The organism is Carboxydocella thermautotrophica, assembly GCA_003054495.1.
Taxonomy (GTDB): Bacteria; Bacillota.
In genome coordinates, this window is sequence record CP028514.1 from 1,217,501 (window position 1) to 1,332,843 (window position 115,343).

Genomic DNA, 115,343 nt, shown 5'->3' on the forward strand with positions numbered 1-115,343 from the left:
GTAAGTCGGGACCTAAGCCGAGGCCGAAGAGGCGTAGGTGATGGACAATCGGTTGAAAATCCGATACCACCATACAACCGATATTACGAAGGGGTGACGCAGGAGGCTAGGGAGAGCCGGTGATTGGAAGGACCGGTCCAAGCCAGTAGGGAGTGAGGCAGGCAAATCCGCCTCACGGAAATCCTGAGAGGTGAAGGGGAGCCCGTAAGGGCGAAGCTTCTGACGCCAAACTGCCGAGAAAAGCCTCTAAGGAGGGGGTATGGTGCCCGTACCGGAAACCGACACAGGTAGGTGAGGAGAGAATCCTAAGGCGAGCGAGAGAACCCTCGTTAAGGAACTCGGCAAAATGACTCCGTAACTTCGGGAGAAGGAGTGCCGCTAGATGTGAAGGGCCTTGCGCCTGGAGCATAGAGCGGTCGCAGAGAAGAGGCCCAAGCGACTGTTTACCAAAAACACAGGTCCCTGCCAAAGCGAAAGCTGACGTATAGGGGCTGACGCCTGCCCGGTGCCGGAAGGTTAAGGGGAAAGGTTAGCTGAGAGGCGAAGCTTTGAACCGAAGCCCCGGTAAACGGCGGCCGTAACTATAACGGTCCTAAGGTAGCGAAATTCCTTGTCGGGTAAGTTCCGACCCGCACGAAAGGCGTAACGACTTGGGCGCTGTCTCAACGAGGGACTCGGCGAAATTGTAGTACACGTGAAGATGCGTGTTACCTGCGACAGGACAGAAAGACCCCGTGGAGCTTTACTGTAGCCTGACATTGGATTTTGGTATTGCATGTACAGGATAGGTGGGAGACTGGGAAGCTTAGGCGCCAGCCTAAGTGGAGTCGCTGGTGGGATACCACCCTTGTGATATTGAAGTTCTAACCCGTACACGAGAGCCGGGTAGGGGACAGTGTCAGGTGGGCAGTTTGACTGGGGCGGTCGCCTCCCAAAGAGTAACGGAGGCGCCCAAAGGTTCCCTCAGCGCGAATGGAAAACGCGCGGAGAGTGCAAAGGCAGAAGGGAGCTTGACTGTGAGACCGACGGGTCGAGCAGGGACGAAAGTCGGGCTTAGTGATCCGGTGGTACCGAGTGGAAGGGCCATCGCTCAACGGATAAAAGCTACCCCGGGGATAACAGGCTTATCTCCCCCAAGAGTCCACATCGACGGGGAGGTTTGGCACCTCGATGTCGGCTCATCGCATCCTGGGGCTGAAGTAGGTCCCAAGGGTTGGGCTGTTCGCCCATTAAAGCGGTACGCGAGCTGGGTTCAGAACGTCGTGAGACAGTTCGGTCCCTATCCGTCGCAGGCGGAGGAAATTTGAGAGGAGCTGTCCCTAGTACGAGAGGACCGGGATGGACAGACCGCTGGTGTACCAGTTGTTCCGCCAGGAGCAATCGCTGGGTAGCCAAGTCTGGACGGGATAAGCGCTGAAAGCATCTAAGCGCGAAGTCCACCTCAAGATAAGATTTCCCACTGGGAAAACCAGGTAAGACCCCTGGAAGAAGACCAGGTAGATAGGCCGGGAGTGTAAGAGCCGCAAGGCTTTGAGCGGACCGGTACTAATAGGTCGAGGTCTTAACCTCAAAAGAACTCTGTGCGGTTTTGAGGGAGCAATCCCTTGAATTGAATAATGTTCCCCGATAGCTCAATGGTAGAGCGCCCGGCTGTTAACCGGTAGGTTGCAGGTTCGAGTCCTGCTCGGGGAGCCAGTCCGGTGGCAATGGCGGTGGGGCAACACCCGTACCCATACCGAACACGGCAGTTAAGCCCACCAGCGCCGATGGTACTTGGACCGCAGGGTCCTGGGAGAGTAGGTCGCTGCCGGACGATTCACCCCTGAACGATATGTTCAGGGGTGATTTTTATATTTTTTCGTAAGCATATTGACTTAAAAACTTGTACGATGGTAATATATATACAACTAAATATCATTGAGCATGGATGAGTTGAGGAGAGATGAGGAGAGCCGAGAAGGGAAAGGGTTAGAAAGAAAGCCCAGCCTTTTTGGTATGGGCTTTTTTGGCTATCTTCATCTCCTCGAAAGGAGGAGATTTTTTTGTACCCAGTTCAGGAATCTCAGTGGGATTTGCCTGCTTACAGAATAATTGCGGCGCAAGATCACTGGTTACAGGACCCATCTCTCATTTTTGAACAATTAGTTGGTTCAGGAACTGGTTTTTTGCTGGAGAGTTCTGAAGGACCCCAGAAACTGGCACGTTATACTATCATCGGCTGGGATGGTGAAGAGTATATCTTTGCAGATGATAGGGAAGAATTATCGAAATTATTAAAAAAGAATAAATTTCCCCTGTTAAAAGAACTTGAACCATTTTATAATGGATTTGTGGGCTGTATTTCCTTCGATATGGCCTATCGGGAAAAAGAGCACCGGCTGAACGAGTGTGGGCGGAAAAAGGACATTTTTCAATTTCCTGGCGCGATCTTGCTAAGACCCAGAAACGTGATTATTCTTGATAGACAGGAAAAACAATGCAAAGTAATTGTTAACAGCCCGGGTTTAAACCGCGAGGTTGAGGAAATCATCAAACAACTTAAACAGATTCAGGCAGTTGCTCTGTCTAAGGACAAGCAGAATCCCACAATCCAGCCAGCTAAAGCTTTATATGCAAAAGCGGATTTTCTAAATATGGTGGAAAAAGCTAAAGACTATATTAGCGCAGGAGATATCTTTCAAGTAGTTCTATCTCAGCCTTTTTACGGGTTAACTACTCGTCAGCCTTTAGATGTGTACAGAGATCTACGCAATTTTAATCCTTCCCCTTACCACTATTATTTACAAATGGGTGATTACCAGATTATAGGATCATCACCGGAAATGCTGGTAAGGGTAAAAGATGGATGGATTGAAACGCGCCCGATCGCCGGGACGCGACCTCGTGGACGGACTGATGTAGAAGACAGCAAGATTGCAGCAGAATTATTAGGGGATGAGAAGGAACGGGCAGAACATTTAATGCTGGTTGATCTGGGTCGAAATGATATCGGCAAAGTGGCCCGTTCCGGGACTGTAAGGTTGAAAGATTTTTATAAAATCGAAAAATATTCTCATGTCATGCACCTGGTTTCTTCTGTACATGGTGAACTGGGGGATGAGTATGATAGTGTGGATGCCTTCTGGTCCTGTTTTCCGGCAGGAACAGTAAGTGGTGCTCCAAAGGTAAGAGCCCTGGAAATAATTAATGAGCTGGAAGCCGATGGCAGGGGGCTTTATGCTGGAGCAATTGGCTATTTTAGTTCTGCCGGCGATATTGATACCTGTATTGCGATCAGAACTATTGTTATGCAGAAAAATCAGGCCCAGGTTCGTGTAGGAGCAGGGATTGTGGCTGATTCTGATCCCGAGCGTGAATACTGGGAAACAATTCATAAAGGCAATGCAATGTTTAAAGCACTTGGCTGGGAGGTAAAAATTGAATGATTTTAATGATTGATAATTACGATTCTTTTACTTACAATCTGGTTCAATACCTGGGGGAACTGGGGGAGGAAATCAGGGTATTTCGCAATGATGCAATTACGGTTGAAGAAATAGAAGATCTCTCGCCGCAACATATTGTCATCAGTCCTGGACCATGTACTCCCAATGAAGCCGGAATTTCCCTGGATGTGATTAAATATTTTGCTGGTAAAATCCCCATCCTGGGAGTCTGTCTGGGACATCAGTCCATCGGCCAGGTTTTTGGAGGTAAGGTGGTCAGGGCAGAGCGACTGATGCATGGTAAGACTTCTGAAATATATCACGATGGCAAGGGGGTTTTTGCCGGATTGCCCAACCCGTTTATAGCCACCCGTTATCATTCTCTGATTGTGGAAAAAGAGACTTTGCCTGATTGTCTGGAGATTACCGCAGAAACAGCCCAGGGAGAGATCATGGGGATTAGACATAAGGAGTTTTTAGTAGAAGGAGTACAGTTTCATCCTGAATCCATTCTCACCGAAGTAGGCAAGGACTTATTACGCAATTTTCTGAAGATGAGTTATTAGGATAAGGAGTTGAGGAGAGTTGAGTAGAGTCAAGGATTTATTGGAGAAAATTTTACAGGGACAGATATTGACCGCACTGGAAGCTGAAGAGCTTATGAGCTTGATTCTTACCGGGCAGGCTTTGCCGGCTCAAATTGCGGCTGTGCTGGCTGCGCTGCGTTTGCGCGGGGAACGGCCGGAGGAAGTGGCGGCTCTGGCTAGGGCCATGTTGCGTTTTGCTCGCCCGGTGAAACACAATTTACCCCTGGTCATTGATACCTGTGGCACTGGCGGGGATGGAGCCGGTACCTTTAATTTATCGACAGCAGCAGCGCTGGTGGCAGCGGCCCTGGGGATACCAGTAGCCAAACACGGTAACCGTTCCGTAAGTAGTCGCTGTGGCAGTGCCGATCTGGTAGAGGAACTGGGTTTGCCTTTGCCCAATCAACCGGAACGGGCAGCCAGGATTTTAGAAGAACAGGGATTTGTCTTTTTGTTCGCTCCCTTTTATCATCCAGCTCTGGCGACAGTGATGCCTGTGCGAAAGGAAATGGGGGTAAGAACAGTTTTTAACTTGCTGGGCCCTCTTTGTAACCCGGCACATCCTCAGGCTCAGGTGATTGGGGTTTTTGCAACCAGCTGGGTTAAACCCTTTGCTGAAGTAATGGTAGAGCTGGGAAGGAAGCGAGGAGTGGTTGTCCACGGAGCAGACGGATTGGATGAATTCTCACCCACTGGGGAAAATTTGCTGGCTCTGGTCCAGGATGGACAAATAACCATTAAGTCCGTGATGCCGGAGGAAATAGGAATAGCTGGTTGTCAGTTGCAGGATTTGAAGGGTGGGGACCAGCGGCAAAATGCCAGAATGTTACTGGACCTCTTTTTCCGACCCCAGGCAGGTCCGCTTCTGGAAGCTACAGTGGCCAATGCTGCGCTGGCCCTCTGGGTTGCTGGAACGATCAGTGACCTGAGAGAGGGTGTAAGGATAGCCCGTGAGGCGATATTACAAGGCAGAGTGGCTAACTATCTGGCTGAGATTGGGGTCAGGGAGGTGGCTATGTGAAACAGGCGCCTTTTTTAAAAAAGATCCTAACCAATGTGAAAGCCAGATGGGGAAAAGCAAGCGCCATTTATAGGCAAGAAGGTATAAGGGATTTGCCTGAATCACGCCCCTTCTCAGCAATTTTTGCTACAAAACCGGCTCTGCTGGCAGAAATTAAACTGGCATCCCCCAGTGCCGGCCCACTTGGTTTACGCCAGGAGGCAGTTGAACGGGCAAAGGCTTATGAACAAAACGGAGCAGCAGCGATCTCCGTTGTCACTGAACCGGAATTCTTTCAAGGAGACCTGGAGCTGTTAACTGAAATAAAAAAACATGTAAGGCTTCCGATTCTGGCCAAGGATTTTATCCTTTATCCGGCTCAGGTTTATGCAGCCAGAAAGGCCGGAGCTGATGCACTGTTGCTGATAGTTCGTTTGCTGGATCTGAGTACCTTGCAAAGGCTGGTTGCCTGCTGTCGTCAAGTCGGAATTGAGCCGGTCCTGGAAATTTTTGATGAAAGGGATTGGGGACTGGTTCAGCAGACCGATGGAGAAATTATTTTGATTAATAACCGGGATCTGTTTACTTTAGAGGTGGATCTCAAACGTAGCCTGCACTTGCTTCCTTTCTGCCAGGGTAGAAAAGTAATTGCCGCCAGTGGTATCAATACGGCCGAAGATGCTAAGGTATTGCTGTCGGCTGGTGCAGATGGATTATTAATCGGAACCCGTTTAATGCGCAGTCAAGAACCAGGGGAAGTGATCAGAAAAATACTGGATTGCAGGAGGGAATGATTACGAATCAACATTTAAAAGGGGCTTTCATGGTAGTACTGGCTGCTGGTTTATGGGGCTTTTCAGGAACAGTTGCCAAGTATTTCTTTAATAAACAGGTAGATCCCCTGATTTTGGTCCAGATTAGGTTGAATTTGTCGGCCTGGCTGTTATTGGCCTGGCTGGCAATCAAGCAGAGACAGTTGCTTAAAATTGAGAGACAGGATTATGGCAAAATCATTATTCTTGGGATTTTAGGGATGGCCGGTGTGCAGTTCACTTATCTCTATACAGTAAGCAGGGTTAATGTGGCCCTGGCCGTTTTCCTGCAATATCTTTCCCCTGTCCTGGTTTCTCTGTATGCCTGGGTTTGGCAGAAACAGTTACCGGATTTCCGGGGCCTTTTAGCTTTAATCCTGGCGATTACCGGGAGCGCACTAATGATAATGGGCCCGGAACTAAGTTTAGAGGGCATTCCTCTGGATGGATTACTTACCGGTTTGGCATCTGCTGTAACAGCAGCGTTCTATACCGTTTACGGCAAACAGGTTTTACAGAAATATACCCCCTGGACTACCCTGGGATGGGCTTTGCTGGCTGGGGGCTTACCCTGGTGGCTAATCAACAGTCCCAGGCGGCTGCTGGCCCAGGTAAACTCTGTAGAAACAGTGGCGTTTTTTATTTACATTGCCCTTTTCGCTACTATTATTCCTTTTGGCCTTTATTTTGCCGGCCTTAAACGTATTTCCGCAACAGAGACAGTGATAATTTCCATGTTGGAACCGGTGGTTGCCGCCTTGACCGCTTTCTGGTTTCTGGGAGAGCGGCTCAGCCTCTCTCAAATCGGTGGGGGGCTAGCTATCATGCTGGCAGTCGCTATTTTGAGTTCAGGAAGTATTAGCATAGCTCAGGAGAGCAGAGTTGAGGAGAGATGAGGGAACTAAATCAGTCTTTCACCCTCTCTTTCCTTTGGGGAGGGATTTTTTTGTTGAAATTCAAAGTTTGTGGTCTTACCAGGGTAGAAGACGCAGAAAAGGCAGTTTACCTCGGTGCTAACGCCATCGGAGTCATCATTGGAGCTGAAAGCAAAAGAAGGGTTAGCCTGGAACAAGCCCGGGCCATTCTGGAAAAAGTCCCTTCTTCTTGCTGGAAAGTGGGGGTAGTGGCTGATGTGCCTGTTACGGAGGCCTACAATCTGGCTCGGGATTTGAATCTGGATTTGTTGCAGCTTCACGGGCGGGAGAGCCCGGCCTATTGCTCTGCCTTAAAGTGGCCAGCAGTCAAGGCCTGGTCTGTGGTTTATCGCGATGGCAGTCAACTGCGAAAGGAACTGGAACCTTTTCTACAGGTAGTGGAAGCTATACTGCTGGACAATAACCGGGGAGGATCAGGCCAGAATTTTGACTGGACGGTTTTACAAAACCTGCGGTTGCCCAAACCAGTTTGGATTGCTGGAGGCTTAAATGCAGAAAACATCCCTAAATTATTAGAAATCTTTCAACCCGATTTGGTGGATGTAAATTCCGGGGTGGAAAGCCAGCCTGGAATCAAAGATGCTGAAAAAATGGCTAGGGTAGCCGCAATCATAAGGAGGTTTTAGCTATGGTAATGGCAAGAGCAGGGTATTTCGGAAATTTTGGCGGCAGGTTTGTGGCTGAAACGGCAATTCCTGCTTTACAGGAACTAGAACAGGCTTTCTTTGCGATCAAAGAGGATAAGGCTTTTTGGGAAGAGTTAAATTATTTGTTAAGGGATTATGTTGGGCGACCGTCTCCCCTGTATTATGCTGCTAACTTGACGAAGCTGGCTGGTGGGGCTAAAATTTATCTTAAACGCGAAGATTTGAACCACACAGGCAGTCATAAAATCAATAATACCCTGGGTCAGGCGTTGCTGGCCAGAAAACTGGGGAAAAAAGAGGTTATAGCCGAGACAGGGGCAGGCCAGCACGGAGTAGCGACAGCTACTGCGGCGGCCCTGTTGAATCTAAAATGTACAGTTTATATGGGGGCAAAAGATGTAGAAAGACAGCAGCTGAATGTTTTACGGATGCAGCTCTTAGGGGCTGAAGTGGTGCCTGTGCAAAGTGGCAGCTGCACTCTTAAAGATGCCACCAATGAGGCTTTGCGGCAATGGGTTACCCGAATTGAACACTGTCACTATATCATCGGTTCGGTGGTAGGCCCTCATCCATATCCAACCCTGGTTCGGGAATTTCAAAAAATTATCGGGGAGGAGACAAAAAGACAAATACTGGACAAAGAAGGGCGGTTGCCTGACGCTATTGTGGCCTGTGTCGGTGGGGGCAGTAATGCTATGGGCATATTTTATCCTTTTCTACAGGACACTCAGGTAGCCTTATATGGAGTGGAAGCTGCAGGCAAAGGTTTGGCTACGGGGCAACATGCGGCAACACTAAATTGTGGTCGTCCCGGAGTTTTGCATGGAGCCAGGACCTTTTTATTACAGGATGCTCATGGTCAAATTCTGGAAGCACATTCTGTATCAGCGGGATTGGATTACCCGGGGGTAGGTCCAGAACATGCTTTTCTGCATAAAACCGGGCGGGCCCGCTACCTGGCAGTCACCGATCAGGAAGCATTACAGGCTGCGGAATTGCTATGTCGGACGGAAGGAATCTTACCCGCACTGGAAAGTGCTCATGCTATTGCAGGTGCACTGCCGTTGGCCCGGGAACTTGGACCTGATAGAATTATGGTTATTTGTCTTTCCGGTCGAGGCGATAAAGATGTCCATACACTCCAGCAACTAGGAGGTGAGGTAGATGCTTAGAGCTAAGAAAAATTTAATCATCTATCTCACGGCTGGTTATCCCCGCATGGAGCTCTTTCCTGAAATTCTGGCAGCTGTACTGGAAGGTGGCGCTGATTTGATCGAAGTGGGGCTGCCTTTTTCCGATCCCAGTGCTGATGGGCCGGTTATTCAGGAAGCAGCCAAACTGTCATTACAGGCTGGAACAACTGCGGAAAAAGTACTGGATTGTTTAAAAAACTTACCAGTGGAGCTAAGAACAGTGCCGTTCTTGCTTATGACTTACGCCAATCCACTTTTACAGTTAGACCAGGCGGGAGAAAGGCTGGTAGAAGCAGGGATTGGTGGTGTGATTGTGCCAGATATTCCTCTGGAAGAACGCCACTGGTTGGAACCCATACTCAAGCCCTACGGCCTAGCCCAGATTCCTATGGCAGCACCCACAACGCCGGTGGCCAGGATGCAGGAGATGCGGAAACTGAAAGAACCCTTTCTTTACTGCATTTCTGTAACCGGCACTACAGGAATTCGAACGCATTTGTCGAATAGATTAACGGACTTTCTTGTGGCCGCCAAGGAAAATTCTGGCCTGCCTGTAGTTGTAGGTTTTGGTTTTAATAAACCTGAACAGATAAAAAAAATTCAGCCCTATTGTGATGGGGTTGTTATTGGTAGTGCTGTGATGAAAAAGTTAATAGAAGATGGAACATCTCCCCGGGCCCTCAGGGAATTGACAGCTTATATTGGTGAGTTAAAGGCTGCCCTGGGAGATGAGGAGGGAAGTTGAAATGACTCCATTAAAATTGGTGGCAAGACAGCATTTGGACCAGGCCACCGTTGTAACCATAAATGAGGAACTGAAAGTCGGGGATAGGGAAATAATAGTGATGGCTGGGCCCTGTGCCGTGGAAAGCAAGGAACAGCTGCTGGCTGCTGCTTATGCCGTTAAAGAAGGCGGGGCCAGGGTTTTAAGGGGCGGTGCCTTTAAACCAAGAACATCTCCCTATGCTTTTCAGGGCTTGATGGAAGAAGGCCTGAAGTTGCTGGCTGAAACCAGAAGGGAGACCGGTTTGCCTGTAGTGACCGAGGTCATGGACACCCGGGATCTGGAGTTGGTAGCTGAATATGCGGATATTTTGCAAATTGGCAGCCGGAATATGCAAAATTTCGCCCTTTTAAAAGAAGCTGGTAGAATTGGGAAGCCGATCTTATTGAAACGAGGCCTGGCAGCTACTATTGAAGAATGGTTACTGGCTGCCGAGTATATTATGAGCCAGGGGAATGACCAGATCATCCTCTGTGAACGGGGAATCCGCACTTTTGAGACAGCAACCCGCAATACGCTGGATCTAAGTGCAGTTGCGGTAGTAAAAGAAGTTTCCCATTTACCCGTAATTGTAGATCCCAGCCATGCTACCGGCCGCTGGCAGCTGGTAGCGGCTATGGCTAAAGGAGCGATTGCAGCGGGAGCAGATGGTTTGCTGATTGAGGTTCACCCCAATCCAGCAGAAGCTCTCTGTGATGGTCCTCAGTCTCTCACTCCGGCTAACTTTCATAAACTGATGCAGGATTTGCAGAAGATTGCGCAGGCTATTGGACGGGAAATAGCAATTTAGTCTTTACAAAATTTATGGGATTATGGTAAGATGAAGCAAAGTAAGTTTCAATGTAGTTGCTGGGTAGGATGGTAGACTGTAAAGATTTTACTAGAACTGGTAGGAAGGCAGGTAGGAGGAAAACAATAACGCAGATGGGGACATTCCGTCCATCAGCGGGCACTCCTATCAGGGGTGCCCTTTTTGCCAAATTTCTACAGAGGGGGGAAGAGAGTGTGGTGCAGGCAAGGAAATCTCTAGAAAAAATTAAAGTCTATGTGCCGGGAAAACCAATTGAAGAAGTTCAGCGGGAGCTAGGACTTACCCGGGTCGCCAAACTGGCTTCCAACGAAAATCCGGTCGGGCCTTCACCAAAGGCTATTGCAGCCATGGTGGATCAAGCCGGCAAAACCAATTTATATCCGGATGGAAATGGTTATTATCTGAAGGAGGCCCTGGCTAAACACTGGCAGGTATCCATTGAACAGATCGCTTTAGGCAATGGTTCCGATGAACTGATTCAGCTGCTGGCTCTGGCTTATGTGGAAGCAGGGGATGAAGTGATTATGGCCAAACCGTCATTTCCCCGCTATGAGCCTGTGGTCAGGATGATGGAGGGAGTGCCGGTTGAAATACCTTTGACGGCTGATTGGCGACATGACCTACCCGCTATGGCTCAGGCGATTACTGAAAAAACCAGGATGATTTTTCTCTGCAATCCCAATAATCCCACCGGAACTATGGTGACCAGAGAGGAAGTAGCTGCCTTTATGGCCAGGGTTCCGGCAGGAGTGCTGGTAGTTTTCGATGAAGCTTATTATGAATATGTCAATAATGAAGAGTATCCCGATGGCCTGGACTATTTGCGCCAGGGCAGGGATGTGATTGTTTTGCGCACCTTCTCCAAAATCTATGGACTGGCAGGATTGCGGGTGGGTTATGCTTTAACCAAACCGGAAATCGTGCAAAACCTGGAACGGGTTAGGCCGCCTTTTAATGTGAATGCTCTGGCCCAGGCGGCTGCCCGGGCAGCTCTGGCAGATCAGGTCCACCTGGAAAGGGTACGGGAGTTAAATGCCCAGGGATTACAGTTTTTCTACACGGCCCTGGAGAAGCTGGGATTGGAATACGTACCTTCCTATACCAATTTTGTTCTGATTAATGTAGAGCGTCCGGCTGCTGAAGTATTTCAGCAGCTCTTGCGCAAAGGCTATATAGTGCGGGATGTAGGGCTGGGAACCTGGTTGCGGGTCACAGTAGGATTGCCGGAGGAAAATCAAGGCTTTATCCAGGCTTTAAGGGAAGTAATTAATAGCTAATTGTTACTAAATAGCAGGATGGGAGGATGGTAGTGATGATCGTTGTGTTAACTGCCCAGGCAGGAGAGCAGGAAAAAAATCAGGTTATTGAAATGATCGAACGAGCAGGACTAAGGGTGCATCTGTCCCAGGGGATTGAACGAACCATCCTGGGCATCATCGGGGACCGGGAACTGGCAGCCAGTCTGGCTCTGGAGGCTTTACCCCAGGTAGAACGAGTTGTACCAATTTTACGGCCTTATAAACTGGCCAGCCGGGATTTTCATCCCCAGGATACGGTAGTAACGGTAGGGGATGTCCAGATTGGCGGAGGAAAAGTGCAGATTATTGCCGGCCCCTGTGCGGTGGAAGGGGAGGAGCAGATTTTAACGGCAGCTCGACTGGCCAAAGCCGCCGGAGCCAGTATTTTGCGCGGGGGAGCTTATAAACCTCGTACTAGCCCCTACTCCTTCCAGGGCATGGAAGAAGAGGGATTAAAATTACTGGCCCGAGCGCGAGCGGAAACCGGCCTGCCGGTGGCTACGGAAGTGGTGGATCCTCGCTCTCTGGAGCTGGTGGCCGAATATGCCGATATTCTGCAGATCGGAGCCCGCAATATGCAAAACTTCCTGCTTCTGAAGGAGGTAGCCAGGGCTGGTAAGCCGGTTATATTAAAACGGGGGATGAGTGCTACCGTTGAAGAATGGCTGCTGGCAGCGGAATATATTTTATCTGCCGGCAACTTCCAGGTTATTCTCTGTGAACGCGGTATCCGTACCTTTGAGACTTCTACCCGTAATACCCTGGATTTGAATGCGGTAGCTCTTGCTCGTCAACTTTCCCATTTGCCCATTCTGGTGGATCCCAGCCATGGTACAGGTAAATGGAAACTGGTAACACCAATGGCGCTGGCAGGACTGGCAGCAGGTGCTGATGGGTTAATGATTGAAATGCATCCTAATCCGAGTGAGGCTGTCTCCGACGGACCCCAGTCCCTGACTCCGGAAAATTTTGCCCATCTGGTAGAACAAGTAAGAAAACTGGCTATAGCACTGGGAAAAGAGCTGGGGTGAAGGCGATGACAGTAGAACGCAAGATAGCCATTATTGGACTGGGCCTAATGGGCGGCTCATTGGCCAGTGCTTTAAGTCAAAATACCAGCTGGCAGCTCAGGGGTTGGGATATTGACCCGGAAGTAAGAAAAAAAGCTGCCCGGTTAATACCTGGGATTGAGATTAGGGAGGAACTGGCTGAAGTTGTAGCTGTTGCTGATCTGGTGGTCTTGGCAGTGCCAGTCAGAACAGCTATGCAACTGGTGGAATCGGTGGCAGCCAGCCTGGCCCGGGGCGCGGTGTTAACCGACCTTTGTTCTACTAAAGGGGAACTGGAACGGAAGATTGCAGCTTGCTTACCCCGGGGAACAGCATGGATTGGCGGTCATCCCATGGCCGGTTCAGAAAAACAGGGAATAGCAGCAGCTTCTGCCAGACTTTTTCAGGGGGCAACCTGGTTTCTCTGTCCAGGAGAGAACTGTGGTCCGGAACACCTGGAGCTGGTCAGGGAGATGGTACAGGCCGTTGGCGCTAAAGAGCGCCTGATTACCGCCAGGGACCATGATCGCATCACAGCCCGCCTAAGCCACTTACCCCATTTGGTAGCAGGGGGATTATTGTACAATGTAGTATGTGCTCTGGGGCAGGAGGCATTACGATGGGCCGGGCCAGGATTACGGGATACGACCAGAATTGCTGGTAGTCCGGTGCCAATGTGGCTGGATATATTTTTGACCAATAGAGAAGAAATTCTGGCAGCTATTGATGATTTACAGGTTTTTTTAACAACAGTTAAAGATGCCTTGAGTAATACCGACGAGACACGGTTGAGTATGCTTCTGGAACAAGCCAGGGTTTACCGGCAAAATATGGGATAAGGATGAAGGATATGGTAGAGCAAATTCGAGTTCAAGGACCCAGTGCAGGGATCAAAGGCGAGTTGATGATTCCGGGAGATAAGTCCATTTCCCATCGGGCAGTGTTGCTGGGAGCATTAACAGAAGGCACTGTTGAAATCAGCGGCTTTTTGCCCGGGGCTGACTGTCTCAGCTCAGTGTCCTGTTTGCGCCAGATGGGAGTTGAGATCGAGGAAACTGGACCAGGTGCCCTGAAGGTTCATGGGCGTGGCTGGCAGGGATTAAAAGAGCCGTCTGATGTACTGGATGTGGGCAATAGCGGTACTACCATGCGGCTACTGCTGGGCATTCTGGCCGGCACGGATTTCTTCAGCGTCCTGACAGGAGACGCTTCGATTCGGCGGCGACCTATGGGCCGGGTAACTGAGCCATTACAAAAGATGGGAGCCAGGATTCAGGGCCGAAGTCAGGGTAAGCTGGCTCCCCTGGCCATCCAGGGCGGTAAACTGGTTGGCTGTCAGCACCTTTCCGCTGTGGCCAGTGCGCAGGTGAAATCTGCTCTGTTGCTGGCTGGGCTGCGGGCTGAAGGGAAAACAGAGGTACAGGAGCCTGCTGTCAGCCGGGATCACACGGAAAGAATGTTACGCACTTTTGGTGTTGAAATAGGGCAGGAAGGAAACCGGCTCTGGGTTGAGGGCGGACAGAAATTGCAGGCTGTTCCAGTACAGGTACCGGGTGACATCTCTTCCGCAGCCTTCTGGCTGGTAGCTGCCAGTATCATTCCCAATAGCAGCCTTTATTTAAAACAGGTGGGTGTCAATCCTACTCGTACCGGTATTCTTGATGTTTTACAGGCAATGGGGGCCAGAATTCAACTGATGAATTATCGCCGATTTGGCGATGAACCGGTGGCAGACCTGCTGGTAGAATCGGCGGAGTTACAGGGTGTAGAAATAGGAGGGGAGCTTATTCCCAGATTGATTGATGAAATTCCTGTACTGGCTCTGGCGGCAGCAGTGGCCCGTGGTCGGACCATAATCCGGGATGCCGCAGAGCTCAGGGTCAAGGAATCGGACCGTCTGGCTGCTATAAGCCGGGAACTGAGCAAACTGGGAGCTACCATCGAAGAAATGCCCGATGGCTTGATAATTGAAGGTGGGGCTAAACTAGTGGGAGCCCGGGTAGAAAGCTACCATGATCATAGAATGGCAATGACTTTGCTAATTGCTGGTCTGGTAGCGCATGGGACTACTACTGTTTCGGGTTGTGAAGCAATTCCAGTTTCCTATCCTGACTTTGTTTCCAGTTTGCAAAGATTAGGAGCCAATCTTGACTGAGAGAAGAAAAATCAATATAATATAATTAGCAAATGGGGAGTAGCGCCCTGACTACAGGGAGCCAGAATCGTCAACTCGGGTTAGACCCCGGTTTTGGCCTTAGCAGCAAGACCTTTGCTCCACAAGGGGTAAAGGTCTCTTTATTTTACTTTAAAAAGGGGGATTGTTTATGAAAAAGGCGTGGATTCCTGTTCTGGTAATACTGGGGATTGTACTGGTTCTGGGTATGAGTCTGAGCAGTACTTATAATAACCTGGTAACGATGGAACAGCAAGTGGAAAGCAGCTGGGCTCAAGTGCAAAACCAGCTGCAGCGGCGGGCAGATCTGATTCCCAATCTGGTAGAAACAGTTAAAGGTTATGCTGCTCATGAAAAAGAGGTACTGGGCAATATTGCTGAGGCCAGATCCCGCCTGGCCGGGGCCAGAACACCGGCGGAAGCAGCAACAGCTAATGCTCAGCTGGATAGCGCATTAAGCCGTTTGCTGGTGGTAGTTGAGAATTATCCTAACCTTAAGGCAGATGCTAACTTCCGGCAATTAATGGATGAGCTGGCAGGTACCGAAAATCGTATCGCCGTGGCCCGCCAGGATTATAATAAAGCTGTCCAGGCCTACAATACCTATCTGAAAAGTTTTCCAACCAATTTGGTAGCAGGAGTATTTGGCTTTAATGCCAAAGAATTTTTCCAGGCTCAGCCAGGAGCTGAGCAGGCACCTAAAGTGGATTTTGGCTCTGGTAAAAGTTAAAGGGGGCAAATGGCATGCGGATAAGCTGGCGCCGTGTACTCCCCGTTTGGATATTACTCTTTTCTTTTCTAATCGCAATATTTAACACTGCCTGGTCGGCGGACATTTATGTTCAGGATCGGGCTGAGATTCTATCTCCAGAGGTGGCCCGGCGCATCAATCAACTAGGAGCTGCTTTAGAACAGGCCACTCCTGGGGCTCAAGTAGTTGTGATGACTCTGCCATCTCTGGAAGGTAAACCTATCAGCCAGATAGCAGTCGAAGAATTCAGAAGACTGGGGATTGGCAGTAAGGAACACAATAATGGCGTGCTGTTCCTCATCGCTCCCAATGAAAGGGAAGTCAGAATCGAAGTTGGTTATGGGCTGGAGGGGGCCATCCCCGACGGGAAAGCGGGACGCATTTTAGATGAATCAGTTTTGCCATACTTCCGGCAGGGCGATTATAATCGGGGTATTGAAAATGGCTACCGTCGTCTGGTAGAGGAAGTTGCTCGTGAATATCAGGTAAAAAACCTGGTACAGCCTGTTGAACCGGAGCAAAAGGAGAGTAGGAAGAACATTACTATCGCTTATATTATCGCTGGCTTGTTGTTACTGGATGTACTGTTCAACCGCGCCCGGATTACCCGCTTGTTGATGGATTTGTTTTTCTATGCGGCTATTTTTGGCGGAGGTCGCCGGGGCGGAGGAGGATTTGGCGGCGGCTCATCGGGCGGTGGTGGAGCAGAAAGGCGCTGGTAGGGGCAAAATGCCCCTTTTTTCTTTTCTTTGACTGCAGGTTTTTGTTATAATAGCTGAGAGAAGAAAGAGGGGTTTGAGTGATGAGCAAACTACAACAAATTGCCATTGATGGACCTGCTGGTGCCGGCAAGAGCACCATTGCCCGTTTGCTGGCCCGGCAACTGGGTTATCTATATGTAGATACAGGGGCAATGTACCGGGCAGTTACCCTGAAGGTTTTAAAACAGGGGTTGGATCCGGGAGATGAAAAGGAAATCGCTGATATGCTAACAGAAACAGAGGTGGACCTGATCCCAGCAACTGAAGGATTGCGGGTGATTTTAGATGGGGAGGATGTCAGTGACGCCATCCGAACGCCTCAGGTAAGTCAGGCGGTATCTCAGGTTGCTCGTATTCCGGCTGTGCGGGAAAAGCTAACGATTTGGCAACGGGCACTGGGAGAAAAGTGGCCGGTAGTAATGGATGGTCGGGATATCGGCACGGTGGTATTGCCTGAGGCAGAGCACAAGTTCTTTCTGACTGCCTCTCTGGAAGAGCGGGCCCGCCGCCGCTATTTGGAGTTAAAAAGCAAAGGTTATACCCAGAGCTTTGAGAGTCTCTTAGAGGAAATGGCTTTAAGGGACAAAATGGATAGCGGACGGGAGATTGCTCCCCTTAAACCGGCAGAAGATGCCCAGATTATTGATACTACCGGAATGACCATCGAAGAAGTGGTTAATGAATTGTTAAAACGTTTGGGAGGGAATACATAAGGTGGATTTTTATCAATTTGCCCGAATGCTTTGTCGGTCTTATTTACGGTTTGTTAGGTGCTGGAAAGTGGAAGGGGAAAAGAATCTACCGGTAGAGGGACCAGTAATTATTGCTGCTAACCATGTCAGCAATCTGGATCCGGTCGTAGTAGGCTGTGCCTTTGATCGGAAGGTAAGCTATTTGGCCAAGGAAGAATTGTTTCAGGTCCCGGTACTTAGCTGGATTATTCGGCATCTGGGCGCTTTTCCTGTAAAGAGAGGTACAGGTGACCGGGGAGCGATCAGAGCGGCTCTGGATGTCCTGGAGAAGGGGGACTGTTTTGGCATTTTTCCGGAAGGTACGCGCAGTAAAGATGGCAATTTACAACAGCCCAAACTGGGAGTGGCTATGTTGGCTGCTAAGACAGGGGCTCCTGTATTGCCAGTGGCCTTAATCAACACCCAGCGTTTACTGGCTCCCATTACTGTTCGCGTGGGTCAGGTGATTAAACCGCCCTGGCCAGCAGGCAGCAAGGTAAGCAAAGAGGAACTGGAGGCATTTGCCCAGCAGATAATGGCTGAAATTAAGAGGTTAAGGGAAAAATAACATTTTTTTTAAGCAAATGCAGGACTTTTCTGACGAAAATAGAATAATTTGAGGTAATGGACAAACAATTATACTTACAGAACCAGGGGTGAACAGGTTGGAAATTATCTTAGCCCGCGCTGCCGGTTACTGTTTCGGAGTGAAACGAGCCATCCAGGTGGCTGAAGCAGCAGCCCGGGAAACTGGCAGTCAAATATACACTTATGGACCGTTAATTCATAACCGGCAGGCTGTTGCCAAACTGGAAGAACAGGGAATAAAAGTTATCGAAAATTTGGATTCTGCTGCTGGTGAAGTGGTGATTATCCGTTCCCATGGAGTGGGCCCGGAGATTCTAAATAAGGCTGAAGAGTTGAAGATAAAGCTAGTTGATGCTACCTGCCCTTTTGTCAAAAAGGCCCAGGAAATTGCTCGTTCTTTACAAGCAGATGGATATACTGTTATCGTGGTAGGAGAAGCCGAACATCCGGAAGTTAAGGGCATCATCGGTTGGACCGAAGGCAAAGGGATTGTAGTTCAGCAACCGGAAGATCTTCAACTGATTAAGCCAGGGAAAAAAATTGGCGTTCTGGCTCAAACCACACAGCCTTTAGCCAGATTGCAGGCGGTAGTTAAAGAATTGCTGACTTTTGGCCGGGAAGTAAGGGTTTTTAACACCATCTGCCACGCTACGGAAGAAAGACAACAGGCGGCACGGGAATTAGCAAGCCAGGTGGAAGTTATGCTGGTTGTAGGTGGTGCTCATAGTGCCAATACTCAAAAACTAGCAGCCATCTGCCGGGAATCAGGCGCCACCACCTATGCGATTGAAACTGCTGCTGAGATTCAAACCGACTGGTTTAAAGGTGTAGATAAGGTCGGTATAACTGCAGGTGCTTCTACACCTGACTGGATCATAGAGGAGGTTGTCAAGAAAATGACCGATATACGTCAGAACGAACAGACAGAACAAAATCCCCAGGATATGGAGCAGCTGCTCAATGAGGCTCTGGAATTCCAAAGGGTTAGCCGGGGGCAAAAGTTAAAAGGCACTGTGGTGTCTGTAAGTGACGATGAAGTCCTGGTGGATATAGGAGCCAAATCAGAAGCTGTCGTTCCCTTAAGGGAACTGACCTGTTGTCCGGTGGAATCCGCCAGAGAATATGTAAAACCTGGGGATGAAATTGAGGTAGTAGTACTAAAGGTTGAGGATATGGAAGGGCGGATCGTCTGTTCTAAACAAAAAGCTGATGCCATGAAGGCTATGAATACCCTGGAAGAAGCCTACAAAACCGGACAAAAAGTAACCGGTCGGGTGGCTGAAGTAATTAAAGGCGGGTTACTGGTAGATCTGGGAGTAAGAGCATTTTTGCCGGCCTCTCATGTTGATGTTCGTTATGTGGAAAATCTAGAAAAATATGTTGGTCAGGAAGTTGCTGTCAAAATAATTGAATTTAACCGGCAGAAAGCCAGAGTAGTGGTCAGCCGGAAAGCAGTGATTGAGGAAGAACAGCTGCAGAAGAAGACGAATGCACTGGCTACTCTTGCTCCTGGACAAATCGTGAAAGGAAAGGTACGCCGTATTACTTCTTTTGGAGCTTTCGTAGATCTGGGAGGAATAGATGGTTTACTGCATATTTCTGAATTAGCCTGGCATCATGTAGATCACCCTGCTGAAGTGATCAGAGAAGGGGAAGAAATTGAGGTAAAAATACTGGATATAGATCAGGCCAATGAAAAGATATCTTTAAGTCGGCGTCAGGTTTTACCCAGTCCCTGGGAAACAGTAGAGAAAAAATACCCCGTTGGCTCCATTGTAAAAGGGAAAGTGGTGCGGTTAGTTCCTTTTGGGGCCTTTGTAGAGTTAGAACCGGGAGTAGATGGTTTGATTCACCTTTCTCAGCTGGCGGATAGGAGGGTGGCCAAAGCTGACGAAGTGGTACAGCCAGGTCAGGAAGTCTTAGTAAAGGTTATTGACGTAAAATCTGATGAGAAGCGTATCAGTTTATCCTTAAAAGAGGCTCAGGGAGTTGTTCCTGAGGCATAATTTGATTGATGCAAGCATTGCCTTATATAAAAGGCAATGCTTTTTTAGTGACCTCTTGACAATTTAGTACAAATGAACTATCATAATTATAGAGTAAATGAATATCATTCTCAACGAGGTGAATGGAGGTGGCCCATTTGGCACCACTGGATATGGTGAAAAAAGGACAGAAGGTAAGAATACATAGTATTAATAATCCGGTAGTTCGGGCCCAGGCTTTACGCTTTGGGATTAGTGAAGGGGAAATAGTGTCAGTTGAAGAAATTATTCCGGCTGGACCGATTATTCTCGGCCGCAAAAAACAGGAGATAGCTGTAGGCAGGCAACTGGCGCAAAAAATTCTGGTTGAGATTCTTTAAGGAAAGAGGGAATTTCTATGCATTGCCATCATTGTAACCTGGCACTGGATATCCCGCCTGGAGCCAGGAAAATAGTTCTGGCGGGAAATCCTAATGTAGGTAAATCGGTTTTTTTCAATGCTTTTACTGGAATGTATGTGGATGTTTCTAATTACCCGGGGACAACCCTGGAAATTAGCCATGGTCGGTATGGTCAAGATGTGGTAATTGATACTCCTGGTGTTTATGGTATTTCCTCCTTTAATGATGAGGAAAGGATAGCGCGGGACATTATTTTAGATGCAGATCTGGTGATTAATGTTGTAGATGCTGTTCACCTGGAAAGAGACCTGTTTTTAACCCAGCAAATCATAGATACCGGTGTACCGGTGATTGTGGCTTTGAATATGGTTGATGAAGCCCGAAAAAATGGTATGGAAATTGATATCGATCTATTATCCAGAGAGCTGGGCGTCCCGGTATTTCCTACAGTAGCTGTTGAGAAAAAAGGCTTCAAAGAATTGCAGGAAGGACTAAATCAGGCTAGACCTGGATATATAGACCCCTGGCTGCAGGATAAACTGGAATGGATGACAGCCAAAGTGGGGCACCAGGGAGAAGCTCTTTTAATTCTGGAAGGAGACCCAATTGTAGCGGAGAGAAATGGCCTGCCACCGGGAGATTTGCAGGAGGAAATATACCGGAGAAGAAGAGAACGGGTTAACCGGCTGGTGGAAAAAGTACAGCGGGAAACAAGCCAGGGTATTAGCTGGTCAACCAGATTGGGACGATGGAGTATCCGCCCGCTGACAGGGATTCCCATTTTGCTATTGGCCCTCTGGGGAATGTATGAAATTATCGGTGTAATTATTGCGCAGGATGTTGTAGGGGTTACAGAGGAAACCATTATGCAGGGTTTCTATGAACCCTGGATTAGACAGGTAATTGGTAGTATTATCCCTGAACACTCAGCTCTGGGTACCATCTTAATCGGTGAATTTGGTATTTTGACCATGACAGTCACTTATATTTTTGGGTTGCTTTTGCCACTGGTGGTGGGCTTTTATCTGGTCTTATCCATCTTTGAAGACAGTGGCTATCTACCGCGGATCGCCACTTTGCTCGACCGGGTTATGACCAGCATTGGTCTGAATGGACGGGCGGTTATCCCGATGATTCTGGGGTTTGGCTGTGTCACCATGGCCACTATCGTCACCAGAGTGCTTGGTTCTGATCGGGAGAGACGAATTGCGACTTTCCTCCTTGCTATGGCTATTCCCTGTTCTGCCCAGATGGGGGTTATCGTAGCACTGCTTTCAGGATTAGGTGCAAAATTTGTAATATTATATGTGCTGGCTATCTTTTCCCTTCTGGCTCTGGTAGGTACTTTATTGAATAAGCTATTACCGGGTAGATCTACTGATCTGTTAATCGACTCACCTCCCATGCGCTTACCGCGGCTGAGTAATGTAGTAAAGAAGACAGCAACCAAGTCCAGTCACTTTCTGAAAGAAGCTACCCCTTTGTTTGCAATTGGCGCCTTTATTATTAGCATTATGCAAATTACCGGGGCACTGGAAATGTTGCAGGATTGGTTGCGTCCCTTAACGGTTGGCTGGTTAAGTTTGCCTAAGGAAGCGGCAACAGCATTTATCATGGGCTTTGTTCGTCGAGATTTTGGTGCTGCCGGTTTTGCTTCCATGGAATTAACCGCACTACAGAAGTTAGCTGGTTTAATTACGATTACAATTTTTGTTCCCTGTATTGCTTCTGCACTGGTTATTTTTAAGGAAAGGGGCAAACAGGAAGGCTTGATTATCTGGCCGGCTGTTCTAGTTATTGCCTTTTTGATTGGAGGTCTTACGGCGCAGCTGTTTAATCTAATGGGCCTGGCCGGAGGGTACCTGCTCTTCGGCAGTATGCTGGTTTTAGCCATTCTGTTAGGAAAGTTTCTCCCGCAGAGAGAGGAGGCGTAATTTATGGCTCATGAATGTAATATTATCTCTAACACCTGTCCACAGTGTGGTTTTAAACTAAAGGGTAATGAAATGAAGTGTCCCCGTTGTGCCAAAGTATTAATCCAGATTGGTAGCTGCAGTGGAGCCTGCGGCAGTTGCAATCAAAGGTCCGGCCAGTAAGCCGGACCTTTTGACTTTGGGAAAAGATAATAATACAATAACTTCAGGGAGGGGATAGAGATGTTGTCGAAAATATTAGTAGGTTTGGATGGTTCGAGCCATAGTTTTAAGGCTCTGGAATTTGCCCTGGAATTAGCAGTGCTAAAGCCAGAAATAAAACTAACTGCCGTTTGTGTTGTAGGATTTAGTCGGGATCTGGCTTTGTTTGCTGGCCTTTCCCCTGAACAATATAATGCTTTTTTAAAAGAGAAAGCCAGCAAAACCCTGGCCCAGGCAGAAAACATGGCTAACCAAAAGGGGATTAAAATTTCCACCTGTGTCCTGGAAGGGGATGCGGCAGAAATGCTGAGCAAATATGCTCGAACTGAGGGATTTGATCATATCGTAGTTGGTGGCCGGGGATTGAGCAATATAAAAGGCATGGTCCTGGGGAGTGTCAGTCATCGCTTGCTTTATCAGGCACCATGTCCAGTTAGCGTTATTCGCTAGGAGGTGGCAATTGTGAAAGACCTACTGGCGATAGCTTTGGGAGGGCTACTAGGTGCTGTTGCTCGCTATGGTGTTAACCAGCTGGCACAGGGCTTTTCTATCATCGGTATACCCACAGCGACTTTAATTGTAAATCTGCTGGGTTCCTTTGGCCTGGCGTTCTTCTTGCAAAAATCTTTAACTAGCTGGGGGTTAGCTGCTCACTGGCGTCTTGGGATTGCAACTGGTTTTTTTGGTGCTTTCACTACTTTTTCCACTTTTATGCTGGAAAATGTTGCTTTACTTTTAAAGCACAATTACTTAACAGCATTTTCTTATCTTTTGATGACTGCTTTTCTGGCAGCAGCTGCTGGCTTTCTGGGCTGGTTTATAGCAGAAACTACTACGGGCCAGACCTTAAGGGAGAAGGAGTAAAGGAATGAAAATGTGGCTGTTAGTAGCAATTGGCGGGGCCTTAGGGGCGCTTTCCCGTTACTGGCTGGGCAAGTGGGTTAATCGCTGGTGGCAGGGAGACTTGCCCCTGGGCACGATGGTTATTAACCTCTCAGGTTCTTTTGCCCTGGGGCTTGTTCTGGGTTATAAAAATTATTTGCCATTAACTGTGGTGCTTGCTTTTGGTACTGGTTTTTTAGGCAGTTTTACTACTTATTCCACTCTTAATTATGAATTTATTTCTTTATTAAAACAAGGTAAATATTCGATTGCCTTTTTATATATTTTCCTTTCTTTTAGCTTTGGACTGATTTGTGGATTTGCTGGTCTTTATCTTGCCATGAACTTATAAGGAGGTACGGGGGTTGGAGAGAATAGTGGTAACGGCAGCGGCTATCTGGCGGGAAGGCGAACTTCTGCTGGCCCAGAGACGGCCAGGCAGCCACCTGGCTGGAATGTGGGAATTTCCCGGCGGTAAACTGGAAATTGATGAGGCGCCGGAGGAAGGGTTAAAAAGAGAGATTAAAGAAGAGCTGAATATTGATATTCACATATTAGGTCTGGCTACGGTAGTCTGGCACCGTTATGAAGATAGGGTTGTTTTACTACTGGTCTATCATTGCCAGTTGCAGGCAGGAGAGCCACAAGGCATGGAAGGACAGGCTATTGGTTGGTTTAGTCCTAAAGCTGCGCTTGATTTGGAACTTGCTCCTGCCGATCGTACCATTCTGGAAAATATAATCAATGGAGGTCCGGGATTTGAACAACCAGCGTTCACAGCGCAAACAGGAACATATCCAGTTGTTTAAGGAAGAATATAACCCGCATTATACCGGTTTTGAAGATGTTCATCTGATTCATCAGGCTCTACCGGTTAATGACTGGGATGAAATTGATACTACCTGGTGTTTTCTTGATAAAATTTGCAAGGCTCCATTGTTTATAACTGCTATTACTGGCGGTCATCCGGCTAGTGAAAAAATAAATAGAGATTTAGCACTGGTTGCTGCTGAAACAGGTATCGGCCTGGCAGTGGGCAGTCAGCATGCCGCTCTATATAATGAGGAACTGGTCAAAACCTATCAGGTAATCAGAACCGAAAACCCAGAGGGACTGGTTTTTGCCAATGTGGGGGCTGGTGTATCCTGGGATTTAGCCCTTAAGGCTATTGAGATGATTGGAGCCCAGGGTGTGCAAGTCCATCTGAATGCTGCTCAGGAATTGATGATGCCAGAAGGGGACAGGAAGTTTACCCAATGGCTAAACAATATCGAGCAGCTGGTAAAAAAATCATGGGTGCCTGTGATCGTCAAAGAGACAGGCTGTGGGCTGAGTCGGGAAACGGTTTTAAGACTGAAGGAAGTTGGAGTGGAGTATTTTGATGTTGGCGGCAGCGGAGGAACGGACTTCCTTGCTATTGAAGCCAGACGGGCCCAATTGCCTGTTCGGTTACAGCTGAGCTGGGGGCTGCCTACAGCATGGGCGCTGCTGGAGTGTTTGGCGGTTTGTGGGAACCAGGGTCACCTTTGGGCCAGTGGAGGTATCCTAACCCCCCTGGACTGGGCCAAAGCCCTGGCTCTTGGAGCAGAAGCGGTTGGAGTAGCCGGGCATTTTTTGAAAACATATCTGGATAATGGTCTTGAAGGTTTAGCAAATGAAATCAAGGAATGGCAGCGGCAGCTTAAAATAATCTGTTTGCTAACTGGCGTTTCCAGCCCAGCCCATTTAAAAGCTGCCGCCAAAGTGATTACAGGAAAAACCGCTGAGTGGCAGAAGTTAAGAGCTGGTGATGTGTATGGATGCAAAGCAATTTCTTCGTTCCATGCCTAAGGATTTTTATTTAATCAAAGCTGATGTACTGGCGGATAAAATAAAAAACCAGGAATGGCTGAAACAAGCCTACTTTCTGGATTTACGACAACCAGAAGAACATGCCCAAAACGGTTTACCGGGCTCTAAACAATGCTTGTTAAAGGATTTACCAGATCGGTTTCAGGAATTGTTTCCGGATAGAGAGCGGCCACTGGTGGTGTATTGTAATGGCGGGGTTCAGTCGATATATGCAGTGATGTTTCTGGTGATGCAGGGCTATAAGGAAGCCAGGAGTCTGGCTGGTGGATATAAAAAGTTTTTAGGTGGGTAATAGTACCCACTTTTTTTATTGCTGTATAACTGAGGCTGAATAAGGGCAAATTATGTTATGGTACGAGTAAGGAAAGGAGATGATATTGTGGCTAGATTGCCGATTGGTACCCTGGTTCTAGTAATTGTTTCTTTGTTAATTTATTTTGGTCTGGCGCACCGGATTCTGGACAGAATGCGGCTCACTGACCGACAGGCACTGGTGGTCATCGGCTTAATGATCATTGGTAGTTTTATTACAATTCCGGTAGCAAGAGGACTAGTAGGAGTAGATGTGAATGTAGGTGGAGCGCTGGTACCACTGGGGTTGTCAATTTATGTACTGGGAAAAGCGGGTACAGGCAAGGAAATCTTTAGAGCCTTAATAGCAGCTGTGGCAGTTGCCATTGCAATCAGTTTCTCTACGGTATTTTTAGGGGGTACAGAGCCGGAGACAATGTTTATGGATCCTATTTACTTTTATCCCCTGGTAGCGGGTGTATTAGCCTATGTTGTAGGACGCTCCCGGCGTTCAGCTTTTATCTCTGCCATACTGGGGTTAATGCTGGCAGATGTTTTCCAGCTGGTCTGGTATTATGCTAAGGGTAGAAGCGGATTTGTCAGTTTTGGTGGGGCAGGTGCTTTTGATACGTATATACTGGCCGGCGTACTGGCCGCTTTGCTGGCAGAATTGATAGGTGAAACCAGGGAACGGCTGCAAGGAGGACCGGCCCGGGAAAACCGAGATCCTGAGTTGATAGCAGGACTTAAGACCCCGGAAATGGCCAGTATGCTGGGGGCTGACCAGAAGAAAGGGGGAGAAAAAGATGAGCAACAAAAATAATAGGCTGCTGGCAATTGGTGGTTTGGTATCCCTTCTTCTGACTTTAGGTTTGATTTATGCCCGGGACAATGGGACTTTAGGACAATGGCTAGCTATGAACAGCAAAGTTCCAGTCTTTCAACCATTAAATTTATTGAGTGGCAGTGATGAGACAGAGCGGGAATCAGGATATTACATCTTTAAAGATGAGCAGGGGAAAACCATTCATATGACTGCCCTGCCAGTTTTTGTCGGAGATGAATACATTGCGGATGACAATAAGCATTACAGAGTAGAGAAGATCGAGGGTGATGTTGTTAAATTAAAATACATTGGGCAGGAAAAGCTGGCTTATAATCCAGCCTGGGATGAACCGATGAGCTTGCCAGCTCAAGCGGGTGGTGGTAAAAAACCGTTGATAGCTATTTATCACAGTCATAGTGATGAATCGTATGTACCAACCGATGGTCGGTCCAGTATATATGGCAATGGCGGGATTTACAAAGTCGGGAAAGCCTATGCAGCTGCAATGAAACAAATTGGCCTTAATGTAGTTCAAAGTCTGCGCAAACATGATCCCCATGATGCTAATGCCTATCATCGCTCGCGCAGAACTGCTACAGAATTGTTAAAGCTAAACCCTGTCGCACTGGTGGATGTGCATCGGGATGCTGTTCCGCCCGATGTTTATCAGGCTAAAATAAACGGCAAAAACGTTACGCAGATCAAGCTAGTCGTGGGACGCAGAAATCCTCGCAAAGGGGAAAACCTGACCTTTGCCAAAAATATTAAAGCATATCTCGATAAACACCGTCCCGGTCTAGTAGAAGGCATTTTTATTGCCAAAGGAAACTACAACCAGGACCTATCGCCACGGGCAATCTTGATCGAAGTTGGATCTCATACTAATAGCCGAATTCAGGCTCAGGAAGGCGTAAAATTGTTTGCTGATGCTGTACCCCGGGTCGTTGGGGTAAGTACTACTACCGGTCCAGGAGCAGCGCCTCCGGGTGCAGCTGCCCCTGATAAATCTCTAAGCTTGAGTGATGAAAACCGCGGCTCCTGGACGGGGGCTTTTCTGGCGATTGTACTGGTGATTGCAGCTGGTATCGGTTTTCTGCTGTTAGCGACCGGCTCTGGGGCAGCTACCTGGGATAGATTGCGGAACTTCGCTTCCCGGGAACTGGCCAGTGCCCTGGGGTTAAAAAAGAAAGAGAATAAGGGTGGGGAAAAAAGAGAGTGAAGATAATCTATAACTGTTATGGTGGCGCCCATTCATCAGTTGTAGCAGCTGCCCTGCATCTGGGGCTGCTGGACAACACCAGGGTCCCCGGAGAAAAGGAGTTGCTGGAACTGCCTTTATTTGATGGGACCTGGGAACATGACCACGGGCGCCTTTTTTTCTTTGGGATTGATGATAAACAAAGGGAAATATATGTTTTGGGCAAACGCAATCTTGGCCACCAATTGAATGACTTAATCCATCTGGCTGCTCAGGCAGCAGGCATAACCAGGGAGGAATATTTACTGGTGGATGCCTTACCATATGTCAACTGGTTAATGGTAGTAGGTGGTTATACTTCCCGGAGATTGCACTGGGAAAGATTGGGTAGACCAATAGTTATAAGAGGGATACAAACTTTTTACTGGCAAATTGTCAACAAGGTTGAGCAGGTAAAAAAGCTGGTACCGATTACAGAAACAAAAAAATGGGTTCTAAAAAACGGAGCAAATATTACTGTTGACCGGGTTTTAGCTTGCCGCGTAGTAAGAAGTTTCTGGCTGGCCTGGGGCATAACTGGCATTTCCCTTGACTTCCTGGCTGCGATGGTTAATAATGAATAGAGTGATTTATAGTGTTGAGGTGGAATATGACACAAGCAGCTGTTATTGCCAGTGTCCAGACTGAAAGTTTTGGAGAACGGATAGGGCTTAAACCAGGCGATCGGATCTTAGCAGTTAATGGTGAGGCGGTCAGGGATTTAATCGATATGCAATTCGCTCTGGCCGAGGAAAAGTTGAGCTTAACTATTGAACGAAGTGGGGCAATTTTTACTCTTTCTGTACAAAAACAATGGAATGAAGACCTGGGTATAGAGCTGGAAAGCGCAGTTTTCGATGGGATTAGACGTTGCGCCAATCGTTGTAAATTTTGTTTTGTGGAGCAAATGCCGCCAGGGATGCGGGAAAGTTTATATGTTAAAGATGATGATTACCGTCTTTCGGTATTGCATGGGAATTTTATTACCTTAACCAATTTAAGAGAAGAAGATTTACAACGCATTGAAAAACTACATTTAAGTCCGCTTTATGTTTCAGTACACACGACTAACCCGGAATTGCGACAGGAATTGATGGGTAACAGGAAAGCGGGGCAGGTATTACAACAATTGCAGCGATTAGCAGCTGCCGGAATCGAGCTTCATACCCAGATTGTTTGTGTACCTGATTACAATGACAGGGAAGAGCTGGACAAGACTGTTGCTGATCTGGTAAGTTTATATCCCCAGGTTCAGTCTATTGCGGTTGTTCCTGTCGGGCTGACAGCCCATCGCAATGGATTAGCAAAATTAAGAACCTTTACCTCTCAAGAGGCCGCAAACTTAATTGACCAGGTAGAGCGCTGGCAGGAAAAGAACCGGCAGGAGTTTGATTGCTATCTAGTATATGCAGCCGATGAGTTTTATTTAATGGCAGGGCGATCCATTCCTGAGAATGAACGTTATGAGGATTTTCCCCAGTTGGAAAACGGGGTTGGCCTGGTCAGGACATTTCTTGATAACTGGGAGGACTCAAAAGAGGAACTGCCCAAAAAACAGGGTAAGAGCAGGAAAGCTTTGTGGATCACGGGGGTTTCTTTTGCAAGGGTACTGCAGCAGGTTGCCGCAGAGGCGGAGGCAATTACCGGGGCAAAATTTGAGGTTCTGGCTGTCCCGAACCGTTTTTTTGGCCCAACAGTGACGGTTACCGGATTGTTAACCGGGGAAGATATATTAGCAGCTTTATCTGAATCGCAAAATGTGGATGTGGTTTTTCTGCCTGATATTATCTTTCGACGTGGAGAGATGGTTACCCTGGATGGAATGACTGTAGATGAAATTGCAGATAAAGCTGGAGTGAAGGTTGAAGTTATCAGTAGTAACGGGGAAGATTTAGTAGTTATGATAAAGAGGTGGTTGACAGGTGAGTAAACCAATTGTAGCCATAGTGGGGAGGCCAAATGTAGGCAAATCCACATTGTTCAACCGGCTGGTGGGTGGCCGGTTGGCTATTGTTGAAGATATACCTGGAGTTACGCGAGACAGGATTTATGGGGATGCGGTTTGGTTAGACCATGCTTTTACTGTAATTGATACTGGTGGTATTGAATTTTCCGGGATCGAAAATGAAATTGCCAATCAGATGAAACACCAGGCCCAGCTGGCCATGGAGGAGGCAGACGTTATTTTATTTGTAGTTGATGGAAAGGAAGGTCTGACCATCAATGACGAAGAAGTAGCCAATATGCTGCGCCGGGCCAATAAACCAGTGGTACTGGTAGTGAACAAGGTGGACAATTTTGATCACACTGAACAGTACAATGAGTTTTATGCCCTTGGTTTAGGGGAACCTATTCTGATCTCGGCAGCCCACGGCTATAATATTGGGGATTTACTGGATGAAGTGGTGAAACACTTTCCACCGACAGAAGGGGAGGAAGAAGATGATGATGTAATAAAAATAGCTGTCATAGGCCGACCCAATGTGGGCAAATCTTCTCTGGTTAATGCTTTGCTGGGGACAGAACGGGTTATAGTTTCCGATGTGCCTGGGACTACTCGCGATGCTATTGATACTGCCCTGGAACGGGATGGCCAAAAATACATTATCATCGATACTGCCGGTATGAGACGCAAAGGCAAAATCGCAGATGTAGTGGAACGCTATTCTGTAATTCGATCCTTGCGGGCAGTGGATCGAAGTGATATAGTCCTGATGGTAATAGATGCGGTAGAGGGATTGACAGAGCAGGACAAGAAAATTGCCGGTTATGCCCATGAAAGTGGCAAAGGTTGCATCCTGGTGGTAAACAAATGGGACCTGGTGGAAAAAGATGATAAAACGGCTTTGCGTTATACGGAGAAATTGAGAGAAGGTCTTGGTTTTATGCAATATGCTCCGGTCATCTATGTTTCTGCCAGAACCAAGAAAAGAGTGGCCAAGATTTTGGAACTGGTAAAATTTGTAGCAGATCAACAAAATATGCGAATTGCTACCAGTATTTTGAATAACCTGATCAGAGAAGCCACTTATCTGAATCCACCGCCTTCAGACCGGGGTAGAAGGTTGAAAATCCTTTATGCTACCCAGGTAGCTGTTAAACCGCCTACATTTGTGTTATTTGTAAATGACAGTGAATTATTGCATTTCTCCTATCAGAGATATATTGAGAATCAGTTACGTCAGACTTTCGGCTTTGAGGGTACTCCCATACGGATTATTCCCCGTAACCGGCAGGAGGAAAAAGAATGAACTGGTGGTTAGGAATTATCCTGGTTATCGCTTCATATGTTCTAGGGTCTGTTGCTTTTGGCTATGTGGTGGCCAGAGCTGTGGCCGGAATCGATATCCGCAACTATGGCAGTGGGAATGTCGGAGCTACCAATACCTGGCGAACACTGGGCTGGAAAGCCGGGCTTATAGCTTTTGCAGGTGATTTTGCCAAGGGGGCAGTAGCTGCCTGGCTGGGCAAACTCTGGGGAGGACCGGCCTGGGGAGTAGCACTGGGGATTGCAGCAGTTCTGGGCCATACCTATCCGGTGTTTTTACAGTTCAAAGGAGGTAAAGCTGTAGCCACAGGTGGTGGGGTACTTTTTGCCCTTAATCCGTCTATTACCTTGCTGGCTTTAGGGATCTGGGGTGCTATTCTTTACATAAGTGGCTATGTTTCACTGGCCTCATTAATAGCAGCAGCCTGTACCCCGTTCCTGCTCTTGATGTTTGAGCCATCCTGGGCAGTTCGCATCTTTGGTATAATTGGCGCCAGTATTGTTATCTGGCGGCATAGGAGCAATATCCAGCGTTTGCGTACAGGGACAGAAAACCGGATTGGTCGCAGTGGAAAGAGGAGGGATTAGCACCATGAGGGTAGCGGTTATTGGGGCCGGCAGCTGGGCTACAGCCCTGGCGGTTCTATTAAGCCGGAATGGGAAAGAGGTAACTATGTGGGCCCGTCGTCAGCAGCAAATAGAGGAGATGCTGGAATATCGGGAGAATCGCAGCTATCTGCCCGGTGTTAGTTTGCCACCTCAATTGCGGTTGACGGCGGACTTAGAACTGGCCCTGGCTGATGCGGAAGCGGTTGTCCTGGGCGTGCCCAGTCATGCGGTCAGGGAAACTATTAAAAGGGTCGCCGGTTTTTTAAAACCACAACAACATAGATTAATAGTCAATACCGCCAAAGGTCTAGAAGAAGGCTCTTTCTTGCGTTTAAGTCAGGTAATTGCTTCTGAATTGCCGGATGTGTTTCGGGATAAAATTGTGGTTTTATCAGGGCCCAGTCATGCCGAAGAGGTAGGGCGGGAAATACCCACAGCAGTGGTGGCAGCGGCAGCCAAACGGGAAACAGCTGAAGCTGCGCAGGATTTGTTCATGTCTCCTGCTTTTCGCGTTTATACCAATCCCGATGTTGTCGGCGTGGAGCTGGGGGGGGCCTTGAAAAACATCATTGCCCTCTGTACAGGTATTTCGGATGGACTGGGTTTTGGGGACAACACCAAGGCTGCACTGATGACAAGGGGTCTGGCGGAGATAGCTCGTCTGGGCAGTTCTTTAGGTGCTCAACCTTTAACCTTTGCTGGTCTGGCAGGGGTTGGTGATTTGATTGTCACCTGTACCAGTTTACATAGCCGCAATAGAAGAGCCGGAATATTGATTGGGCAGGGCAAGAAACTGGAGGAAGCTCTGGCTGAAATCAAAATGGTAGTTGAAGGGGTGCGCACCTGTAAAGTAGCTAGAAGTCTGGCTCAGAACCTTGGGGTTTCTATGCCTATCACGGAACAGGCCTATCAGGTGCTGTTTGCTGGAGCAGACCCCCGGGAAGGAGTAGCCAGACTGATGCAAAGGGGTAAAACCCATGAGATGGAAGAGGTGGTTTTAAACCAGCACTGGTAAAAGTAGAGCTTAAGAGGCTTAAATGCCTCTTTTTTTGTTCTTGACAGAGAGACAAATAGTGTTGTAGAATAATAGCGAATTGCAAATCATAATCTACAACAGCAGTACGGAAGGAGAGATCAGGAATGAAGGTACGCAAAACAATGGCTGCTGCTCTGGCGGCTCTGCTGGGGGTAGGGCTTTTAGCAGGTTGTGGCAGCGGCAGTAGCAACCAGCCGACCGCCAAAAGCCAGGATAACAGTGCTGCGGGCGGAGATGTAATTAAGGTAGGAGCTAACTATGAGCTGACCGGAGGCATTGCCACTTTCGGGAATTCCAGTGTAAACGGGATTAAGCTGGCACTGGAAGAATTTAACCAGGCAGGGGGTGTGAATGGCAAAAAGATTGAACTGGTCACAGCAGATAACAAGAGCGATGCTGCTGAAGCCACTAATGCCATGACCAAACTTGTGACCCAGGACAAAGTAGTGGCAGTGTTGGGCCCGGTTGCCAGTTCCAATGTGCTGGCAGCAGAACCGGTAGCAACTCAGAACCAGATTCCGCTGGTTACCTCCTCGGCGACTAACCCCAAGGTAACTGTGGACCCTGCAACCAACAAAACCAGAGACTGGATTTTCAGGACCTGCTTTATTGACCCATTCCAGGGTGATGTAGCAGCCCGCTTCTCTTTCAATGACCTGAAGGCGAAAAAAGCAGCTATCTATGTCGACCAATCCAGTGACTATTCCAAGGGGCTGGCAGAAGCATTTAAGAGTGGATTTACCAAACTGGGTGGTGAAATTGTTTCCGAAGAGGCTTTTGTCGCCAAGGATACCGATTTTAAAGCTACCCTGACCAAAATTAAGGCTAAGAATCCTGATGTAATCTATGTCCCTGCTTATTATGAGGAAGTAGGTAAGATTATCCGTCAGGCCCGGGAACTGGGGCTTACCCAACCTATCGTTGGCGGAGATGGTTTTGATTCCCCCAAGCTGTTAGAAATCGCTGGCAAAAGCGCACTGACCAATGTCTTCTTTACCAACCACTATACCACTATGGATACTTCTCCGGTGGTACAGGAGTTTGTCAAGAAATACAAGGACAAGTATGGTCAGGAACCGGATGCTCTGGCTGCTCTGGCCTATGATGCTGCCAAAGTGTTGTTTGAAGCTATCAAAACTGCTGGGACTCCTGACCCTGTCAAAATCAAGGATGCCCTGGCTGCTACCAAAGACTTTAAAGGTGTAACCGGAACCATTACCTTAGATGCACAACATAACCCGGTTAAGAGTGCGGTAATCATGGAATATAATAATGGTGCTCTCAAATTCCGCACCAGGGTGGAACCGTAACTGAGGTAAAGACGCCTGCATATTATAATGCAGGCGTTTACTTTTTTTGCTTTTTGTCGAAAATTGTAGCGAAAAATCCCTTGCCAGCTGATACTGTTATATGATACCATCTATTAAGATAGAGAAAATATGCTCAAACAATAGGAGAGGTTGGTTGTGATGGAATTAATAGGTTGGGTTGTCTGGCTGGTGCCGGCGTTATCAATCTGGGCAGCACTGGCCCAGTGGGCCTGGTGGCGGGAAAAAAACAAAAAAGAAGAGTTGTTAAGGTTAAATCGCGAATTGTATCATAAAGCCATTATAGATGATTTAACTGGTGTCTATAATGTAAGATACTTACATTTGAAGTTGCGAGAATTCGTGCAGCGGGCTCGCCGCTATGGGCGTCCTTTCGTACTGGCCTGGATCGATCTTGATTGTTTCAAGCAATACAATGACACCTTTGGTCATCTGGCTGGTGACCAGGTCCTTAAGACTTTTGGTTCTGTTTGCCAGGAACAGCTTCGCATTGATGTGGATTTTGCTTTTCGCTATGGAGGTGATGAATTTGCCCTGCTGCTGGCAGAAGTAAGCAGAAAAGAAGGAGAGCAGATTATGGAGCGCTTGCAAAATGCTTTTAAGCAAGCAGTGGACTATAAAGTTGGACTGAGCTATGGACTGGTAGAATATCAAAATGATTTTACTCCTGAGGACATGCTGCGAACAGCTGATGAATTAATGTACCAGCAAAAAAAGCAACACAAGGCGATTCTGGGAAAATGACGACTAAATCATTGTATGTCGTCATTTTTTTTGTCCACATCAAATATATTTTTAGTGTTAAAACCTGCCTGTCTAAACTGGCAGGAAAATTGTAACAGGAGGAGGGAGGCGTGGTTATGGAGAGGATAGACATCTTTCACGATATCGCCGAAAGAACCAATGGCGATATTTACCTGGGGGTGGTGGGTCCTGTCCGTACGGGTAAATCCACTTTTATTAAAAGATTCATGGAACTTATGGTCATCCCCAATATCAAAAATGTCTATGACAAGGAAAGGGCCCGGGATGAGTTGCCTCAATCGGGGGCTGGACGGACAATTATGACCACTGAACCCAAATTTATTCCTGATGAAGCAATCGAAATCAACATTGGCGGCAGTGTTAAGGTAAAAATGCGGGTTGTAGACTGTGTGGGCTACACGGTACCAGGAGCCCTGGGCTATGAGGAGGACGAAGGGCCCAGAATGGTGCATACTCCCTGGTCGGAAGAAGCGATTCCCTTTCAGGAAGCAGCTGAAATCGGTACTCGCAAAGTGATTACTGACCATTCCACCATCGGGATAGTGGTAACGACTGATGGCACTATCACTGATTTGCCGCGCTATGCCTACGAGGAGGCAGAGGAAAGGGTTATTGCTGAACTGAAAGAACTGGGAAAACCATTTGTCGTGCTATTAAATAGCACCAGGCCCCATGGGGCCGAGGCCCAGGATTTGGCCCGGGAACTTGCCAGTAAATTTGATGTTCCGGTTTTACCGGTAGATTGTGCAGAGCTGAATCAGGAGCAGATTATCAATATCCTGCAGGAGTTACTGTTTGAGTTCCCGGTTAATGAAGTAAATATTAATTTACCCCGCTGGATTGAGGAATTACCCCCCAATCACTGGTTAAGGGAAAAGTTTGAAAGCGCTGTTCGGGATGCAGTGCGTTATATAAAGCGCCTGCGAGACGTGGATCGGGCAGTGGAGGCACTGGGGGAACATGAATTTGTGGCTGGAGTAGCGCTGAGGGAAATGGATATGGGAACTGGTGCTGCTACAGTGGACATGGAAGCCCGGGAGGACTTGTTCCTGCAAGTGTTAAAGGAAGTAACTGGATTTGAAATTGAGGGAGAGCATGATATTTTACGTTTAATGCAGGATCTAGCAGTGGCAAAACGGGAATATGATAAAGTAGCGGAAGCTTTAGCAGAAGTAAGATCTACTGGTTATGGTGTGGTTACACCGCGTCTGGATGAAATGAATCTGCAGGAACCGGAATTGATCAGGCAGGGCAATCGATTTGGCGTCAAGCTGAAAGCCAGCGCTCCTTCCTTGCATATTATCAGAGCGGATATTGCCACTGAAATAACCCCCATTATAGGAACCGAAAAACAATGTGAGGATCTGGTACAATCCATGATGAAAGAATATGAAACTGACCCCAGAAAAATCTGGCAATCAGAAATCTTTGGCAAGACATTGCATGATCTAGTCAGGGAGGGAATACAAAATAAGGTGCAAAGGATGCCGGAAAGTGCCCGAGTCAAACTCCAGGAAACTTTGCAGAGGGTGGTCAATGATGGTAGTGGTGGCCTGATTTGTATTATTGTATAAAAACAGGGTCGGCTTGCTGGGCCGACCCTGTTTTTTCATACTTCCAGCTGAATCCGGTAATGTTCCAGCCAGTAGTTAATTTGAATCAAATAGGCAAACAGCTGGGGCAAATTCATTAACTGACCGAACCAGGGGTAACTAAAACGCCCCGGATCCTGTTCCAGTAAAAAGGAGAGATAATCCAGATCAACAATTTCTCTGAGTGGACTTGTTTTCCTGGCCAGGATCTGAGAGAGATCTGTTCTGACCAGTTGATAGTATCCGGGATTATGGGTTTTGGGGTAGGGACTTTTCTTTCTGTTTAAAATTGATTCAGGCAATAAATCTTTTAAAGCAAGACGGAGAATACCCTTGGCCTGACCGCCATAATTTTTGAGCTCCCAGGGTATATTCCAGGCATACTGCACCAGACGATGATCACAAAAGGGCACCCGCACTTCCAAACTGGCAGCCATTGTCATTCGGTCTTTGCGGTCCAGTAAAGTGGGCATAAAGCGGGTCAGGCTCAAGTAAGCTATCTCGCGCAAACGTGCAGCCTCAGGGCTTTCACCTGCCAGACGCGGAACTTCAGCCAGGGCCGCTTGATAGCGCTCATTTACATACTGGTAGGGTTTTAGTTTGGGGAGCAGGCCAGGTTTTAGCAGTTTTGTTCTTAAATCCAGGTTCAATGACCAGGGAAATGTATTAGCCTGGATAGCATCGGGGCGATGAAACCAGGGGTAGCCACCGAAAACTTCATCAGCGCATTCGCCTGAGAGACCAACAGTGGCTCGCTTTTTAATTTCCTGGGAAAACAGCAGTAATGATGAATCAATATCTGCCATGCCGGGGTAGTCTCGTGCTGTTAATGCTGGTATAAGAGCATTATAGAGATCTTCTGAGTGCAGTAAAACCCGGTGGTGGCTGGTATTATAGTGTTCACTGGCAATTTTAATCCAGCGGTTATCATCATCGGGAACAAAGCTAGAAGGTTGAAAATACTGGTCATTACCACAATAATCAATTGAAAAAGTCTGCAATTCCTCCCCTTTCTGGGTGAGAGTACGGGCGGCAATGGCTGTGATAGCGGTAGAATCCAGGCCCCCGGATAAAAGCGTACATCTTGGTACATCAGAAATCAACTGTCTTTGTACTGCATCGATAAATAAAGAACGGACCCGTGCTGAAGTTTCCAGCAGATTGTCCTGATGGGGGAAGCTGGTTAGCTGCCAGTAAGGTTGAACTTCAAGACCTTGAGGGCTATAAACCAGATAATGTCCTGGTTTTAATTCATACATACCTTTGAAAACACCATAACCCGGGGTACGGGCAGGGCCGATCAGAAAAATCTCCGCCAGTCCTTCTGCTGTAAGCACTGGTTTTACTGCCGGGTGAGCAAGGATACTTTTGGGTTCCGAAGCGAATAGCAATCCAGATGCGAGGGGGTAGTAGAATAAAGGTTTTACCCCCAGATGATCCCGGGCCAGAAAAAGAGTTCGCGTGGTTTCATTCCAGACTGCAAAGGCAAAAATACCATTGAGTTTGTCAAGGCAGGCAGCACCCCAGTGAATAAAAGCCAGCAAAAGAACCTCGGTATCGGAATAGGAGAAAAAGCGATAACCAGCAGCAAGCAACTCTGAGCGAATTTCTTCAGTATTATACAATTCACCATTATAGACCAGCACAAAGTGTTGACCTTTTTCCAGGCGTTGCATGGGCTGTTTGCCACCTGTCGGGTCGATTACCACCAGGCGTTTGTGTACCAGTGCTGCAGAATAAGAGAAATAATAGCCTTCTTCATCCGGACCACGGGCAGTCAGGGTATTACCCATACGCTGCAATATATTTGCTGATTGGGTTAAATCGGCCTCCCAGTCAATCCAGCCAGAGATTCCACACATGCGACTCCCTCCTTGTCCCTAAATAAAAAAGTCATCCGGTATCTTACCGAACGACCCCATTGCCGCGGTATTAATAATCTATGCCAGTCGTAAAAAAAGTTTTCCTGTATAAAAAACGGAGAAATAAGCTGAAAAACAGTATAGAGTAAAGATATTTCTCTATAACCATCACTCAATTAGTTGGCATAATTTATATCTTTGTATATAATGTCTTTCATATAGGTTCATCATTCCGTGAGAGAAAGACAGAAAGGGAGGACGAGGAGAGTGGGTAGAGAGAAAAAGTTTTATCTAGTTCATGAGGACATTTTGCCGGAAGCGATTAGAAAAACTGCCCAGGCGAAAGCGATTCTGGCCCGGGGTGAGGCCAGTACTGTTCATGAAGCTGTAGAAAAGGTTGGCCTGAGCCGAAGTGCATTTTACAAGTATAAGGATGGGATTTTTCCATTCTATGAAGCCAGTCGCGGTAAAATTGTCACTCTGGCATTATTGCTGGAACACAAAGCTGGTATTTTGTCGAATGTGTTAAACACTATTGCCAGCGTAAGAGGGAACATTTTGACCATAAACCAGAATCTACCACTACAGGGAATGGCCAATGTAACCATTAGTCTTGAGACGGCGGAAATGATGCAGGATGTAGATGGCCTGGTGCGCACTATTGAAAACATTGCAGGTGTCCGCAGTGTAGAAGTGGTAGGACAGAACTAAGGGGAGGGGTTATTTTGCAAAAAAGAGCAGTAAAAATCGGAATAATTGGCTTTGGCACTGTCGGTCGTGGAGTCTACCGGATTTTAACAACCAACCAGGAAAAACTGATACAGCGGGTAGGAATTGGCCTGGAAATTGCCGGTATTGCCGTGCGTGATCTCAAGAAACCCAGACAAATATCGGCGCCTCAGGATTTATTTACAGCTGATCCCTGGCAGCTGGTAAATGATCCTGGGATTGATATTATTGTTGAAGTCATGGGTGGTACTGAGCTAGCCAGAGAGCTGGTATTACAGGCATTGCGAAACGGCAAAAGTGTAATAACTGCCAATAAGGATTTAATTGCTCAGCATGGTCAGGAACTTTTTGCTGAAGCCGATGCTGCCAGGGTTGATTTGTTGTTTGAAGCCAGTGTTGGTGGTGGTATACCCATTATTAGACCACTAAAACAGTGCCTGGCTGCCAATAATATCAGTCAAGTTATGGGAATTATCAATGGTACTACCAACTATATGTTGACCAAGATGACCCAGGAAGGCTCAGATTATGAAGAAGTATTACGAGAAGCCCAGGCGATGGGATATGCTGAGGCTGATCCCACTGCTGATGTAGGGGGATTTGATGCAGCCCGTAAATTGGCGATACTTGCTTCTATAGCCTTCCATACCAGAATTACCTTTGACCAGGTATATGTCGAGGGTATTACCCGGATTTCTGCCAAGGATATTACCTACGCGCGGGAAATGGGGTATGTGATAAAATTGCTGGGTGTAGCCAAAGAGCATGAAGGTCGGGTAGAAGTAAGGGTACATCCGGCCCTGGTTCCCCAGTATCATCCTTTAGCTGCGGTTAATGATGCCTTTAACGCTATTTTCGTTCGTGGTGATGCAGTAGGCGATACCATGTTCTATGGCCGGGGAGCGGGAGAGTTGCCTACGGCCAGTGCGGTAGTTGCGGATATTATGGATGCAGCCCGCAATATCAATCTGGGCAACCGCGGCAGGATCTCCTGCACCTGTTATGAACAAAAGGAAATTATTCCGATCCAGGAGATGGAAGGGAAATATTACATTCGGCTGCGTGTCCTGGATAAACCAGGGGTACTAGCGGCTATCGCCAGTGTATTTGGCCAGGAAGAAGTAAGCTTGCGTACAGTCATTCAAAAAGAAACCATCGGTGATAAGGCTGAGCTGGTACTGGTAACCCATTATACCAAAGAGGGGAATGTGCGACAGGCTTTGCGGACTATAGGTGCCATGACTACAGTAGAAGAGATTGCCAATGTTATCAGAGTGGAAGGAGAGGAAGTTTAGTGTTCACAATCCGCGTGCCGGCTACGACTGCTAATCTGGGACCGGGTTTTGATTGCATTGGCCTGGCTTTGAATTTATACAATGAAATCAGGGTTGAATTAAATGCGAAAAATGAATTTAGACTGGAAATTGAAGGCTGGGGCGCGGAAGAATTAAAGAAACCGGAAAATAATCTGTTTTTGCAAGCCTGTCAGGAAATCTTCGTAAGATGCGAGCAGAAAATGCCAGGCTTGAACGTCTTTTTCTTGAACAAGATACCTGGTGGGGCAGGACTGGGAAGCAGTGCAGCAGCGCTAGTGGCTGGTCTGGTAGCGGGGAATTTGCTGTTAGGTGAACCTTTTACCAGGCAGGATTTGCTGGAAATTGCAACGACTCTGGAGGGGCATCCGGATAATGTGGCACCGGCGTTACTGGGTGGTTGCGTAGTCGCCGTTAAAACTGAAAATAGAGTGGAATGGTTGAGATGGGAAGTGCCTGCTGAGGAACTGGCAGCGATAGCAGTTGTCCCCAGATATTTGCTGGCGACTAAAGTGAGCAGACAGGTATTACCGCGGACGGTTTCATTTGCGGATGCGGTATTTAATGTCAATCGGGTAGCATTGCTGGTGGGCGCTTTTGCTCAAAAAGCCTGGGATAAACTGGCGGTGGCTATGACCGACCGGTTGCATCAGCCCTACCGCATGCCATTAATCCCGGGGCTGAATGAAGCCCTGGCCGCTGCCCAGGAAGCTGGAGCTTATGGTACAGCCTTGAGTGGGGCAGGGCCCACAATTCTGGCCCTGGTTGCGCCGGAACGCAAGCAGCAAGTGGCAGAAGCGGTGAAGGAAGCATTAAAAAAGAAGGGGATTAGTTCAGATGCTTATTTGTTAAGTCCTGCAAACAGAGGGGTATGGATTGAAACTTAGAAATTTAGATAGGAGAGGTGTTCGGGGTGGCGTTGGTCGTCCAGAAATTTGGCGGAAGTTCTGTAGCGAATGCAGAAAGAATTAAAAGAGTAGCCCGCCGGGCCGTGGAATGTTTCCGGGAAGGTAATCAGGTGGTTGTAGTTGTATCGGCGATGGGAGATACAACCGATGAATTATTGAACCTGATGAAACAAATTACCCTGGACCCAGATCCCAGGGAACAGGATATGCTGCTGAGCACCGGGGAACAAATCAGCATTGCCCTGCTGGCCATGGCAATTCAGGCGGAAGGGGTAGCAGCTATCTCTTTAACTGGTCCCCAGGCAGGGATTAGAACTGATAATGTTTTTAATAAAGCCAGAATTAAAAAGGTTTTGACCCAGAGAATTCGGGAAGAACTGGCTAATAACAAAATTGTAGTGGTTGCTGGTTTTCAAGGGTTAAATGAGGATGGCGAGATAACCACTCTTGGCCGGGGTGGTTCAGATACGACCGCGGTGGCTCTAGCGGCTGCTTTAAAAGCAGATGTCTGCGAAATTTTTACTGATGTTGACGGGGTTTATACTGCTGACCCCAGAGTTGTACCCCAGGCCAAAAAGCTGGCGGATATTTCCTACGATGAAATGCTGGAACTGGCCAGTTTGGGGGCGGTAGTATTGCAGCCTCGGGCAGTGGAGTTTGCTAAAAACTATGATGTGCCAATTCATGTCCGTTCCAGCTTTAATCATGAGCCCGGGACAATAGTCAGGAGGGAGAGTACCATGGAAAAGGAAAGGGTTGTAAGCGGTATAGCCCATGATTTAAATGTAGCCAAAATAGCTATTTTTGATGTGCCAGACCGGCCGGGGGTTGCCAGAACTCTATTTCAGTTACTGGCAGAACAAAATGTCAATGTAGATATGATCATCCAGAGTGCGACCAGGAATGACACCAATGACATTTCCTTTACCTGTGCCCATGATGACTTGTCCCGGGCCCTGGCTGCAGTGGAGCAGGCCTGTTCCTTGCTAGGCGCTAAAGGCTACACTTACGATGAAGATGTAGCAAAAGTATCCATAGTCGGAGCAGGAATGGTTTCCAATCCCGGGGTGGCAGCCAAAATGTTTGAAGCACTGGCTGAGGAAGGCATTAATATAGAAATGATTGCCACTTCTGAGATAAAAATTTCCTGCATTATTAGAGCCAGTGATGTCAAACTGGCGGTACTGGCCTTGCATAACAAATTTCAACTGGAAAAGCCTTGATTCTGCGGAATCAGGGCTATTTTTTTTGCCTTTGGCATAAACATGAGAAAAGGGACAGGTATGAGGGTAAAGGGAGGGACAGCCAGTGCTGGAAAAGGAATTGTCAGCAATCGGGAGCGATTATGATCTGGAAATAGTCGATTGGGAAAAGAGAGAAGCAGGTTATAAGTTGCTGACAGATAAGGGTAAAAAATATTTACTGGTTAACCAGTATGACTTGCTCAAAATATTGGAGTCTACCGGTACCTTAAGGCCGAACTGGCTCATTAAGCCCTGGCAGGATCGTTTTGGCAGTTTTTGGGGAAAAAGTGAGAGTGGGGATATATTTTTTTTAACCGACTGGCAAGAAATTGTTCCGGCTGACTGGCAAAAAGCAGAGCAGCGCAGAAAAATGACGAAGACTCTGGCTGAGTGGCATGAAAAAGTTATGCATGCTGCCGAGGGGACTTGTCAGGAAAAGTTAAAAATACCTCAGCCCTGGTGGGAGAAAGCTAAAGGAGTTATAGCTCTGGCTGAAAAGGCAGCCAGGGCTGCGGAAATTGCTAACAGGCAGGAAATTAAAAATTACTGGCAAAAACTGCTGGCCCAAAATTGTCCTGGAATAGATGATTATCGTCAAATTTCCTGGAGTATTGGCGACAGAGGAGCTATATTTAACAACTATGCCGGGATATGTTGCTGTATCCCGCCACTGGAGATTGCCCGCTGGCTGGAATTGAATGGCTGGATGTGGCAGTGGCAGGATGAAGTGCTGCTGGAGATCTGGTCTGACTACATAGAATGCAGAAATATACGAGATGAAGAGATTTCATTGTTGCAGGCAGCATTGATTATTCCAAGGAAAATAGCTCTGGGTTTTGCTCGCTATGAATCGCTGGCTCATTTTGAGGAAAAAAGAGAAATATTTATTGAAAAATTGGTTAATGGACTTTGGGGGTGATCGGATGTACTGGGAGGAAAAGGATGAAGAACTGATTGTTCATGAAGTCTTACATGAATACAATTTGCGTCAGCTTAAGAAAATTAAAAAATCCGAAACAGGGTATAAGATAATGACCGAAAAAGGACCAAAACATTTAAAAAAATATAACGGGGAACTGGCGGGAATTAAGTTTGTGCGCAGGGCCACTGAACATCTGGCTAAACAGGGCTTTAGGCGAATAAATCGTTTTATTTTGACTAAATATGGAGAGCCCTATGTCCAGTGGGGAAAAGACTACTGGTATCTAACCGATTGGCGTGATGGCAGAGAGTGTGATTTTGACAAGCTACCTCAGCTGGATCTGGCAGTAAAAACCCTGGCCCAGTTTCACCAGGCAGCGTGTGGCTTAACTTGTACTGAAGATGAAGGCATTTTCTGGGGAGAATTTAAAGACCAGCTAGTTCAACGGGGGAAAAGACTTCAGGACTGGGGAGCAGTCCGTAATAGCGGGGAATTTCTCGGGGACTTGCAAGTTTGTTCTCAACTGTGGGAACAGATTAATCTGGAAAGTCTGAGGGATAATGCGCAAAAAGAGGGAGTTTTCGCCCATGGTGCTTATGGGGAAAGTGCCCTTTTACGCGTCAAGGAAACAGGCATGTTTATTGTCAAAGAGGAGCCCATCAAAAGAGAATTGCAGGTTTTTGATTTAGCACGATTGTTAAGCCGTTATTTACCCAAATATAAATGGGATCTGTATGTTGGAAAATTGTTACTGGATATTTATGATGCCTATCGTCCCTTACAAGGAGAGGAATGGAAAGTACTGGTAGCATATCTGGCTTTTCCCATGCGTAAGTACCGGCTTTTCCGGAAATATCAGACCGAAGTAGTGCTGGATGAAAGCAATTTTATGCTTAAGTTACAGGAAGAAGCTGAACTGGACCGGCTCAAGCGGGAGTTTTTACAGCAAATTATCAGGGAAAGGGAAATCGGTTTAGTTCTATCCTGAGTACCTGGGCTTTTGTCACTCCTGGCCCGAGGAAGGCATATAATGGAATACCTCGGCTAAGGAGGAGGAGAGAAATGGATACTTATGCTGTGATAATGGCTGGCGGGACGGGTACAAGGTTTTGGCCCAAAAGCCGTTCGCGATTTCCTAAACAATTTTTGCCCCTGTTCGGCAATAACAGTCTATTGCAAACTACCTTTAATCGCGTCAACCGAATTCTTAATCGCAATCAGATTCTGGTAGTTACCAACAAACACTATGTACAAACAGTAATCAATCAATTGCCCCAGTGCCTGTTCAGCAATTTGCTGGTGGAACCAGTTCGGCGGGATACAGCATCCTGTATAGGCCTGGCGGTAAGTTATATTTACCGGGTGAATCCTGAGGCAGTAATGGTGGTGCTGCCATCTGATCACTTTGTAGCGGATGAGGAAAAGTTTCTTCAAACTGTCCAGGAAGGTATAGAGTGGGCTCGAAAAGGCGACTGGATAATCACTATCGGCATAAAACCCAGTGAACCGAAAACTGCTTATGGCTATATAGAACTGGGGCAGGAACAGAGAGAGGGGGTCTGGCAGGTAAAGAGTTTTCGGGAAAAACCGGACTTAGATACTGCCATTAAATATCTGGAACAGGGAAATTTTTTCTGGAATGCTGGAATATTTATTTTTCGAGCAGAGGTTATGTGGCGGTCCCTGGAACGCTACCTGCCTCAGGTACATCAAGCTCTCAATCAGGTAATTCCATATTGGGGTACTCCTCAGCAGACAGAGATTATTAAAAAAGTTTATCGACCTCTGCCTAAAGTATCAATTGATTACGGGGTGATGGAAAAAACTGATAACTTGCTGGTTTTAACCGCTGATTTTGGCTGGGATGACCTGGGGAGCTGGAGTGTTCTAGGCCGTGTTTTACCCGTTAGTGATGAAGGAAATGTGGTAATGGGGCAACACCTGGGTCTTGATACCAGTAACTGTATTCTAGTTACAGAAAACCAGCTGCTGGCCACTATCGGTATCAAAGACCTGATCGTGATTGCAACAAATGATGTGATTTTAATATGCCCCAAAGATAAAGACCAGGAAGTAAAAGAAATGGTAAAACTGGTTAGAAATTCGGAATACAGGCGTTATTTTTGAGGTGGTCATTATGTACTGGTCTGTAATCTTCTGGGGAAGAAAATCAGAGAAACTCCAGCTAATTTTTTACCAGGACGGCTGGCAGGCGGAATGGCCCTCTACCTGGTCTGTTCAGGAACTAAAAATTAATACTGAAAGGGTTAAACCACTGGCCTCTAATTATGCAGCAGGTACGACATCTCTTCAGCCCTTTTCAACTTTTCAAATCAGTTTGATTTTAAAGGATGGTACTAAGAAATTCAATTTCTTTGGCAATTCTTATTATATCCCAGTATTACCAGCCCAGCCGGTCAAAATCCCGGCGGTGCATCAGAGGTGGTGGCTGTTAAATGGGGGGATTGCCAGTGATTCCTGAGTATGTAATTCAAGCCTATGGCTTCAAAGTTACCAGAGTAGAAAAAATACGGCGAATCTGGCGCTGTCATACCGAGCGTCATGGTATCTGGGGCATAAAATGGGTTGAATATCCACCAGAAGAGTTTAGCTTTATCTGGCAGGTCAGTGAACACTTGAGGAAAAAAGGATTTGAATATTTCCCCCCTATTCAGCAGACCAACGAGGGAAAGGGCTGGGTACCTGACCACCAGCGTGGGATTTGGTTTGCAGTTCCCTGGTTAAATGGTAAAAAAGCAAGTTATGAAAAATGGGAACATATTAAGGCCGCTGTCGATCTCTTGGTTGCATTGCGTTTGGCAGGACAGGGTTTTTACCCTCATAATCCTTATCCTGGCCGGATTCACTTGGGACGCTGGCCAGCTTATTTTAAAAATCGATTACATGATTTAAGGAACTTTCAGCAACAGTTACAAAAAAAAGACAGACTTAGTGAGTTTGACCGGTTGTATAAGCATTATCTGGCATATTATATCGCTCAGGGGGAAGAGGCCATTTCCCGCCTGGAAGAAACGGACTACTATCTTTATTGTCAGAAGGAAAAAACAAAAGGAACTTTTTGCCATCATGATTTTGCTCATCATAATTTGCTCTTGTACCAGGGAAAAGCTCATATTATAGATTTTGACTATTGCCTGTATGATCTTCACTTACATGATTTTGGGAGTTTGGTTATCAGAGTAATGAAGAAAAATCACTGGAAAATCAGATCGGCTGAAAAAATTCTCAACTATTATGCTGAACTAAATGGCCTTACAGAAGCAGAACAAAAAATTCTGGTGGCTTTCTGGCAATATCCGCAGGATTTCTGGCAGCTAGGGTTTTCTTACTATATTGAGCAACTGCCCAGGACGGAAAGAGAATTTATTAAAAGACTAAAAACGGTTTTGAAACAGGAAAAAGAGCGGCTTAATTTCCTGAAGGAAATGAAAAAAGCTGCACAAATTTGAGGAGGGTTGATATGGAGAAGGTAGTTTGTCAGGGGATTTATCAATTATCGGAAGATGCTACTCCATTAGAACGGATTACGGCCATGGCGGTAAAACCGGAGATAAAAGAGATTTTCCGGGATGAAGACAAATGGACAGTAGCCGGGATTGTCGAGGTTGTAATAGAAGGGGAATGCCCACGGGAAAAAAATGATGAAATCGATGATACTGATGGCCTCATGTTTGACAAGGAGACAGAGGTAAAACCTTTTACTGTCAGTATACAAACAGCAGGCTCATGGCAAGTTCAGTTTGATTTGCCTGAAAATGAAAAAGAGCCGGATGTGGAAATGGAGTTAAAAAGCCATGAAGCCTGGTTGGCAGCTGAAGGAATCGAGTGGTCGGTTGAACTGGCACTGGAATTAAAATGGCCGGAAGAACAGATTGCAGCCGAGGAATCCATAGAGACAGGGGTTGAGGAATTAACCGAAATGGCTCCCTGGCTAAAGGATTGGGTTGAAGTAAAACCGGTATGCAGTGAGCAAATAGGAACAGGGACGATTCCTATCTGGGAAGTTAAAGAAGAAGTTAAAGAAAACAAAGAGATAAGTGTCAACAAGATTTATACTCCTAATAAGCAGGCACCTAAACCCATTGCGATGGCAAAAGGGAGAGCAAAAGTGACTATGTATTTTGTGAAAGAAGGAGACAGCTGGGAAACCATTGCCCGCCATTACGGAGTAGGGGAGGAAATTCTGAAACAGCGCAACCCTGGTTGTCAGCTCTTGGCCGGGTCAGTTCTCTGGGTGCCGAGGGGATAGATAAACATGCAACAGTTTTTGCTTTATCACGAGGAAAATCAACAATGGGGTATGGCCTTGTGGTCGGAAATGGAAAACCAGTCCTGGTATCAAATACAGTTATGGAGTCATCCTGCCCAGCAGGGAAACAACAAAAATAGCTACTGGGCCTGGGTGATCACAGATGAGGATAAGATAATCAGGCTAGAGCGCATGCAGGAGTGGGGCTGGAGTGGTTATTTTATTATCGGCAACCTTAATCTTGACCGGCCAGCCAGGATTAAGCAAATTATTATCAGTCAGGAGGACAGGAGCAGTAAACCAAAACGACCAGGAAAAATCATTGCCTATAGCCGGAAAATGCCCAGTCCGCCGGTCTGGCTACCTTTGCCTGATCCTGCGGCTCATCCCCGGCAAATAATTGGGGTAATCTGGGATGAACGGGGGGAAGTCAAATACCTGGCTCATGGTATCTGGGGCAAAAGAGAACAGCCCCCGTTAAGCCAAACGGGGGCATTTTCACCTTATCGTACCTTTGAACCTGCTCTGGGGGAAGCTGGTAAAAATGGCTGGGGCTACTGGTTGATGTATTGGAATCCTAAGACTAACCAGATAGTATTTCTTAATCGTTAAGCCAATCCTGAGCTGCTGAAAGCAGATAATCGACTTCGGCAGGGTTTTCCCCTTCACAATAGAGGCGTAAAACTGGTTCAGTACCTGAGAAGCGAAAAAGCAGCCAGGCGCCGCTGGAAAAATGGACCTTAATGCCATCCATTTTTTCCTGGCGCTTAATTTTTTCCCCGATTTTAGCGGGGATAGTATTGAGTTTATGATGCCAGCATTCCAGTTGTTCGGGACTGCAAACCAGATCAAGCCGCTGGTAGTGCCAGGGGCCAAGCTTTTGCTTTAACTGGTTTAGCAGATTAGGTAAGCTTTCCCTGCTGATTAGTTGCAATTCCAGCAGGTTGAGACCGGAAAAAATTCCATCCCGTTCAGGTAAGAAATCGGGAAAACCAAAGCCGCCGCTTTCTTCGCCACCAATCACCACTTTTTCCTCTTGAATCAATAGAGGTGCAATGTGTTTAAAACCAATAGGTGTTACTATTAATTCCAGGTTATATAGCCGGGCCAGCAGGTCTACCTTGGCAGTAGTAGAAAAAGTTTTAATCACTTTGCCGCACTTTTGTTTATTTTCTACCAGATGATAGAGAAGCAGCAGAAAAATATCCTGAGCGGTTATTATTTCTCCGCTTTCGATGACAACACCGAGACGATCGCCATCTCCATCAAGAGCAAGGCCCACAGTTTGTTGCTGTAGCACAGCTTTTTGTAAGTCACGTAAGTTGGCGGCAATGGGTTCAGGATTCAAGCCACCGAAAGCAGGATTAATTTCAGCATGAATTTCTTTTACCTGCCAGCCATAATTTGCCAGCAAACGGGGAAAATAGCCCTGGCCGGAACCATAAAGACAGTCCACAATCACTTTTTGTCCGGGCTGATTCATAAAAACTGCTCCGACCCTGTTGTGTATAGCCTGCAGATATACTTCATCAAAATCCTTTATTTGCCAGCAACCTTTGGCAAAAGGTTTGGTTTCCTTTCCGATCAATGTTTCAATCCAGGCTGTGTCGCTAGCTGGAGCTGAGGAGCCATACTCATTCTTGATTTTTATTCCCAGCCACTGGGGTGGATTATGGCTGGCGGTAAGCATAATCCCTCCTGCCGCCTGTAGATGGCGGATAGCATGGGAAAGGACAGGAGTAGTTATGGGCTTATTTGCTAATAAAACCCGATGGCCAAGCCAGGAGAGCTGTTCTGCACAATAGCGTGCAAAACGCTGGGCCTGGAAGCGGGTATCATAACCGATTAGCAAGAGCACACCTTGCCGGTATTTTTGAAAAAAAAAGTTTCCGACAGCAATAATGGCCTGGTGCACATTGGCAAGGATAAAATCTATTCCGATTTCACCGCGCCAACCATCTGTACCAAAGCGGATGGACATAACATCGCCTCCCCCTGCTGGTTACTATAAATTTATTCGCCAGAATTTCACCTTAACACCGCTGTTGTCATATATTACAACACCAGCATGTTGAGAGGAGGAAGGCCTATGTGTCGCCAGGGTATGGCTGACGAATATAAATGCATGCCGATGATGCCGATGATGCCTATGATGCATCATCCAATGATGTACCATCCCATGATGTCCCATGCAATGATGCATCCGATGATGCACGGTCATTCGATGTGCCCAATGATGTGTATGATGCAGATGATGTATATGTATATGATGATGCAGATGATGACCATGCATCATTGTCCACTCCACTATGGCATGAAAAAACATAAACATCATAGCAGTTAACGGGCTGCCAGGGCAGCCCGTTATCCTCTCTAAATTTGTCTAAAACCAGGAGGTAGGTGACAGCCGTGAAGATCGGAATCGATGCCCGTGCGGCCATCTGGTACCGGGGAACGGGAATTGGTACTTATACTTACCAGCTCTTGCGCTCTCTATATTTAATAAATCGGCAGGAATTCAACTGGCGTTTTTTCTGGCCCGGGGACGAATATCGGGACCTGGACATAGCCAGTGATTCCATTTTTAACTCCATTGAAAAAAACAAGGATAAATTCTGGGAAGAAGTGCATATTCCGGCACGTATTACCGATGAAAAAATAGATTTATATCATGTGCCGCAGAATGGAATTGGATTGCCTAAAGGCAATAGTTGTCCCATGGTGGTAACCATCCATGACCTGATACCATACATTTATCCGGAAACGGTTGGCAAAGGCTATCTAAAAGTATTTTTGCAGGAAATGCCTGGGATTGTAGCCAGAGCTGCCCACATAATTACTGTTTCTGAGTGTTCAAAACAGGACTTGGTCAGGATCTTGAAGGTTCCAGCTGAAAAAATAACAGTTACCTACGAGGCACCGGAGCCAATCTATCGGCCTGTATCGCAAAAAAAAGCGCGTGCCTTTGTCGGTGAGCACTACGGCATACAGGATCAGTACATTCTTTATATCGGTGGGTTTAGCCCCCGGAAAAATGTTAAAGGGTTAATCAATGCTTTTAAAGAAATTCGAAAAGATGTAGGTTATCCAATCAAACTAGTACTGGTCGGTAAACAGGTAAGGGAGTATGGGGATCTGGTAGTATTAATCGAGGCCCTTGGTCTGGAAGAGGATGTTATTTGGACAGGATTTGCTCCGGTAGAGGATTTGCCTTATCTTTATGCAGCGGCTAATCTGTTTGTCTATCCTTCATTCTATGAAGGTTTTGGTCTCCCACCCTTAGAAGCAATGGCCTGCGGAACACCAACTATTGCTGCTAATACATCCTCAATTCCTGAAGTAGTGGGAGAAGGAGCATGGTTGTTTAATCCCTTTGATTCCATGGAACTGGCAGAAAAAATGTATAAATTGTTAACAGATGCAGATCTTCGCCAGGAGCTGGGTAGGAAAGGATTAATGCGAGCAGGGGAATTCAGCTGGAATAAAACTGCGCTGGAAACCATGGAAGTATACAGGAGAGTACTGGGAAAGCGGGGATAGACAATGCAAGAGCAGGCTCCGCTGAAGGTATTAACAGTTCAGGAAGTGGCCCAGGTTTTAAAAACTGATCGGGAAAAGGTGGAAAAATTAATCGCCAGTGGCCGCTTGCCTGCAATGGTTTTGCCGGGGCAAGAAGTTAGAATCAGGGCGGAGGATCTGCTAACTTTTCTCAAAAACGAAACGGCTCAGTATACTGAATTAAAGCGAAAATATCACAGCTATCAACAGGAAAGGCTGGAGAAGCTGGAAAGGGCCTTACAACAGCTAAAGATAATTCCCGAAAAACTCAATCATGGCCTCCAGGGTGAATTGAATCGGGCGGCAGGAGACTATAGCAGAGTACTAGAGCTAAAAGAGGTTTTTGAAGATATTTATAAATTAACCAGAAGAATTTTAAAGGCCCAGCAGCGAGTGGAGAGCAGAAAAAGCTCTGATCATGATGATTACTTTCAGCAACTGGAAATAGAATGGCAGGAGTGGGAAAGGGAAATCGAAAAATGGCAAGACCGTTTTTTGACCAGAGCCAAAAAAGCCGGTAAAAAATTAAATTTTGGCCTGGCTCAGGTATATCAAAATTTGGTACAAATTCTAATAAATGAGTGGGACAAAATAAGAAAAGAAAATTTTTAAAGAAATAAGATTGACAGCGAATTATTCCTTGAGTAAAATAGGGTTTGTCAGTCGGGGCGTAGCTCAGTTTGGTAGAGCGCCATCTTGGGGTGGTGGAGGTCGCTGGTTCAAGTCCAGTCGCTCCGACCAGTACAGTGAAACCTAACCCGGTAAATTGTTACCGGGCTTTATTTTTTGTCAGCATTAGAACTGGCCTGTAATTTATAGAAAATAATAGATTGAGCGAGATATTTTAATATATTGAAAAACAAAAACGGATAATGAAAAATTTCCAATCTTGCATTATTTTTTTCCTGTAGTGCTATAATATAGCTGTGTGTTAGCACTCGATGTTGATGAGTGCTAACAAAAATAATACATAAGGAGGGGTAACATATATGCTGAAACCCTTAGGTGATCGGGTTGTTCTGAAACTGATTGAACAAGAACAAAGAACAGAAAGCGGGATTGTGTTGCCGGACACCGCTAAAGAGAAGCCGCAACAGGGAGAAGTGGTGGCTGTTGGCAGTGGTCGGATTTTGGATAACGGCCAGCGAGTAGAACTGGAGGTTAAAGTTGGGGACAAGGTAATCTTCTCCAAATACGCTGGTACTGAAGTCAAAGTTGATGGCGAAGAATACTTGATTGTCAATGAAAGAGATATTCTGGCTATTCTCTAATATTTACGAGGAGGGGATAATCAGATGGCAGCAAAAATGATCGTTTTCAATTCTGATGCCAGAAAAGCTCTGGAAAGAGGCGTGAACACCCTGGCTGATGCTGTAAAAGTCACTCTCGGTCCACGGGGCCGTAATGTGGTGCTGGAACGGAAATTTGGTTCTCCCTTGATCACTAACGATGGCGTAACCATTGCCAAGGAAATCGAATTGAAGGATCCCTTTGAAAACATGGGGGCCCAGCTGGTAAAAGAAGTAGCCAGCAAAACCAATGATGTAGCTGGCGACGGTACTACCACTGCTACCGTATTGGCTCAAGCCATTATCCGGGAAGGGATGAAAAACGTTGCTGCTGGCGCTAACCCTATCCTGTTGAAGCGGGGAATTGAAAAAGCTGTTGATGCCGCTGTTGCAGAAATCAAGAAACTGGCTAAGCCAATTGAAGGCAAGGAAGCCATCGCTCAAGTAGCAACCATTTCTTCTGCTGATGAAGAAATTGGTCGCCTCATCGCTGATGCTATGGAAAAAGTAGGTAAAGACGGAGTTATTACCGTTGAAGAATCCAAGAGCATGGGCACTTCTCTGGAAGTTGTCGAAGGGATGAACTTTGACAGAGGTTACATCTCTGCCTACATGGTAACCGACACAGAGAAAATGGAAGCCGTGCTGGAAGATCCTTATATCCTGATTACCGATAAGAAGATTTCTGCGATTAAGGATATTTTGCCTGTGCTGGAAGCTGTTATCCGTACCGGCAAACCGCTGTTGATTGTGGCTGAGGATATGGAAGGGGAAGCCCTGGCAACGATTGTGGTCAACAAGCTGCGCGGTGTTCTCAACTGTGTAGCTGTTAAGGCTCCTGCTTTTGGCGATCGGCGCAAGGCCATGCTGGAAGATATTGCTATCCTGACTGGTGGCCAGGTGATTTCTGAAGAGCTGGGCCGCAAGCTGGATAGCGTTACCCTGGATATGCTGGGCCGGGCTCGTCAGGTACGGGTCAAGAAGGAAGAAACCATCATTGTTGATGGTGCTGGCTCTGCTGATGCAATCAAAGGCCGGATTGCCCAGATTAAGAAGCAGTATGAAGAGGCTACTTCCGAATATGATAAGGAAAAGCTGCAAGAGCGTCTGGCCAAACTGGCTGGCGGCGTAGCAGTTATCAAAGTCGGTGCTGCTACTGAAACCGAAATGAAGGAGAAGAAACTGCGTATTGAAGATGCTCTCAATGCTACCCGGGCCGCTGTGGAAGAAGGGATCGTTCCTGGTGGCGGTACCTGCTTCATCAATATCATTCCGGCCCTGGATGCTGTTCAGGCAGAAGGGGATGAATACACCGGAGTTCAAATCATCAAGCGGGCTCTGGAGGAACCGCTCCGTCAGATTGCCAATAATGCCGGGGTAGAAGGTTCTGTAGTTGTAGAAAAAGTCAAGGCCAGCGAAGTTGGTATCGGCTTCAACGCTGCTACCCTGGAATACATGGATATGATTGCGGCGGGTATTGTTGACCCGGCAAAGGTTACCAGAAGCGCGTTACAAAATGCTGCTTCCATTTCCGCTCTGTTGCTGACCACTGAAGCTGTAGTTGCGGAAAAGCCGGAGAAAAAGGATACCCCGGCAATGCCTGGCGGCATGGATGATATGATGTAATTAGCTTGACAGCTGAAAAAAACTGTTGATAAAATATATACTAATTAAATAGCTTCTCGCCACTTTTGGTGAGAAGCTTTTTCTTATCATTATTCAGTCTGCAGGTTGGCAGGACGGTAGGTTAGGAGGAGAAAAAATGCGAGTAGGGGTTCTAGGTCCAGAAGGTACATTTTCACAAATGGCTGCCGAACAATACGCCAGGCGCCGGCATCTGAATTTTCAATTCTTTTATTTTCCAGACCTTGCCCGGGTAATGAAAGCTCTGGTACAGGATCAGGTGGAACTGGCGATTGTACCGGTGGAAAATTCCCAGGAAGGTTCTTTATCTACTACCCTGGATTTTCTTTTATGGCAGGATGGAGTGCAAATCCAGGATGAAGAAGTTCTGGCTGTCCGGCACTGGCTCTGGGGTAAGCCTGGCACCAGACTAGACCAAATTTCCGCTGTGCTTTCTCATCATCAGGCCCTGGCCCAATGTCAGGGCTGGCTTAATCGCCGCCTTCCCCAGGCGATTAAGGTGCTAACTACCAGTACCAGTGAAGCCTGTGCGAAAGTGGCAAAATCAGAAGAAAGTCTGGCAGCTATTGCGGCGCCGGTAGCAGGGGCTGCCTATGGTCTGGAAGCACTGGCGGAAGATCTCCAGGATAATAAGAATAACGCTACCCGCTTCCTGGTGCTGGGAAAAGGAAGTCAGAGTTTAAGACCTCAGCCGGGGGAAAAGTGGAAAACTTCCATAGCTTTCGGGACCCCGCATGAACCAGGGGCATTATATCGAGCTCTTGAGCCGTTGGCCAGGCAGGGTTTGAATTTGTGCAAAATTGAGTCCCGGCCGGCCAAGCGCAAACTGGGGGAATATATTTTTCTGGTGGATATTGAAGGCTGTAGTCTGGAACCAGGCCCGGTTTCCCAGGGGCTAATAGAATTAATGGGTCGAGCAGCCTGGGTGAAAATGCTTGGCTGCTATCCGGCTGCTCCAGGGGGTGGAGAAGATGAATGAGCGCCGTCTGGAGGAATTGCGCAGAGAAATTGATAAAGTGGATGAAGCTATCATTGAGTTGCTTGGGCGCAGATTGAAACTGGCCCGGGAGATTGGTCTGATAAAAGGGCACAATCGAAAAATTCGTGACTTGCGCCGGGAGCAGCGGGTGCTGGAACGGGTCAAGTTACAGGCCAGCTTACAGCAGTTTTCCCCGGAAGTGGCAGAAAAAATTTATCGCATACTGATGGACTATTTTGTCAGTCAACAGGAAGAACTGCTGCGTCAGCAGCGACGGCCTTAGGAGGATTAAGATGGCATGGTATCGTACTACCTGTCCGCTCAACTGTTTTGACAGTTGCGGGATACTGGTGGAGATAATTGATGGCAAAATCAATAATTTTAAAGGGGATCCGGCTCATCCTATTACCAGGGGATTTATCTGTAGCAAAGGGCAAAAGGCTATTAAAAGGCATTTTAGCCCGGACCGCCTTTTGTACCCATTAATAAAATCAAAAAAAGGTTTCGAGAAAATCGACTGGGAGTCCGCTCTTGCCCTCTGGGCAGAAAAAATCGAGCAGGCTCAATCCGATTATGGGCCTACTTCTTTGTTGCATATAAATGATTATGGCCACAATGGGCGCCTGAAAAATCTGGAACACAGATTTTTTCGGGCCTTAGGAGGTTATACTGTACCCACTGGTAGTATGTGCTGGGGCAGTGGTTATCAGGCCCAGAAGGAGGATTTTGGAGCCCTTTATTCCCACCCCTGGCTGGATTGCTGCCAGAGTAGACATATTGTGCTCTGGGGTCGGGACCCGGCTTTTACCAACATTCACCTGATTCCGATTTTAAAAGAGGCTCAGCAAGGTGGAGCCAGGATTGTTGTTATTAATCCTGTCAAAACTTTAACTGCCGATCTGGCTGACCTATTACTTCAACCCAGGCCTGGAACCGATGGCGCTCTGGCATTAGGGGCACTCCATGTTTTACTGTCTGAAGGCTGGTATGATGCTGAATTTGTGGCTCAACGCGTTAATGGTTTTGAAGGACTGGCAAAGGTAGCAGTCAACTGGACACCAGAGCGTACCCAGGAAGTAACAGGGGTACCGGCGGAGCTGGTGCGGGAACTGGCTCGTATTTATGGTAGAGGCCGACCGGTAGCCACTTTTTTTGGTTATGGTTTACAGCGTTATGCCAATGGCGGTCAGACGGTTCGCTATATTGATGCTCTCTGTGGTTTGTCTGGCAATATCGGTATCAGTGGTGGAGGGGCTAATTATGCCCATCAGTACTGGCAGGGGTTGCTGAATGACATTAAAGGGGAAAATATCTTTGCAGAAGTGCGGGAGTTTTCCTTCCCTACCCTGGCCCAGGAGATATTATCTGCTCAGCCCCCTATTCAGGTTATATCAGTAGCCAGGACCAATCCGGTTTGCCAGCTGCCCAATACCAGTGAAGTGCTGAGGGCCTGGCGGCAGGTTCCTTTTAAAGTAGTAATGGATTTGCAATTAACCGATACAGCAGAGCAAGCTGACCTGGTTTTACCGGTAGCCGGATTTCTAGAAACGCCTGATGTGATCGCCACTTCCTGGGGGGATTATATCGGCGCAGTGCCGGCTCTTATCTCACCTCCTGATACTGTAAAAGATGAGGTGGAAATCTGGACAGAACTGGCCCGTCGGCTGAACAAACTCTCTGTTTTTGGTGAAAGAACAGCAATGGAGTGGATTCACTGGTTACTGGAGCCACTCCGGCCTTATGGAATTACCTGGGATAAATTGATTTCCGAAGGTGCCTGTATATGTCCGGTTATGCCGCAGGTAGCCTGGGCGGAGCGGAAATTCGCTACCGCAAATGGCAAGATGAATCTGATTAACGAAGAATGGCAATCTCCCCGGTATTATCAGGATCCGGAGGAATTTCCACTGGTCCTGCTTACTCCCCATCCCAAAGGGCAGTTACACTCCCAGTTCTTTCGGGAAAGAGAGGATGCTCAGGAGGCATCTCTGCCACTGGTAGAGATTAATCCTGCTGAAGCCCAAAAACGGTATGTGCGCAATTACGATCAGGTTATTATTGAGACCGGTTATGGTCAACTGGTAGCCAGGGTTTCCCTGACGGAAAGGGTTCCGACCGGTATAGCCCTTTTGCCCGAAGGCTGGTGGCTCAAGGATGGGGGAGGAGTAAACTGGCTTACCCCCGCTTTCGCTCCTGATTTAGGGGGCGGGATTCCCTATTATGATGTAAAATGTGAAATTCGCAAATGGCATATAGATTAGGAATTTATCACTCCCCTGTCTCATATAGCTGTTAACAGAGACAGGGGGGTATTTTTTATGTCCAGAGTTATTGAGCTTTATGAAAAACATTTGAATCCATCCTTAACCCGCTTACAGCGCTTGCTAGGTTTGGATCTGGTAGAAAAGGCAGCCAGGGGCTGTTGGATTTTTACCGAGGATAACCGGGCCTTTCTGGATTTTCTCGGCGGATATGGAGTTTTTTCTCTTGGTCACTGTCATCCCAGGGTAATAGCAGCTGTTAAAGAACAGATGGAGCGTTTGCCGCTGGGAAGCAAAATGTTCTGTCACGAACCAGCAGCTTTATTGGCAGAAAAAATCTGTGCCACTCTTCCGCCGGTCCTGAACAAAGTCTTCTTTTGTAATTCCGGGGCTGAAGCTATTGAGGGAGCTTTGAAAATAGCCCGGCTGGCAACAGGTAGAAAGAAGATTGTGGCGATGCAAAATGGATTTCATGGTAAGACCCTGGGGGCCTTAAGTGTAACCGGGCGGGATATCTACCGGGAGCCCTGTATGCCTTTACTGCCGGAAGTTTACCATATACCATTTAATGACCTGGCCAGAGCCGTTGAGGTCATTGACAGAAAAACAGCGGCGGTAGTGCTGGAGATAGTCCAGGGCGAAGGGGGAATGAGGGTAGCAGACTTCTGGTATTTGCGGGAACTGGCAAGTCACTGTCGGAGCCAGGGAGCCCTTTTAATCATAGATGAGGTACAGACTGGATTGGGAAGAACTGGAACCTTCTGGGCATTTGAGCAGGCTGGTGTCCTGCCGGATTTGATCACCAGTGCCAAAGCCCTGGGGGGTGGGGTATTACCAGCAGGAGCCATTCTGGCCCGGGAAGAAATCTGGCAGATATTTGAGGAAAATCCTTTAATTCATACTTCGACTTTCGGGGGGAATCCTCTGGCCTGTGTTGCAGGGATAGCCACTCTGCAGGTTATTGAAGAAGAAGGACTGGTAGAGAGCGCGGCAGTATTAGGTCAAAGGTTAAAAACAAACTTGTTACAGTTGACAGCAGGATTTGCACAGATCATTAAAGAGGTAAGGGGCTTGGGGCTAATGCTGGGACTGGAGCTGGTAGATGAAGGGTTTGGGGGGTATCTGATCCAGGCCCTGCTCAACAGGGGAGTACTGGTAGGTACTACTTTAAATAACACCAGGGTTATCAGGCTGGAACCGCCATTAATTATATCCAATGAAGAAATTAATCTCTTCTTGCAGATATTGGAGGAAAGCCTCAATGAGGTGGTAAAGGAGGTGGAAGAAGATGCCTAAGATAAGAGTTTCCAAATGGGTGGCTGCTCCTAAAGCTGTTGTTTTTCCGTTAGCTGCGGCGATGGAGGATTATCCCAAGTTTATGCGCAATGTAAAAGAAGTTAGGATTATCAACCGGGAGCATAACTATGCCATTTCCGCCTGGAAAACAGAAGTAGATGGCAGAATGATTTGCTGGCTGGAAGAAGATCGTTTTTATCCGGAACAGGGGCAGATTGATTATAAGCTCATCAGTGGGGATTTAAAAAAGTTTGAAGGCAGCTGGGTTATTGAAGACAAAGATGGCGGCTCCCTGGTCAGTCTAACTGTGGATTTTGAACTGGGGGTTCCGGCACTGGCACCATTATTAAACCCTATATTAAGTAAAAAAACAAAAGAAAACTGCTTAGCTATGCTGGAGGGAATAGCCGGATATGTGAACCGGCTCTAGTCCCTCTTTTTTCTGCTTTCTTTTTGTGGTATGATTTAGGGCAAGAAAATGGAATGGAGTGTAATAGGAATGAACAGGATTCTCTATGTGGTACGGCCGGTAGCAGGCGGGATGGCTGAACACATCCGCTCCCTAATTCAAGGGCTAGATACAAAATGGGAGATAGTCCTGGCGGGTCCACCACAGCTAAAAATAGAAGGAAAAACAATTACTTATTTGCCCCTGAAAATCTCCGCCAGCCTTAATCCCTGGGCTGATTGGCCGGCGGTTTATCAACTGCGCCGGTATTTACAGGAGAAAAAATTTGATCTTATCCATGCTCATGGAGCTAAAGCCGGTCTGATCAGTCGGCTGGCAGCGATGGGATCAAAAACACCGGTGCTGATCACGGCCCACAATCTGATACTGGCAGGCTCTGTGAAAGGCTGGAAAGGCATGGTTTATAAAGTGCTGGAGCGTGTTCTGGCTGGCAGGACAACTGCGTATATTGCCGTTTCCCGGGCTATTGCCAGGGAATTAGAGCAGCTTGGCGCCAGGCGGGAGCAAATTCATATAATTTATAACGGTATAGATACCAGTTTTTTTTCCCGGTTTCCTTTCACTCCATCTCAAGCCCGAGCAGCACTGGGTATTTCTCAGGAGGCAAAAATAATTGGTTCGGTAGCGCGGTTTGCTCCTCAAAAAGGATTAAATTATTTTGTTGAAATGGCAGAACTTATGGCCAGAGAAAGGGAAGACTTGTTATTTTTGCTGGTAGGGGACGGGCCATTAAAACCCCAGCTGGAGGAACAAGTAAAAATAAGCGGCTTGTCAAAAAGATTTGTGTTTACAGGACATGTTGAAGATATCCGGCCCTATTTAAGGGCAATCGATGTTTTTGTCTTACCTTCGCTTTCGGAGGGGATGGGAATATCCCTGCTGGAGGCGGCAGCGGCTGGCTTACCGATGGTGGCAACTAACGCTGGCGGGATACCGGAAGTAATTACCGATGGCCGGGAGGGCTGGCTGGTACCGGTGGCAGATAGCAGGGCGCTGGCAGCAAAAGTAGGCTGGGTGCTGGATAATTTAAATCTGGCCCAGCAGATAGCATTAGCAGCTAAACAAAAGATTGAAACTCAGTTTTCACTAGCTGGAATGATAAAGGCAACAGAATCAGTTTATCAAAAAATTATAAGTGAGGGGAAAAGAAATTGAGCAAGCGGATTTGGCTTTTTCTTTTGCTTTGTTTGGGCCTGGTTCTAAATCCGACATTGGCTGTATCTGCGGAGAGGCCCAAAGTGGTGGTATTGATTCTGGATCACCTGAGCCTGCAGGACTGGCAAAGCGAAAATTTGCCCAATCTGCAGAAGCTGATGGCGCAAGGAGCGCTGGGATTGATGAATACTCCGGTGGCCCAGGGTTATCCACGTTCAGCTAACAGCACCATGTTGACAATAGGGGCGGGAACCCGACTGGGTACGGATCTGACTACAGAGCTGGCCCTGGATAGTAATGAAACCTGGCTGAATGAGCGAGCTTTTGATTTGTACCGGCAACGAATGGGCTATCACCCTACGGGACAGATATCCGTATTATCAGTTCCCCAGTTACTGAATTTGGCTGCTAAATTACCTTATCTCAATCAACCGGGAGCCCTGGGAGAAACTATACACCGTCAACAATTGCGGACAGCCTTAATCGGTGATCGGGATCGGGATTTGCCTTTTCGACCGGCGGCTTTATTTGCCATGGATGCAAAAGGGCAAATAGATTTTGGGGCTGTGGGGAGCCGGATTACTACCATTGATCCGGAACGGCCTTTTTCTAAAAAAATTGATGTTGCTAAAACTAAAAAAGTTTTAAAACAAGTTTGGAATGTAGCGGATTTAATCATAATTGACTGGGGGGATTTAGGTCGGCTTGAAGCTGCCAGAAACATGATGCTGCCTGAATGGTGGCAGGCCCAGCGCAAACAAGTACTACAAGAAGCTGATAGCTTCCTTGGTCAATTATATCAGCTGTGTGCAGAAGAAAAAGCTTATTTGCTAATAATAAGTCCTACACCATCAGCCAAGGCCCTGGAAGAAGACCGGACAGCTGCCCCTTTGCTGCTAGTTGGGCCGGGGATAAAGCAGGGCTGGCTTTTCAGCCCTACAACCAAGCGCGAGGGGCTGGTAGCCAATATAGATGTGGCTCCTGCTATTTTACAACTCTTGCATCTGGACAAGCCGGAAGTGATGCTGGGACAGGCTTTTAAAGCAACAGGCAATGGCAAGAAGCCGGAGGATTTAATCCGGCAGGAGGAAAGGATGGTTGCGGTGTTCCAGGCTCGGCCACCCCTGGCCCGTGGCTATGCCTTCTGGGAACTGGTTGTTTTGTTGCTAGCACTGGTTTCGGTATTTTTGCATCGGCCACGTCCTAAAACGATGGGGCAAATTCTGCTGGCCTTTGCGGCGGTTCCGGCTGTTTTTCTCCTCTTACCTCTGTTACCGGTCCAGAGTCTTCCGGTTTTATTAGGTGTTACTATTCTGGCCACCTTTGTCTTAACTGTGGTTTTGTTGCCCCTGCGCAAAGTCCATATCTTGTTACCTTTTGCTATGCTTTTTCTATTTACCGTTTCTGTGATTGTAATCGATACTGTCATGGGTAATCCGCTGATGAAACAGAGTGTGCTGGGGTATGACTTTCTGGTAGGTGCCCGTTATTATGGGATTGGCAACGAGTATGAAGGTGTAATTTTGGGGGCAAGCATAGTTGGGGTTGCTATTCTGGCCGAAATCTGGTCAAAACAGCAGCGACTACTGGGCTGGGTGATTGCAGTTGTTTTTGCTGGTATAACGTATTTACTGGCAGCTCCCGGCCTGGGTAGTGATGTGGGTGGAGCTATTGCAGCCGTAGGGGGCTTCATCTGGACCTGGTTACTCTTACAGGGCAAGCAGATAAGATGGCGGCAAATATTCGGTATTGGTCTGGCTACCATCTTGCTTCTAGTCCTGTTCTTTTACTGGGACTGGCAGCGGCCCCCGGAATTGCAGACGCATATGGGGCGAACGATGGCTCTTGTTGTTGACCAGGGCTGGAAGGCCCTCTTTGATATATTCCAGCGCAAACTGGCCATGAATTATAAATTGATCGTTGGCGTCACAGTCTGGGCCCGGGTCTTTTTAGGGGCACTCCTGGTTCTGACCATTCTATTTTATCGGCCGGTTGGGGTGATGAAGAGAATCAGGCAGACATACCCTGTATTGTTCCGCGGTTTAAGCGGGGCGATGGTAGCGGTGCTGCTGGTACTGATAGTAAATGATTCCGGGATCGTTGCAGCCGCTACGGCCATGATTTATTTGTCATCACCCTTACTTTATCTAGTGCTAAATGAACTAAATGGGAGGCGGGGGTTATGAAAAAGTATGGAAAAATCAGGTTGACAAATGGTAAAGTGAGTTATGCTGTCTGGTTAAAGGATGGGCAGATCGGATTGTTGTCTGAACCGCCCTGGGTCAATGACAACAAGATAATCGAGGTAATACCGGATACAGGAGATATCCATTTGCTGGCTCCCTGTAACCCGAGCAAAATCATTTGTGTTGGGCTTAATTATCGCCAGCATGCAGCTGAGCTGGATATGCAATTACCGCCGGAGCCTGTTATTTTCTTAAAACCGCCGTCAGCAGTGATTGGACCTGGTGATATTATACGATATCCTGAGCAAAGTCAACGGGTAGATTATGAGGGGGAACTGGCAGTAGTTATCGGGCATGAGTGTAAGAAAATCGATACTAAAGCCGCCTCCCGGTATATTTTTGGTTACACCTGTGCTAATGATGTTACCGCCAGAGATTTACAACAAAAAGACGGCCAGTGGACCCGGGCCAAGTCTTTCGACACATTTTTGCCCTTAGGACCGTATATTATAAAGGATATCGACTGGCGGGACCGTACCATCAGGACAACCCTGAATGGACAGATTAAACAGGAAGCGAAAACGGATATGTTAATTCATAGCGTTGAAGCCCTGGTGTCATACGTATCACAGGTTATGACTCTTTATCCCGGGGATGTAATCCTGACCGGTACTCCTGAGGGGGTAGGGCCGATGCTGAGGGGGGATGAGGTTTCAGTAGAGATAGAAGGGCTTGGTATATTAATAAACAAAGTTGAATAAAAAATTTTTATTGACATCCGGGGAAAATGTGCTATTATTTAATTTGATTGGATTCCGAAAAGCGCCTGGAGGTGGGATCGGTTTCCAAAAAAATGTTTAAAGGAGGATGAGATGTTAAATGAACGCTTTGGGTCGTCACATCTTGGCTGAAATTTATGGATGCAAATTTGATATTCTGAACGATGTAAAGAAAGTTGAGCAAATTATGGTTCAAGCTGCTCTTGAAGCAGGTGCCGAAGTACGGGAGTTTGTGTTCCATAAATTCAGCCCCCAGGGTGTTAGTGGAGTTGTTGTGATTTCTGAATCCCATTTAGCCATTCATACCTGGCCTGAACTGGGGTATGCGGCAGTAGATGTCTTTACCTGCGGAGAAAAAGTTGATCCCTGGGATGCTTGCAATTATCTGGCTGAGCAATTCGGCGCAGAGCAAGTGGAAGCCAAAGAAACCAAACGAGGGATCATCGATTCCATTCTTCCGCAGAAGGCCGCTGCCAATCTGTAGGAGGGATATTTATTAGTACTGACCGACGACGTCAAAAAGGTTAGTATAAGCCTTGACAGCCTGGAAGAGGTTGCAAGGCTTATATTTTTTTGCTTTTCTGTTTTCAAAAAAGAGGAATTATTCTGACAATGTAGAATTACTTTTTTGATAGAGATGGGAGGGGAGAAGATGGATAAACTGATTCAGGTCGCAAGACAGTGTTATCAATGTGGAAAATGCAGTGCGGGCTGTCCGGTTCAATTTGCCATGGACATACCACCCAACCAGGTTATGCGTTTGTTGCAGAGAGGCCTGGTGGATGAAGTTCTCACTGCCAAATCCATCTGGGTTTGTGCCAGCTGTAATACCTGTACCACCCGTTGTTTGCGGGGCATTGATATCGCTGCCACCATGGATGAATTGAGGAGGCTATCATTAAAAAGAGGTATGGCAAATCGGTTTGGGCGCAATGCCAATATATTCCACGATGTCTTTCTGGGCTCAGTACGGCGTTTTGGCAGGTTGTATGAACTGGGGCTGGCCATCCAGCTAAATTTAAAAACAGGCAACCTGTTTAAGGATGCCCAATACGGCTGGCCTATGTTCAGTAAAGGAAAACTGAAACTTTTCCCTGAATCGATCAATGGTCTGAACCAGATCAATAAAATCTATCAGGCTGCACGCGAGATGGGAGATGATATCTAATGGCCAATTATGCATACTATCCTGGTTGCAGCTTACACGCGACTGCCAGGGATTTTGACCTTTCCACAAAAGCTGTGGCTCAAAAACTGAATATGAGGTTAATCGACATTCCCGACTGGAATTGCTGTGGAGCTTCATCTGCTCATAATAGAGGTCATTTTCTGGCAGCAGCTATTCCAGGCCGGAATCTTTTTCTAGCCCAAAAAGTGGCTGGGGATATTGTTGTCCCTTGTGCTGCCTGTTATCAGCGGTTGCAGACGGCCAGACATGAGCTACAGCATTCTGAAAAGGCAAGAGAAAAAATGGAAGAAATTATGGGCTATTCCTATGATCCGACCATCAAAGTAAAAAATATAATCGAGGCTGTGAGTGAAAATATTGAGAAAGGTCAGTTAGTCCGCAATCTGGCCGGATTGAAGGTTGTTTGCTATTACGGCTGTTTGCTGGTAAAACCCCCTGGTATCACAGGATATGATCATCCGGAAAATCCAATGTCTATGGATAACATACTGGCTTCAATCGGTGCCCAGGTTCTGCCTTACCCTTATAAAACAGAATGCTGCGGCGGTTCACTGCCTTTTTATCAGGAAGGGGTACACGAAAAGTTAATTTATGATATTCTCCGTATTGCCTGGGATGCGGGGGCAGAGGCGATTGTTACCGCATGCCCTCTCTGTATGTCGAACCTGGATATGCGGCAAAAGGAAAGCAAAAAATATGGTGATTTACCGGACATTCCAGTATTTTATTTAACCGAGCTGGTAGGGCTGGCTCTGGGTTGTAAAAGCAATGAGCTCGGACTGGAAAAGCATTTTATAGATCCACTGCCTTTGTTGCAAAGATACAACTTACTTGCATAGCACCTTTAAGAAAGGTTATAATATACGCAAACATTACAAAAGCCCGTTGCAGGGCTTTTTCCTTTGTTTTTAGATTCCTGCCTTCAGGCAGGAAAAGTGGATTTGGCCACGAATATATTAAAGGTTACAAATTTTACTGAGGAGGTTTGTCGATGGCCGCTGAGGTACTGGAAGCTGTTGCAGGTGATTTAGAAGAGGTGGAAAAGATTATTGGACGATATCTTAAGGTTCGTTCCGGCCATCTAACTGATTTTGCCCACCTGGAAGCCGATGGGTATGAACGCTGGCTCCGGCCTGCAGCGGTTTTGTTGATAAGCCGTATTTTCGGGTATAAAGGGCAGAAAGCTCCCGCTTTGGCAGCAGTTGTTCAATTGATTTATCTGGCAGCAAGGATTCATCGACAGGTACCTGATACTCATCCTGCGGGAGAGGAGATAGATCCCCGGGATGGTACCCAGCTGCCGGTTTTAGTAGGGGACTACCTCTATGGACGCTTTTTTACTACCCTTTGTGAGGCTGATTTGCTGGAATTTCTAGGGCCGTTGGCAGACATTATTCGGAAAATAAACGAGGCGGCTGTGCTTCGATTACAGGGCCACCAGCTGGACTGGCCGGAAGAAGAAAAGGAGCTACTGGCCGGGGGCTGCCGACTGGCATCCAGGCTGGCCCGGGTTGATTCCAGCCGGGAAGAGGAAGCCTATCAGCTGGGGTTGGCTCTGGCCCGAAAAGATGAGTGGCAGGCTCTTAAGATTATTGCCAGCTGGCCGGAGTGCCAGGAAAAACAGGATTTAACCTGGTTGATCAACTGGTATTGTAATGCAGAAAACCAATTATTGATGGAAAGGAGATAATCAATGGGTTATCGGGATTTGCGACATTTCATTGAGGCATTAGAACAAAAAGGCTGGCTAAAGAGGATTACCACAGAAGTGGATCCCATTCTGGAAATTACCGAAATTACAGATCGAGTTTCTAAAGCCTATGGACCTGCTCTTTTGTTTGAAAATGTCAAAGGTTCGGACATGCCGGTTCTGATTAATGCTTTCGGAACTTTTGAAAGAATGAACCTGGCTTTAGAAGTAAACAATCTGGATGAAATAGGACAGGAAATTCTTACTTTTTTGCAACCGCCGGAAGTTCCAACTAGCTTTTTCGACAAATTGAAAGCATTGCCGAAAGTTGCTCAAATCGCGAATTTTATGCCTAAAATTGTTAAGACTGGTCCGGTTAAAGAAGTGATTCTTAAAGGGGACGAAATCGATATTACCAAATTCCCCATTCTCAAATGCTGGCCGGGGGATGGGGGGCGGTTTATTACTTTGCCCCTCGTCTTCACCAAAGATCCGGAAACAGGGAAACGCAATGTAGGCATGTACCGAATGCAAGTATATGACGGTCGGACTACCGGTATGCACTGGCATCTACATAAGCATGGTGCTGAGCATTATCGGGCCCACAAGCGCCGTGGGGATCGGAAAATGGAAGTAGCAGTGGCACTGGGGGCTGACCCGGCTACTATTTATGCTGCTACCGCTCCGCTGCCAGCCGGGGTGGATGAGATGTTTTTTGCCGGGTTCCTGCGTAAAGAGCCAGTAGAACTGGTGAAATGCGAAACCGTTGACCTGGAAGTACCTGCCCATGCTGAAATTGTGCTGGAAGGTTATGTTGATCTGGATGAATTGCGCTGGGAAGGACCCTTTGGGGATCATACCGGTTACTATTCTCTGGCTGACTATTATCCGGTCTTCCATATTAATTGTGTTACAATGAGAAAGAAACCCATTTATCCTACTACTATCGTTGGTAAACCACCGATGGAAGATTGTTATCTGGGGAAAGCAACAGAAAGAATCTTTTTGCCCCTCTTGAAACTTCAGTTGCCGGAAATAGTGGATATGAACTTGCCTTTAGAAGGGGTTTTCCATAACTGTGCCATTGTTTCCATTCGCAAAAGCTATCCTGGCCATGCCAAAAAGGTAATGCATGCTCTCTGGGGCATGGGACAAATGATGTTTACCAAACTCATAATCGTTGTGGATGAACATGTTAACCCACACAATGTTTCCGAAGTCATGTGGAAGGTTTTCAATAATATCGATGCCAAAAGGGATGTAGTAATGGTCGAAGGACCCCTTGATATCCTGGACCACGCTTCGCCTCTTCCAAATTACGGAACTAAAATGGGGATCGATGCAACCAAGAAGTGGCCCAGTGAAGGTCATACCAGGGAATGGCCGGATGATATTGAAATGAGCCCGGAAATCAAGGAACTGGTCGACAGGAAGTGGAAGAGTTATGGCATCGACTAATCTGATGGCTAAAGTAAAAATTTTTGCTGAAATGATTAAATTTGAACATACTATTTTCGCTTTACCCTTTGCCTATCTAGGAGCCTTTCTGGCAGTCGGTGGAGCACCGACCTTGAGTCAGTTTCTCTGGATAACCCTGGCCATGGTCGGTGCCCGCACCGCCGCCATGTCTTTAAACCGTATCATAGATCGACACATAGATGCCCGTAATCCCCGCACAGCTACCCGGGCGATTCCTAGAGGTCTGTTATCGGTTGGTGAAGTCTGGGTTTATACGCTCCTTTCTTTTTTGCTAATGGGGTACGCTGCAGCTCAGCTGAATGAGTTGTGTTTTAAGCTTATGCCGATTGCTATTTTCTTTCTGGTCATTTATTCTTATACGAAACGGTTTACCTGGCTTTGTCATTTGGTACTGGGTATAGCCATTGGCCTGGCACCGCTGGGAGCCTGGGTTGCTATTAGAGCTGCTATTGAGTTACCAGGGGTTGTACTTGGCCTGGCGGTTGCCACCTGGATCGCTGGTTTTGATATTATCTACGCCTGTCAGGATTATGAATTTGACCGTACCCATGGCATTTACTCCATTCCTGCCCGGTTTGGCCTTGCTAAAGCGCTGTTAGTCGCCCGTGTCATGCATGCTTTAACGGTTGTATTGCTGGTGTTGACCGGGGTACTGGTGGCAGCCGGATGGATATATTACTTGGGGGTACTTATTACTGTTGGCATACTAATTAAGGAACACTCTCTGGTATCTCCCCGGGATCTTTCTAAACTGGATATCGCTTTTTTCAATATGAATGGTATTATCGCTGTTCTAATGTTTGTTTTTACATTACTGGACCTGTTTCTCAGGTAAGGAGGATTTTATGGGCTCATTCGTAGTCGCAATTACGGGGGCCAGTGGAGCTCCTTATGGGGTAAGGTTGCTCCAGGCTTTGGCTGAACTGGGCTGGGATGTGGATTTGACTATTACCGGTCCGGGTTTTCTGGTACTACAAGATGAACTGGGCTGGCAGCTAGATGCTGACAGTCCCCAGCTCGAGGGAGCAATAAAGGCATATTTAAACTGGCCTCAAAGCAGGCGTCTTACCTACTATCACTGGCAGGATATCAGTGGTCGCCTGGCCAGTGGTTCATATCGTACCCAGGGCATGATTATCATCCCCTGTACCATGTCCACCTTGTCAGGAATTGCTACTGGCCGTTCCAGCAATCTGGTAGAACGGGCGGCAGATGTAATGTTAAAGGAAGGAAGACCACTGGTATTAGTGCCAAGGGAGACGCCATTGAATCAAATTCATCTAGAAAATATGCTGAAATTGTCCCAAATGGGAGTGAAAATAGTACCGGCAATGCCAGCTTTTTATCAACGCCCACAGACAATTGATGATATGGTGAATTTTGTGGTCGGACGTGTGCTGGATATTCTGGGAATAGAACATCAGCTGTACAGACGCTGGTCTGGACAAATTGGAGGGGAAACTGATGCAGGAATTGTTTCGTGATAGTGACCTCTATGATATCGTTGAAAAAGTAGTAAAAGGAGAAAGATTAAGCCGGGAAGATGGGATACGGCTTTATCAATCGAATGACCTGTTAACCATTGGCTACATGGCTGACCTGGTCAGGAAAAGGAAAAATGGTAACAGGGCCTATTTTATTGTCAACCGTCATATTAATCACACCAATATCTGCAAAGTACGTTGCAAATTCTGTGCCTTTGGCAGAGACAAGGATGATCCTAAAGCCTACTTACTGCCCCTGGAGGTTATTGAGGCTAAAGCCAGGGAAGTAGTAGACATGGGAGTAACTGAGGTCCATATTGTTGGCGGTTGCCATCCCGATCTGCGTCTGGAGTATGCCGAAGAAATGCTGCGGAGAGTGCACCGGATTTTACCGGGTGTTCATCTTCAGGCTTTTACCGCCGTTGAAATTGACCATTTTGCTGAACAGGAAGGGATAACGGTTGAAGAGGTCCTGCGTCGCCTGCAGGCGGCTGGACTGGGCTCTTTGCCTGGAGGTGGAGCGGAAATCTTTTCTCCCAGGGTTAGAGAAAAGGTTTGTGAGAAAAAAATCAGTGGGGAACGCTGGCTAGAAGTCCATGCTACCGCCCATAAAATTGGGATGAGGTCAAATGCTACTATGCTCTATGGCCACATCGAAACCATTGAAGAACGGGTAGATCATATGCTGCGCCTGCGGGAAGTTCAAGACCAAACCGGCGGTTTCATGACCTTTATTCCCCTGGCTTTTCATCCCAAACATACTCAGATGGAAAATGTTATTACTACCCGTACCACCGGTTTTGATGACCTTAAAACACTGGCTATCGGCCGGTTATTGCTGGATAACTTTGACCATATCAAGGCTTTCTGGATTATGATCGGCCCGAAAGTTGCCCAGGTTTCACTGGCCTTTGGTGTGGACGATTTGGATGGAACTGTGGTAGAAGAAAGAATTACTCATGATGCAGGAGCGGATACCAGTCAGTCCATGACACGGGCGGAAATAGTCAAGCTGATCAGGGATGCCGGCTTTGTTCCGGTGGAAAGAGATACGCTCTATAATGTAGTCAGGGAGGGTTAAGGTTGGCCAGTTTGCGTTTGGGGCAGGTGGATTTTATCAATTGCCTGCCTGTCTATACGGCAATAAACCAGGAGATTATTACCCTGGAGGCGGAAATCGTTCCCGGCCCACCGGCCCAGTTGAATCGCATGTTTTTACAGGGAGAACTGGATGTTACACCCATTTCATCCATTGAATATGCCCGGCATGCTGACCAGTGTCTGGTTTTACCTGATCTATCCATTGGGGCGGATGGGGAAGTAATGAGCTTATTGCTTTTTTCCCGGATACCTGTTACTGAACTTGATCACAAAGTCATCGCCTTGCCTAACACATCAGCTACTACGATAGCCTTATTAAAAATATTACTGGAGCACTATTACCATATCAGCTGTGACTTCGTCACCATGGAACCGGATTTAACAGCTATGTTATCCCGGGCCGAGGCGGCTCTGTTAATTGGCGACATCGCCATGATTGAACAGCTAAAAGTGAACAGCGGCTATTATGAGGGCATAATAGTTACCGATGTTGGAGCTGTTTGGAAAGAGATGACCGGGGAAAGTATGGTGTATGCTGTCTGGGTGGTAAAAAAGGATTTTGCTGGAGAACACCCCCAGGAAATTGCCCGGCTGGCCAGTGCCCTGCAGGCTAGCTTGCGCTGGGGGCGGGAGCATGAAGACCAGCTGATTGCCCTGGCCCAGGACCGCAGTCCCTGGTTTACTGAAGACTATCTGAGAAGGTATTTTCATACCATCACCCATTCTTTAACAGAGAAAGATATTAGGGCAATGAATGCCTTCTTTGATTATGCTTATAAAACAGGGATACTGGAAGAAAGAGTGAAAATAGAGATCTGGAGGGAAAAAGATGGGCGTTGAACCGATTTTAAAAAAGGCATTGGACGGTGAACGCCTGTCTATGACTGAAGGCGTTGCCTTACTCCAATCCAACGATCTGGTGGCGATTGGCCAGGTTGCTCATCAGATCCGTTTACGCAAACACCCAGAAAACCTGGTGACTTTTGTAATTGATCGTAACATCAATTATACTAATATTTGTAAAGTAAAATGCCGTTTTTGCGCCTTTTACCGTTCGGAAGATGATGCTGATGCTTATGTTTTGTCCTATGAAGAAATCTACCGCAAAATTGAGGAAACACTAGCTGTTGGTGGTACGCAAATTTTGATGCAGGGCGGTATTAACCCCAGTTTGCCTTTTGAATGGTACCTGGATTTGCTCAAAGGCATAAAGGAACGATATAATGTGCATATCCACTCTTTTTCGCCTCCGGAAATCGTACATCTGGCTGAAATCAGTGGGCTGAGTCTAAAGGAAACGATTGCTGCTTTACGGGAGGCTGGCCTGGATTCCATTCCTGGCGGTGGAGCTGAGATTCTGGACAACCGGGTCAGACATTATATCAGTCCCAGAAAAATTACCTGGGAGCAATGGATGGAAGTGATGATTATTGCCCATCAGCTGGGCATGAAAACAACAGCGACTATGATGTTTGGCAGTGTGGAAAGTCCTGAAGAGCGGGTGGCCCATATGGTACGGTTGCGGGAGGTTCAGGACCAAACCGGCGGTTTTACGGCTTTTATACCCTGGAGTTTTCAACCTCTCAATACCGAACTGGGAGGCACTACCGCTGGTGGTTTTGAGTATTTGAAAACCCTGGCAGTCAGTCGTATAATGCTGGATAATTTCCCTAATATCCAGGCTTCCTGGGTAACCCAGGGGTCCAAAATGGCGCAAATTTCCTTGCGCTTTGGAGCCAATGATTTCGGAGGCACCATGCTGGAGGAAAATGTGGTCAGAGCGGCAGGAGTAACCAACAGAGTGCCGATGGACGAGATAATAAGATGCATTAAGGATGCAGGTCATCGTCCTGCCCAGAGAGATACCTTATATCGCATTATCCGCTACTTTGATTAAGGCAAGGAGGGGCAAACATGTTTGGATTTGTAATTGGCTGGCAGGAAGCAATAATTATTCTGGTGATTGTTCTGATCATTTTTGGGCCCGGTAAGTTGCCCAGTATCGGCAAGGCACTGGGAGAAACTGTGCGCAATTTCAGAAAAAGCGCCAGTGAAACAGATACAGACAATGGCACCGAGAAAAAGGAACAATAGGGGTGAGCCCCATGTCTGAAAAGGAAATGTCCCTGCTGGGCCATTTAGAGGAGTTACGCTGGGTTATTATCAAGAGCCTTCTCTCTCTAATTCCTGGTTTTGCTATTGGTTGGTATTACCGGGAAACTATTATGCAAATTCTTTTAAAACCACTACTGGATATTAATCCGAATTTTAAACCGATTGTTCTGAAACCGACAGATGTTTTTTTCGTCTATGTCAAGATTGCTTTTGTAACTGGGATCGTTCTGGCCAGCCCTTATATTATCTATCAGATCTGGTCGTTTATTGAACCAGCTCTGAAGCCTCATGAGAAAAAGATCGTAGGCAGAATTCTTCCTGCGGCCGTACTGCTCTTTTTCACCGGCCTGATTTTTGCTTATTTTACTGTATTTAAAATCGGTACAGTATTTTTCTGGGGTTTTGGTGGGGAAGCAGTTGCACCTATGTATGGTATGCAGGAATACTGGAATTTCACATTGGCATTCCTCTTGCCCTTTGGCCTGGTGTTCGAGCTGCCGATAGTGGTGTCTATTTTGGCCAAACTGGGATTAGTTACTCCGGAATTTCTAAAAAAGAACAGAAAATTTGCCATTTTGCTGATTTTTGTTATTGCTGCTTTTTTAACTCCCGGTCCGGATATTATCTCCCAGCTTTTGATGGCAGCGCCAATGATTATCCTCTATGAAATCAGCATCTGGTTGGCCCGGATCGTAAAACCGATAAATCGTTTTGAGGAAGAAGAAGTGCAATAAGCCCTGAGCTTATTGCGCTTTTCACTAATATTCCAGGAAAGGAGTTTAACTCCGATGTCTGTAAATGAAAAAATGCGGCATTTGCCGGCAGTAGAAAAAGTTATGCAGGCAATTAAACCGGCGGTCAAAGCAAGATTTCCGCGGGAAATTCTGGTAAAAAAAATTCAGGCGGTGATAGAGGCCTATCGCCAGCGAATCAGGAATGAGGAATTAAAAGCGGTACCGGCGATAAGGGAGATCTGCGCTGAGGTGGAAAAGGCCCTATTACGTCTATCCACCCCGCAACTAAAACCGGTAGTAAATGCTACCGGGGTTGTTTTGCATACCAATTTAGGCAGAGCTCCTCTGTCTGACCGGGCAGTGGCGGCAGTGACAGCTGTGGCTCGGGGGTATTGTAATCTGGAAATGGATTTGTCCACCGGGAAACGGGGTTCCCGTTACAGTCATGTTGAGGAGCTGCTCTGTCAGATTACCGGGGCGGAAGCGGCACTGGTTGTCAATAATAATGCAGCTGCAGTTTTGCTGGCTTTATCCGTTCTCGGGGCAGGCAAGGAAGTGATTATTTCCCGCAGTCAACTTGTAGAAATCGGCGGTTCATTTCGTGTTCCTGAGGTAATGGCCCAGTCAGGTTGTATTTTAAAAGAAGTGGGGGCTACCAATAAAACTAAGCTCAGTGATTATGAACAAGCTATAGGTCCTAATACGGGCTTGTTATTGAAAGTACACACCAGTAATTACCGGATAGTAGGTTTCACTCAGGAAGTTGGCCTGGCTGATTTGGTAGAACTGGGTAAACGTTATCAATTGCCGGTAATGGAGGATCTGGGATCCGGATTTTTGGTAGACCTGGCTGCTAGAGGTATCGGTGATGAGCCTACTGTTCAGGCATCAATTGCCGCCGGGGCGGATGTCGTCACTTTTTCAGGGGACAAGCTTTTAGGAGGACCGCAGGCTGGTATTATCGTCGGCAAGAAAAGTCTTCTGGACAAAATGAAAAAACATCCTTTAAACCGGGCTTTGCGAATCGATAAAATGACTGTTGCTGCCCTGCAGGCAACATTGCTGGCTTATCTTGAGCCGGAAGGAGTATGGCAGGAAATACCTACTTTGCGCCTGCTGACCTTAACTGCTGACCAGATACAGGACAGAGCAGAAAGTCTGGCAACTTCTCTTCGTACTGTATTGCATGATAAGGCTGAGGTTCAGGTAGTAGCTGAGGTCAGTGAGGTAGGAGGAGGCGCAATGCCCTTAACTAGTTTGCCTACTTATGCAGTCAGAATAAAGTTTGTACAACGAGACTGTCAACTGATGGCAGAGCGTTTGCGGCAACAGGATAGGCCGATATTGGTACGTATCAAGGATGAGGGGATCCTGCTGGATTTGCGCACTGTTTTACCTGGAGAGGAAAAGATGATTTTATCAGCTTTTACCAGTTTGATGGAGGGAGAGAGCCGATGAAGCGGGTTATTATCGGCACTGCTGGCCATGTTGACCATGGCAAAACTACCCTGGTCAAGGCCCTAACCGGGCATGATACTGACCGGCTGAAAGAGGAAAAAGTACGGGGCATTTCGATTGAACTGGGATTTGCTCCTTTTACCTTACCTTCTGGACAAAGAATCGGCCTGGTGGATGTACCGGGCCATGAGCGCTTTATTAAGAATATGTTAGCCGGAGTTGGTGGCATTGACCTGGTAATGCTGGTTATCGCTGCCGATGAAGGAATTATGCCGCAAACCAGAGAACACCTGGATATTATTAATTTACTTCAGGTTAAGGGCGGCGTTGTGGTGATAACCAAGGCGGACCTGGTAGAAACTGAATGGCTGGATCTTATCCGCGAAGAGGTAGAAGGAGTTTTAAAAGATTCAGTGTTAGCTGGCGCCCCGGTTATTGCTGTTTCAGCAATGACTGGACAGGGAATTCCCGAGTTAATTGCTGTTCTTGAAAAACTGGTTAGTGATATTGAGGAGAGACCTGCGACCGGCCAGGCGCGTTTGCCGATTGACCGGGTCTTTACGATAACAGGCTTTGGCACTGTGGTTACCGGGACTCTGATTAGTGGCCGCCTTCAGATGGGACAGGAAGTTGTACTGTTACCTTCTGGCAAACAAAGTCGAATTCGCAGTTTACAGGTGCATGGTAAAAGGGTGGAAGAGGCGAGAGCGGGCCAGAGAGTAGCCGTTAATTTGCACGGCCTGGAAATAAACGAGGTGGATAAAGGAGAAGTTTTAACCGTTCCTGGCGCCTTCGTCCCCACTTATCGTCTGGATGTGGAACTGGAAGTATTGCCGACTGTTGAAAAGGCATTACAACATGGTCAAAGATTGCGTTTCTATCTTGGAACCAGTGAGGTTTTTTGCCGTTTGCGCTTACTGGATCGAGAAGAATTGGAAGCTGGAACCAGAGCCCCGGTACAGCTGGTACTAGAACAACCTGTGGTAGCAGCCAAAAGAGACCGGTTTATAGTACGTACTTACAGTCCAATGCATACTGTGGCGGGAGGTCAGATTATCGACGCCAATCCGCCCCGTCACAGGAGATACCAGGAAGGACTAAACGAGCAATTGCTGCAAAAACTTAAAGGAGAGCCGGATGAACTATTGTTGAATGTAATGAAATCCACTTCATCCGCCCTGCTTACGTGGGAGGAACTGATTAAAAAGGCACAGCTCTCACAAGAGGAGGGCCAGGCTGCTCAACAAGTTCTTCTAGGCAGAGGAGATGCTCTGGAAATCAGTGTGGAAAAGCAAAAGTATGGAATAGCCCGGGACATTTATCTACTATGGTTGGATACGGTCAAACAGATTTTACAAAAATATCATCAACAGTATCCGCTGCGGCGCGGTTTTTCTAAAGAAGAACTAAGGGGTAAACTGAATCTAAATTTAAGCAACAAAGAGTTTACTGCTTTGCTAAATATGTGGCAGCAGGATGGGGAGCTGCAAATCTTAGAACAAGATGTCGCCTTAAAAGATTTTCAACCAGAAGCAAAGGGTAAATTAGCCGAGGCAGTAGCCCAGGCAGAAACAGCTTTTCTGAAAGGAAAATTTCAGCCTCCGTCCTGGGCTGAAGTGGCGGAGAAATTACCAGTTTCACCCCAGCAGCAGGAGGAAGTGCTACTGTTTTTACAACAACAAGGCAGACTGATAAAAATAAGTGACGATTTATATTTTCACAGCCGGGCCCTAAAGGAAGCAAAGGATATTTTACTGGAACTTCTGGAAAAACATCAGGAAATAACACTGGCCCAGTTTCGGGATGCTTTGAACTCATCGCGCAAATACATGGTTCCCTTAATGGAGTATTTTGATCGGCAGCGAGTGACCAGGAGAATTGGGGATTTGAGGGTGAAATTTTAATGAACTTACGACAACTTGAGACCTTTTGTCTGGTGGTTGAACTGGGGTCATTCACTAGAGCTGCCCGGGTTCTGCATATGACCCAGCCGGCGGTTAGCTTGCAAATCAAAAATCTGGAAGAAGAACTGGGGCTGCCCTTGATCGAGCGCGGAGAAAAACAGCTAATTATTACAGACGGCGGTCATTTGCTTTACCGACAGGCCAAACGCATTCTCAGTGAATGGAATATTTTACAGGATGGGCTGGAGCAACTGAAAGCTTCCCAGACCGGTACAATCCGGCTGGCAGCTTCTACTATTCCCGGGGAGTATTTATTGCCTGTATTGCTGGCTACTTTTCGCAATCACATTCCAGGAGTGTCCCTGGGGCTTAATATTACGGATAGTGAAGCAGTAGGACAGCTTTTACTGGAGCGGGCTGTGCATTTAGGGGTAACAGGTGTAGCTTTGAAAGATCCTTTGCTAGAATGTCAGCCCTGGCGGTCAGATGAGATTTTGCTAATCGTAGGGCCTGAACACCCCTGGTTTGGGGTGCAGGAAATTGAGCCAGGGCGTTTGTGGGAATCTCCCTGGATTTTACGTGAACAGGGGTCTGGAACCAGAAAGGTTGTGGAAACCAGATTACAAACTTTAAATATTGAGTTATCCCAGTTGCCGGTTTTGATGGAATTAGGATCCAGCCGGGCAGTAGTGACTGCTGTTGCTTCCGGTTTAGGTGCAGGCTGGGTAAGCAATTTAGCAGTTGCCGATATGCTTGCTGAAGGGAAAATTGCAGCTGTACGGGTCAAAGGTCTGGACTTGAGCCGCACCTTCTATCTATTGCGCCACCGGCAGGTGTTTCTTCCGCCAATTGCCCAAAAGTTTTATGAGTTCTTGTTAAAACAGGTTTAGCATGAAACACCTCCTGCTTTGCCAAACTAAAAACAAAAGCTGCAGGAGGGTTAGGGATGAAAGTTCAAGGAATTGCCAAAGCGATAGTGGATAAGCTTCTGGAAACCAGTAACCGTCTGGGCCAGGGCCGCAATTGTGGTGTGTTCGGTCTGGTCAATGAACAGGGTATTATCGATTGTATCACTCCCCTGGTTGAGGGGGGGATTTCAGGTTTGCCCCTGCGCCAGCTTTTAAAATACATCTGTAACATGGAAGGCAGACCTGTGATCGAAGGTTTGATGAGTTTGCCAGACAACGCCGTCTTCATTATTACACGGCCAGGGAAAAGCGGCTTGATTACTGATGTCAGTGGGATTAATTTTTTTGGCTGTTCTGTTGTGGCAATTGGTATTAAACATAAGCGTGTGGCTGGCATCGGTTATATTGATGTCAGGCCAGATTATTTCGACCTGGGAACTAAAGCCGAGCGAGTGGATCTAGATATACTGGCCGCTGATAATATGGATGAGGAGAGAAGAGTATTGCAAGCCAGTAATGAATTAGCCCAGAGATTTCTCTACCTATCAGAGCCTGTCTCGGTTGTAGAGACAGAGCTAAAACCCTGGCCAGGGCCCTTTTGCCAGCAAAACTGGCAGCTCCAGCGGTTTGAGGTAAATACTATTGCCAAAGAGCTGGCTCAGGAGCTGGTAGTAAAGTCTACAGAGGTGGGACAAGGCCGGGAGGTAGCGGTAATCGGCATTGTGGATGAAAAGGGGCATGTTACCGGCATGGGAAAACCGGTAGTGGGTGGTATGGGCTATATCCCTTCCCGGCTAATTGCTTCCAGCGCTGTGGACATTAGTGGGAGGAGCCTAAAAGAAATTTATGCTAAACTGGTTCCGGAAAATGCCGTTTTTGTGCATACCCATCCTGGTGGAACCGGGGTCATGCATATGGGAGACGCTATGGCTGGACCTGGGACCTGGGGTAGACCGATTATCGCCATTGGTCACGACCAGGATGGCAACATAAAAGGGGCTACAGTAATTGAAGTCCGAGAGGAAATTTTCCGGCTGGCAGATGAAGATGAGAAAATCAGTCAGGAGTTTTTCCAGGCTGAGACTCCGGAAGCAGAAGCGGAAATCCGTAACCGCAAATTCGGGATTGCCCAGGAATTTACCGCTTTATGTAAAGCAATTGAGCTCGTCTAGACTTTATGCTAAAATTAAAAAATGATGCCAGTGGTTAAGGAGGCATCCTCCTTAACCATTTTTTGCGAGGGAGGGTATTACATGGGCTTTTTTAGCAAGTTAAAAGAAAGTCTGGCCAAAACCAGGCAGGTTTTCGTAGAAAAAATTGAGACTTTATTAACGGGATACCGTAAACCCGATGAGGAGTTTTTCGAAGAGCTGGAAGAAGCTCTGATTCAGGCAGACGTGGGTGTGACTACTTCCATGCAGCTCGTAGAAAAACTGCAGAAGATATGCAAAGAAAGGCGCATTGAAGATGCATCACTATTAAAAGATGTGCTTGCTGAAGAAGTTGCCCGAATTTTAGGAGAAGAGGATATTGAGCTTAATCTGAAAGGGCAGCCGTTTTCAGTAATTCTCGTAGTTGGAGTAAATGGGGTAGGGAAAACCACAACCATTGGTAAACTAGCCTGGTTTTTAAAAAGCCAGGGCAAAAAAGTCATTCTAGCAGCAGGGGATACTTTCCGCGCCGCTGCGATTGACCAGCTGGAAATCTGGGGAAACAGAGCCGGAGTAGAAGTGATCAAGCACCAGGAAGGCAGTGATCCGGCGGCAGTAGCCTTTGATGCTATGCAAGCTGCTAGAGCTAGAAAAGCTGATGTTATCATTATTGATACAGCCGGGCGGCTGCATAACAAAGTTAATTTGATGGAAGAATTGAAGAAAATTAAACGAGTGATTCAACGAGAAGTTCCGGATGCCCCCCACGAGGTTTTGCTGGTACTGGACGCTACTACAGGACAGAATGCAGTAAACCAGGCCAAGATCTTTGGTGAGGCTGCCGGAGTAACAGGGATTGTCCTTACCAAGCTGGACGGCACTGCCAAGGGTGGAGTGATAATTTCCATTAAAAACGAGTTAAAAGTGCCGGTGAAATTCATTGGCATCGGGGAGAAGATGGAGGACTTGAGGCCCTTTGCCCCCCAGGAATTTGCCTCTGCCCTCTTTGACCGAAGTGATGCAAAGGAGATGTAGAAAAATGGCGATTGAAGTAGCGATAATTGGGGGAACGGGAGTTTATGATCCCCGCCTGTTTAGCGATTTACGAGATGAGTTGCTGGAAAATGAATATGGCACTACCAGTGTAAAAATAGGACTTTACAAAGGCAAGGAAATAGCATTCCTGAATCGCCATGGGGCTGGACATTCTGTGCCCCCCCATCTGGTAAATTACCGGGCAAATATTAAGGCTTTAAAGGATCTGGGAGTTCAGAGGATTTTTGCAACAGCTGCAGTGGGTTCCCTGAAACAGGAATTCCCTCCCGGTGCTTTTGTCCTGGTAGATCAATTCCTGGATTTTACCAAACAGCGGGAATCCACCTTTTTTACCGGGGGCGAAAAAGGGGTTATTCATATTGATATGACTGAACCCTATTGTCCCCACTTGCGAGAAATCATCGCTCAGGCTGCAAGCAGAAAAGGCATCGAAATAGCCAAAGGCGGGGTGTATGTTTGTACTGAAGGGCCTCGCTTTGAAACCCCGGCGGAAATACGCATGTACCGTAGCTTAGGTGGAGATCTGGTTGGCATGACTTCCGTTCCGGAAGTGGTTTTGGCGCGAGAAGCGGAAATTTGCTATGCTACAATTGCCATGGTGACTAACTTTGCAGCTGGAATATCGCCCACTCCTTTAACTCATACGGAAGTACTGGAAACGATGGCCCAGAATGCAAGCAAGTTGCAAACCCTATTACTGGAGGTTATGGATAATCTACCCCAGGAACGGAATTGTAGCTGTGGCCGGGCTATTTCGGATCTGGGCAGTTTGTAAAGGAGGCAATTGTTGTGGAGAGCTTACGCTGGCGAGAAGGGATATTGGAGATACTGGATCAAACCAGGCTTCCATTAACCATCGAATATGTACAATCCTCGGACTATCTGGCGGTAGCCAATGCCATTAAATCTATGCAAGTGCGCGGTGCGCCGGCTATAGGAGCGGCGGCTGCCTTTGGCTATGCCATGGGGGCCCGGGAACATCAAAACCTGCCCAGAGAGCAATTTCTGGCGGAAATGCAAGAGGTGAAACAGGTCCTGGCCAGCACCAGGCCTACAGCTGTTAACCTGTTCTGGGCCTTAGATCGTATGGAGAAGAAACTGCTAGAGGTATCCCACTTGCAGCCTGCAGAAATAGCCGACATTCTTCTGGAGGAGGCTAAAGCTATACACCAGGAAGATCTGGAGTTGAATCGCCGTATGGGTGAATATGGACAACAGCTGATTCCCTCCGGAGCCCGTATTCTTACCCACTGTAATGCAGGGGCCCTGGCAACAGCAGGGTTTGGTACTGCCCTGGGGGTAATCAGAGCTGCCCATGCTGCTGGCAAACAGGTACAGGTTTATGCTGATGAAACCAGACCTTTGCTGCAGGGGGCTCGCTTAACTGCCTTTGAACTTATGCAGGATGGGATTCCGGTTACCTTAATTACCGATAATATGGCCGGTTATCTGATGCGGCGGGGAATGGTTGATCTGGTCATAGTTGGTGCAGACCGCATTACTGCCAATGGCGATGTGGCCAATAAGATTGGTACTTATGGCTTAGCTGTTTTAGCCAAAGAAAATAAGATTCCATTTTATGTGGCGGCACCATATTCCACAGTGGACTTGACTTTGGCTTCCGGAGACGATATACCTATCGAAGAAAGAGATCCCCGGGAAATAACTCATATATGCGGCCAGCGGATTGCTCCCGAAGGGGTAAAAGTCTTTAATCCAGCCTTTGATATTACTCCCAATTATTTGATTGATGCCATTATTACCGAAAAAGGAATTATCAGAAAGCCCTATAAAGTCAATTTGCAAAAAACATATGGGGAGGGAGCAAAATGAATTATCTAGTCAGAGATATCAACCTGGCGGAAAATGGCGCAAAAAAAATTGCCTGGGTTAAAGAACACATGCCGGTATTAAATGAAATCCGTAAGGAATTTGAACGGGATAAACCTTTTAATGGAAAAAGAGTTGCCATTTCCATGCATTTAGAAGCCAAAACTGCTTACCTGGCTCTGGTTTTGCAAGCCGGGGGCGCAAATGTTAGCATCACAGGCTCTAATCCCCTCTCCACTCAGGATGATGTAGCAGCAGCACTGGCGGCACAAGGTTTACAGGTATTCTCCTGGTATAATGCTACTCCTGAGGAATACAAACAGCATTTATTGATGGTACTGGACACCCGGCCGGATATTATTATAGATGATGGTGGCGATTTAATGCATTTAATTCACACAGAAAGGCCGGAATTGGCTAGCTCCATTATCGGTGGTTGTGAAGAAACTACTACCGGTGTCTTGCGCCTGCGGGCCCTGGAAAAGGAAAACCGCCTGCCCTTTCCTATGATCGCTGTTAATGACGCCTATAGTAAATATTTGTTTGACAATCGTTATGGGACCGGGGAGTCAGTCTGGACAGGGATTATGCGAACTACTAATCTGATAGTTGCAGGTAAGACAGTGGTCGTTATTGGTTATGGCTGGTGTGGGAAAGGGGTAGCGATGCGAGCTAAAGGCCTGGGGGCCAAAATTATTATTTGTGAGGTTGACCCCATCAAAGCCATTGAAGCCCATATGGATGGGTTCCAGGTAATGACCATGGATGAGGCAGCGGCTTTAGGAGATGTGTTTATTACAGTTACCGGTTGCAAGGATGTAATCCGGCGCTGGCATTATGAAAAAATGAAAAACGGGGTACTGCTGGCCAATGCCGGACACTTTGATGTGGAAATCAATAAACCGGAGTTGAATGAACTGGCAATAAGCAAACGGGTAGTACGCAAAGATATTGAAGAATTTACGCTGGCAGATGGTCGGAAGTTATATCTACTAGCAGAAGGACGACTGGTTAATCTGGCAGCGGGTGATGGCCATCCTGCCGAAATTATGGATACTTCCTTTGCCTTGCAAGCTCTGTCAGCCCGTTATCTAGTGGAAAATGGCACCAAACTGGAGAAAAAAGTATACCTGGTTAGTCCGGAGATTGATAGGAGAGTAGCAGAATTAAAACTGCAGTCTCTCGGAATTACCATAGATAAATTGACACCGGAACAGGAAGCCTATCTTTATGGCTGGCAACATGGTGAGTAAACACTGGAAGGAGCACATTTATGTTTGGCTGGATGGGCAAAATTATTCGTATCGATCTAGACAATTATGAAGTAAAGGTAGACACAATTGTTGAAACAATTTACCGGCAATATATCGGGGGCAGGGGACTGGGAACTTATCTCCTTTACCGGGAAACGGATCCCGGTTTGGATCCCTTAAGTCCCCAGAACCCTTTAATTTTTACCGTTGGGCCCCTGACCGGAACGAAAGTACCAACTTCCGGTAGATTTAGTCTATCCACTAAGTCGCCATTGACTGGAACCATTTTTGATTCCAATGCTGGTGGGGTCTGGGGGGTTAAGTTCAAACGCTGTGGCTTCGATGCCCTGTATATCAAAGGGAAGGCAGCAGAGCCGGTATATATAGTAATCAAGAATGACCAGATTCAAATAAAAGCTGCTGCTGAGCTCTGGGGAAGAGATACCAGGGAAACTACTGAATTGCTAAAACAAAAGGAAGGCAGTCAGGTAAGTGTAGCCTGTATTGGCCCTGCTGGAGAAAACCTGGTAAAATATGCAGCTATCATTAACGACTATAGCCGGGCTTTGGGGCGCGGTGGTGTGGGAGCAGTTATGGGAGCCAAAAATCTCAAAGCCATAGTAGTTGATGGAGAGAAGAAGGTTCCTGTAGCAGATCCTGAGCGCCTGGATTTTGTGGTTTATGAAACTAATAAATGGCTAAAGGCTAATCCTATTACTTCCCAGGGACTCCCGGAATTTGGCACTGCAGTGCTGGTCAATCTTTTTAATGAACTGGGCATTTTACCCACTCGTAATTTTCAGCAGTCACAGTTCGAAAGGGCGGAAGATATTTCGGGAGAACGGCTAGCAGAAACCCTGACTATTAAGAGAAGTGGCTGTTATGCCTGTCCTATCCAGTGTTCCCGGGTTACTAAAGTAGGTGAACAATCAGGGGAAGGACCGGAGTATGAGACCATCTGGTCTTTTGGCGCTCAGTGTGGGATAGCTGACCTGGAGCTCATAACCCGGGCAAATTATCTCTGTAATTTGCTGGGTTTGGACACTATCTCTACAGGTAGCACCATTGGCTGTGCAATGGAACTGGCAGAAAAAGGGCATCTGACCGAGGATCTGGCTTTTGGTTCCCGGGAGAAAATACTGGAACTGATTGAATTTATCGCTTATCGACGGTCAATTGGAAATGACCTGGCGGAAGGCAGCAAAAGACTGGCAGAAAAATATGGAGCTCCCGAACTGGCTATGCAAGTAAAAGGCCTGGAGATGCCGGCCTATGATCCCAGGGGCACCCAGGGAATGGGACTGGCGCTGGCTACATCCAACCGCGGTGCCTGTCATTTACGAGCCTATATGGTAGGACCGGAAGTGCTGGGGGTACCGAAACTGGTAGATCCTTATAGCCCGGCAGGGAAGGCGGGGTTAACAATTAATTTCCAGAACATCAATGCCGCTATGGACACCCTGGTACTCTGCCGCTTTATTGGACTGGCGGTTTCAGAAGAATACTTTGCCCGCTTGCTGACTGCAGTGACAGGTATCAATTATCAGCCTCAGGATTTGCATATCATCGGGGAACGCATCTGGAACCTGGAAAGGCTATTTAATCTTAAAGCCGGCTTTAGCGCAGCTGATGATACTCTTCCCCCAAGACTTTTAAAAGAACCAGTTCAATCGGGACCTGCTGCCGGTATGGTGGTACAGTTGGAAACCATGGTAAGGGAATATTACCATTATCGGGGCTGGGACAAGCAAGGAGTGCCCACTCCCGCCAAATTAAGACAGTTAGGACTGGAGGAAGACCATAGTGCTTAATATGTTCCAGTTGGTAGGCCGGGACCTTTTTCAATCGGGATTAAACAATTCCCATAGTGGAAACTTAAGTATCAGGCAGGGAGACCGGATAATTATTACCCGTCGCGGAGCAATGCTGGGACATTTAACAGAGCGGGACCTAATTGAAACTGGGCTGGAGAAAAATGATTGCCATATTACCCTGGCGTCAACAGAAATTCGGGTCCACCGGGCCATTTACCGCAATACAGCGGCCCTGGCTATTGTCCATGCCCATCCGGTGTTTGCAACAACCCTGTCACTTTTGGAAGATGAGATTATACCTGTGGACTCAGAAGGAGCCTATTTGTTGCATAAAATACCAGTATTGAGTGTGGAACATACAGTGGGCTCACAGGAAGTTGAACAAAAACTCCCTGACTTATTGAAGGAATACAAGATTGTGATGGTTCGCGGCCATGGCAGTTTTGCTATTGGTCAATTGCTGGAAGAAGCCTATCAATTAACTGCCAGTCTGGAACACAGCTGTAAGATAGCTTATTACACTCGCTTATTAAAAGAAAGGGAGAATCCGAAAGCTAAAACGAAGCAGCTGGCCCAGTGGTAGAAAAGGAGGGTGCTTTATGGGCAGTTTATTAATTAAAAACGCAACTGCTATATTGCCAATGACTGGGCCGGATCAGATTTTGTACAATGCTGATCTGGCCATTGAAGGCAAGGAAATCAAGTATGTCGGAAACGTGCCCGCTGAATTTCAACCCGATACAGTAATAGATGCCAGAGGCAAGGTCGTTATGCCGGGTCTGGTTAACTGTCACAACCATGCCGCAATGACGCTGCTGAGGAGTTATGCTGATGATTTACCATTAATGGAATGGCTACAGAAAAAAATCTGGCCAATCGAGGCCCATCTAAATAGTGAAGATGTATACTGGGGTTCATTGCTGGCCTGTGCTGAAATGGTTAAGAGTGGAACTACCCTCTTTGCTGATATGTATTTTGAAATGGGCAGAGTGGCTGAAGCTGCTCAGGTAGTAGGAATCAGAGCTAATTTGGCCCGGGGCATGATCGGCTTTGGACCGAATGCAGAGCGGGCCATTAATGAATCAGTAGAGCTGGTAGAATGCTGGCATTGCAAGGCAGATGGCATGGTCAAGGTTATGCTTGGACCCCATGCACCTTATACCTGCCCACCCGAGTATCTGGAACGGGTAATGAAACTGGCTGATGATCTAAAAGTAGGTATCCATATTCACCTGGCAGAAACTAAAGCCGAAGTGGAAGAAATTAAAGAAAAATACGGCACCACTCCTGTTAAATTGATGGACCAGATTGGTCTCTTTAAGGGACGGCAGGTTCTGGCCGCGCACTGTGTCCATTTAACTGATGAAGAGATGGAAATACTGGCCAACCATAAAGTTGGAATTGCGCATAATCCGGAGAGCAACATGAAGCTTGCTTCTGGAGTGGCCCCAGTTCCCCGCCTCCTGGAGTTAGGGGCTGTGGTTGGCCTGGGGACAGATGGGCCTTCCTCTAACAATAACCTGGATCTAATGCAGGAAATGAGAAGCGCAGCTCTACTACATAAAGTTTTTACCATGAACCCTACGGTGTTGCCTGCTTACACAGCTCTGGAGATGGCTACGGTTAAAGGGGCTCAGGCCCTTGGCTACGATAATCTGGGGCAGTTGCAACCAGGATACCTGGCTGATATCATCTTAATCGATCTGGAGAAGCCCCATTTATACCCGCGCCATGACCTGATAGCCAATCTGGTCTATTCGGCTACTGCAGCAGACGTAGATACGGTGATTGTTAACGGTCGAGTCATCATGACCGAACGCAAACTTCTTTTTGTTGATGAAAAGGAAGTTATTGAGAGAGCAGAAGCCCGGACGAAGGAACTACTGGCCCGGGCTGCCAGCGAAAAATAGGGAAAAGTAGCCTGTCCCGTTGGGGCAGGCTTTTGCCGTTTTATAAAAGGAGTGATATAATCATAGTGATTCATTGACAGGAGGTAGCTCATGAAAAAAGCGGTTCAATGGACAAAATGGCTGTACAGGTATATCGTGGAAGTTATGCCTCAGGTAGAACAAAGGCTTGCTAACTGGAAAGAGCTAGCGGAAAGAATGCCCGAAAATTTATTAAAAACTCAAGCTCTAGCAAGCATTGAACATAAAAAGTTCCACTGTATTGGAGGGGCAGTTTTTGCCCTTTATCCAGGGGCCAGGCAGCAGGAAGTGCTTGATTTTATAGTTGCCTTTCAGACAATCAGTGATTATCTGGATAATCTCTGTGATCGGGCCCAGGTAATTGAAGAGCAAGCTTTTCGGCAGTTGCATTATGCCATGCTGGATGCAATTAGGCCGGCAGCAGCCAGCCGTGATTATTATCTTAATTATCCTGTAAAGAATGATGGCGGTTATTTAAACCAGCTGGTTACGACCTGTCAAAAGGCATTAAAGAGTTTGGGCTGGGATGAATCCAAAGCTCACCTAGCAGCAGAGTGGGTTACCTTATACAGTGAACTTCAGATCTATAAACACCTGGATTGGTCAGTGCGGGAAAAAAAGTTAGAGACATGGGCTAGAGAAGCTGGAAAGAGTTACTGGAATCTATATCCCATGGAATTTGCGGCTGCTACAGGTTCTACCCTGGGAGTGTTTGCTCTGGTAGCAGGCTTGGAGCCACAAGAAGCGAGTTATTATTTTCCCTGGATTACGGGTTTACATATACTTTTAGATTACTATATTGACCAGGAGGAAGACAAAAAAGAGGGAGATCTGAATTTTCATTTTTATTATGCGACTGATGCGGAAAGGGAAAAACGCTTGATTCTGTTTTATAAAAATGCTAAAGATTCAATTAACAAGCTCCAGTATAATAGTTTTCATGAGCTGGTGATTACGGGGTTACTGGCTATGTATCTTTCAGATCCCAAAACGAATGTACCGACTCTAATGTCGGGAAGACAATTAATATTAAAGGAAAGTAGCCTGGAAGCTCAAATTTTACATACCCTTTGTGTATTTTTAAGAAAAGCTGGCAAGTTGTAGGGAGCTGATATTATGAGCTTATTGCTAACCCTGTTTGAGAGGTTAACAGTAGTAGTAACGATAGCTTACCTTTTTTCACGTACCCCCTTGTTTCGGAGATTGTTACGCCAGGATTTGACCTGGCGAGAAAAAGGGGGGATGGTGATTATTTTTGGGATAATCACCATTCTGGGCACTTATTATGGTATTCCAGTCAAAGGTGCCATCGCCAACTCCCGCGCAGTAGGAGCCATAGTGGCCGGTTTGCTAGGGGGACCAGCAGTAGGAGCTATAACTGGCCTTATCGGAGGAATTCACCGCTGGTCTCTGGGAGGATTTACGGGTTTTGCCTGTGCTGTTTCCACTACAATAGAGGGACTGTTAGGAGGCCTGGTCAATAAATACTGGCCCAAACAAGCGATGGACTGGCGAGTAGGTTTTGTTACCGGCTTCATTGCTGAATCTTTACAGATGCTGATCATTCTTGCTTTAGCCCGTCCTTTTGTTTCAGCTCTTGATCTGGTGAAAGTAATAGCAGCACCAATGACTATTGTCAACGCAGCTGGGATTGCTATTTTTATTATGATAGTCCGCCAGAGTTTTCAGGAACAGGAACGAATAGCTGCCTTTATGGCACAACTGGCCCTGAAGATTGCTAATTATACTTTGCCTATTTTACGCCATGGACTGACTATCCAATCTGCCGGGGAAGTTGCTCAGATAATTTTAAGAGAAACCGGTTCAGCAGCGGTAGCGATAACTGACCGGGAAAACATTCTGGCACATGTAGGTGCCGGCAGTGACCATCATCTACCCGGTCAGCCTATCCAGACAGAGGCAACCCGGATAGTAATTGAAACTGGTCAAACCAAAATTGCTGGTAGCAGGCAGGAAATCGACTGTTCCCATCCGACCTGTCCTTTAAATACAGCGGTAATAGTTCCATTAAGGCAAAATCAACAGGTAGTAGGTACTTTGAAAATCTACCATCGTACCAACAAACCTGTAACAGAAGTGGAAATAGAATTTGCCAATGGTCTAGCCCACCTGTTTTCCACCCAGCTGGAGCTGGCGGAACTGGAACGGCGTTCTCAATTACTGGCTGATGCTGAAATAAGAGCGTTACAGGCCCAGATTAACCCTCATTTTTTATTTAATGCCCTTAATACTATTATGTTATTTTGTCGTACCGATCCAGAAAAAGCGAGAGGTCTATTGGCGCAGTTAGGCGACTATTTTCGCAAAAATCTTCAGGACAACAAACGACTGGTGGATATCAGAGAGGAAATCGAACACGTAAAAGCCTATTTAGCGATTGAGGAGGCCCGTTTTGGCCATCGCATTGCTATAACCTGGCAGATTGATCCTGAATTGAGACCGGTAAAGATTCCCCCGTTAACTCTACAACCATTAGTTGAAAATGCCCTGCGTCATGGATTGTTGCCCAAACGGGGTTTTGGCAATTTGCAAATAGGTATTAAACAAGAGCGGAACCAGGCACTGGTCTGGATAGAAGATGATGGCGTAGGGTTCAATCAAACAAAAAAAGAATCAGATGGGAGTGGAATGGGGCTGAAAAATGTGGATGCCCGTCTGCGTAGCTGGTTTGGCCCGGAAGCGGGGTTAAAGATAATTAGTCCATTGCCAGGTCAGACTTATGGAACCAGGGTGGAGTTTGTTATACCGGAAGGAGTACAAAAATGAAAATCAGGGTACTAATAGTCGATGATGAACTGCCAGCTAGACAAGAGTTAAAATTCCTGCTAAAAGATTATCCCGAAATTGAAGTAGCAGGGGAAGCTGATAGTGGACAGGAAGCCCTTGAACTGGCACAACAACTGGAGCCAGAACTGGTTTTTTTGGATATTCAGTTACATGACATGTCCGGACTTGAAGTAGCAAAATTTCTGGCAAGGCTAGTACCCCGGACCAGAGTAATTTTTGTTACAGCATATGACCAGTATGCGATCGAGGCTTTTGAACTTCATGCCCTGGATTATTTGCTGAAACCGGTGAATAAAATAAGATTACAAAAAACTATCCAGGAATGGAAAAATATCAAAGCCGTTAATGAGCATTATCAAATTTTAAAAGAAACAATAGAACATCTACAAAAAGGGAAAAAGACAAAAATCCCTGCAATAAAAGATGGAAGGATTTTGTTGATTAACCAGGAAGATATTCTCTATATCAAAGCAGAGGGCAGGAATGCCGTTGTCAGGGTTGAGGGCCACGATTTTCCAACGAATTTCTCACTATATGAAATTGCCCAGAAACTCAACCAGGATAGTTTTCTAAAGGTTCATCGCAGTTATATAGTTAATCTGGAAGCTATCGTGGAAATCGTCCCCTGGTTTAAAGGTACTTACAATCTGATCTTTAGAGATAAAGAGGCAGAAGTAGTTCCTGTCAGCCGATCCTACGTCAATGAATTTAGAGAAAAACTAGGGCTTGTTTAGACCATTTCGTGTCGATTTTAGGACATTTTATGTCGAAAATGCTGTCGAAAAGGCGGTATGGCAGTACACTGAAAATGCAATTATAAGTCTTTTTGCAGGAGGTGTACTGATATGCACGCACTAACTCTTGTTTTGACGGCAGCTCTGGTTTTAATTTTAGCGTATCGGTTTTATGGTGCTTTCATTGCTGCCAAAGTTCTGGCCTTTGACGGTGAACGCACCACGCCCGCCCATCGCTTTAATGATGGTAAAGACTATGTTCCCACCAATAAATGGGTTGTCTTTGGCCATCATTTTGCGGCGATTGCCGGGGCTGGACCACTGGTTGGCCCGGTGCTGGCAGCACAATTTGGCTATTTGCCCGGTTTCCTCTGGATTCTGATCGGTGCTGTGCTGGCAGGGGCGGTTCACGACATGGTAATCTTATTCGCCTCTGTTCGTCATGATGGAAAATCCCTGTCAGACATTGCTCGCGCTGAAGTAGGACCAGTTACTGGCTTTGCAACCGGGATTGCCATTTTGTTGATTATCCTTATTGCGATGGCCGGATTGGGGATTGTTGTAGTAAATGCCCTGTTCCAGAATGCCTGGGGGGTATATACCGTAGGCATGACAATTCCCATTGCAATTTTCATTGGTTTATATATGCATAAATGGCGTCCTGGAAAAATTGGTGAGGCTTCCCTGATCGGTACGGCTTTGATCATGCTGGCGGTAATAACTGGTCCCTATATTAAAAATTCTGGTTTCGCCAGCTGGTTTATCTTTTCTGAGAACGCTTTAAAGATCTTGCTGCCAACATATGGGTTCCTGGCAGCTGCGCTTCCAGTTTGGCTGTTGCTGGCCCCCCGGGATTATTTAAGCTCTTACCTTAAGATCGGCACCATCTTGGCCCTGGCGCTGGGGATCATTATTGTCAATCCGGAAATTCATATGCCGGCAACCACCAAGTTCGTTGCTGGAGGCGGTCCGATCATTCCCGGTAAGGTTTGGCCTTTTGTTTTCATCACCATCGCCTGTGGAGCTATTTCGGGTTTTCATGCTCTGATTTCCTCAGGTACTACTCCTAAAATGATTAATAACGAAAAGGACATTCAACTGGTCGGTTTTGGCAGTATGCTGGTTGAAGCTTTTGTTGGTGTAATGGCTTTAATTGCTGCCACAGTTCTTCTGCCTGGCGATTATTTTGCCATCAACACCAAACCTGAAGTTTTTGCCAAACTGGGGATGCAAATTGTTAACCTGCCGGAGCTATCCAGATTGGTTGGCGAAGAAGTGGCGGGTCGGCCCGGCGGTGCTGTATCACTGGCTGTAGGTATGGCCTATATTTTCTCCAGCATACCTGGATTAAAACATCTGATGGCTTACTGGTATCAGTTCGCCATCATGTTCGAAGCACTCTTTATTTTAACAACCATTGATGCCGGTACCAGGGTAGCCCGTTATATTTTGCAAGATTTTGCCAGAGTCAAAAACCCCAATGCCCCCTGGAACGTCATCATCACCAGTGCTATCGTTTCCTTTGCCTGGGGATACTTGATTTACGGTGGTGAAATTAAGACCATCTGGCCAATCTTCGGGGTTTCCAACCAGTTATTAGCAACTCTGGCTCTGGCAATCGGCACTACTATCATTCTTAAGAAAAGCGGAAAAATATCATACGCTTTGATTACTTTCGTGCCGATGGTTTTCCTGGCCATTACAACAATTACTGCTGGACTAACTACAATGATCAACGTCTATCTACCGAAAGGGATGTACTTGAATACCGGGCTAAGTATCTTGATGATTTCACTGGCTGCTGTTATTTTGCTGGATTCCTTCCGGCGCTGGTTCCAGATCATCAAAACCGGTGAAAGATCATCATTACTGCAATAACTTTATTCTGCAAGGGGGGCAGCCGTAATGGTAACACTAGAACCTGAGGTAGTAAAATATCTAAACAGAAAGGGAGTAAAGGCCATTACTATTGAAGCCCCCAATTCTGTTCACTCCTGTTGTGGGGAGTTCTGTTTCGAACCGGGGATCAGGCTAGGTGCTCCGATAGGGAAACAAGAAGACTATTTGTGTTTTGTCAGTAATAACATTGAAATTTATTACCATCAGGAGCTGCCAAGGAAGCCAGTTATAATTGAAAGGCAATCATGGGGACTATTTTCAACTCTGCACATCAAAAACTGGAGAATCTTATAAAAAAGAGGGTGTCAAGTAAAATTGCTTGACACCCTGATCTTTTTTGTGTAGAATTAGTAAGGAACAAAGGTGGGGAGCCTAATGGTGATACCGTTTGAACAAAGGGACTATATCAGTCTGCTTTTGTCCTTTTATAGTGACTTTCTGACGGACAAACAAAAACTGGTCATGGAGTTATACTATGATGAGGATTTAACACTAACGGAAATCGCAGAACAATTGGCTGTTTCCCGGCAGGGTGTACATGATCTTTTAAAACGCTCCCTCAAACAATTGGAAGAACTGGAACAGAAGCTGGGTTTGGTTGCCAGATATAATCAAGTAAAAACAATGGTTGAAAAAATTGATCAACAACTGGCTGCTGGTCAAATCGATGAGGCTCGCACATTGGTGAAAAAATTACTGGCGTTTTTTTAAAGGCAGGTGTAAAACCATGGCTATTTTTGAAAATCTCAGTGAACGTTTGCAGGCAGCATTTAAGCGGCTGCGCGGTAAAGGCAAGGTTACTGAAGAAGATGTTTCTGAAGTGATGCGCGAAATCCGGGTGGCACTTTTAGAAGCAGACGTAAGTTATAAAGTAGTTAAAGATTTTATAAAAAAAGTAAAGGAACGCGCTGTTGGACAAGAAGTTTTAGCCAGTTTAACACCGGCTCAGCAAGTGATTAAAATAGTCCATGAAGAACTGATAGAACTTCTAGGTGGTATACAAAGCCGGTTAACTACTGCTCCCAAGCCCCCTACAGTTATCATGCTGGTTGGTTTACAGGGGGCAGGGAAAACCACAAGTGCTGGCAAGCTGGCCAATTTATTGCGTAAACAAGGCAAAAAGCCCCTGCTGGTTGCTGCTGATATTTATCGACCTGCTGCTGTTAAACAGTTGCAGGTTTTAGGAGAGCAACTACAAATACCTGTGTTCGCTATGGGGACCTCAGTTAGCGCAGTCAATATAGCAAAAGGGGCCCTTGAATATGCGGCATCTCATGGTCGAGATATGGTGATAATCGATACGGCGGGAAGATTGCATATTAACGAGGAATTGATGCAGGAGCTTCAGGATATCAAAGCCGCTATCAAACCCCATGAGATATTGCTGGTTGTTGATGCGATGACCGGTCAGACAGCTGTAGAAGTGGCTGAGACCTTTAATGCCCAGCTGGGTATCGATGGTGTTATTATGACCAAATTGGATGGTGATGCCAAAGGGGGAGCAGCTCTTTCAGTTCGGGCTGTTACCGGTAAACCAATAAAATTTGCTGGCATGGGCGAAAAACTGGATGCTCTGGAACCTTTTTACCCGGATCGACTGGCATCACGGATCCTGGGTATGGGAGATGTGCTGTCTCTAATCGAAAAGGCACAGGCTGCTTTTGACCAGGCGGAAGCGGAAAAACTGCAGGAAAAGATGCGAAAAGCAGAATTCACCCTGGAAGATTTCCTGAACCAGATGCAGCAGATGAAAAAACTGGGGCCGCTGGAGAATATTCTAAGCATGCTGCCTGGCATTGGAGGTAAAGAGCTGAAAGAATTACAAAAGCAGATTAATCCCAAAGAAATGGCGCGTGTAGAAGCCATCATCCTATCCATGACCCCTCAGGAAAGAGCAAAACCGGAAATTATTGACTCCAGTCGTAAGAAGCGTATTGCCAGAGGTTCAGGCACTCGTGTACAAGATGTAAATAAACTTTTGGAGCAATTTAAACAGGCGAAAGCGATGATGAAACAATTCGCTCAGCTGGAGAAGAAAATGAAGAAAAAAGGCGGTATTAAATTGCCGTTCTTTAAATAGAGAAATCGATATTCTGACAAGGAGGTGAGACTAGTGGCTGTAAAAATTCGCTTAAAGCGGATGGGTTCCAAGAAAAATCCCTTTTATCGGGTAATCGTGGCTGATTCCCGTTCTCCCCGGGATGGCCGTTTTATCGATGAGCTGGGTTATTATAACCCGACTACCCAACCGGCACAAATCAAGATTGATGTAGAAAAAGCTAATGCCTGGTTGAACAAAGGGGCTCAACCCACCGATACTGTTAAGTCCTTGTTTAAAAAGGCTGGTGTTCAGAAATAGGAGGTGCCACCATGAAAGAACTGGTGGAAACCCTGGCCAAGGCCCTGGTAGAACAGCCCGATCAGGTTACTGTGCTTCTCAAGGAAGATGGTGATGAAATCAACATCAGCCTTAGTGTAGCCCCTGATGATATGGGGAAAATTATCGGTAAGCAAGGCCGAATTGCTAAGGCATTGCGGACTGTTGTTAAAGCAGCTGCTACCAGGGAAGGCAAAAAGGTAAACTTGGATATCCTGTAGAGCAGGGGGCCCGTGGGCCCCTTGTTCAACATCAGGAGGGATTGATTTGCAGTACCTGAATGAAATATTGATCCGCCGGCCGGTAGTGCTGAAAGTCAAAGTAACCGAGGACTTTCGCCAGCGAATGGCTTCGGAAGTAAGAGAAAATCTTAATAGGTTGGATTTGGAATTGCAGCAGCTGGATTTTCTGGTCAAAAGGAACCCTCAGCAGCAAAAAAGATATGAATTGGAAAAACAAAAATTACTGGATCAGAAACAAAACCTCATTCAAAAACTTAAAGAGATTAGCAATTGGACTGTAGGTGAAGAAATCTATCAAGGTACAGTTGAATCTCTGGCCACTCTGCAAATTGGCCAATCTTTTAGCTCCCTTTATGGGGTAGAAGTTGTACTGGAAGATGATCAGGTGATAGCCATTAGACAGCATGAATGGCGGAGGGACTCCAATGAATAATGAATTTATTGCCATTGGGAAAATAGTCAATACCCAAGGACATCGTGGTGAAGTTCGCGTAATTCCTATGACGGATTTTCCGGAACGGTTTTATGAAATGGAAGAGGTTTTAGTACAACAAAATGGAAAAACCCGGGCATTCCATATTGACTCTGCCCGTCCGCATAAACAATTTATTATAGTTAAATTTCGAGAGATCGTTGATATGAACGCAGCTGAACGGCTAAAAGATGCTTATATTGTCATTACCAGGGACCAATTGAAAGAACTACCTCCTGATACCTGGTATATCCATGATTTGCTGGGAATGACGGTTATTACTGATACAGGGGAAAAAATTGGTACGCTGGTTGATGTCTTTTCTACAGGGGCAAATGATGTATATGTAGTCAAGCCTGCAGATGGCGGAAAAGACATTTTGCTACCAGCTATAAAAGATGTCATACTCTCAGTTGATACTGTTACTAAAACAATGACGGTCTACTTGATGCCGGGATTGGTGGATGAAGATGAAATTTGACATACTGACCTTATTTCCCGATATGTTCTGGGGACCTTTTGCCCATTCCATTATAAAAAGGGCGCTTGAAAAGGGTTTGTTAGAAATAAATACCATAAACATCCGCGATTTTACAACCGATAAACACAGAATTGTTGACGATTATCCTTATGGCGGTGGAGCCGGTATGGTCATGAAACCGGAACCAATTTTCCGGGCAGTGGATTTTATCGCAGAGAGAGATGGTCGGGTACCAGAGAATATTATACTTTTAAGCCCACAAGGGAGAAAATTTTCCCAGAATATAGCCCGCGAACTTGCGCTAAAAGAACATCTGGTTTTTATTTGTGGCCATTATGAAGGTATTGATGAACGAGTCAGAGAAGGACTGGTAACAGATCAGATTTCCATTGGTGATTTTATTTTGACCGGTGGCGAATTAGCTGCTATGGTTATTGTCGATGCGGTTGCACGGCTGATTCCGGGGGTTTTAGGGGAAGAAATGTCAGCAGCTGATGAGACGTTTTCCCAGGGGTTGCTGGAATATCCCCAGTATACTCGTCCTCGTGAATACCGGGGTTTAAAAGTACCTGATATACTTTTGTCAGGCGATCACGGTAAAATTGCCCGCTGGCGCCGGCAACAGGCATTGAAACGGACCTTAGCCTGGCGACCTGATTTATTGGAAGCGGTAACATTAAAAGAAGAGGACTACAAACTAATGGAAGAAGAAATCACTGTTGATCCCCGGCAAATTAAAGACTAGGAGGATTGGCATGGCGAAGCCAAGAGTTTTTATCGCGTTGCTACACTATCCAATTTATAACAAACACATGGAAGTGGTTACAACCAGTATCACTAATCTTGATGTTCACGATATTGCCAGAAGTGCGCGGACCTATAACGTGGAGACATACTATATTGTGCATCCGGTTCCAGCTCAGCAGGAGTTAATCAATCATATGCTGGAGTACTGGCGCAGTGGTTACGGAGCAGTTTACAATCCTGACCGTCAAGAGGCATTTCAGAGATTACAACTGATCGATACTCTCGAAGATGTAATCCAGGATATAGAGAAAAAAACTGGTCAAAAACCGGTAACCATAACTACCGATGCTCGAGTCTATCCTAACACTATCTCTTATATAAAATTGCGAGAAGAGATCCATAAGGGTGAAAAACCTTATCTCTTATTATTTGGCACCGGATATGGCATAATCAAAGAAGTAATGGAAGGGGCTGATTATATTCTAGAGCCCATTTATGGTGGAGGAGAATATAATCACCTTTGTGTCAGAAGTGCGGTATCGATTATTTTAGATAGACTTCTGGGAGAGCCCTGGTGGGGAAAATAGTGCTTGTCAAATCATATTGCATGTGTTATAATGTGCCTTGTGGTAGTACGGGCGTTCCGCTGTCCTGACCAGGGGATATGAGCGTCTAGGCAGGAGGGAGGTTAGCAAAAATGGATTTGTTGACTATGCTGGAAAAAGAACAACTGCGTAAAGATCTTCCCGACTTCCGCCCTGGTGATACAGTTAAGTGCTATGTAAAAGTTAAGGAAGGTAACCGGGAAAGAATCCAGCTTTTTGAAGGGGTTGTGATCAGACGTCAAGGAGCTGGACTGCGCGAGACCTTTACTGTAAGACGGGTAGCTTCCGGGGTTGGTGTGGAAAGAATTTTCCCTGTTCACTCTCCTAACCTGGAAAAAATTGAAGTTGTCCGGCGTGGTAAGGTTCGCCGCGCTAAGTTGTACTACCTGCGGAAATTGAGCGGTAAGGCTGCTCGGATTAAAGAGCTGAAATAGTGTTACAAAAAGGGACTGGGTAGCCGGTCCCTTTTTGCACAGAAAGGGGCGGAAAAGGTTGGTAGAAAATACTGAAAAAAAGGAAGGGCTCTGGGAGCTACTAGAGGCACTGGCAATTGCAGTCGTTCTTGCGGCTATTATACGCTTTTTTGTCGTACAGCCTTTTTATATACCTTCCGGGTCTATGGAACCAACCCTGAAACCTGGAGACCGAATCATTGTTAATAAATTCATTTACCGGTTTACCAAGCCCCAGCGCGGAGATATAATGGTATTTAAGTTTCCACTTGATCCAAAGCGGGATTTTATTAAGCGCGTAATCGGTTTACCAGGGGATATTGTTGAGATTAAGGATAGTAATCTATATATAAACGGTAAACAAATTAAAGAACCATATTTGCCACCGGGATTGCGTTTTCAGGATTTTGGGCCGGTAAAAGTGCCAGATGACCACTATTTTATGATGGGCGATAATCGGAACCACTCGGATGACAGCAGATTCTGGGGCTTTTTACCCCAAGATAATATAGTCGGTAAGGCGATGGTCATCTACTGGCCCCTGAGCAGAATCGGTATAATCGACGATTACCACGATTAAGAATAGGATGAGGAAGCATGACTATCCACTGGTATCCGGGCCATATGGCCAAGGCTAAAAATTTATTAAAAGAAACATTAAAAATAATTGATGTCATAATTGAATTAGTAGATGCCAGGATCCCGTCAAGCAGTCGCAACCCGGATTTCGATATTCTATTTGGTACAAAACCTCGACTTATGCTTCTTAACAAAAAAGATTTAGCTGATGATGTACAAACAAGAAGATGGTTGGAATATCTAAATAAATCGAGAGAAAAAAAACAGCGGGCAATTGCTATAAATACAATGAACAAAGAGGGTTATAACGAAATAGTGCCGGCTTTAAAAGACCTGGCTGCTGAAAAATTAGAAGCATTAAAAGCCAAAGGCTATCGCCATCGCCCGATCAGAGTGATGGTGGTTGGTATACCAAATGTAGGCAAGTCCTCTTTTATCAATAAACTGGTCGGTAAAACTATAGCAAAAACAGGTGATAGGCCAGGAGTGACCAGAGGACAACAATGGATCAGAATACATAAGGATATTGAACTACTGGATACCCCGGGCCTACTCTGGCCTAAATTTGCTGATCCCGAAGTTGGTATTAAGCTAGCAGCGACAGGTGCGATTAAAGAAGAAATCCTGCCAATAGAGGATGTTGTCTTATGGATAATCCAATGGTTTCTCGTCCATAAACCGGAAGCATTAAAAGAACGTTATAAACTAACTGAACTGAGTTATGATCCTTATGAGATATTACTGGCAATTGGCCGTAAACGTGGATTTTTGCTGGCCGGCGGAAAGGTAGAAACGCAAAGGACTGCGGCAGTTATTCTAGATGAATTCCAGAAAGGCAAAATCGCAAAAGTTACATTTGACTTTATTTTCTGAAGGTGACGCTTAAGAGTCACCTTTTTTTGTTTTTATGCTAGTCCTAGCAATATAGTGATTATTTATGCATTTCAACGGTATCTTGTGATAATTATTTAATTAATTTTGCCATTTGACGGTGATTTTAATGCATGATTTTTTGTATTGAATTATACTTTTACCAAGAATTATATAGATCAGTTATTGAGGGAGGTAACAAAAATGGTACATGCAACGGTAATGGCAAAAGAATCTAACAATGATCAACTTATAATCGTACATTGGCTTCCCCAGAATGTTGATTATGCTGTTGTTTTAATGGATATGGCCGAAAAAATGGTTTATAAACCATTTGATGCCTGGCTTGGCCGTATTATCAAAAACAAAACAATCAGAGCCTATCATTTAGAACATTGTCTATTACTTATTGACTATCTTGCCTGTGAGGTAGGGGTTCCAATATGGAAGCTAAACTACAAATACTTAAAAAACTTTCTATATGATTATTATCCTAAAAAAGTTATAGCAAGTTATGACCAACAAAAATATTTAATCAAATCAATTATATTGCTAATTCGATTTATGCTGAAAAAGGGTTTTAAGTTGGATGTTTCTTCAAAATTATGGTTTTTATTAGGCGAAAATAATTTTGAAAAATTCATAAGGAGTAGATGCAAAATGGGAAGAAAATTATTGACATTAAAAGAAGATCTGGAATATCTTTATGAAGTTTGGAATTTTAAACCTTCATTAGCTATTGTAGGTGGTAGCGTTGGAGATGCCAGAATAGATGGGCTGGTACAAATGGCGTCTGAAATTGGTATCAATGTTTATATTTTTGACTCTATAGAATGTTTAGAAAAACATAAAAGTGTTTGTGATAACAATTGTCAAAAGTTTATGGTGGTCAGGGAAATTCATGGAGTGAAGGAAATTGACCCAATAGAATTTATTGAGGATGTGCTTAGAGATGCTATCGGCTATTAGTCTTGCAATATTTGGTTTCTTAGCAGGGGTTTGGCTGGGAAAGCTTCAGTGGAAAACAAACAGGGAAGCTACAGCTCCGAGTTATTCTTTATACAAACCTGAAATTTATTTAGCCTATGAAACGTTACACTATTTAAGGCAAGGCCTGACTCCGGAAACAGCTCAAAAGGTTGTTGAAATTATTAAAAGAATTATTCCGGTAGATGCTGTAGCGATTACTGATACCCAGCAAATTATAGGATTTGCCGGAGCAGGCTGCAATCATCATCGTTTAGGGAAAAGTATTATTACTAACGTAACCAAGGAAGCCATTAATGCAGGTAAGGTGATGGTAATAAATAACGGTGAATTTAATTGTTCAATTAAAGATTGTTCCTGTCCCCTTAAAGCAGCGGTAATTGTACCTCTTTTTTGTGACAGCAAGGTTGTTGGTACCCTGAAATTATACCAGGTTAATAGGACTCGCATTGATGATTATCTACTGAACTTAGCCAAAGGTATCGGCCAGATCCTTAGTATTCAGATTGAACTTGCGGAAAAAGAACATCAAAAACAATTGGCGGCCAAAGCCAAGCTAGAAGCCCTGCAGGCTCAGATTAGACCTCATTTTCTGTTTAACGTTATCAACACGATTATCTATTGTAGTAGAAATGACCCGGATAAGGCTCGGGAGTTGCTAATTGAGTTCTCAAAGTTCTTCCGCAAAACATTAAAAAGTGACCAAGATTTTATCACCCTCAGCGAGGAAATTGAATATATCAAAACTTATATAACGTTAGAACAAGCTAGATTTGGTGATAGACTTAAAGTTGCCTTTAATGTGGAGTCGCATCTATTAAATATTTTAATACCTGGACTAATTATTCAGCCCTTGGTTGAAAATGCCATCTTACATGGAGTTTCACCCCTTACCAATGGTGGAGAAGTTACAATAACTTGTAAAGAAAAGAATAAAACTTTATATGTGCTGGTTCGTGACAACGGTAAAGGAATTCCTAGAGACCGGCAAGCTAAAATACTGATTCCTACTCAAGATACTAATAACGGTTTGGCTTTAAGCAATATTGACCAACGATTAATAAGTTTGTATGGACCAAAATACCGGTTGAAAATCAAAAGCCAGGAACATCGTGGAACGATGGTATTAATTAAAATACCTTTAGGTGGTGTCAATGATGCGCGGAGTATGTGTAAAATGTCGAAATTGTATGATTCCGATGGCAGGGACTTGTCCTATCATGCACTGTGCTAAAGGATTAATTAATGGCCCTTGTGGAGGGGCTCAAAATGGCAAATGTGAAATTGATGGAGTTAAAGACTGTGTATGGTGCATGGTTATTCCCAAAGTTCAAAATAGAAGGATATCGATAACGCAGATCCTGAATCAGATTAAAGACTATTCGGTGGTGAGGACTAATGGATTTTAGAAGAAAATTATTATCAGGGCAATTCATAACAACCGTTGAATTATGTCCTCCGAGAGGGATAGATTGTTCAAAATTACTCACAACGGCTAAAAAAATTTGGGGGAAAGTTGATGCAATTAATATCACCGATAATCAAAGGGCAAGTATTAAGATTTCTCCAGTGGCTGTATGTGCCATATTACTAAAGGAAGGCATTACTCCCATATGTCAACTGACCTGTAGAGACAGAAACCGGATGGCCTTACAATCTGAGATTTTGGGAGCAGCGGCTTTAGGGGTAGAATATTTCCTTTTTATGACAGGTGATCATACATTAATCGGTGAAGACCCCAAGTCTAAATCTGTGTTTGACCTGGACTCAGTACAGCTCATGGCTACCGCTGCTCAACTTAACAATGGCTATACTTTAAACGGCAAGGTTTTGACCGGAAAACCTAATTTAATCTATGGTGGTGTAGTAAATCCCTCACTTCAGTGCAGAGAAGCCCAAATGTGGAAATTAGAGAGGAAAGTGGCCGCTGGTATCAGGTTTGTACAAACACAGGCGGTATATTCTGTTCGGGAAGTTGCTGATTTTATTGAAGATGCTAAAAGATTTAACATACGGTTTTTGGTAGGTATTATTCCTTTAAAATCAGCTGCTATGGCCAGGTATATGAACAAAAACATTCCCGGAATTAAGGTTCCGGAGAAATTCATTGATATTCTTGAAAAATCTAAAAATCCTATAAAAGAGGGATTAAGAATTGCACAAGACACCATTAATGAATTAAAAAGTATTTCTGATGGAGTTCATATTATGCCAATGGGTACAGAGGAATATTTAGAAGAATTAGTATGATTTGAAAGGAAGATTTAAAATGAAAAAGTTACGAGTACTAATCGTTGATGATGAGTACCCCGCCCGCAAGGAGTTACGATATCATTTGAGCATGTTTAACAATATTTCCATAGTTGGCGAAGCCAGTAATGCCAATGAGGCTTATCAACTGATTACCGCTCTAAATTATGATGCCGTCTTTTTAGACATAAGAATGCCAGATATGAGTGGCATTGAACTAGTTCATATATTGCAAAACATGGATAGCGCCCCCAAAATTATTTTTGTTACGGCCTATGAAGATCATGCTATCGAAGCTATTAAAGTTAAAGCTTTTGACTATCTTTTAAAACCTATTGAAAAATCCAAAGTTGAGGAGGTTATAAATCGATTATTTACAGAGTTCAGCAAGGAAGGATTTCCTTCTGGGAAATCAAATTATTTCCAAATAGTTACAGGGAAATTAAGAGGAACTATCTATCCTGTTAAGATAGAAGATATAATTTTCTTTTACTCTGAAAAAGAGTTTGTCTATTTAAGAGTTAAACAAGGTGAAGATTTAATAACACGATTTACCATTAAAGAACTTGAGCAAAGATTGAATCCGGCTATGTTTTTTCGCCCTCACCGATGTTATATTGTCAATATTAATTACGTAAAAGAAATCCGTCCTAGTTTCCACGGTTGCTACACGCTGATTATGAAGGACAAAGATAGTACAGAAATCCCTGCAAGTAGAGGCAAATCAAAACTTTTAAAAAAGATTTTTAATATATAAATCTAAAAGCAGGCAAATTATAAAATTAACATTCTTGGAATCCTCAATAACTTATGGTTATTTGGGGTTCCAATAATGTTAATTTTCAAAAAAAACAAAATATTTTCATTTTCATTTCAGGCCTTTATTTTCTATTTTTATTTTTGCAGGAAAAACATATCAAACGTCGAATTTTAAAAGTTTAAAGGGGCGAAGTATATGAAAACAATTAAAGATATACAGCAATATTTAAAAGAATTACTTAGCCGTAATCAGGAAATACCGCTAGACATGTTAGAACTGCTGAAAGCCGATCACCGACCAGCAGTAAAAAAGCTATTGCTCAGATATATGAAAAACAGAGAAAAAAACTATTTATTACAAAAACGCTGGCATGATTTTAGGGCGTTAGAAAAACGATACCGCCAGCAAGGATTGTTGGTTGCAGGAGTGGACGAAGCCGGGCGAGGTCCGCTGGCCGGTCCAGTAGTAGCCGCTGCTGTTATTTTACCTGAAGATTGTTATTATCCTGTTTTGGATGACTCGAAAAAACTAACTGAATCTAAACGTAATCAGTTATATGAACAAATAAAACAGGATGCGATCGCCTGGGCGGTCGGAATTTCCGATGTGGCTGAAATTGAACAACTTAATATTCTAAATGCCACTAAACTGGCCATGCTAAGGGCAGTAAAAGGACTAAAAGTAGAGCCAAAAGTTTTGCTAATAGATGCTTTAACTTTAGCGGACTGGCCTGGTCATCAAGAAAGGATAATTGATGGTGATGCGTTGCATGCGTGTATTGCTGCTGCTTCGGTTATCGCCAAAGTTACAAGGGATCAAATGATGGCAGAAATAGGGAAATTGTTTCCGGAATATGGTTTCGAGCAACATAAAGGATATGGTACAGCAGCACATATTGCTGCTTTAAAAAAATATGGCCCATGCCCGCAGCATCGCTGGTCCTTTGTAAGAAAATTTTTGCTGGAGAGTGAGCGGATTGAAGCTCGACCGCTTGTTGGAAATACAGACAAAAGCTATTGATAATATCTTAAAAAACTTGAAGTTAAATATTGGAAGGCAAATTTGGGCTAAAGTTATAGATGTCAAAGGCGTTGAGCTCAAGATTGCCATTGGTGATATAATTATTTTTGCGCAAAGTGAGCTCAATTTAAAGCCAGGACAAAATGTACTACTTAAGGTCAATGATATTAGAGAAAACAGGGTTTTCTTTCAGACTCTTGTTGAGTTAAACCAGAGCGAAATGTTGATATTAGATTATATTTCCAAACATAATATCCCCCAAACTGAGCGCTGGATCAAATGGTTACAACTGGCGATTAAGTTGCATGGCAGTTCTGCTGAAACATTAAAAGCTGCTGTTTTCGCAGCACGAGAAGGTTTGCCCCTTAAGAAAAAATTGTTGAATTTCCTTGCTCATTGGCTTTTTTCGTCAGCAAACAATTCTGATTTCAAACCTGAATTAGGGGATTTGTTTAATATGCAGAATTGGCAGAAAAAGGATGAACCCGAACCTGGAGTCTCTTATTGGGTGTGGAAACCCTTAGCCGAAAGTAATGACACAGAGTTGCAGGCATTGGTTTGGGAAGGGGAAGCAGAAAAAGCCTTAGCTCAACAGATGAAAATTTGGCGTTTTTTAGTGCGGATTGAGCAGGCTAACAACCCTGCTTTTGTGAGCATTACTGCCACATCAGACAAAGAGATGTGGGTTAATTTTTTCAATATAAAAGGAACTATAACAGAAGAACTAAAAAATAAGCTCAACGCTTTAGGTTGGAATATAAAACGCTGGGCAGTGCTCTCGGCTGTGGATGAAATGATCGAAGAAACCGGTTTTTCTTGTGGGATAGATTTAAAAGGGTAGTGATGGAATTGAATGATAAAAAAAAGAAGATTGCGATAGCATTAGGTTATGATAGCGGTCGGGACGCAGCTCCACGAATCTTGGCTACAGGGCGTGGTCCAATAGCTGAAAAGATAATTGCTCTGGCGGAGGAAGCGGAAATTCCAGTAGTTAGCCAACCTTATCTGGCCAGAATTCTAGTCAATCAGGAGCCTGGGGAAATGATTCCAGCAGAACTATACCAGGCAGTAGCAGAAATACTTGCCTATGTCTACCGCTTGCAAAACCGATTGTGAGAAAATTTAAGAAAATTTCGGCTACTAGCAGGGATTTTACCTTAAGACGGCGAATATATCTTTTTTGTGGAGGTACAAGATGAAACGCATACTAATTTACGATGCAAAACCCGGGATGATTTTAGCGCGACCGGTATATAGTCGTGATGGAGTTCTTCTTATAAAAGCAGGAAAAAAACTTACTGAAAAACTTATTAAAAGTTTATTTGATTATGCTATACCAACAGTATATATAGTTCAACCTAAACCCTGGGAAGAGATAAATATCCAGACGGCTTACGAAAAAGTTAAGGAACTTCCTGACGTTATCTCTTTTGAAACTCGTTTGGAGGCAGAGAAGCTGGTTGCAGAGTTCATGAGTGATATTAAGGCTGGACAGTTATTTAATGTGAAGAAAGCCAGAGCGGTTATTAATGAAATGATTGCACAAATTATTTCATATCCTAAAATACTTACAAAACTCTCGGATATCAGGATATTAGATGATTATACGTTTGCCCATAGTGTGAATGTCTGTACCCTGGCTATTGCTGTAGGACATGTTATGGGATTGGAGAAGAGCGCCTTGTATGAACTTGCGATGGGTGCTCTTCTGCATGATGTGGGAAAATGTTTTATACCTGAATCCATATTGAATAAACCTGGACCTTTGACTAATGAGGAAATGAAAATTGTCAGAACTCATACGGAAAGGGGATTTCAAATTTTACGTATGCATCCCGAGATTAGTACTCTGGCTGCCAATGTAGCACGACAACATCATGAGCGAGTTAATGGCACAGGTTACCCCCAGGGGCTTTCCGAGAAACAGATACATATTTTTGCCAAGATCGTGGCTGTGGTAGATGCCTACGATGCCTTGACTGCTGACAGAGTATATAAAAATATGGTCTTACCTTATGAGGCAATTGAAGTCTTAATCGCATCATCATATCATTCTTATGATGCTGAGATAGTCAAAGCATTTGTACAGAACCTGGCGATTTACCCCATCGGCAGTATTGTCGAATTGCTTGATGGACGGCTGGCAACGGTAATTAACATTAACCGTGGTATACCTTATCGTCCGGTAGTAAAAATTATATCTGATCAGTATGGAAATACAGTATTGCGGGGCGAAATAATTGACTTAATGAAAGAACCGACAGTTTTTGTTAAAAAAGTCTTGCAATTCAAAAATGTGGAATTAATTTAGTGAAAAGAAGAACAGTATCAAGTTTGTCGAATTTTATTGACGCTGGCTTGGGCTCGGTGGCATAATTTATCTGTCTCCGAGCTAATGATAAATGGGCTAAAGAAAGGGGGGAGATTATGAGTTTACAGTTTGCGGGTATAGGTGCTATTTTGCTGGTCGCAATGGCTTTCCCTGTAATTATTTTGTTTGTATCCAGATTGCTTTCGCCAAAAAGATCAGCAAAATACAAGTACACCACTTATGAATGCGGTCTCGAAACCCAGGGAGATACCTGGATTCAGTTTAAGACAAGTTACTTCATGTACGCCTTGCTGTTTGTTGCCTTTGATGTTGAAACAGTTTTTCTATATCCCTGGGCAGTAAAATTCAAAGTGCTAGGAACCTTTGCTTTTGTTGAAATGTTTATCTTTATTGCGATTCTGATTCTGGGATTCTGGTACGCCTGGAAGGAAGGAGCATTGGAATGGATGTAAAAAATGAAATCCAAAACCCTCAGGCACTGGTTGAAAAAGGCGTTATTCTGACAACAGTTGAGGCCGTTTTCAATTGGGCCAGGGCACGCTCTTTATGGCCAATGACTTTCGGTTTGGCCTGCTGCGCTATTGAGATGATGTCAGCAGGTGGGCCTCGTTTTGATCTGGCCCGTTTTGGTTATGAGGTATTTAGGCCATCACCGCGTCAAAGTGATTTAATGATTGTAGCTGGTACGATAACAAAAAAAATGCAACCTTTGATCGAGGTGCTCTACGACCAAATGCCTGAACCCAAATGGGTAATGGCAATGGGAAGTTGTGCCATTAGTGGTGGGCCGTTTGTTGACTCCTATAGTGTTGTAAAAGGCGCAGATACCTTCTTGCCTGTAGATGTTTATGTTCCTGGTTGCCCGCCACGACCGGAGGCATTGATTTATGGGTTTCTCCAGCTCAAAGAAAAGGTGGAGAACCCTAATAAGGTGAGGTTGAAGAAATATGGCAAATAACTTTAGGGATAAAGTCCTGGCTGAACTCAACAAAAAGTTTGGGGATAAAGTCAAGGCTGTTGAAGACATTTCAGGAGACACTATTGAAGTTTCCGCTGGGATCATAGTTGACGTAATGAAGGAGCTCAGGGACAAGTTTGAGTTACCTTTGCTCGTTAATTTAACTGCAACGGAGTATGAATCCAACTTTATAATGGCTTATCAGGTCACATCGGTAAAGTCCCCTGATAAAATCAACGTAAAAGCAGTAATAGATAAGGTGAAACCTGAAATCGCCTCAATAACCAGTGTGTATCCTGCTGCTAACGTGCAGGAAAGAGAGGCCTATGATTTGATTGGGATAATTTTCAAAGGGCATCCTAACCTCAAACGAATACTACTACCCGATGATTGGGAAGGTCATCCTTTGAGGAAGGATTACAAACTGTGAGGTGTGACGATGATTAGGACACAGGAAATCACATTGAATCTGGGTCCCCAGCACCCTAGTACCCACGGCGTTTATCGCTGTGTCTTAACCCTTGATGGTGAGTACATTACTAAAGCTGAAAATCATACCGGTTATCTGCATCGAGGATTGGAAAAACTTGCCGAAAGCAGAACATATACACAGTTTATACCCTATACTGACCGCTTAGACTACCTTTCCGGTATGTTGAATAACTGGGCCTATGTTGCTACTGTGGAAAAACTCATGGGCATAGAAGTTCCAGAACGGGCGGAATATATCAGAGTAATCGTTGGTGAATTGAGCCGTATTGCCAGTCACCTGGTTTTTGTTGGAAGTTATGCTCTTGACCTGGCGGCATTTACCGGCTGGATGTATTGCTTCCGGGACAGAGAAACCGTACTCGACTTACTGGAAATGGTAAGCGGGTCCCGAATGACATTTAGCTATATGCGGATCGGTGGGGTGGCTGAAGACCTTCCAGATGAGTTTTTCCCGGCTGTAAAAAAATTTATTGCTGAATTTCCTAAAGCTATCGAAGAGTATCATAAAGTTATTTCTGGAAACGAGATTTTGATTGCTCGTTCCAAGAACGTAGGGGTGCTTTCCAAAGAGCTGGCACTGGCTTATGGGGTGACAGGCCCTAATTTGAGAGCTAGTGGTGTACCCTATGACCTCAGGAAAGTAGAACCTTATAGTGTATATGATCGATTTGATTTTGAAGTACCTGTTCTGTACAACGGTGATAGTTATGACCGCTATATGATCAGACTACTGGAAATGGAGCAAAGCCTTAAAATTATTGAGCAAGCTTTAGATCAAATCCCAGATGGACCGATAATGGCCAAAGTACCGAAAGTGATTAAACCTCCGGCAGGAGAAGTTTATCATCGCATGGAAATTTCCAAAGGTCAATTAGGCTTTTACATTGTCAGTGATGGCTCACCTAAGCCTTATCGACTCCATATTCATTCACCTTCGTTCGTCAATCTCGGTGTATTCCCTGAAATTGTTAAAGGCTGCAATATTCAGGATGCCATTGTTGTGCTAGCTTCCATCGATATCGTTTTAGGGGAAATTGACCGCTAGGGGAAATCTGGATTGTATAGGGGAGAAGATGCATGGAAAAAAGTTTTTTTGTTGTCTTTGCCGAATGGCTTCGTCAGTGGTTTGCCAGCCTTAATTTTTCTCCCGCAGCTGTTGAAGTTTTAATGGATGTTGTTGGCGGTCTGGGCGTTATCATCTTCTGCTTGTTAAACGCACTGGTCCTGGTGTATTTAGAGCGGAAGATCTCAAGTTTTATCCAACAACGTTACGGCCCGAACCGACTTGGGCCCAAAGGGCTGTTTCAAACCCTGGCTGATACTCTCAAGCTTTTAACAAAAGAGGATATTATTCCTGAAGCTGTTGATAAATGGGTGTTCCGGATCGCTTCTTTGTTGATTTTTGTGCCAGCAACTATGGTTTTTGCAGTAATTCCCTTTGGTGACGAAATGATTATCGCTGACTTGAATATTGGCTTGTTTTACTTTGTTTCAGTAGCTTCTGTCTCAACTATCGCCTTTTTAATGGCGGGTTGGGGCTCCAACAATAAATACTCCCTTTTGGGTGGTATGCGCAGTGTAGCTCAGATGGTTAGTTATGAAATCCCGCTGGTATTTTCACTGGTGGGTGTTGTGATGTTGACTGGCTCCTTAAAAATGTCTGATATTGTTGCTGCGCAAAAGAATATGTGGTTTATTGTGCCGCAATTTATTGGTTTCTTCATCTATTTCATTGCAGGAACTGCTGAATTGAACCGCGCTCCTTTTGACTTGCCTGAAGGTGAGCAGGAACTAGTAGCAGGTCTTTATACGGAATATAGCGGTATGCGCTGGGCCTTGTTTTTCCTGGCGGAATATGCCAACCTGGTTGCGGTGAGCTCCATTGCTACTACCCTTTTCCTGGGCGGTTGGCAAGCTCCCTTTGACTTTTTGAACTTTATCCCGTCCTATGTCTGGTTCATTTTGAAAGTGTACTTTATGATTTTACTCTTTATGTGGACCCGTTGGACCTTACCTCGGATCCGGATAGATCATTTGATGAGCTTTAGCTGGAAAGTCTTGATTCCGCTATCTTTAGCCAATATATTGGTAACCGGTGTTGGTATAAAGCTCTTCCAGTGGATGGGATGGTGATTAGATGTTTGGCAAAGGTATTATGACAGGCATGGGTGTAACACTAAAACACTTTTTAAAACATTTTCGTGGTGGAGCAGTTACCGAACTATATCCTGATGTGATGCCACAGCTGGCACCCCGTTTTCATGGGGATTTTTATCTGGATGTACCCAAATGCATATCCTGTGGTCTCTGTGCCAATGCCTGTCCCAACCATGTAATTTCAGTTAAATCTGAAAAGGACGAAAACAACAAGCGTAAACTGGTGGGCTATACCATGATGGTTGAGCGCTGCCTTTTCTGTGGTTTTTGTGTAGAGGCCTGTCCGACCAATGCTCTGCGCTGGACCCAGAATTTTGAGCTTGCTGCCTACAGCAGGGAAGACGTTAATCGGGACATGTATGCTGAGTATTTCAGTAAGAACGGAGGCAATCCCGAGCAAACGGGAAATAAGGGGTGAAATTGATTAATGCAGGCACTGTTTTTCTATCTACTGTCCTTTATTACATTAGGGGCAGCGCTGGGAGTAGTTTTAAAACGCAACCTGGTACACAGCGCCCTGTTTCTCATCTTAACTTTTGCCGGAGTGGTAGGTATTTACCTCACATTGAATGCTGATTTTATCGCCTTCGTGCAGCTAATGGTCTATGTAGGTGCAGTAGCGATACTCTTTGCTTTTGGTGTTATGCTTACCAGACGGGGTGACATAAATCGTTCCAATTTGTTTAATAATCAAAAGTGGACAGCATTGATTGTTTCACTGGGGGTATTTAGCGTTCTTGCCTGGTTGTTAAATGCTACTAGCTGGGGAAATCAAGCTGCAGAAGGACCTAAAGAAACAGTCGGTCAGCTGGCAGAGCTGATGTTAACCGATTACGTGGTACCTTTTGAAATTGCGGCGGTATTATTGCTTGTTGCCATGTTAGGGGCCATCGTAATCGCGAAAGAGGTGAAAAATCAGAAATGATTACCTTACAGCATTATTTGATGTTGGCAGCCCTGCTATTTTGCATTGGCTTATATGGTGCCCTGGCAAAACGCAATGCTATTGCAGTTTTGATGGGTATAGAGCTGATGTTAAACTCCGTTAACATCAACCTCGTTGCCTTTTCCCGATTCTTAAAGCCTGAATTTCTTGACGGCCAGCTGTTTGCACTTTTTACTATAATCGTAGCTGCTGCGGAGGTTGCGGTTGGTCTGGCCCTGGTAATAGCTATCTATCGTGATCGGCTTTCTGTTGATCTGAATGATATTGACTGGCTGAAATGGTAATAAAGGTGGTGCGAAGAGCGCATGGTGCAGTTTGCAATGGAAAAAGCCTGGCTTATTCCGCTGCTACCAGCATTGGCATTTGCTATTATCGGGTTGTTAACCCTGAGATGGCAAAAGTTGAGTGCGCTGGTAGCGATCGCTGCCATTCTGACATCCTTTGTTTTAGCTGTCAGTGTGGGTATAGGGGTCTTGAATAATCCAGAATTGATTGAAAAACCTTTAGAAATGAATGTTACCTGGTTCAGCATGGAAGGATTGAATATTAATATGGGGGTACGGATTGACCCCATATCAGCGATGATGCTTTTTGTAGTTACTCTGGTTGCTTCTTTAGTTCAAATTTATTCCCTTGGCTATATGCATGGAGATCCAGGTTTTAGTAGATTTTATGCCTATTTGTCTCTGTTTGCAGCTTCAATGCTAGGGTTAGTGATATCCACTAACTTACTGCAAATGTTTGTCTTCTGGGAGCTAGTGGGATTGTGTTCCTACCTATTGATCGGATATTACTATTATAAAATTTCTGCTCGAGAAGCAGCCAAAAAAGCATTTATTACAACAAGAATTGGCGACTTTGGCATGCTTCTGGGGATCTTGTTCCTGCAAATTGTTTTTGGAACCCTGGATTTTTCACAGCTGGCAGAGGCGGTGCCGAACTACCAGCAATATGGAATTTCTCTGGCGTTGCTGAATGTAATAGCAATCCTGCTGTTTATCGGGCCTATTGGTAAATCTGGTCAATTTCCCCTGCATGTATGGTTGCCAGATGCGATGGAAGGTCCTACTCCTGTTTCAGCTCTGATTCACGCAGCTACCATGGTGGTGGCAGGGGTATATCTGGTAGGAAGAATGTTATTCCTGTATCAGACGGCAGAAGTAGCTGGTGAAGTAGTAGCCTGGGTTGGTGGTTTTACAGCCTTCTTTGCCGCAACTATCGCCCTGACTCAAACAGAGCTTAAACGGATCCTGGCATATTCGACTGTATCCCAGCTAGGGTATATGATGATGGCACTCGGAGTAGGTAGTTTGACTGCTTCCTTCTTCCATCTTTTTACTCATGCTTTCTTCAAGGCTCTGATGTTCCTGGGAGCAGGTAGTGTATTACATGCAATGCATGGTAAAGTTCACGTCTGGGATATGGGTGGTTTAAGGAAAAAAATGCCTTACACGGCCTGGACTTTTGTCATTGGCGGTCTGGCTATTGCCGGTATATTCCCATTTGCCGGTTTCTTCAGTAAGGATGAGATTTTGTTAGTGACACTGGAAAGCGGTCATACTGCTCTTTACTGGCTGGCAAGTATAACCGCTGCTATGACTGCATTCTATATGTGGCGAATGATTTTCCTGACCTTTTTTGGTCCCGAAAAGCCGGAAAATCACCCTCATGAATCTCCTTTCAGCATGTTATTGCCCCTGTTTGTTCTGGCATTTCTTTCCGTTGTGGGAGGATGGGTTGGCACTCCCTGGGGACCGGAACATGGCTGGGCTTATTGGGTCCGTTCCGGAGAATATCATCATGCCGAAGCCAATTATGGCATCATGATAGTATCAACTATACTGGCTCTGGCCGGAATCGGCTTAGCTTACTTGATGTACTTGAAGCGAGTAATTTCTTACGAAAAAGTGGCTGAACGGGCTGGTTTGTTGTATAAGCTTTCCTACAACAAATATTTTATTGATGAAATCTACCTCTGGTTTAACCATACTATTGTTGATGGTCTAGGAAAGCTGTTGTACTGGTTCGATATCTATGTAATTGACGGAATTGTAAATGGTCTGGGCTTCTTTACCAGAGAACTGGGTGGCGGATTAAGATATGCTCAAACCGGACGCTTGCAAAATTATGCGCTGGTACTTTTCCTGGCGATCGTCATCATTGCCATCTATCTAGCCATGGGTAGCCCAGCCAAAGAAATGCTGGCTATGTTAGGGGGTGGCAACTGATGGGCTTGCTAACAGCATTGTTTTTAGCTCCTATAATCGGAGCACTGGTTATCGTTTTCTTACCGAAAGATGAACATAAGCTAATCAAATCAGTTGCTGCTGTAGCAACCTTTGTATCTCTGGCCCTTTCCCTTTATGTGTATTTTAGCTATGATAAGCAGGCTGGTGGACTGCAGTTCAGAGAATTTATTCCCTGGATACCTGATTTCGGCGTTAATTATTCACTCGGTGTAGATGGAATTAGTTTGCCAATGGTATTGTTAACAGCATTGATTGGCTTTAGTGCTGTCTATGCTTCTTGGAACTATGAAAAGAGACCAAAAGAATTTTTCATCTTGCTGTTGATCCTTATCGCAGGTGTTATGGGTACCTTTGTAACCCAGGATTTGTTCATATTCTTCCTGTTTTACGAAGTTGTTGTTATCCCAATTTATATCATGGTTATCATCTGGGGTAGCACCAAGCGGGTTACTAAAGAATATGCCGGTATGAAATTGACCATATACCTGCTTATAGGTAGTGCATTTTTACTTGGTGGCTTAATCTATATGCTGGTTGAAGCCCATAATCTGACTGGAGGCAAGTGGGTATTTGAAATCAGCGAGCTGGCCAAACTTAACTTTACTCCTGAATTCCAGAGAGTAGCATTCCTGTTGATGGCATTAGGATTTACTTCTCTGTTATCGATGTGGCCCTTCCATTCCTGGTCACCTGATGGTTACGCAGGTGCACCAACTGCTGTATCCATGATCCATGCAGGCGTATTGAAAAAAATCGGTGGCTACGGTTTGATCCGGATTGGGCTCTTCATAATGCCGGAAGGAGCTAAATACTGGGCGCCGGTGATTATAGCGCTAGCAGTGGTGAACGTGGCTTATGCTGCCCTAATTGCTCTGGCACAAAAGGACTTGAAGTATGTTGTTGGTTATAGCTCTGTCAGTCACATGGGTTATGTGCTTTTAGGTGTAGCCAGCCTGAACATTATTGGTATCAATGGGGCCATTGCCAATATGTTCGCCCACGGTGTTATGTCGGCATTGTTCTTCTCCATGATCGGTTATGTATATGACAAAACCCATGTGCGCACAATGCCAGATCTGGGTGGGTTGGCCCATCAAATTCCCAAGATTGCCACTGGTTTTATGATGGCTGGTATGGCTTCCTTAGGGTTACCCGGTTTAGTCAGCTTTGTTCCTGAGTTTACTATCTTTATTGGTGTCTGGAAAGCAGCTCAGGGAAATAGTACTGTGATGGCAGGTGCTGTTATTGCTATTGCCGGGGTTATAATCACTGCACTCTACAGTCTACGCTTATTGGCCAATACCCTGTTTGGACCGCGGCGCAGTGAATATGATTGGCTACCAGATGCTAAGGGCCCGGAACTGGTTCCCCTGTATGTATTAGGTTCAGTATTGATCATTGGTGGGTTGTTCCCCTTCTTGTTAATGGATATGGTTAATAACGGTGTTGCTCCGCTGGTTGCCCAAATTAGTGATGTCATCGGCGCAGCAACAAAGATGGGGGGGAACTTTTAAATGAATTTGGATCTGTCACTATTTTCGTTAGAATTACAAACAGCTTTAATAGCTTTGGGACTAATGGTTTTAGCTATCCTGGTTCCTAAAGCGCAAACTAAGGGTTTTGGCTATGTAACCGGCATTGGCTTGCTGATAGTATTTGCTAATAGTTTTAGCCTGTATGGAACCAAAACATCTGTCCTGAATGGATTTTACCTTTTTGATGATTACGGTCTGTTTTTTAAACAGCTTGCCTTGCTTACAGGAGCTTTAATTGCTCTTGCAGCTGCCAGATATTCTGAAAAGTTACCTGTCTATCGGGCAGAGTTTTATTCCCTTCTAGTCTTTGCCTGCCTGGGCATGATGACCTTGGTTTCTGCCGGGGAATTAATTGCTCTCTATTTAGGCCTGGAATTGATGACTATCAGTTTTTATGCCTTGGCAGGTATGAAAAGGGGAGACAGTGCCTCTGCCGAAGCTGGTGTAAAGTATGTACTCCTAGGCGGCATGTCATCGGCAATAATTCTTTATGGCTTAAGCATGGTATATGGTGTGACTAGAACTACTAGTTTGCAGGAAATAGTGGCCATTGCTCAAAAGCAAGGATTGGAACCTGCTTTGCTGTTAGGTTTGGTTTTCCTGGTTGCAGGTTTCGGTTTTAAAATCTCTGCTGTACCTTTCCATATGTGGTCACCTGATATCTACCAAGGGGCTCCGAGTCCGGTAACCGCTTATTTGGCCGTCGGGTCCAAGGCTGCTGCCTTTGCAGCTTTTGCCAGGATACTGTACTTTGCTCTCGCACCATATAAGATGAGCTGGATAGGGCTTTTAGCGGGACTGTCTGCTCTCTCTATGGTCATAGGTAACGTTGTGGCTATTCCGCAAACTAACCTAAAAAGAATGCTAGCTTATTCTGGTGTTGCCCAGGCTGGATATATCTTAACCGGTTTGGTTGCAGGCACAACTGCTGGTATTAAAGGCATGGCATTTTATCTGATGATCTATCTTTTTGCAACAGTCGGAGCTTTCACTGTTGCCATGGTAATGAGTATGAATGTTGGCAGCACAGAAATAAAGGATATGTCAGGTTTAAGTCAAAGGAGCCCTCTTCTAGCTGCTGTTTTAACTACCTGCTTGCTTTCTATGGCTGGGATACCTCCTCTAGCTGGTTTTGCAGGTAAACTATACTTGTTTGCTTCAGTTGTAGCTGAAGGGAAGTTGTGGTTGGCGTTAGTGGGCCTGGTAATGTCAATGGTTTCGGTATATTACTATCTGAACGTTACCAAAGCAATGTATCTAGGCGAAGCACAAGATAACACGCCCATCGCTGTGCCAGGCAATATGAAGCTAATTTTGATCGTAAGTATGGTCATAACCCTGCTTCTGGGTGTATATCCAACACCGCTGGCCAATTTAGCTGATCTTGCAGCTAAGGCTTTAATACCATAAGCTTTAAAATTTAGCCGGCCTCAGTTGAGGCCGGCTATTTTAGGTGAGAATATGAAAAAAAAGGAGCTAGGTAACTTAGGCGAAGAAATAGCGGCTCAATATTTAGCACAGCAAGGGTACAAGATAATTGCTAGAAACCTAAAACTAAAAAAGGGAGAGGTCGATATATTATGCAAAGATTCCGAAAACAACTTAGTCCTGGTTGAAGTAAAAACTTGTTCAAAATTTTCGCCTGTACCCGCTATTGAAAATATAACTAGGGTTAAAAAAAA

Annotated in this window: 123 protein-coding genes, 2 tRNA genes and 2 rRNA genes (2 of these 127 running past the window's edge); 125 read left to right on the plus strand and 2 right to left on the minus strand. The window is 45.8% G+C overall.

Annotated elements, in window-relative coordinates:
- The 40 genes from CTH_RS06075 to spoIVA all read left to right on the plus strand — a co-directional run.
- Window positions 1-1,569, plus strand: a 23S ribosomal RNA gene (locus tag CTH_RS06075); it begins 1,547 nt to the left of the window's first position.
- Between the two features lie 51 nt (window positions 1,570-1,620).
- Window positions 1,621-1,695: transfer RNA gene (locus CTH_RS06080), tRNA-Asn, on the plus strand.
- Between the two features lies 1 nt (window position 1,696).
- Window positions 1,697-1,813: ribosomal RNA gene (gene rrf, locus CTH_RS06085) — 5S ribosomal RNA — on the plus strand.
- Between the two features lie 229 nt (window positions 1,814-2,042).
- Window positions 2,043-3,425, plus strand: a complete 1,383-nt coding sequence (locus CTH_RS06090; RefSeq protein ID WP_078666274.1) for an anthranilate synthase component I family protein — start codon at window positions 2,043-2,045, stop codon at window positions 3,423-3,425.
- Complete coding sequence (gene pabA, locus CTH_RS06095) at window positions 3,422-3,991, plus strand: aminodeoxychorismate/anthranilate synthase component II (protein ID WP_078666273.1); 570 nt, start codon at window positions 3,422-3,424, stop codon at window positions 3,989-3,991. Before CTH_RS06090 ends, pabA begins: the two co-directional genes overlap by 4 nt.
- Before the next feature lie 19 nt (window positions 3,992-4,010).
- Complete coding sequence (gene trpD / locus CTH_RS06100; RefSeq protein ID WP_079907746.1) at window positions 4,011-5,033, plus strand: anthranilate phosphoribosyltransferase; 1,023 nt, start codon at window positions 4,011-4,013, stop codon at window positions 5,031-5,033.
- Between the two features lie 92 nt (window positions 5,034-5,125).
- Window positions 5,126-5,806 (plus strand): indole-3-glycerol-phosphate synthase, encoded by a 681-nt coding sequence (locus tag CTH_RS06105; protein WP_159071855.1) that lies wholly within the window; start codon window positions 5,126-5,128, stop codon window positions 5,804-5,806.
- Complete coding sequence (locus CTH_RS06110; RefSeq protein ID WP_078666270.1) at window positions 5,803-6,720, plus strand: DMT family transporter; 918 nt, start codon at window positions 5,803-5,805, stop codon at window positions 6,718-6,720. Before CTH_RS06105 ends, CTH_RS06110 begins: the two co-directional genes overlap by 4 nt.
- Window positions 6,721-6,770: 50 nt before the next feature.
- Window positions 6,771-7,385 (plus strand): phosphoribosylanthranilate isomerase, encoded by a 615-nt coding sequence (locus CTH_RS06115; protein WP_159071856.1) that lies wholly within the window; start codon window positions 6,771-6,773, stop codon window positions 7,383-7,385.
- A gap of 2 nt (window positions 7,386-7,387) precedes the next feature.
- A complete protein-coding gene (gene trpB / locus CTH_RS06120) occupies window positions 7,388-8,578 on the plus strand; it encodes a tryptophan synthase subunit beta (RefSeq protein WP_200803501.1) in 1,191 nt (396 codons plus the stop codon).
- On the plus strand, window positions 8,571-9,344 hold the full coding sequence (trpA, locus tag CTH_RS06125) for a tryptophan synthase subunit alpha (RefSeq protein ID WP_078666268.1): 774 nt from the start codon (window positions 8,571-8,573) through the stop codon (window positions 9,342-9,344). The genes trpB and trpA overlap by 8 nt, the downstream gene beginning before the upstream one ends.
- Before the next feature lies 1 nt (window position 9,345).
- Entirely contained in the window at window positions 9,346-10,173 is an 828-nt protein-coding gene (aroF, locus tag CTH_RS06130) for a 3-deoxy-7-phosphoheptulonate synthase (RefSeq protein WP_242946667.1), read from the plus strand.
- A 215-nt stretch (window positions 10,174-10,388) separates the two neighbouring features.
- The gene (gene hisC / locus CTH_RS06135; protein WP_242952066.1) at window positions 10,389-11,471 is read left to right on the plus strand and encodes a histidinol-phosphate transaminase; all 1,083 of its coding nucleotides are present in this window, start codon (window positions 10,389-10,391) and stop codon (window positions 11,469-11,471) included.
- Between the two features lie 35 nt (window positions 11,472-11,506).
- Entirely contained in the window at window positions 11,507-12,523 is a 1,017-nt protein-coding gene (gene aroF, locus CTH_RS06140) for a 3-deoxy-7-phosphoheptulonate synthase (RefSeq protein WP_078666265.1), read from the plus strand.
- 5 nt (window positions 12,524-12,528) lie between these two features.
- Window positions 12,529-13,380 carry a prephenate dehydrogenase/arogenate dehydrogenase family protein gene (locus CTH_RS06145; protein WP_107753333.1) on the plus strand — a complete coding sequence of 284 codons (852 nt, stop codon included), beginning with the start codon at window positions 12,529-12,531 and terminating at the stop codon, window positions 13,378-13,380.
- Between the two features lie 11 nt (window positions 13,381-13,391).
- Window positions 13,392-14,696, plus strand: coding sequence for a 3-phosphoshikimate 1-carboxyvinyltransferase (gene aroA, locus CTH_RS06150; RefSeq protein WP_107754285.1), 1,305 nt, complete (start codon window positions 13,392-13,394; stop codon window positions 14,694-14,696).
- 169 nt (window positions 14,697-14,865) lie between these two features.
- Window positions 14,866-15,444, plus strand: coding sequence for a LemA family protein (locus CTH_RS06155; RefSeq protein ID WP_079907736.1), 579 nt, complete (start codon window positions 14,866-14,868; stop codon window positions 15,442-15,444).
- A gap of 14 nt (window positions 15,445-15,458) precedes the next feature.
- A complete protein-coding gene (locus CTH_RS06160; RefSeq protein WP_078666262.1) occupies window positions 15,459-16,187 on the plus strand; it encodes a TPM domain-containing protein in 729 nt (242 codons plus the stop codon).
- Between the two features lie 80 nt (window positions 16,188-16,267).
- Entirely contained in the window at window positions 16,268-16,939 is a 672-nt protein-coding gene (gene cmk, locus CTH_RS06165) for a (d)CMP kinase (protein WP_078666261.1), read from the plus strand.
- Window position 16,940: 1 nt separating this feature from the next.
- On the plus strand, window positions 16,941-17,525 hold the full coding sequence (locus CTH_RS06170; protein WP_242946665.1) for a lysophospholipid acyltransferase family protein: 585 nt from the start codon (window positions 16,941-16,943) through the stop codon (window positions 17,523-17,525).
- A 97-nt stretch (window positions 17,526-17,622) separates the two neighbouring features.
- On the plus strand, window positions 17,623-19,551 hold the full coding sequence (locus tag CTH_RS06175) for a bifunctional 4-hydroxy-3-methylbut-2-enyl diphosphate reductase/30S ribosomal protein S1 (protein ID WP_159073827.1): 1,929 nt from the start codon (window positions 17,623-17,625) through the stop codon (window positions 19,549-19,551).
- 137 nt (window positions 19,552-19,688) lie between these two features.
- The gene (locus tag CTH_RS06180; RefSeq protein ID WP_307167151.1) at window positions 19,689-19,910 is read left to right on the plus strand and encodes a FeoA family protein; all 222 of its coding nucleotides are present in this window, start codon (window positions 19,689-19,691) and stop codon (window positions 19,908-19,910) included.
- A 17-nt stretch (window positions 19,911-19,927) separates the two neighbouring features.
- Window positions 19,928-21,865 carry a ferrous iron transport protein B gene (gene feoB / locus CTH_RS06185; RefSeq protein WP_107753337.1) on the plus strand — a complete coding sequence of 646 codons (1,938 nt, stop codon included), beginning with the start codon at window positions 19,928-19,930 and terminating at the stop codon, window positions 21,863-21,865.
- Between the two features lie 3 nt (window positions 21,866-21,868).
- Window positions 21,869-22,027, plus strand: coding sequence for a hypothetical protein (locus tag CTH_RS14120; RefSeq protein WP_159073828.1), 159 nt, complete (start codon window positions 21,869-21,871; stop codon window positions 22,025-22,027).
- 60 nt (window positions 22,028-22,087) lie between these two features.
- Window positions 22,088-22,516: a universal stress protein gene (locus CTH_RS06190; RefSeq protein WP_078666257.1), complete on the plus strand. Its 429-nt coding sequence runs from the start codon at window positions 22,088-22,090 to the stop codon at window positions 22,514-22,516.
- A 12-nt stretch (window positions 22,517-22,528) separates the two neighbouring features.
- Complete coding sequence (gene crcB / locus CTH_RS06195) at window positions 22,529-22,930, plus strand: fluoride efflux transporter CrcB (RefSeq protein WP_107753339.1); 402 nt, start codon at window positions 22,529-22,531, stop codon at window positions 22,928-22,930.
- Window positions 22,931-22,934: 4 nt separating this feature from the next.
- Window positions 22,935-23,300 (plus strand): fluoride efflux transporter CrcB, encoded by a 366-nt coding sequence (gene crcB / locus CTH_RS06200; protein ID WP_079932984.1) that lies wholly within the window; start codon window positions 22,935-22,937, stop codon window positions 23,298-23,300.
- Window positions 23,301-23,313: 13 nt separating this feature from the next.
- Window positions 23,314-23,757, plus strand: a complete 444-nt coding sequence (locus tag CTH_RS06205) for a (deoxy)nucleoside triphosphate pyrophosphohydrolase (RefSeq protein WP_078666255.1) — start codon at window positions 23,314-23,316, stop codon at window positions 23,755-23,757.
- Window positions 23,708-24,778 (plus strand): type 2 isopentenyl-diphosphate Delta-isomerase, encoded by a 1,071-nt coding sequence (gene fni / locus CTH_RS06210; RefSeq protein ID WP_174183023.1) that lies wholly within the window; start codon window positions 23,708-23,710, stop codon window positions 24,776-24,778. The genes CTH_RS06205 and fni overlap by 50 nt, the downstream gene beginning before the upstream one ends.
- A complete protein-coding gene (locus tag CTH_RS06215) occupies window positions 24,744-25,091 on the plus strand; it encodes a rhodanese-like domain-containing protein (RefSeq protein WP_159071858.1) in 348 nt (115 codons plus the stop codon). The genes fni and CTH_RS06215 overlap by 35 nt, the downstream gene beginning before the upstream one ends.
- Before the next feature lie 87 nt (window positions 25,092-25,178).
- Window positions 25,179-25,913 carry a DUF1614 domain-containing protein gene (locus tag CTH_RS06220; protein WP_078666200.1) on the plus strand — a complete coding sequence of 245 codons (735 nt, stop codon included), beginning with the start codon at window positions 25,179-25,181 and terminating at the stop codon, window positions 25,911-25,913.
- The gene (spoIIP, locus tag CTH_RS06225) at window positions 25,897-27,135 is read left to right on the plus strand and encodes a stage II sporulation protein P (protein WP_078666201.1); all 1,239 of its coding nucleotides are present in this window, start codon (window positions 25,897-25,899) and stop codon (window positions 27,133-27,135) included. The genes CTH_RS06220 and spoIIP overlap by 17 nt, the downstream gene beginning before the upstream one ends.
- Window positions 27,132-27,737 (plus strand): DUF3189 family protein, encoded by a 606-nt coding sequence (locus CTH_RS06230; RefSeq protein WP_078666202.1) that lies wholly within the window; start codon window positions 27,132-27,134, stop codon window positions 27,735-27,737. Before spoIIP ends, CTH_RS06230 begins: the two co-directional genes overlap by 4 nt.
- A 26-nt stretch (window positions 27,738-27,763) precedes the next feature.
- Window positions 27,764-29,083 carry a DUF512 domain-containing protein gene (locus CTH_RS06235; protein ID WP_107753343.1) on the plus strand — a complete coding sequence of 440 codons (1,320 nt, stop codon included), beginning with the start codon at window positions 27,764-27,766 and terminating at the stop codon, window positions 29,081-29,083.
- On the plus strand, window positions 29,076-30,404 hold the full coding sequence (gene der / locus CTH_RS06240) for a ribosome biogenesis GTPase Der (RefSeq protein ID WP_107753345.1): 1,329 nt from the start codon (window positions 29,076-29,078) through the stop codon (window positions 30,402-30,404). Before CTH_RS06235 ends, der begins: the two co-directional genes overlap by 8 nt.
- Complete coding sequence (plsY, locus tag CTH_RS06245) at window positions 30,401-31,009, plus strand: glycerol-3-phosphate 1-O-acyltransferase PlsY (protein ID WP_078666205.1); 609 nt, start codon at window positions 30,401-30,403, stop codon at window positions 31,007-31,009. The genes der and plsY overlap by 4 nt, the downstream gene beginning before the upstream one ends.
- 4 nt (window positions 31,010-31,013) lie before the next feature.
- The gene (locus CTH_RS06250) at window positions 31,014-32,045 is read left to right on the plus strand and encodes an NAD(P)H-dependent glycerol-3-phosphate dehydrogenase (protein ID WP_078666206.1); all 1,032 of its coding nucleotides are present in this window, start codon (window positions 31,014-31,016) and stop codon (window positions 32,043-32,045) included.
- 125 nt (window positions 32,046-32,170) lie between these two features.
- The gene (locus tag CTH_RS06255) at window positions 32,171-33,376 is read left to right on the plus strand and encodes an ABC transporter substrate-binding protein (RefSeq protein ID WP_078666207.1); all 1,206 of its coding nucleotides are present in this window, start codon (window positions 32,171-32,173) and stop codon (window positions 33,374-33,376) included.
- Window positions 33,377-33,535: 159 nt separating this feature from the next.
- Window positions 33,536-34,138 (plus strand): GGDEF domain-containing protein, encoded by a 603-nt coding sequence (locus CTH_RS06260; RefSeq protein ID WP_242952065.1) that lies wholly within the window; start codon window positions 33,536-33,538, stop codon window positions 34,136-34,138.
- 116 nt (window positions 34,139-34,254) lie between these two features.
- On the plus strand, window positions 34,255-35,733 hold the full coding sequence (gene spoIVA / locus CTH_RS06265) for a stage IV sporulation protein A (RefSeq protein ID WP_078666225.1): 1,479 nt from the start codon (window positions 34,255-34,257) through the stop codon (window positions 35,731-35,733).
- 35 nt (window positions 35,734-35,768) lie between these two features.
- Here spoIVA and asnB read toward each other — a convergent pair whose 3' ends face one another.
- Window positions 35,769-37,613, minus strand: a complete 1,845-nt coding sequence (gene asnB, locus CTH_RS06270) for an asparagine synthase (glutamine-hydrolyzing) (RefSeq protein WP_078666209.1) — start codon at window positions 37,611-37,613, stop codon at window positions 35,769-35,771.
- 267 nt (window positions 37,614-37,880) lie between these two features.
- Here asnB and CTH_RS06275 point away from each other — a divergent pair, with 267 nt between their 5' ends.
- The 11 genes from CTH_RS06275 (at window position 37,881) to CTH_RS06325 (ending at window position 47,611) form a co-directional block, all read left to right on the plus strand.
- On the plus strand, window positions 37,881-38,324 hold the full coding sequence (locus CTH_RS06275) for an ACT domain-containing protein (RefSeq protein WP_078666210.1): 444 nt from the start codon (window positions 37,881-37,883) through the stop codon (window positions 38,322-38,324).
- A 14-nt stretch (window positions 38,325-38,338) separates the two neighbouring features.
- Window positions 38,339-39,637: a homoserine dehydrogenase gene (locus CTH_RS06280; RefSeq protein WP_078666211.1), complete on the plus strand. Its 1,299-nt coding sequence runs from the start codon at window positions 38,339-38,341 to the stop codon at window positions 39,635-39,637.
- Window positions 39,637-40,542 carry a homoserine kinase gene (gene thrB / locus CTH_RS06285; protein WP_078666212.1) on the plus strand — a complete coding sequence of 302 codons (906 nt, stop codon included), beginning with the start codon at window positions 39,637-39,639 and terminating at the stop codon, window positions 40,540-40,542. The genes CTH_RS06280 and thrB overlap by 1 nt, the downstream gene beginning before the upstream one ends.
- 26 nt (window positions 40,543-40,568) lie before the next feature.
- Window positions 40,569-41,786: an aspartate kinase gene (locus CTH_RS06290; protein ID WP_078666213.1), complete on the plus strand. Its 1,218-nt coding sequence runs from the start codon at window positions 40,569-40,571 to the stop codon at window positions 41,784-41,786.
- A gap of 85 nt (window positions 41,787-41,871) precedes the next feature.
- On the plus strand, window positions 41,872-42,726 hold the full coding sequence (locus CTH_RS06295) for a hypothetical protein (RefSeq protein ID WP_107753347.1): 855 nt from the start codon (window positions 41,872-41,874) through the stop codon (window positions 42,724-42,726).
- Window positions 42,727-42,730: 4 nt separating this feature from the next.
- A complete protein-coding gene (locus CTH_RS06300) occupies window positions 42,731-43,717 on the plus strand; it encodes a protein kinase family protein (protein WP_078666215.1) in 987 nt (328 codons plus the stop codon).
- A 74-nt stretch (window positions 43,718-43,791) separates the two neighbouring features.
- Complete coding sequence (locus tag CTH_RS06305) at window positions 43,792-44,856, plus strand: mannose-1-phosphate guanylyltransferase (RefSeq protein WP_078666216.1); 1,065 nt, start codon at window positions 43,792-43,794, stop codon at window positions 44,854-44,856.
- 10 nt (window positions 44,857-44,866) lie between these two features.
- Window positions 44,867-45,211, plus strand: coding sequence for a hypothetical protein (locus tag CTH_RS06310; protein ID WP_078666217.1), 345 nt, complete (start codon window positions 44,867-44,869; stop codon window positions 45,209-45,211).
- The gene (locus CTH_RS06315; protein WP_107753349.1) at window positions 45,186-46,199 is read left to right on the plus strand and encodes a CotS family spore coat protein; all 1,014 of its coding nucleotides are present in this window, start codon (window positions 45,186-45,188) and stop codon (window positions 46,197-46,199) included. Before CTH_RS06310 ends, CTH_RS06315 begins: the two co-directional genes overlap by 26 nt.
- 11 nt (window positions 46,200-46,210) lie before the next feature.
- Entirely contained in the window at window positions 46,211-46,999 is a 789-nt protein-coding gene (locus tag CTH_RS06320) for a LysM peptidoglycan-binding domain-containing protein (protein ID WP_078666219.1), read from the plus strand.
- 6 nt (window positions 47,000-47,005) lie between these two features.
- Window positions 47,006-47,611, plus strand: a complete 606-nt coding sequence (locus CTH_RS06325) for a hypothetical protein (RefSeq protein WP_079907713.1) — start codon at window positions 47,006-47,008, stop codon at window positions 47,609-47,611.
- Here CTH_RS06325 and CTH_RS06330 read toward each other — a convergent pair.
- Window positions 47,601-48,980: a phosphohexomutase domain-containing protein gene (locus CTH_RS06330; RefSeq protein ID WP_107753351.1), complete on the minus strand. Its 1,380-nt coding sequence runs from the start codon at window positions 48,978-48,980 to the stop codon at window positions 47,601-47,603. The genes CTH_RS06325 and CTH_RS06330 overlap by 11 nt on opposite strands.
- 108 nt (window positions 48,981-49,088) lie before the next feature.
- Between CTH_RS06330 and CTH_RS06335 the strand changes: the two genes are divergently transcribed.
- The 74 genes from CTH_RS06335 to CTH_RS06700 all read left to right on the plus strand — a co-directional run.
- The gene (locus CTH_RS06335) at window positions 49,089-49,343 is read left to right on the plus strand and encodes a hypothetical protein (RefSeq protein ID WP_107753353.1); all 255 of its coding nucleotides are present in this window, start codon (window positions 49,089-49,091) and stop codon (window positions 49,341-49,343) included.
- A 65-nt stretch (window positions 49,344-49,408) separates the two neighbouring features.
- Window positions 49,409-50,539, plus strand: a complete 1,131-nt coding sequence (locus CTH_RS06340) for a glycosyltransferase family 4 protein (protein WP_107753355.1) — start codon at window positions 49,409-49,411, stop codon at window positions 50,537-50,539.
- A 3-nt stretch (window positions 50,540-50,542) separates the two neighbouring features.
- The gene (locus tag CTH_RS06345) at window positions 50,543-51,169 is read left to right on the plus strand and encodes a helix-turn-helix domain-containing protein (RefSeq protein ID WP_107753358.1); all 627 of its coding nucleotides are present in this window, start codon (window positions 50,543-50,545) and stop codon (window positions 51,167-51,169) included.
- Between the two features lie 52 nt (window positions 51,170-51,221).
- Window positions 51,222-51,298, plus strand: a tRNA-Pro gene (locus tag CTH_RS06350).
- 248 nt (window positions 51,299-51,546) lie between these two features.
- Window positions 51,547-51,828 (plus strand): co-chaperone GroES, encoded by a 282-nt coding sequence (gene groES / locus CTH_RS06355; RefSeq protein WP_078665482.1) that lies wholly within the window; start codon window positions 51,547-51,549, stop codon window positions 51,826-51,828.
- A 24-nt stretch (window positions 51,829-51,852) separates the two neighbouring features.
- Window positions 51,853-53,472, plus strand: a complete 1,620-nt coding sequence (gene groL / locus CTH_RS06360) for a chaperonin GroEL (protein WP_078665483.1) — start codon at window positions 51,853-51,855, stop codon at window positions 53,470-53,472.
- Between the two features lie 136 nt (window positions 53,473-53,608).
- Window positions 53,609-54,469, plus strand: a complete 861-nt coding sequence (pheA, locus tag CTH_RS06365; protein ID WP_078665484.1) for a prephenate dehydratase — start codon at window positions 53,609-53,611, stop codon at window positions 54,467-54,469.
- Window positions 54,462-54,752, plus strand: a complete 291-nt coding sequence (locus CTH_RS06370) for a chorismate mutase (RefSeq protein WP_078665485.1) — start codon at window positions 54,462-54,464, stop codon at window positions 54,750-54,752. Before pheA ends, CTH_RS06370 begins: the two co-directional genes overlap by 8 nt.
- 10 nt (window positions 54,753-54,762) lie before the next feature.
- Window positions 54,763-56,730, plus strand: coding sequence for a molybdopterin-containing oxidoreductase family protein (locus CTH_RS06375; protein ID WP_078665486.1), 1,968 nt, complete (start codon window positions 54,763-54,765; stop codon window positions 56,728-56,730).
- Window positions 56,731-56,787: 57 nt separating this feature from the next.
- Complete coding sequence (locus CTH_RS06380) at window positions 56,788-58,026, plus strand: aspartate aminotransferase family protein (protein ID WP_078665487.1); 1,239 nt, start codon at window positions 56,788-56,790, stop codon at window positions 58,024-58,026.
- Window positions 58,019-58,456, plus strand: a complete 438-nt coding sequence (locus tag CTH_RS06385) for a type II toxin-antitoxin system RatA family toxin (protein WP_078665488.1) — start codon at window positions 58,019-58,021, stop codon at window positions 58,454-58,456. Before CTH_RS06380 ends, CTH_RS06385 begins: the two co-directional genes overlap by 8 nt.
- Window positions 58,457-58,525: 69 nt before the next feature.
- Window positions 58,526-59,650, plus strand: a complete 1,125-nt coding sequence (locus tag CTH_RS06390; RefSeq protein WP_159071859.1) for a glycosyltransferase family 4 protein — start codon at window positions 58,526-58,528, stop codon at window positions 59,648-59,650.
- A complete protein-coding gene (locus CTH_RS06395) occupies window positions 59,647-61,836 on the plus strand; it encodes a hypothetical protein (RefSeq protein WP_078665490.1) in 2,190 nt (729 codons plus the stop codon). The genes CTH_RS06390 and CTH_RS06395 overlap by 4 nt, the downstream gene beginning before the upstream one ends.
- Window positions 61,833-62,597: a fumarylacetoacetate hydrolase family protein gene (locus CTH_RS06400; RefSeq protein ID WP_078665491.1), complete on the plus strand. Its 765-nt coding sequence runs from the start codon at window positions 61,833-61,835 to the stop codon at window positions 62,595-62,597. The genes CTH_RS06395 and CTH_RS06400 overlap by 4 nt, the downstream gene beginning before the upstream one ends.
- 118 nt (window positions 62,598-62,715) lie before the next feature.
- Window positions 62,716-63,099: an adenosylmethionine decarboxylase gene (gene speD / locus CTH_RS06405; RefSeq protein ID WP_078665492.1), complete on the plus strand. Its 384-nt coding sequence runs from the start codon at window positions 62,716-62,718 to the stop codon at window positions 63,097-63,099.
- A 168-nt stretch (window positions 63,100-63,267) separates the two neighbouring features.
- A complete protein-coding gene (locus tag CTH_RS06410) occupies window positions 63,268-63,783 on the plus strand; it encodes a 4Fe-4S dicluster domain-containing protein (RefSeq protein WP_242946628.1) in 516 nt (171 codons plus the stop codon).
- A complete protein-coding gene (locus CTH_RS06415; protein WP_078665493.1) occupies window positions 63,783-64,643 on the plus strand; it encodes a CoB--CoM heterodisulfide reductase iron-sulfur subunit B family protein in 861 nt (286 codons plus the stop codon). The genes CTH_RS06410 and CTH_RS06415 overlap by 1 nt, the downstream gene beginning before the upstream one ends.
- Window positions 64,644-64,795: 152 nt before the next feature.
- On the plus strand, window positions 64,796-65,494 hold the full coding sequence (locus CTH_RS06420) for an isoprenoid biosynthesis enzyme family protein (protein WP_078665494.1): 699 nt from the start codon (window positions 64,796-64,798) through the stop codon (window positions 65,492-65,494).
- Window positions 65,495-65,497: 3 nt separating this feature from the next.
- A complete protein-coding gene (locus CTH_RS06425) occupies window positions 65,498-66,952 on the plus strand; it encodes a menaquinone biosynthesis decarboxylase (protein ID WP_079906929.1) in 1,455 nt (484 codons plus the stop codon).
- Entirely contained in the window at window positions 66,939-67,808 is an 870-nt protein-coding gene (locus CTH_RS06430) for a UbiA-like polyprenyltransferase (RefSeq protein WP_423230532.1), read from the plus strand. Before CTH_RS06425 ends, CTH_RS06430 begins: the two co-directional genes overlap by 14 nt.
- Before the next feature lie 10 nt (window positions 67,809-67,818).
- Window positions 67,819-68,457: a UbiX family flavin prenyltransferase gene (locus CTH_RS06435; protein WP_078665496.1), complete on the plus strand. Its 639-nt coding sequence runs from the start codon at window positions 67,819-67,821 to the stop codon at window positions 68,455-68,457.
- Window positions 68,438-69,538 (plus strand): aminofutalosine synthase MqnE, encoded by a 1,101-nt coding sequence (gene mqnE, locus CTH_RS06440; RefSeq protein ID WP_078665497.1) that lies wholly within the window; start codon window positions 68,438-68,440, stop codon window positions 69,536-69,538. Before CTH_RS06435 ends, mqnE begins: the two co-directional genes overlap by 20 nt.
- Before the next feature lie 2 nt (window positions 69,539-69,540).
- Window positions 69,541-70,398, plus strand: a complete 858-nt coding sequence (locus CTH_RS06445; protein WP_078665498.1) for a menaquinone biosynthetic enzyme MqnA/MqnD family protein — start codon at window positions 69,541-69,543, stop codon at window positions 70,396-70,398.
- The gene (gene mqnC / locus CTH_RS06450) at window positions 70,388-71,455 is read left to right on the plus strand and encodes a cyclic dehypoxanthinyl futalosine synthase (protein ID WP_078665499.1); all 1,068 of its coding nucleotides are present in this window, start codon (window positions 70,388-70,390) and stop codon (window positions 71,453-71,455) included. Before CTH_RS06445 ends, mqnC begins: the two co-directional genes overlap by 11 nt.
- A 17-nt stretch (window positions 71,456-71,472) precedes the next feature.
- Window positions 71,473-71,652: a twin-arginine translocase TatA/TatE family subunit gene (gene tatA / locus CTH_RS06455; RefSeq protein ID WP_078665500.1), complete on the plus strand. Its 180-nt coding sequence runs from the start codon at window positions 71,473-71,475 to the stop codon at window positions 71,650-71,652.
- A gap of 11 nt (window positions 71,653-71,663) precedes the next feature.
- On the plus strand, window positions 71,664-72,407 hold the full coding sequence (gene tatC, locus CTH_RS06460; protein ID WP_078665501.1) for a twin-arginine translocase subunit TatC: 744 nt from the start codon (window positions 71,664-71,666) through the stop codon (window positions 72,405-72,407).
- Between the two features lie 54 nt (window positions 72,408-72,461).
- Window positions 72,462-73,865 carry an L-seryl-tRNA(Sec) selenium transferase gene (gene selA, locus CTH_RS06465; RefSeq protein ID WP_078665502.1) on the plus strand — a complete coding sequence of 468 codons (1,404 nt, stop codon included), beginning with the start codon at window positions 72,462-72,464 and terminating at the stop codon, window positions 73,863-73,865.
- The gene (selB, locus tag CTH_RS06470) at window positions 73,862-75,769 is read left to right on the plus strand and encodes a selenocysteine-specific translation elongation factor (RefSeq protein WP_107753360.1); all 1,908 of its coding nucleotides are present in this window, start codon (window positions 73,862-73,864) and stop codon (window positions 75,767-75,769) included. The genes selA and selB overlap by 4 nt, the downstream gene beginning before the upstream one ends.
- Complete coding sequence (locus tag CTH_RS06475) at window positions 75,769-76,659, plus strand: selenium metabolism-associated LysR family transcriptional regulator (RefSeq protein WP_079907114.1); 891 nt, start codon at window positions 75,769-75,771, stop codon at window positions 76,657-76,659. The genes selB and CTH_RS06475 overlap by 1 nt, the downstream gene beginning before the upstream one ends.
- 56 nt (window positions 76,660-76,715) lie before the next feature.
- Complete coding sequence (locus CTH_RS06480; protein WP_078665505.1) at window positions 76,716-77,849, plus strand: peptidase S7; 1,134 nt, start codon at window positions 76,716-76,718, stop codon at window positions 77,847-77,849.
- A gap of 81 nt (window positions 77,850-77,930) precedes the next feature.
- A complete protein-coding gene (ftsY, locus tag CTH_RS06485; protein ID WP_078665506.1) occupies window positions 77,931-78,863 on the plus strand; it encodes a signal recognition particle-docking protein FtsY in 933 nt (310 codons plus the stop codon).
- 4 nt (window positions 78,864-78,867) lie between these two features.
- Entirely contained in the window at window positions 78,868-79,659 is a 792-nt protein-coding gene (mtnP, locus tag CTH_RS06490; protein WP_078665507.1) for an S-methyl-5'-thioadenosine phosphorylase, read from the plus strand.
- A 14-nt stretch (window positions 79,660-79,673) separates the two neighbouring features.
- The gene (mtnA, locus tag CTH_RS06495; RefSeq protein WP_079933650.1) at window positions 79,674-80,717 is read left to right on the plus strand and encodes an S-methyl-5-thioribose-1-phosphate isomerase; all 1,044 of its coding nucleotides are present in this window, start codon (window positions 79,674-79,676) and stop codon (window positions 80,715-80,717) included.
- Complete coding sequence (locus CTH_RS06500) at window positions 80,714-81,967, plus strand: adenosylhomocysteinase (protein WP_078665509.1); 1,254 nt, start codon at window positions 80,714-80,716, stop codon at window positions 81,965-81,967. The genes mtnA and CTH_RS06500 overlap by 4 nt, the downstream gene beginning before the upstream one ends.
- A 20-nt stretch (window positions 81,968-81,987) precedes the next feature.
- Window positions 81,988-83,778 carry an aldehyde ferredoxin oxidoreductase family protein gene (locus CTH_RS06505; protein ID WP_078665510.1) on the plus strand — a complete coding sequence of 597 codons (1,791 nt, stop codon included), beginning with the start codon at window positions 81,988-81,990 and terminating at the stop codon, window positions 83,776-83,778.
- A gap of 1 nt (window position 83,779) precedes the next feature.
- On the plus strand, window positions 83,780-84,364 hold the full coding sequence (locus CTH_RS06510) for an aldolase (protein ID WP_242952051.1): 585 nt from the start codon (window positions 83,780-83,782) through the stop codon (window positions 84,362-84,364).
- A gap of 16 nt (window positions 84,365-84,380) precedes the next feature.
- The gene (locus CTH_RS06515; protein ID WP_078665512.1) at window positions 84,381-85,691 is read left to right on the plus strand and encodes an amidohydrolase; all 1,311 of its coding nucleotides are present in this window, start codon (window positions 84,381-84,383) and stop codon (window positions 85,689-85,691) included.
- A gap of 90 nt (window positions 85,692-85,781) precedes the next feature.
- On the plus strand, window positions 85,782-86,813 hold the full coding sequence (locus CTH_RS06520) for a tetraprenyl-beta-curcumene synthase family protein (RefSeq protein ID WP_078665513.1): 1,032 nt from the start codon (window positions 85,782-85,784) through the stop codon (window positions 86,811-86,813).
- A 12-nt stretch (window positions 86,814-86,825) separates the two neighbouring features.
- Window positions 86,826-88,496, plus strand: coding sequence for a sensor histidine kinase (locus tag CTH_RS06525; RefSeq protein WP_079933648.1), 1,671 nt, complete (start codon window positions 86,826-86,828; stop codon window positions 88,494-88,496).
- On the plus strand, window positions 88,493-89,251 hold the full coding sequence (locus CTH_RS06530; protein WP_078665515.1) for a LytR/AlgR family response regulator transcription factor: 759 nt from the start codon (window positions 88,493-88,495) through the stop codon (window positions 89,249-89,251). Before CTH_RS06525 ends, CTH_RS06530 begins: the two co-directional genes overlap by 4 nt.
- A 111-nt stretch (window positions 89,252-89,362) precedes the next feature.
- Entirely contained in the window at window positions 89,363-91,129 is a 1,767-nt protein-coding gene (locus CTH_RS06535) for a carbon starvation CstA family protein (RefSeq protein ID WP_078665516.1), read from the plus strand.
- A gap of 27 nt (window positions 91,130-91,156) precedes the next feature.
- Window positions 91,157-91,444, plus strand: coding sequence for a hypothetical protein (locus CTH_RS06540; protein ID WP_078665517.1), 288 nt, complete (start codon window positions 91,157-91,159; stop codon window positions 91,442-91,444).
- A gap of 81 nt (window positions 91,445-91,525) precedes the next feature.
- Window positions 91,526-91,861, plus strand: coding sequence for a YlxM family DNA-binding protein (gene ylxM / locus CTH_RS06545; RefSeq protein ID WP_078665518.1), 336 nt, complete (start codon window positions 91,526-91,528; stop codon window positions 91,859-91,861).
- Window positions 91,862-91,883: 22 nt separating this feature from the next.
- A complete protein-coding gene (gene ffh, locus CTH_RS06550) occupies window positions 91,884-93,230 on the plus strand; it encodes a signal recognition particle protein (protein ID WP_078665530.1) in 1,347 nt (448 codons plus the stop codon).
- Window positions 93,231-93,263: 33 nt separating this feature from the next.
- Window positions 93,264-93,509 (plus strand): 30S ribosomal protein S16, encoded by a 246-nt coding sequence (rpsP, locus tag CTH_RS06555; protein WP_078665519.1) that lies wholly within the window; start codon window positions 93,264-93,266, stop codon window positions 93,507-93,509.
- An 11-nt stretch (window positions 93,510-93,520) separates the two neighbouring features.
- Window positions 93,521-93,748, plus strand: a complete 228-nt coding sequence (locus CTH_RS06560) for a KH domain-containing protein (protein WP_078665520.1) — start codon at window positions 93,521-93,523, stop codon at window positions 93,746-93,748.
- 46 nt (window positions 93,749-93,794) lie between these two features.
- Window positions 93,795-94,202, plus strand: coding sequence for a YlqD family protein (locus tag CTH_RS06565; protein WP_159071860.1), 408 nt, complete (start codon window positions 93,795-93,797; stop codon window positions 94,200-94,202).
- Window positions 94,195-94,722, plus strand: coding sequence for a ribosome maturation factor RimM (rimM, locus tag CTH_RS06570; RefSeq protein WP_078665522.1), 528 nt, complete (start codon window positions 94,195-94,197; stop codon window positions 94,720-94,722). Before CTH_RS06565 ends, rimM begins: the two co-directional genes overlap by 8 nt.
- Window positions 94,712-95,467 (plus strand): tRNA (guanosine(37)-N1)-methyltransferase TrmD, encoded by a 756-nt coding sequence (trmD, locus tag CTH_RS06575; RefSeq protein WP_078665523.1) that lies wholly within the window; start codon window positions 94,712-94,714, stop codon window positions 95,465-95,467. The genes rimM and trmD overlap by 11 nt, the downstream gene beginning before the upstream one ends.
- Before the next feature lie 10 nt (window positions 95,468-95,477).
- Complete coding sequence (locus CTH_RS06580; RefSeq protein ID WP_078665524.1) at window positions 95,478-96,056, plus strand: RNA methyltransferase; 579 nt, start codon at window positions 95,478-95,480, stop codon at window positions 96,054-96,056.
- Window positions 96,057-96,166: 110 nt separating this feature from the next.
- Window positions 96,167-96,508, plus strand: coding sequence for a 50S ribosomal protein L19 (gene rplS, locus CTH_RS06585; RefSeq protein ID WP_078665525.1), 342 nt, complete (start codon window positions 96,167-96,169; stop codon window positions 96,506-96,508).
- Window positions 96,509-96,566: 58 nt separating this feature from the next.
- The gene (gene lepB, locus CTH_RS06590) at window positions 96,567-97,106 is read left to right on the plus strand and encodes a signal peptidase I (RefSeq protein WP_242947952.1); all 540 of its coding nucleotides are present in this window, start codon (window positions 96,567-96,569) and stop codon (window positions 97,104-97,106) included.
- 17 nt (window positions 97,107-97,123) lie between these two features.
- Window positions 97,124-97,978 (plus strand): ribosome biogenesis GTPase YlqF, encoded by an 855-nt coding sequence (ylqF, locus tag CTH_RS06595; RefSeq protein WP_079933644.1) that lies wholly within the window; start codon window positions 97,124-97,126, stop codon window positions 97,976-97,978.
- Window positions 97,979-98,179: 201 nt separating this feature from the next.
- On the plus strand, window positions 98,180-98,944 hold the full coding sequence (locus CTH_RS06600) for a hypothetical protein (protein WP_107753362.1): 765 nt from the start codon (window positions 98,180-98,182) through the stop codon (window positions 98,942-98,944).
- On the plus strand, window positions 98,928-100,196 hold the full coding sequence (locus tag CTH_RS06605; RefSeq protein WP_159073829.1) for a histidine kinase: 1,269 nt from the start codon (window positions 98,928-98,930) through the stop codon (window positions 100,194-100,196). The genes CTH_RS06600 and CTH_RS06605 overlap by 17 nt, the downstream gene beginning before the upstream one ends.
- Complete coding sequence (locus CTH_RS14520; protein ID WP_375804193.1) at window positions 100,162-100,371, plus strand: methylenetetrahydrofolate reductase C-terminal domain-containing protein; 210 nt, start codon at window positions 100,162-100,164, stop codon at window positions 100,369-100,371. Before CTH_RS06605 ends, CTH_RS14520 begins: the two co-directional genes overlap by 35 nt.
- A complete protein-coding gene (locus tag CTH_RS06615; RefSeq protein ID WP_078664344.1) occupies window positions 100,361-101,212 on the plus strand; it encodes a methylenetetrahydrofolate reductase in 852 nt (283 codons plus the stop codon). The genes CTH_RS14520 and CTH_RS06615 overlap by 11 nt, the downstream gene beginning before the upstream one ends.
- 19 nt (window positions 101,213-101,231) lie before the next feature.
- Window positions 101,232-101,969, plus strand: a complete 738-nt coding sequence (locus CTH_RS06620; protein ID WP_078664345.1) for a LytR/AlgR family response regulator transcription factor — start codon at window positions 101,232-101,234, stop codon at window positions 101,967-101,969.
- A gap of 198 nt (window positions 101,970-102,167) precedes the next feature.
- Window positions 102,168-102,992, plus strand: a complete 825-nt coding sequence (locus tag CTH_RS06625; protein ID WP_078664346.1) for a ribonuclease HII — start codon at window positions 102,168-102,170, stop codon at window positions 102,990-102,992.
- Window positions 102,949-103,833, plus strand: coding sequence for a hypothetical protein (locus tag CTH_RS06630; RefSeq protein ID WP_107753366.1), 885 nt, complete (start codon window positions 102,949-102,951; stop codon window positions 103,831-103,833). Before CTH_RS06625 ends, CTH_RS06630 begins: the two co-directional genes overlap by 44 nt.
- An 8-nt stretch (window positions 103,834-103,841) precedes the next feature.
- A complete protein-coding gene (locus CTH_RS06635; RefSeq protein WP_375804192.1) occupies window positions 103,842-104,108 on the plus strand; it encodes an EscU/YscU/HrcU family type III secretion system export apparatus switch protein in 267 nt (88 codons plus the stop codon).
- 79 nt (window positions 104,109-104,187) lie between these two features.
- Entirely contained in the window at window positions 104,188-105,303 is a 1,116-nt protein-coding gene (locus tag CTH_RS06640) for an HD-GYP domain-containing protein (RefSeq protein WP_107753368.1), read from the plus strand.
- A 116-nt stretch (window positions 105,304-105,419) separates the two neighbouring features.
- Window positions 105,420-105,776 (plus strand): NADH-quinone oxidoreductase subunit A, encoded by a 357-nt coding sequence (locus tag CTH_RS06645; RefSeq protein WP_078664350.1) that lies wholly within the window; start codon window positions 105,420-105,422, stop codon window positions 105,774-105,776.
- Window positions 105,767-106,282: an NADH-quinone oxidoreductase subunit B gene (locus CTH_RS06650; RefSeq protein WP_107753371.1), complete on the plus strand. Its 516-nt coding sequence runs from the start codon at window positions 105,767-105,769 to the stop codon at window positions 106,280-106,282. Before CTH_RS06645 ends, CTH_RS06650 begins: the two co-directional genes overlap by 10 nt.
- On the plus strand, window positions 106,272-106,712 hold the full coding sequence (locus tag CTH_RS06655; protein WP_078664352.1) for an NADH-quinone oxidoreductase subunit C: 441 nt from the start codon (window positions 106,272-106,274) through the stop codon (window positions 106,710-106,712). The genes CTH_RS06650 and CTH_RS06655 overlap by 11 nt, the downstream gene beginning before the upstream one ends.
- 9 nt (window positions 106,713-106,721) lie before the next feature.
- Window positions 106,722-107,819, plus strand: a complete 1,098-nt coding sequence (locus CTH_RS06660) for an NADH-quinone oxidoreductase subunit D (RefSeq protein WP_078664353.1) — start codon at window positions 106,722-106,724, stop codon at window positions 107,817-107,819.
- 32 nt (window positions 107,820-107,851) lie between these two features.
- Window positions 107,852-108,907, plus strand: a complete 1,056-nt coding sequence (nuoH, locus tag CTH_RS06665) for an NADH-quinone oxidoreductase subunit NuoH (RefSeq protein WP_078664354.1) — start codon at window positions 107,852-107,854, stop codon at window positions 108,905-108,907.
- Window positions 108,908-108,911: 4 nt separating this feature from the next.
- Entirely contained in the window at window positions 108,912-109,349 is a 438-nt protein-coding gene (locus CTH_RS06670) for a NuoI/complex I 23 kDa subunit family protein (protein ID WP_078664355.1), read from the plus strand.
- Window positions 109,350-109,358: 9 nt separating this feature from the next.
- A complete protein-coding gene (locus CTH_RS06675; protein ID WP_078664356.1) occupies window positions 109,359-109,856 on the plus strand; it encodes an NADH-quinone oxidoreductase subunit J family protein in 498 nt (165 codons plus the stop codon).
- The gene (gene nuoK / locus CTH_RS06680) at window positions 109,853-110,161 is read left to right on the plus strand and encodes an NADH-quinone oxidoreductase subunit NuoK (RefSeq protein WP_078664357.1); all 309 of its coding nucleotides are present in this window, start codon (window positions 109,853-109,855) and stop codon (window positions 110,159-110,161) included. Before CTH_RS06675 ends, nuoK begins: the two co-directional genes overlap by 4 nt.
- A 21-nt stretch (window positions 110,162-110,182) precedes the next feature.
- Window positions 110,183-112,105, plus strand: coding sequence for an NADH-quinone oxidoreductase subunit L (gene nuoL, locus CTH_RS06685; protein ID WP_107753373.1), 1,923 nt, complete (start codon window positions 110,183-110,185; stop codon window positions 112,103-112,105).
- Complete coding sequence (locus CTH_RS06690; protein ID WP_078664359.1) at window positions 112,105-113,640, plus strand: complex I subunit 4 family protein; 1,536 nt, start codon at window positions 112,105-112,107, stop codon at window positions 113,638-113,640. Before nuoL ends, CTH_RS06690 begins: the two co-directional genes overlap by 1 nt.
- Window positions 113,641-115,071, plus strand: a complete 1,431-nt coding sequence (locus tag CTH_RS06695) for an NADH-quinone oxidoreductase subunit N (RefSeq protein ID WP_078664360.1) — start codon at window positions 113,641-113,643, stop codon at window positions 115,069-115,071.
- A gap of 51 nt (window positions 115,072-115,122) precedes the next feature.
- Window positions 115,123-115,343 carry the 5' portion of a YraN family protein gene (locus tag CTH_RS06700; protein ID WP_078664361.1) on the plus strand. It continues 124 nt past the right edge of the window, so 221 of the gene's 345 nt are visible here — the first part of the coding sequence; the start codon lies at window positions 115,123-115,125; its stop codon lies off the right edge, out of view.

Excerpts from the sequence above, each read along its gene's own strand:
- pabA (WP_078666273.1), top strand. The coding sequence starts at position 3,422 with ATGATTTTAATGATTGATAATTACGATTCTTTTACTTACAATCTGGTT.
- CTH_RS06110 (WP_078666270.1), top strand. The coding sequence starts at position 5,803 with ATGATTACGAATCAACATTTAAAAGGGGCTTTCATGGTAGTACTGGCT.
- trpB (WP_200803501.1), top strand. The coding sequence starts at position 7,388 with ATGGTAATGGCAAGAGCAGGGTATTTCGGAAATTTTGGCGGCAGGTTT.
- trpA (WP_078666268.1), top strand. The coding sequence starts at position 8,571 with ATGCTTAGAGCTAAGAAAAATTTAATCATCTATCTCACGGCTGGTTAT.
- aroF (WP_242946667.1), top strand. The coding sequence starts at position 9,346 with ATGACTCCATTAAAATTGGTGGCAAGACAGCATTTGGACCAGGCCACC.
- aroF (WP_078666265.1), top strand. The coding sequence starts at position 11,507 with ATGATCGTTGTGTTAACTGCCCAGGCAGGAGAGCAGGAAAAAAATCAG.
- CTH_RS06145 (WP_107753333.1), top strand. The coding sequence starts at position 12,529 with ATGACAGTAGAACGCAAGATAGCCATTATTGGACTGGGCCTAATGGGC.
- aroA (WP_107754285.1), top strand. The coding sequence starts at position 13,392 with ATGGTAGAGCAAATTCGAGTTCAAGGACCCAGTGCAGGGATCAAAGGC.
- CTH_RS06155 (WP_079907736.1), top strand. The coding sequence starts at position 14,866 with ATGAAAAAGGCGTGGATTCCTGTTCTGGTAATACTGGGGATTGTACTG.
- CTH_RS06160 (WP_078666262.1), top strand. The coding sequence starts at position 15,459 with ATGCGGATAAGCTGGCGCCGTGTACTCCCCGTTTGGATATTACTCTTT.
- cmk (WP_078666261.1), top strand. The coding sequence starts at position 16,268 with ATGAGCAAACTACAACAAATTGCCATTGATGGACCTGCTGGTGCCGGC.
- feoB (WP_107753337.1), top strand. The coding sequence starts at position 19,928 with ATGCATTGCCATCATTGTAACCTGGCACTGGATATCCCGCCTGGAGCC.
- CTH_RS14120 (WP_159073828.1), top strand. The coding sequence starts at position 21,869 with ATGGCTCATGAATGTAATATTATCTCTAACACCTGTCCACAGTGTGGT.
- CTH_RS06190 (WP_078666257.1), top strand. The coding sequence starts at position 22,088 with ATGTTGTCGAAAATATTAGTAGGTTTGGATGGTTCGAGCCATAGTTTT.
- crcB (WP_079932984.1), top strand. The coding sequence starts at position 22,935 with ATGAAAATGTGGCTGTTAGTAGCAATTGGCGGGGCCTTAGGGGCGCTT.
- CTH_RS06215 (WP_159071858.1), top strand. The coding sequence starts at position 24,744 with ATGGATGCAAAGCAATTTCTTCGTTCCATGCCTAAGGATTTTTATTTA.
- spoIIP (WP_078666201.1), top strand. The coding sequence starts at position 25,897 with ATGAGCAACAAAAATAATAGGCTGCTGGCAATTGGTGGTTTGGTATCC.
- CTH_RS06235 (WP_107753343.1), top strand. The coding sequence starts at position 27,764 with ATGACACAAGCAGCTGTTATTGCCAGTGTCCAGACTGAAAGTTTTGGA.
- plsY (WP_078666205.1), top strand. The coding sequence starts at position 30,401 with ATGAACTGGTGGTTAGGAATTATCCTGGTTATCGCTTCATATGTTCTA.
- CTH_RS06250 (WP_078666206.1), top strand. The coding sequence starts at position 31,014 with ATGAGGGTAGCGGTTATTGGGGCCGGCAGCTGGGCTACAGCCCTGGCG.
- CTH_RS06255 (WP_078666207.1), top strand. The coding sequence starts at position 32,171 with ATGAAGGTACGCAAAACAATGGCTGCTGCTCTGGCGGCTCTGCTGGGG.
- CTH_RS06260 (WP_242952065.1), top strand. The coding sequence starts at position 33,536 with ATGGAATTAATAGGTTGGGTTGTCTGGCTGGTGCCGGCGTTATCAATC.
- spoIVA (WP_078666225.1), top strand. The coding sequence starts at position 34,255 with ATGGAGAGGATAGACATCTTTCACGATATCGCCGAAAGAACCAATGGC.
- asnB (WP_078666209.1), bottom strand. The coding sequence starts at position 37,613 with ATGTGTGGAATCTCTGGCTGGATTGACTGGGAGGCCGATTTAACCCAA.
- CTH_RS06300 (WP_078666215.1), top strand. The coding sequence starts at position 42,731 with ATGTACTGGGAGGAAAAGGATGAAGAACTGATTGTTCATGAAGTCTTA.
- CTH_RS06305 (WP_078666216.1), top strand. The coding sequence starts at position 43,792 with ATGGATACTTATGCTGTGATAATGGCTGGCGGGACGGGTACAAGGTTT.
- CTH_RS06310 (WP_078666217.1), top strand. The coding sequence starts at position 44,867 with ATGTACTGGTCTGTAATCTTCTGGGGAAGAAAATCAGAGAAACTCCAG.
- CTH_RS06315 (WP_107753349.1), top strand. The coding sequence starts at position 45,186 with ATGGGGGGATTGCCAGTGATTCCTGAGTATGTAATTCAAGCCTATGGC.
- CTH_RS06320 (WP_078666219.1), top strand. The coding sequence starts at position 46,211 with ATGGAGAAGGTAGTTTGTCAGGGGATTTATCAATTATCGGAAGATGCT.
- CTH_RS06325 (WP_079907713.1), top strand. The coding sequence starts at position 47,006 with ATGCAACAGTTTTTGCTTTATCACGAGGAAAATCAACAATGGGGTATG.
- CTH_RS06330 (WP_107753351.1), bottom strand. The coding sequence starts at position 48,980 with ATGTCCATCCGCTTTGGTACAGATGGTTGGCGCGGTGAAATCGGAATA.
- CTH_RS06335 (WP_107753353.1), top strand. The coding sequence starts at position 49,089 with ATGTGTCGCCAGGGTATGGCTGACGAATATAAATGCATGCCGATGATG.
- CTH_RS06345 (WP_107753358.1), top strand. The coding sequence starts at position 50,543 with ATGCAAGAGCAGGCTCCGCTGAAGGTATTAACAGTTCAGGAAGTGGCC.
- groES (WP_078665482.1), top strand. The coding sequence starts at position 51,547 with ATGCTGAAACCCTTAGGTGATCGGGTTGTTCTGAAACTGATTGAACAA.
- groL (WP_078665483.1), top strand. The coding sequence starts at position 51,853 with ATGGCAGCAAAAATGATCGTTTTCAATTCTGATGCCAGAAAAGCTCTG.
- pheA (WP_078665484.1), top strand. The coding sequence starts at position 53,609 with ATGCGAGTAGGGGTTCTAGGTCCAGAAGGTACATTTTCACAAATGGCT.
- CTH_RS06370 (WP_078665485.1), top strand. The coding sequence starts at position 54,462 with ATGAATGAGCGCCGTCTGGAGGAATTGCGCAGAGAAATTGATAAAGTG.
- CTH_RS06375 (WP_078665486.1), top strand. The coding sequence starts at position 54,763 with ATGGCATGGTATCGTACTACCTGTCCGCTCAACTGTTTTGACAGTTGC.
- CTH_RS06380 (WP_078665487.1), top strand. The coding sequence starts at position 56,788 with ATGTCCAGAGTTATTGAGCTTTATGAAAAACATTTGAATCCATCCTTA.
- CTH_RS06385 (WP_078665488.1), top strand. The coding sequence starts at position 58,019 with ATGCCTAAGATAAGAGTTTCCAAATGGGTGGCTGCTCCTAAAGCTGTT.
- CTH_RS06390 (WP_159071859.1), top strand. The coding sequence starts at position 58,526 with ATGAACAGGATTCTCTATGTGGTACGGCCGGTAGCAGGCGGGATGGCT.
- CTH_RS06400 (WP_078665491.1), top strand. The coding sequence starts at position 61,833 with ATGAAAAAGTATGGAAAAATCAGGTTGACAAATGGTAAAGTGAGTTAT.
- speD (WP_078665492.1), top strand. The coding sequence starts at position 62,716 with ATGAACGCTTTGGGTCGTCACATCTTGGCTGAAATTTATGGATGCAAA.
- CTH_RS06410 (WP_242946628.1), top strand. The coding sequence starts at position 63,268 with ATGGATAAACTGATTCAGGTCGCAAGACAGTGTTATCAATGTGGAAAA.
- CTH_RS06415 (WP_078665493.1), top strand. The coding sequence starts at position 63,783 with ATGGCCAATTATGCATACTATCCTGGTTGCAGCTTACACGCGACTGCC.
- CTH_RS06420 (WP_078665494.1), top strand. The coding sequence starts at position 64,796 with ATGGCCGCTGAGGTACTGGAAGCTGTTGCAGGTGATTTAGAAGAGGTG.
- CTH_RS06425 (WP_079906929.1), top strand. The coding sequence starts at position 65,498 with ATGGGTTATCGGGATTTGCGACATTTCATTGAGGCATTAGAACAAAAA.
- CTH_RS06430 (WP_423230532.1), top strand. The coding sequence starts at position 66,939 with ATGGCATCGACTAATCTGATGGCTAAAGTAAAAATTTTTGCTGAAATG.
- CTH_RS06435 (WP_078665496.1), top strand. The coding sequence starts at position 67,819 with ATGGGCTCATTCGTAGTCGCAATTACGGGGGCCAGTGGAGCTCCTTAT.
- mqnE (WP_078665497.1), top strand. The coding sequence starts at position 68,438 with ATGCAGGAATTGTTTCGTGATAGTGACCTCTATGATATCGTTGAAAAA.
- mqnC (WP_078665499.1), top strand. The coding sequence starts at position 70,388 with ATGGGCGTTGAACCGATTTTAAAAAAGGCATTGGACGGTGAACGCCTG.
- tatA (WP_078665500.1), top strand. The coding sequence starts at position 71,473 with ATGTTTGGATTTGTAATTGGCTGGCAGGAAGCAATAATTATTCTGGTG.
- tatC (WP_078665501.1), top strand. The coding sequence starts at position 71,664 with ATGTCTGAAAAGGAAATGTCCCTGCTGGGCCATTTAGAGGAGTTACGC.
- selA (WP_078665502.1), top strand. The coding sequence starts at position 72,462 with ATGTCTGTAAATGAAAAAATGCGGCATTTGCCGGCAGTAGAAAAAGTT.
- selB (WP_107753360.1), top strand. The coding sequence starts at position 73,862 with ATGAAGCGGGTTATTATCGGCACTGCTGGCCATGTTGACCATGGCAAA.
- CTH_RS06475 (WP_079907114.1), top strand. The coding sequence starts at position 75,769 with ATGAACTTACGACAACTTGAGACCTTTTGTCTGGTGGTTGAACTGGGG.
- CTH_RS06480 (WP_078665505.1), top strand. The coding sequence starts at position 76,716 with ATGAAAGTTCAAGGAATTGCCAAAGCGATAGTGGATAAGCTTCTGGAA.
- ftsY (WP_078665506.1), top strand. The coding sequence starts at position 77,931 with ATGGGCTTTTTTAGCAAGTTAAAAGAAAGTCTGGCCAAAACCAGGCAG.
- mtnP (WP_078665507.1), top strand. The coding sequence starts at position 78,868 with ATGGCGATTGAAGTAGCGATAATTGGGGGAACGGGAGTTTATGATCCC.
- CTH_RS06500 (WP_078665509.1), top strand. The coding sequence starts at position 80,714 with ATGAATTATCTAGTCAGAGATATCAACCTGGCGGAAAATGGCGCAAAA.
- CTH_RS06505 (WP_078665510.1), top strand. The coding sequence starts at position 81,988 with ATGTTTGGCTGGATGGGCAAAATTATTCGTATCGATCTAGACAATTAT.
- CTH_RS06510 (WP_242952051.1), top strand. The coding sequence starts at position 83,780 with ATGTTCCAGTTGGTAGGCCGGGACCTTTTTCAATCGGGATTAAACAAT.
- CTH_RS06515 (WP_078665512.1), top strand. The coding sequence starts at position 84,381 with ATGGGCAGTTTATTAATTAAAAACGCAACTGCTATATTGCCAATGACT.
- CTH_RS06520 (WP_078665513.1), top strand. The coding sequence starts at position 85,782 with ATGAAAAAAGCGGTTCAATGGACAAAATGGCTGTACAGGTATATCGTG.
- CTH_RS06525 (WP_079933648.1), top strand. The coding sequence starts at position 86,826 with ATGAGCTTATTGCTAACCCTGTTTGAGAGGTTAACAGTAGTAGTAACG.
- CTH_RS06530 (WP_078665515.1), top strand. The coding sequence starts at position 88,493 with ATGAAAATCAGGGTACTAATAGTCGATGATGAACTGCCAGCTAGACAA.
- CTH_RS06535 (WP_078665516.1), top strand. The coding sequence starts at position 89,363 with ATGCACGCACTAACTCTTGTTTTGACGGCAGCTCTGGTTTTAATTTTA.
- CTH_RS06540 (WP_078665517.1), top strand. The coding sequence starts at position 91,157 with ATGGTAACACTAGAACCTGAGGTAGTAAAATATCTAAACAGAAAGGGA.
- ylxM (WP_078665518.1), top strand. The coding sequence starts at position 91,526 with ATGGTGATACCGTTTGAACAAAGGGACTATATCAGTCTGCTTTTGTCC.
- CTH_RS06560 (WP_078665520.1), top strand. The coding sequence starts at position 93,521 with ATGAAAGAACTGGTGGAAACCCTGGCCAAGGCCCTGGTAGAACAGCCC.
- rimM (WP_078665522.1), top strand. The coding sequence starts at position 94,195 with ATGAATAATGAATTTATTGCCATTGGGAAAATAGTCAATACCCAAGGA.
- trmD (WP_078665523.1), top strand. The coding sequence starts at position 94,712 with ATGAAATTTGACATACTGACCTTATTTCCCGATATGTTCTGGGGACCT.
- CTH_RS06580 (WP_078665524.1), top strand. The coding sequence starts at position 95,478 with ATGGCGAAGCCAAGAGTTTTTATCGCGTTGCTACACTATCCAATTTAT.
- rplS (WP_078665525.1), top strand. The coding sequence starts at position 96,167 with ATGGATTTGTTGACTATGCTGGAAAAAGAACAACTGCGTAAAGATCTT.
- ylqF (WP_079933644.1), top strand. The coding sequence starts at position 97,124 with ATGACTATCCACTGGTATCCGGGCCATATGGCCAAGGCTAAAAATTTA.
- CTH_RS06600 (WP_107753362.1), top strand. The coding sequence starts at position 98,180 with ATGGTACATGCAACGGTAATGGCAAAAGAATCTAACAATGATCAACTT.
- CTH_RS06605 (WP_159073829.1), top strand. The coding sequence starts at position 98,928 with ATGCTATCGGCTATTAGTCTTGCAATATTTGGTTTCTTAGCAGGGGTT.
- CTH_RS14520 (WP_375804193.1), top strand. The coding sequence starts at position 100,162 with ATGGCAGGGACTTGTCCTATCATGCACTGTGCTAAAGGATTAATTAAT.
- CTH_RS06615 (WP_078664344.1), top strand. The coding sequence starts at position 100,361 with ATGGATTTTAGAAGAAAATTATTATCAGGGCAATTCATAACAACCGTT.
- CTH_RS06620 (WP_078664345.1), top strand. The coding sequence starts at position 101,232 with ATGAAAAAGTTACGAGTACTAATCGTTGATGATGAGTACCCCGCCCGC.
- CTH_RS06625 (WP_078664346.1), top strand. The coding sequence starts at position 102,168 with ATGAAAACAATTAAAGATATACAGCAATATTTAAAAGAATTACTTAGC.
- CTH_RS06640 (WP_107753368.1), top strand. The coding sequence starts at position 104,188 with ATGAAACGCATACTAATTTACGATGCAAAACCCGGGATGATTTTAGCG.
- CTH_RS06645 (WP_078664350.1), top strand. The coding sequence starts at position 105,420 with ATGAGTTTACAGTTTGCGGGTATAGGTGCTATTTTGCTGGTCGCAATG.
- CTH_RS06650 (WP_107753371.1), top strand. The coding sequence starts at position 105,767 with ATGGATGTAAAAAATGAAATCCAAAACCCTCAGGCACTGGTTGAAAAA.
- CTH_RS06655 (WP_078664352.1), top strand. The coding sequence starts at position 106,272 with ATGGCAAATAACTTTAGGGATAAAGTCCTGGCTGAACTCAACAAAAAG.
- CTH_RS06660 (WP_078664353.1), top strand. The coding sequence starts at position 106,722 with ATGATTAGGACACAGGAAATCACATTGAATCTGGGTCCCCAGCACCCT.
- nuoH (WP_078664354.1), top strand. The coding sequence starts at position 107,852 with ATGGAAAAAAGTTTTTTTGTTGTCTTTGCCGAATGGCTTCGTCAGTGG.
- CTH_RS06670 (WP_078664355.1), top strand. The coding sequence starts at position 108,912 with ATGTTTGGCAAAGGTATTATGACAGGCATGGGTGTAACACTAAAACAC.
- CTH_RS06675 (WP_078664356.1), top strand. The coding sequence starts at position 109,359 with ATGCAGGCACTGTTTTTCTATCTACTGTCCTTTATTACATTAGGGGCA.
- nuoK (WP_078664357.1), top strand. The coding sequence starts at position 109,853 with ATGATTACCTTACAGCATTATTTGATGTTGGCAGCCCTGCTATTTTGC.
- nuoL (WP_107753373.1), top strand. The coding sequence starts at position 110,183 with ATGGTGCAGTTTGCAATGGAAAAAGCCTGGCTTATTCCGCTGCTACCA.
- CTH_RS06690 (WP_078664359.1), top strand. The coding sequence starts at position 112,105 with ATGGGCTTGCTAACAGCATTGTTTTTAGCTCCTATAATCGGAGCACTG.
- CTH_RS06695 (WP_078664360.1), top strand. The coding sequence starts at position 113,641 with ATGAATTTGGATCTGTCACTATTTTCGTTAGAATTACAAACAGCTTTA.